We start from the raw sequence: 114459 nt of genomic DNA, 5'->3' as shown, positions 1-114459 counted from the left end.
CCGTCATCCACAGATACGCATGGGACGAGACGACGGTGGCCGCCGCGGCGATGAGCAGTCCCAGCACAATCGGCCAGCCGCCCATGATGATGAGCGAACGCACCGTACGCCGAGCGGTCAGGCGCGCCAGCATCAGGTTCCCGGCGATCAGCGCGCCAAAAATCGGCACCTGTAGCAGGCCATACTCGTAGCTACTAAGTTGTTCGCCGCTGATGATAATAATCGGTGACTGGGCGATCCAGGCCAGCAACGGCAGGCTGACGAACCCCAGCGCCAGCGCGCCGGCGACAAAGCGCCCATTTTTCAGCACCAGTCTGTAATCATTACCCAGCGCCTTTAGCGATAGCGGCTCGCCGATCCGCGTGGCGGTCTCCGGCATCGCCCGCTGCAGACCAAAGAACGCGATCGCCGCCAGTGCGGCGAACAGCACAAACATGCCTTCCCACGGCAGGACATGCACCCACGCCGCTCCCACCAGCGGTCCAAGCAGTGGCGCTATCAGCGCGACGTTCGCCATCAGGGCGGTGATTTTAATACACACGGCCTCTTCAAAGGACTCCTGGATAGCCGCATAACCCACCGCGCCAATAAAGCACAGACTGATGCCCTGCAAAAAACGCAGCAGGGTAAATTGTTCGATGCTTTGCGCCAGCAGCGTTGCCAGGCAGGTGACAATAAACCACACCACGCCCGCTAACATCACCGGACGACGGCCAATGCGATCCGACAGCGGCCCTAACAGCCATTGCAAAAACATACCGCCGGCCAGATAGGCGGTCATGGAGGTGGGTACCCAGTCGATCCCCGCCTGATATTGTTCCACCACCGCCAGCATGCCGGGTTGGATCATATCGTTGCCAATGTAGGTGGAGAATTCGTAGAGCACCAGACAGAGAGGGAAAAGCAGCGCCTGACGTCCAAGACGGGCACCTTGTTGTAAACGGTTTTGCATGCAATCTCTTCGACAATAAAAAATCGCGCAAAGTGTAATGAAAGAGCCTCACCTGAGATAGTGAATTATGCGTGGTAAAAGCAAAATGCGCACATTTTTACCCGCTCATGAAAATCCTTCCCCGGGTTTAAGGTTAGTCTACGTTGACGCGGTTATGCTGAGTGAAAATCACGAGCGATGTCTGAAACACCTTCTTTTACAGGTAAATAAGACAATCCCTCTTTACCCTGCGGACGGACACTTTTATTCTCGGCCTGCCTGGATTTTCATTAAACGAACTGAGTCTGACTGCTATGCTGGAAAATATTAACTATTCGCTGTTCTACTTTATCAATGCCACGCCGGACTCGGCATCGTGGATGATTTCCCTCGCCATTTTTATCGCCAAAGATCTGATCAACATCGTCCCGCTGTTAGCCGTTGTTCTCTGGCTGTGGGGACCGCGTGAACAGGTTTGCGCGCAGCGGCAGTTGATCGTCAAAATGGCGATGGCGCTGGTCGTTAGCCTGCTGGTGTCATGGGTAATGGGACACCTGTTCCCACACGATCGTCCGTTTACCGATCGCATTGGCTACAATTATCTCCAGCATGCGGCAGATGACTCGTTCCCCAGCGATCACGGCACGGTGATATTTACCTTCGCGCTGGCGTTTTTGTTCTGGCATCGTCTCTGGTCCGGCGTTCTGTTGATGGTGTTGGCCGTCACCATCGCCTGGTCCCGCGTCTATCTTGGCGTGCACTGGCCACTCGACATGCTCGGCGGACTGCTGGCTGGGATGATCGGCTGCCTGAGCGCGCAGATGATCTGGCAAAAATTCGGTCCGGCCCTCTATCGTTCCCTGCAATACGGTTACCGCATCTGCTTCGCCCTGCCGATTCGTAAAGGCTGGGTACGTGACTAGACGAAGGAAAAAAGAGTAATATTAAGCGCACTGAAAGAGACAGAGCGCTTAATTATTCATCCAGGGGAATTATGGAAACACGTCGCGAAGAGCGTATTGGTCAATTGCTGCAGGCACTGAAACGCAGCGATAAACTCCATCTTAAGGAAGCCGCGACCCTGCTGGGCGTCTCTGAAATGACCATTCGCCGCGACCTGAATAACAACAGTGCGCCGGTAGTGCTGCTCGGTGGCTATATTGTGCTGGAACCCCGCAGCGCCAGCCACTATCTGCTCAGCGATCAAAAATCCCGCTTAGTGGAAGAAAAACGTCGTGCGGCGCAGCTGGCGGCAAGTCTGGTGCAGCCGCATCAGACGCTGTTTTTTGACTGCGGTACGACGACGCCGTGGATCATCGAAGCGATCGATAATGACATCCCGTTTACCGCCGTCTGCTATTCCCTGAATACGTTTCTGGCATTGCAGGAAAAACCGCTGTGCCGGGCAATCCTCTCCGGCGGCGAATTTCACGCCAGCAATGCGATTTTCAAACCGCTTGATGCTCAGGAAACCCTGAACAATATCTGTCCGGATATCGCCTTTTATTCCGCAGCCGGCGTTCATATCAGCAAAGGGGCGACCTGTTTTAATCTGGAAGAATTGCCGGTGAAACACTGGGCAATGTCGATGGCGCAACACCACGTACTGGTGGCCGATCACAGCAAATTTGGCAAGGTCCGTCCGGCGCGGATGGGAGATTTAAAACACTTTGACATCGTGGTAAGCGACTGCTGCCCTGACGATGAATTTGTCAGCTTCGCCAAAGCGCAGCGAATTAAGCTTATGTACTAATTGCCGTTTGCCGGACAGGCGTCAGCGCTATCCGGCAATCATCAGGACTTAAGAGAACCAGCTACCGAACCACTGATGAAATTTCATCAGTACGAAATCCCACATCCGGCCAAAGAAGCCGCCCTCTTCTACCGCCTCCATCACGATCAACGGACGCTGTTCAATCGATTTGCCGTTCAACTGGAAGTCAATCGTCCCGACCACCTGGCCCTTTTTCAGCGGCGCGGTGAGCTGCGGTTCCGTCAGCGTAAAGCTGGCTTTCAGGTTTTTCAGTTGACCGCGCGGAATCGTCACAGAACCGGCTTCGCCAGCCCCCAGATTCACCTCACTCTTGTCACCAAACCAGACGCGCTGGGTCACAAAGGTGGCATCCGGTTTGATAGGCGTTACGGTCTCAAAGAAGCGGAACCCCCAGGTCAACAGTTTTTCTGATTCATTAAAGCGGATACGGTCAGTTTTGGTGCCTAATACCACCGAAATCAGACGCATATCGCCCTGGGTGGCCGACGCGACCAGATTGTATCCGGCCCCGGCCGTGGTGCCTGTTTTCATGCCGTCAACGTTCAGGCTGGAGCTCCAGAGCAGACGGTTTCGGTTGGGCTGGCGAATCTTGTTAAAAGTGAACTCTTTCTCTTTATGGATCGCATACTCTTCCGGCACATCGTGGATCAGTGCTTTACCCAGCAGAGCCATATCACGCGCGGTGCTGAACTGGCCCGGCGCATCCAGACCGTGTACCGTCTGGAAGGTGGTGTTCGTCAACCCAAGCTTTTTCGCATAACCATTCATCAGACCGATAAACGACTCCTGGCTCCCTGCGACATAGTCTGCCAGTGCGATACAGGCGTCGTTGCCGGACTGAATAATCACCCCTTTATTGAGATCGGAAACCGCCACCTGATCGCCGGGCTTCAGGAACATGACCGAGGAGCCGCGCAGCGCCGGGTTACCGGTCGCCCACGCGTCTTTGCCTATCGTCACCATGTCGGTCAGTTTAATTTTGCCCGCTTTGAGTGCCTGCCCCACCACATAGCTGGTCATGATTTTCGTCAGACTGGCCGGATCCAGTTTCTCATCGGCATTGCCTTCAGCCAGCACCTTACCGCTGGCGTAATCCATTAAAATCCACGCGCGCGCATCGACGCTCGGCGGTTCAATGGTCTGTTCCGCCGCCATCACCGTCGGCGCAAAGAGAAAGAGAAGGGCTGAACCCGCTGCGAAATTGCGAAGGGAAGAAACGTATTGCGTCATAAATGCCACCCGAGTATCCATTCAAAAAATATACGTCATACCACCGTATAATAAGTGCGGTGAGTAATAACGCACTAAGAAGCGTAAGTGAACCGTAAGTTGGTAAAGTTTTTAAAGTTTATGCAATAACCCCCCGCTATGCCGCAACGGAGAGGAATTTTTTGTTGGCTGTTGCGTAAATGTTAGCTTTATCTCACCATGTGGAGTGAACGCAGCCCTGAGGCTGTCCATTTTTTGAGGGGTAATTATGATTACGCTGTGGGGCCGGAATAACTCAACCAACGTCAAAAAAGTATTGTGGACGCTCGAAGAACTGGAATTACCGTTTAATCATATCCTGGCGGGAGGACAGTTTGGCCTGAACCATGATGCCGATTATCTGGCGATGAACCCGAACGGTCTGGTGCCTTTGCTACGTGATGATGAAAACGACCTGCTGCTGTGGGAGTCCAACGCCATCGTGCGTTACCTGGCTGCCCAGTATGGACAAAAACGCCTGTGGGTCGAGTCACCGGCACGTCGGGCTGAAGGCGATAAATGGATGGACTGGGCGAATCAAACCCTCAGTCCAGCACACCGTGTGGTGCTTTTTGGTTTAGTGAGAACACCGCCGGAACAGCGCGATCACGCCGCTATCGATGCCGGAGCGAAACGCTGCGACGAGCTGTTCGCGATCCTCGACGCGGCGCTGGCCGACCAGTTATGGTTCTCGGGAAAAGCGTTTGGCACCGGTGACATCGCCATCGCGCCGTTTGTCTACAACCTGTTCAACGTGGGACTGACATGGACACCGCGTCCGCATCTTGAGCGCTGGTACCAGCAGCTCAGCGAGCGCCCGGCGTTTCGTAAAACGGTCATGATCCCGGTCAGCTAAGCCGTTCAGGTACGCGGGCTGACTTTAAGCAACTCGCCATCGGACTCGTCGGTTAAGACATACAGATAACCGTCGGGCCCGACGCGTACGTCGCGGATCCGCTGTTTTCGCTCACCCAGAATGCGCCCCTCTTCAGCGACCGTATTGCCATTCACCCTCATCACAATCACATTCTGGTCCTTCAGTGCGCCAATGAACAGTTTCTGCCGCCACTGAGGGAAAGTATCGTGGTCATAAAAGGCCATCCCGCTAACGGCAGGTGATTTCTGCCAGTAGAAAATGGGCTGTTCGGTACCTGCCACCTTTTCGCCCTGCGCTTCCGGGATTTTCAGCCCGCTATAGTTAATGCCCCATGTCGCCAGCGGCCAGCCGTAGTTTTTGCCTTTTTCGGGGATATTGATCTCATCTCCGCCGCGCGGCCCGTGCTCATTGAGCCACAGCGTATCGCTCCACGGATTCATCGCCATCCCCTGCGGATTACGGATCCCATAAGACCAGATTTCCGGGCGCGCGCCAGGCTGATTAACAAACGGATTGTCCGCCGGAACTTTTCCCTGTTCGGTCAGACGCACCACTTTCCCCTGCAGTTTGTCGAGGTCCTGTGCCGTCGGCCGCTGGTTGTTTTCCCCCAGCCCGATGAACAGATGCCCCTTACCGTCAAACACCAGTCGTCCACCGAAATGATTGCCGGTAGAGAGTTTTGGCATCTGCCGGAAGACCGTCTGGAAGTTTTCCAGCCGCGAAAGGTCGTCGCTGAGTCGACCATAGCCCACCGCGGTTCCTGCTTTTCCCTCTGCATCAGCCTGGGAAAAACTGAGCCAGACGCGCCGGGACTGGCGAAAGTCCGGAGCCAGCGCCACGTCCAGCAGACCGCCCTGCCCGTTTGCCCACACCTTTGGCACCCCAGGCAGCGGGTCAGAAAGCCCTTTTCCTGCCTGCCAGTGGCGCAACTGCCCACCCTTCAGAGTGATCAGCATGCCGTCGTCGCCCGGCAGAAAGGCCAGCGCCCACGGGTGGTCAAGTTTGGTTTGCAGCACCTCAACATTGACCGCAGGCGTTTTCGCCTGAGCAAACCAAGGGAAAATTAGCAATGTCATTACTGGGATAAGCGAACGACGCATAACGCCTCCTTGTTGACTCTGGTTAAAGCGTAGTCAGCGAAGAACGTCAGGAAGGCATTTTTACAAAAACTTAACGATGAAAGGGGGAGTCGCCTCCCCCTGGAATCAGGCATCTTCAAGCGTGGAATGAGCCTGCAAACTCTGAATGCTCAGCGTTAAGGTTGTCAGGCAGGTATTGAGTTTTTCTGCATTGACGGCAATAAAATTCGGACAGTCGTGGTGTCCGCTCATCAGGCACACCGCCGCAGCGGCGAGTGCGCCTTCGGCATGGTGCAAAGCATCCCACTCTTCCTGATCGAGATGCAGATTCAAGCGCAACGATTTATCGTGCAGCTCTCGGTTCAGTTCGAAAAAGTTCTCACGTAGATGATCATTCTCGCTGACTGACATGTATCCTTTCGCCATCCTTAGCTGCAGATACGCAGCGAGGTCGATCCTGGCGTTGATAAGCTTATTCAGCAGATCGGTTCTCAGTCTGTCAACGAACATACTTCGTTCCTCCTCTTCCAGCCATGGTGCAACATAATAGTATGGCTATTTTTTGTACAATGTGATGCCTGAGATCAATAATTCACCCGCCATTAACATAATTTACAAAGTCGCTATAAGCCAATACCGACTTTCCCGCCCTTATCGGGTGAGATAGCAATACAATTTTTGTGCGGAACTCTGTAGAATCCCTGCCCTGAACATTCCAATAACTGAACAATTTTTAAGCTATGAGCAAAGTAACCCACCAGCCGAAAATCGGCTTCGTTTCCCTCGGCTGTCCGAAAAACCTCGTCGATTCGGAACGTATCCTGACTGAACTGCGTACCGAAGGCTACGATGTCGTCCCGAGTTACGACGACGCCGATATGGTGATCGTCAATACCTGCGGTTTTATCGACAGCGCAGTGCAGGAATCACTGGAAGCCATTGGCGAAGCGCTGAACGAAAACGGCAAAGTGATCGTCACCGGCTGTCTGGGCGCGAAAGAAGATCAGATCCGTGAAGTCCATCCGAAAGTGCTGGAAATCACCGGGCCGCATAGCTATGAGCAGGTTCTGGAACATGTTCACCACTACGTGCCGAAACCGAAGCACAATCCGTTCCTGAGCCTGGTGCCGGAACAAGGCGTGAAGCTGACCCCGCGTCATTACGCCTACCTGAAAATTTCTGAAGGCTGCAATCATCGCTGCACCTTCTGCATCATTCCGTCCATGCGCGGCGATCTGGTTAGCCGTCCAATTGGTGATGTGCTGAGCGAAGCAAAGCGTCTGGTCGATGCCGGTGTGAAAGAGATCCTCGTGATTTCTCAGGACACCTCCGCCTATGGCGTGGATGTGAAGCATCGTACCGGGTTCTATAACGGTGAACCGGTGAAAACCAGCATGGTCAGCCTGTGTGAACAGCTGTCTAAACTGGGTATCTGGACGCGTCTGCACTATGTCTACCCGTATCCGCACGTTGATGACGTGATCCCGCTGATGGCGGAAGGTAAGATCCTGCCATATCTGGATATCCCGCTTCAGCACGCCAGCCCACGTATTCTCAAGTTGATGAAGCGCCCCGGCTCGGTTGACCGCCAGCTGGCGCGCATCAAGCAATGGCGTGAAATCTGTCCGGAGCTGACCCTGCGCTCAACGTTTATTGTTGGCTTCCCGGGTGAAACGGAAGACGATTTCCAGATGCTGCTCGACTTCCTGAAAGAAGCGCGTCTCGACCGCGTAGGCTGCTTCAAATACAGCCCGGTAGAAGGCGCTGGCGCCAATGCGCTGCCGGATCAGGTACCGGAAGAGGTGAAGGAAGAGCGCTGGAACCGCTTTATGCAACTGCAACAGCAGATCTCTGCGGAACGTTTGCAGGAAAAAGTTGGTCGCGAAATTCTGGTGATCGTCGATGAAGTCGACGAAGAAGGCGCGATTGGTCGCAGCATGGCCGACGCCCCGGAAATCGACGGCGCAGTCTATCTGAACGGTGAAACCAACGTGAAGCCGGGCGACGTGATCCGCGTGAAAGTGGAAAACGCCGACGAGTACGACCTGTGGGGCACCCGCGCTTAACTCTCACTGACCCAGCCGGATAAGGCATTTATGCCCCATCCGGCAATGCCTGATAACGACGCCAACGCGTCTTATCAGGCTTGTGGTTCACCCTTTTATCTTCGGGTCCAGCGCGTCGCGCAGGCCATCGCCTAACAGATTAAACGCCAGTACCGTCAGGAAAATCGCCACCGCCGGGAACAGCGCCACATGCGGCGCAATCACCATATCCGCCCGCGCTTCATTCAGCATCGCGCCCCACTCCGGCGTCGGCGGCTGTGCGCCCAGTCCCAGAAACGACAGACTTGCCGCAGAGATGATCGACGTACCAATACGCATGGTAAAAAAGACCACAATCGACGAGACGGTTCCTGGCAGGATATGACTGAAAATAATGGTCGCATCGCTGGCACCAATACTGCGCGCCGATTCGATAAACGTCTGGCGTTTCAGCACCAGCGTGTTGCCGCGCACCAGACGCGCAAATGCCGGGATTGAGAAGATCGCCACCGCGATAATCACGTTGGCAATGCCGCTGCCTAATACCGCGACCACAGCAATCGCCAGCAGGATACCCGGAAACGCAAACAGCACGTCGCAGATGCGCATGATGACCCGGTCCCACCAGCCTTCATAGTAACCCGCGAGCAGCCCCAGGACGGTGCCAATAACCGCGCCAATCAATACTGCAAAAACCCCTGCCGCCAGTGAAATTTGCGCGCCAACCAGCACGCGGCTGAAGATATCTCTGCCCAGCGAATCCACGCCGAACCAGTGCATCATCGACGGTCCGTCATTCAGCCTGTCGTAATCGAAATAGTTTTCCGCATCGAACGGCGTCAGCCAGCGGGCGAAGATTGCCACCAGGATCAGCAGCAGCACAAACAGGCCTGCTATCAACGCCACATGCTGACGGCGAAAACGTCGCCAGAATTCGTGCCACGGCGTGCGTACCCGCTCGGGTTTCACCATTGGCATGGCATCTAAAATCGCCTGACGGCGCCAGTTAAGTAAACGCATCCTTACTTGTACCTGATAGCCGGGTTAATGGCGGCATACAGCACATCCACCACTAAGTTGATAAGTATAAATTCCAGTGAGAACAACAGGACTTCCGCCTGAATCACCGGATAATCGCGCATCTCTACGGAGTCCACCAGCAGACGTCCGAGACCGGGCCAGTTGAAGACCTTTTCGACCACGATAGACCCGCCGAGCAAAAAGCCGAACTGTAACCCCATCATGGTGACGACAGGGATCATCGCATTGCGCAGCCCATGCTTGAGCACCACCCAGGTTTCGCTGACCCCTTTCGCCCGGGCGGTACGCATATAGTCTTCACTGAGCACATCGACAAATGAGGCGCGGGTAAAGCGAGCCATCACTGAGGCCACCGCCGCGCCAAGGGTGACAGACGGCAGAATATAGTGCTGCCAGCTATCGGCCCCGACGGTCGGCAACCAGCCTAACTCCACGGAGAACACCTGCATTAACAACATCCCCAACGCGAACGCCGGAAAGGAGATCCCGGTAACGGCCAGCGTCATGCTGAGGCGATCCGGCCAGCGATTACGCCATACCGCCGCGACAATTCCCGCCGCCATACCGAACAGAACGGCCCAGATCATACTGGTCAACGTCAGCCACAGCGTCGGCATAAACCGGCTGGCGATCTCCTCCGAGACCGGCCGACGGGAAACCATCGAGAGGCCAAAATCGCCCTGCAACACGTTAGTCATGTAATGCCAGAACTGGACATGCAGCGGCCTGTCGAGACCGAGTTGCTGACGAACCAGCTCAATCACCTGCGAGTCGGCTTCCGGCCCGGCAATCAGTCGCGCCGGGTCACCGGGCAACAGGTGAACAAATAAAAACACCAGCACCGCAACAATGAACAGGGTCGGAATCAACCCCAGCAGGCGTTTAAGGATATAGTTAAGCATCCGATTTCCGCTGTGGCTTATTTCAAATCTGCATCATCAAAGCTGAACCCGGTATCTGGCATGATCCAGAAACCGGTCAGTTTGTTACTGTGCGCCGAGACCAGTTTTTCCACCACCAGCGGGATCCACGGCGACTCTTTCCAGACGATATCCTGCGCCGCTTTGTACAGCCGCGCTTTCTCTTGCGGATCGGTCGTTTTCAGCGCGTCGGCGAGGTCAGTGTCAACCTGCGGATTGCTGTAGAACGCGGTGTTAAACAGCGTTGGCGGCCAGTTTTGTGAGGCAAACAGCGGCGACAATGCCCAGTCGGCTTCACCGGTCGACGCCGACCAGCCGGTGTAGAACATTCTCACGCCGCTCTCTTTCTGCCCTTTGCCCTCAACTTCCGACGCGCGCTGACCGGCATCCATCGCCGTCACCTGCACTTTAACCCCCACCTGCGCCAGTTGCTGTTGGGTAAACTGCAACACTTTCTGGGCGGTACTGTGATTGTGCGATGACCATAGCGTGGTGCTAAAACCGTTTGGATAACCCGCTTCTTTCAGCAGTTCACGCGCTTTTGCCGGATCGTAAGGCCAGGGCGTGTAGCTTTGCGCATAAGCAATCGACGGCGGCACCACGCCGGTAGCCGGGGTCGCGTAACCAGCAAACGCCACTTTCACCAGCGCCTGACGGTTGATGGCGTAGTTTAACGCCTCGCGGACTTTCGGATTGTCGAACGGTTTTTGCGTCACGTTCATGCTGATGTAACGCTGCATGATCGACGGACTGGCGACCAGCTGCAGATTTTTGTTTTTCTCTAACAGCGCCGCCTGCTCGTAGGGGATCGGGAAGGCAAACTGTGCTTCCCCGGTTTGCAGCATCGCCGCACGGGTATTGTTATCAGTGACCGGACGCCAGGTGATGCTATCCAGCTTCGGTAATCCCGGCTGCCAGTAATCGGCAAATTTCTTCACCTTCACAAAATCGGTTTGATTCCAGGTGTCCAGCACATACGGACCAGTGCCGACCGGATGAAAGCCAATCTCTTTGCCGTATTTCGCCAGCGCGGCTGGTGAGATCATCGCCGTTGCCGGGTGCGCCAGAATATTAATAAACGCGGAGAACGGCTGCTTCAGAGTGATTTTTACCGTCGCGGGATCGACAGCCTCTGTTTTGGCGATGTTTTTATACAGGTTATAACGCTTAAGGCTATTGGCGGGATCGCTGGCGCGATCGAGGTTTATTTTCACCGCCTCGGCGTTAAAGTCGGTCCCGTCCTGGAATTTCACCCCCTGACGCAATTTAAGGGTATACACCAGGCCGTCGTCAGAGACGGTGTAACTTTCTGCCAGCACGTTCTTCAGCTTCATCTCTTTATCAAGGCCAAACAGCCCCTGATAAAACGATTTTGCCACCTGCTGCGATAAGGTGTCATTCGCATCATACGGATCGAGCGTGGTGAAGTTGGACCCCACCGCGACCACTACATCTTTCGCGGCAAACGCCGGGGACGCCGCCAGCGCGGTCGTCGCGCCTAATGCCAGTAGCCAATGTCGGGCGAGTAATTTTGTCATCTTTTTTCTCCTGAACCCTGCCTGATTGTTATAAACGCAATAGCGCATTTTCTTGTTGTGGACGCGCGACATAATGTCCGGGCCCGACTAACTGCAATGAAACCGGTGCAGGCGCTTCGCCGCGCCGGTAAATGTTGCTGGGCAGATCGTCCGACAGCAGCACCCGCTGCGGGCGGTGATGTCCGGGGTCGGCAACCGGAACCGCCGCCATGAGCTTGCGGGTATACGGATGCTGAGGATCTTCAAACAGCGCAGCGCGTGGGCCGATCTCAACAATCTGCCCCATATGCATCACCGCCACGCGGTGGCTGATCCGTTCAACGACGGCCATATCATGCGAGATGAACAGCCAGGCGATCCCCAGCTCTCGCTGCAAGTCGAGCAGCAGGTTGATAATTTGCCCGCGAATCGACACATCCAGCGCGGAGACCGACTCATCGGCAATAATCACTTTTGGATTGAGCGCCAGCGCGCGGGCAATACAGATCCGCTGGCGCTGTCCGCCGGAAAACTCATGCGGGTAACGCCACGCATGTTCAGGTTTCAACCCGACACGCTCCAGCAGCCACGCCACCCGATCGGCCGCCGCCTTCCCCTGCAACAACCCGTGGACGCGCAGTGGCTCCATGATGGAATAACCCACGGTTTGTCGCGGGTCGAGTGAGGCGTACGGATCCTGAAAAATAAACTGAATATCGCGACGCAATGGCTGCAATTGACTGTCGGACAACGTATCGATTCGCTGACCGTTGAAAATAATCTCGCCGGACTGCGACTCCACCAGGCGCAGTAGCGCACGTCCGGTGGTGGATTTGCCACAGCCTGACTCACCGACCAGCGATAGCGTCTCGCCAGGCCAGAGATCAAAGCTGACATTTTCCACCGCATGCACTTCACGGGTCACCCGATTAAGGATACCGCTACGTAACGGGAAACGAGTCACCAGATTGCGTACCTGCAAAATGGGCTCTCCCTCGACCACCGTATTTTGATCGACAGGCCGCTCACGCTTTTCCGGCTCGCTCAGAGAGATCAACGGGAAGCGGCGCGGATAAGGGAGACCTTTCATCGCCCCAAGTTGCGGTACCGCCGCTAATAATGACTGCGTGTAAGGATGCTGTGGCGCGCGGAAGATCTGTTCCACAGTGCCGGTCTCCACCCCTTCGCCCTGATACATCACCAGTACACGATCGGCGACATCCGCGACCACGCCCATATCGTGAGTGATGAAAATCACTCCCATCGACATCTCTCGTTGCAGAACTTTGATCAGTTGCAGGATTTGCGCCTGAATCGTGACGTCCAGCGCGGTTGTCGGTTCATCGGCAATCAGCACCGCCGGGCGACACGAGAGCGCCATCGCAATCATTACCCGCTGGCGCATGCCGCCGGATAGCTGATGGGGATAGCGTGAAAGGATCGCTTTCGCCTCCGGAATGCGAACCTGATCGAGCATCCTCTTCGCCTCCGCCATCGCCTCTTCACGTCCCGCCCCCTGATGCAGGCGAATGGACTCGGCTATCTGCTCACCCACGGTAAACACCGGATTGAGCGACGTCATCGGCTCCTGAAAGATCATGGCGATATCGGCGCCACGGACCCGCTGAAGCTGTGACGTACTCTGTTCACCCAGCTCAATCACCTCGCGGTTACGACGACGCAGCAGCATCTGCTCGCACTGCACCTCACCACCAGACTGTTCAATCAGTCGCATCAGCGACAGCGCGGTGACCGATTTTCCTGAACCGGATTCACCGACAATCGCCAGCGTCTCGCCGCGCCTGAGACGAAACGACAGGTTTCGCACCGCCTCAGTGCGCTGCTGGTCCTGTTGAAAGGCTATATTCAGATTGCTGACGGCCAGCACGTCGCTGACATCAAGCGCATCACTGTGTGGCAACGGTGTCCCCTTTTTCCCGGTAAATCCCGGTCGTTGGTGTATCCCCGGCATAACCCCAGGCGCGATACATGCCTTCGCAATTAAACGGCAAGGCCACATTCCCTTCATGATCGATGGCGATCAGCCCGCCGCTCCCGCCGAGTGCTGGTAACTTCTCCATCACTACCCGCTCGCAGGCCTCCGATAAGCTCAGCCCGCCGTAATCCATCAACGCCGCAATATCGTAAGCCGCCAGCGCGCGGATAAACACTTCGCCGGTACCGGTGCAGGAGACCGCCACACTGGCATTATTGGCATAACAGCCCGCCCCAACAAGCGGACTGTCGCCGACGCGGCCCGGTAATTTGTTGGTCATGCCTCCGGTCGAGGTCGCTGCCGCCAGATTGCCATGCACATCCAGCGCTACCGCGCCCACGGTGCCCATTTTTTTGTCTTCGTCCAGCGGCGCGCCGCTGTGATCCAGCACGGTTTCGCCGCTTGAGCGCGCGACCTGCAGTTGTTGATAACGTTCAGGCGTCGAAAAGAGATCCGCAGACACCAGCGCCATCCCTTCTCCGGCCGCGAATTTTTCAGCGCCTGCGCCAATCATCATGACATGCGGGCTACGCTCCATTACCAGTCTGGCAGCAAGGATCGGGTTACGCAGATGGCTGACGCCCGCCACCGCGCCGGCTTTCAGGGTATTGCCATCCATGATGCAGGCGTCCAGCTCATGGGTCTCATCACGGGTATACACCGCGCCGATCCCGGCATTAAACAGCGGACACTCTTCAAGAAGTCGCACGGCTTCAGTGACCACATCCAGCGCGCTTTCTCCCGCTTCCAGCATCTTTTGCCCGACGTCGACAATGTCGGAAAGCGCCTGGATATAGCGTAATTCCTGCTCCTGGCTCATCTGCGCGCGGGTAATCGCCCCTGCACCGCCGTGAATTGCAATGACTGCTTTGCCCATATTTGCCGTCCGTCTTCTACAAATATCAGAATTCTGTAGAGTTATTGATTCGATTTTTGACTATAGAAAGATGCGATTAGCATGTAAAGCATTCACACCCTTCCTAAGTCCGAGGTGGCATACAGTCCCCTCGCATTTTCTGACATAATAGACGGATTCGATTTTGCCCCGCAGGAGTGTTTTCATGGAATTTACCGCCGGACTGATGCCGCTGGAAACGGCGCTTACCGAAATGTTGTCGCGTGTTACCCCGCTCACCGCCGTCGAGACGTTACCGCTGGTGCAGTGCTTTGGCAGAATTCTGGCGACTGACGTAGTTTCGCCGTTGGACGTCCCGGGTTTCGATAATTCGGCGATGGACGGTTACGCGGTACGTCTGGCCGATCTCGCCAACGGACATCCGCTGCCGGTCGTTGGCAAAGCGTTCGCCGGTCAGCCGTTCCAGGGAGAATGGCCTGCGGGCAGCTGTATTCGCATTATGACCGGTGCGCCAGTACCGCCGGGATGTGACGCGGTAGTGATGCAAGAGCAGACTGAACAGACAGACAACGGCGTGCGTTTTACCGCCGACGTTCGCGCCGGGCAAAATATCCGCCGTCGTGGCGAAGACATCGGGCAAAACGCGGTGGTTTTCCCTGCCGGTACACGTCTTACCACAGGCGAACTGCCGGTACTGGCCTCGCTCGGCATTGCCGACGTCCAGGTGGTGCGTAAAGTGCGCGTTGCGCTGTTCTCGACGGGAGATGAACTGCAACTGCCCGGTCAACCACTCGGCGAAGGTCAGATTTATGATACCAACCGCCTGACGGTGCACCTGATGCTGCAACAGTTGGGTTGCGACGTAATCAATTTAGGCATCATCCGCGATGATCCGCACGCCCTGCGCACGGCGTTTATCGAAGCCGACAGTCAGGCGGATGTGGTGATTAGCTCCGGCGGCGTGTCGGTCGGTGAAGCGGATTACACCAAAACCATTCTTGAAGAGCTGGGCGAAATTACTTTCTGGAAACTGGCAATCAAGCCGGGCAAACCGTTCGCCTTTGGCAAACTGCGCAACAGCTGGTTCTGCGGTCTGCCGGGCAACCCGGTCTCAGCGGCGCTGACCTTCTACCAGTTGGTTCAGCCGCTGCTGGCGAAACTGAGCGGCAATACGGCCAGCGGATTACCCGCGCGCCAGCGCGTCCGTACCGCTTCGCGACTGAAGAAAACGCCGGGACGTCTCGATTTCCAGCGAGGTATGCTGCAGCGCACCGCTAACGGTGAACTGGAAGTAAGTACCACAGGCCATCAGGGTTCACATATTTTTAGTTCCTTCAGTCAGGGCAACTGCTTCATTGTGCTGGAGCGCGATCGTGGTAACGTCGAAGTGGGTGAATGGGTGGAAGTCGAACCCTTCAACGCGCTGTTCGGAGGCCTGTGATGGCAGAACTCAGCGATCAGGAGATGCTGCGCTACAACCGGCAGATCATTTTGCGCGGCTTTGACTTTGACGGACAGGAAGCGTTGAAGGAAGCCAGAGTACTGGTAGTGGGCCTCGGTGGGCTGGGCTGTGCGTCCTCGCAGTATCTGGCGAGCGCCGGCGTCGGCCACCTGACGCTGCTCGATTTCGACACCGTGTCGCTGTCAAATCTGCAGCGCCAGACGCTGCACAGCGATGCGACCCTCAACCAGCCGAAAGTGGAGTCGGCGCGTGCCGCGCTAAGACGAATTAATCCGCACGTCGCGATTACCCCGATTAATGCACTGCTGGACGAGACCGCCCTTCGGGCACTCATCGCCGAACACGATCTGGTGCTGGACTGCACCGATAACGTCGCGATTCGTAACCAGCTCAATGCGGGTTGTTATGCGGCAAAAGTCCCGCTGATTTCTGGCGCGGCGATCCGCATGGAAGGCCAGATCACTGTCTTTACCTACAAAGAAGGTGAGCCCTGCTATCGCTGTCTGAGCCGTCTGTTTGGTGAAAATGCATTGACCTGCGTGGAAGCCGGAGTGATGGCGCCGCTGATTGGGGTGATAGGATCGCTCCAGGCAATGGAGGCGATAAAGCTGCTGGCGCAGTATGGTCAGCCCGCGTCAGGGAAAATCGTCATGTACGATGCCATGACCTGCCAGTTCCGCGAAATGAAGCTGATGCGTAATCCGGGCTGCGAGGTGTGTGGGGAAGCATCATCCTGAGTAGATTCCGGCCTGATAAGGCGTAGCGCCATCAGGCAATGATGGCGCGAATTGCCGGATGACGACGTTGCCTTATCCGACCTACAATTTACAGCGACGTGCGCCCAAAGGCACTCTGCCAGTCGTGTTCAAACTTCGCCACCGCCGCATCAACAGCCGGAGAGCTAATCAGCTGCTGGGCAACGTCCAGCGGTAAGGTGATGGATTCACAACCCGCCAGCAGACAATCCAGCGCCTGACGCGGTGTTTTGAAACTGGCGGCCAGCACTTTGGCATGCGGCGCATGCATCGTCAGTAAATTCTGCAAATCGTTGACGGTCTGAATGCCATCGCCGCCCTGCGCATCGACACGATTCACGTAAGGCGCAACATACTCCGCCCCCGCCAGCGCCGACAGCAGCCCCTGCGCCGCCCCGTACACCGCCGTTCCCAGCGTCGGAATGCCTTCCTCTTTCAGCAGTTTGATCGCCGCCAGACCTTCCGCCGTGACCGGCACTTTCACCACGATATCAGCAATGATCCCACGCAGTTTGCGCGCATCGCTCACCATCCCTTGTGCCGTTGTCGCCATCACCTGAGCGAACAGACGCCCCTGTCCTCCCATCGCTTCATGCAATTGTGGCAATAAGACATCCAGCGGTTTTTTCCCCGCCGCCACAATACTGGGGTTGGTGGTCACGCCCGCCAGCGGGAAAACTCGCGCCAGCGCTTTCACCGCGTCAACATCGGACGTATCCAGATAAAGTTCCATAATCATTCCTCAACGACTCGTTAGCATAAATGAAAGATACCACGGCAAAACCTTTCTGTTAGTTGACGCACGTCAACATAACTTTCATTCGAAAGTTATTTAATCTTTATACGAAACAAATGAGGCCGTTTATGATTTTCAATATTCAGCGCTATTCTACACACGATGGCCCCGGTATCCGCACCGTGGTGTTCCTTAAAGGATGCTCTCTGGGCTGTCGCTGGTGTCAGAATCCAGAAAGCCGGGCGCGCACGCAGGATCTGCTGTTTGATGCACGTTTGTGCCTCGAAGGCTGCGAGCTTTGCGTAAAGGCGGCGCCGGGCGTCATCGAACGCGCGCTGAATGGCCTCCTTATCCATCGCGAAAAACTCACTGACGCGCATCTTACCCGCCTGACCGATTGTTGCCCCACTCAGGCATTGACCGTCTGCGGCGAGGTGAAAAGCGTGGATGAAATAATGATCACCGTTCTGCACGATAAACCTTTTTATGACCGCAGCGGCGGCGGTATTACGCTTTCGGGCGGCGAACCGTTTATGCAACCAGAGCTGGCCGCGTCGCTGTTTAAAGCCAGCCACAAGGCGGGCATTCATACCGCAGTTGAAACCTGTCTGCATGTGCCGTGGAAATACATTGAACCTTCATTGCCCTGGGTCGATCTGTTCCTTGCAGATTTGAAACACGTTGCCGACGCGCCGTTTAAGCAATGGACGGATGGCAGCGCATCACGCGTGCTGGAAAACCTGAAAAAGCTCGCCGCTGCCGGGAAAAAAATCATCATCCGCGTTCCGCTGGTTCAGGGGTTTAACGCGGATGAAGAGGCCATTAAAGCGATTACCGATTTTGCCGCCGACGAACTGCACGTCAGCGAGATCCACTTTTTGCCCTACCACACGCTGGGCATCAATAAATACCACTTGCTCAACCAACCCTACCACGCGCCGGATAAGCCGCTGGATGCACCCGATCTGCTCGCCTTTGCGCAGCAGTACGCCTGCACGAAAGGTTTGACCGCGACTTTACGAGGATAAACCCATGACCCAACTGAAACTGGATACGCTCAGCGACCGCATCAAAGCGCACAAAACCGCGCTGGTGCATATCGTCAAACCACCGGTCTGTACCGAACGCGCGCAGCATTACACTGAAATGTACCAGCAGCATCTGGACAAGCCGATTCCGGTACGCCGCGCGTTGGCACTGGCACATCATCTGGCACAACGAACCATCTGGATCAAACACGACGAGCTGATCATCGGTAACCAGGCAAGCGAAGTCCGCGCCGCGCCGATCTTCCCGGAATACACCGTGTCATGGATTGAAAAAGAAATCGACGACCTGGCGGACAGACCAGGGGCTGGTTTTGCGGTCAGTGAAGAGAACAAGCGCGTCCTGCATGCCGTGTGCCCGTGGTGGCGCGGTCAGACCGTTCAGGACCGCTGCTACGGCATGTTTACTGATGAGCAAAAAGGGTTGCTGGAAACCGGTATTATCAAAGCTGAAGGCAACATGACCTCCGGTGACGCACACCTGGCGGTGAACTTCCCGCTGCTGCTGGAAAAAGGCATTGACGGCCTGCGGGAAAAAGTCGCAGAGCGCCGTTCTCGTATTAACCTGACTGTTCTCGAGGATCTGCATGGCGAGCAGTTCCTGAAAGCCATTGATATTGTGCTGGTTGCCGTCAGTGACCACATCGCCCGCTTCGCCGAACTGGCACGTAAAATGGCAAGTGAAGAGACGCGTATCAGCCGTCGTAACGAACTGCTGGCAATAGCGGAAAACTGCGATCTGATCGCCCACCAGCCGCCGCAAACTTTCTGGCAGGCGCTGCAACTGTGCTACTTCATCCAGTTGATTCTGCAAATTGAGTCCAATGGTCACTCGGTGTCGTTCGGGCGTATGGACCAGTATCTTTATCCGTACTACCGCCGTGACGTGGAGCTGAACCAGTCGCTGGACCGCGAACACGCCATTGAACTGCTGCACAGCTGTTGGCTTAAGCTGCTGGAAGTGAACAAAATCCGTTCCGGATCGCACTCTAAAGCCTCTGCAGGCAGCCCCCTCTATCAGAACGTCACCATTGGCGGACAAAGCCTGGTTAACGGTCAACCGATGGATGCGGTCAATCCGCTCTCTTACGCGATCCTTGAATCGTGCGGTCGTCTGCGCTCCACTCAGCCTAACCTCAGCGTGCGTTATCACGCCGGGATGAGCAATGACTTCCTCGACGCCTGCGTGCAGGTGATCCGCTGTGGCTTTGGGATGCCAGCATTTAACAACGATGAAATTGTCATCCCGGAATTTATCAAACTCGGAATTGAGCCGCAGGACGCCTACGATTACGCAGCGATCGGCTGTATCGAAACCGCGGTCGGCGGCAAGTGGGGCTACCGCTGCACCGGCATGAGCTTTATCAACTTTGCCCGCGTGATGCTCGCTGCGCTGGAAGGCGGTCGTGACGCCACCAGCGGGAAAGTCTTCCTGCCGCAGGAAAAAGCGCTTTCCGCCGGTAACTTCAACAATTTCGATGAGGTGATGGCCGCATGGGATGCGCAAATCCGCTACTACACGCGTAAATCGATTGAGATTGAGTATGTGGTCGACACCATGCTTGAAGAGAACGTGCACGATATTCTCTGCTCGGCACTGGTGGATGACTGCATCGAACGGGCGAAGAGCATTAAACAAGGTGGGGCGAAGTATGACTGGGTATCCGGCTTGCAGGTGGGTATCGCCAACCTCGGCAACAGCCTGGCCGCGGTGAAAAAACTGGTCTTTGAACAGGGGGCCATCGGTCAGCAACAGCTTGCGGCCGCGCTGGCTGATGATTTTGACGGCCTGACTCATGAGCAGTTGCGTCAGCGTTTAATCAACGGCGCGCCGAAGTATGGCAACGATGATGACACGGTCGACACCCTGTTGGCTCGCGCTTACCAGACCTATATTGATGAACTGAAGCAGTACCATAACCCACGCTACGGACGTGGTCCGGTCGGCGGCAATTATTACGCGGGCACCTCGTCTATCTCGGCAAACGTGCCGTTCGGCGCAGCGACTATGGCCACACCAGATGGGCGTAAAGCCCATACTCCGCTGGCCGAAGGGGCAAGCCCGGCGTCCGGTACTGACCATCTTGGTCCAACGGCGGTGATTGGCTCGGTCGGTAAACTGCCTACCGGTTCAATTCTGGGCGGTGTACTGTTAAACCAGAAGCTGAACCCGGCAACGCTGGAAAATGAATCCGACAAGCAGAAACTGATGATCCTGCTGCGCACCTTCTTTGAAGAGCACAAAGGCTGGCACATTCAGTACAACATCGTGTCGCGCGAAACCTTGCTGGAGGCGAAAAAACATCCTGATCAGTACCGTGATCTGGTGGTCCGTGTAGCCGGTTATTCCGCCTTCTTCACTGCACTTTCACCGGACACGCAGGACGATATCATCGCCCGTACCGAACATATGCTGTAATTCTCCCCGTAGGCCGGATGGCGACACAAAGCGTCTTATCCGGCCTACTCGTCCCTCTTCACCGCTTTCATTCGAAATAAATTTGTGCTTTAGGTCACATTGTTATTAAAATGTTTCTGGTCGCAGTTTTGAGCCAGGAGCTTTATATGACCGTTAAAGTTATCGTCACCGATATGGACGGTACTTTTCTCAATGACGCCAAAAAGTACGATCACGCACGATTTATGGCGCAGTACCATGAGCTAAAAAAACGCAACATTGAATTCGTCGTCGCCAGCGGCAATCAGTATTACCAGCTCATCTCTTTCTTCCCCGAACTCAAAGACGAGATCTCTTTCGTTGCCGAAAACGGCGCGCTGGTGTTTGAGCATGGCAAACAGCTTTTTCACGGCGAACTCACGCGTCACGAATCTCAGGTTGTGATGGGCGAATTGCTGAAAGATAAACAGCTCAACTTTGTGGCCTGCGGTCTGCAAAGCGCGTACGTCAGTGAAAACGCGCCGGAACCCTTTGTCGCACTGATGTCGAAGCACTACCACCGCCTGAAGCCGGTGAAGGACTACCATGACATCGACGACGTGCTGTTTAAGTTCTCGCTGAATCTGCCAGACCAGCAGATCCCGTTGGTTATCGACCACCTGCACACGGCGCTGGACGGCATTATGAAACCCGTGACCAGCGGTTTCGGCTTTATCGATCTGATCATTCCGGGGCTGCACAAAGCGAATGGCATCAGCCGATTGCTGAAACGGTGGAACCTTTCACCAAAAGAAGTCGTGGCGATTGGCGACAGCGGCAATGATGCAGAAATGCTGAAAATGGCGCACTACGCTTTCGCGATGGCGAATGCCACCGACAGTATCAAAGCAATCGCCCGCTTTCAGACGGATGACAATAACCATGACGGCGCGCTGAACGTGATTCAGGCCGTGCTGGATAACACCGACCCTTTCAACGTGTGACGGCAATAACCGGAACACCCTGTTCCGGTTTTATTTTCTTCCCCCCTGTTTGCCACCTCAACATTTTAAACTTGCATTAACTTTTTTATAACTTATATTATCACCTGTAAGAAAAATAAGTTTCGAATGAAAGTTATGCGAGGTGGTTATGGCTTTTTCCTTCACAAGCGACACATTACCGGTCGACCATAAAGCGGCGATCCGTCAGATGAAGCAGGAACTGCGGGCGCAGCTCGGCGACGTCCAACAGATCTTCAGCCAGATTAGCGATACCATTGCCACCCGCGTGGCGGAAATCAACGCACTTAACGCACAGGGCGCCCCGGTGTGGCCTGAGCTATCGTATGCCGATATCAACGCTGGCACCGTCACGGCGCAGCAGCGCGAACAGATCAAACGTCGCGGCTGTGCGGTCATCAAAGGTCACTTCCCACGTGAGCAGGCGCTGGCCTGGGATCAGTCGATGCTGGACTATCTGGACAGAAACCATTTTGACGAGGTGTACAAAGGCCCCGGCGATAACTTCTTTGGCACCCTCACCGCTTCGCGTCCGGAGATTTATCCGATCTACTGGTCGCAGGCGCAAATGCAGGCCAGACAGAGTGAAGAGATGGCTAACGTGCAGTCGTTCCTCAACCGTCTGTGGACCTTTGAAAGCGAGGGCAAGCAGTGGTTTAACCCGGATGTCAGCGTGATCTACCCAGACAGGATCCGTCGCCGTCCACCGGGAACCACGTCAAAAGGGCTGGGCGCGCACACCGATTCCGGCGCGCTGGAACGCTGGCTGCTGCCGGCCTATCAGCGCGTCTTCGCGAATGTGTTTAACGGCAAGCTGGCGGAATACGATCCGTGGCAGGCCGCCCATCGTACGGAAGTGGAAGAGTATACGGTGGACAACACCACCAAATGTTCAGTATTTCGCACCTTCCAGGGCTGGACCGCACTGTCGGATATGTTGCCCGGTCAGGGTTTACTGCATGTCGTCCCCATTCCGGAAGCCATGGCCTATGTGCTTTTACGTCCTTTGCTCGATGATGTTCCGGAAGATGAACTGTGTGGCGTGGCGCCAGGGCGGGTACTGCCGATATCCGAACAATGGCATCCTTTGTTGATTGAGGCGCTTACCAGTATTCCGCCACTGGAAGCAGGCGATTCCGTCTGGTGGCATTGCGATGTGATTCACTCCGTGGCGCCGGTCGACAATCAGCAGGGCTGGGGCAATGTGATGTATATTCCCGCCGCCCCGCTGTGCGAGAAAAATCTGGCCTATGCGCACAGCGTGAAGGCCGCGCTGGAGAAAGGCGCGTCACCGGGCGATTTCCCGCGAGAGGATTACGAAACAGACTGGGAAGGCCGCTTCACGCTGGCGGATTTGAATATCCACGGCAAGCGCGCGCTGGGGATGAGTTAACGATCATACAGACCTTCCTGTTCAACGGCGGTGCGTCGTTTCCCCTGACGTATCCGCCGGACCGACTCCCGTACCGCAAGCGTACCATTGAGTAACAACGAACTGACTGGCGCCTCCGGGCGCACCAGACGTTGCTGGAGCATATACACTGCTTCTGTCCCCAACTCATCCCGAGGAACATGAACTGCTGTTAAGGGGACATCCTGAATCGACGCCAGATTAAAACCATCGATACTCATCACCGAGATATCCTGAGGGACACGTAATCCCCGTTTTTGCAGCGCGCTGATGACCCCTGCCGCCATAAAATCTCCCCCGACTAAAAAGGCGGTGGGTAAATCTTGCCCTTTTCTCTCGCTGATCCATTCACTGACCAGTTGTTCTGTCTCTCTGGCGCTAAAATTTGTGGCGACCAGCAGATCGCGGTCGTCAGTGAACTTCATGTTATGTGACCGCCACGCATCGCGGATCCCTGCTAAGCGCAGCTCCATTGTGTATCGGCGCAGGCAGAGAACGTTCATCACCTCACGATGCCCCATTTCAAACAGATAGCCCGCCGCTCGTTCACCAATCGCCCGATGATCGGGTGCCACCACGGGAAGACGCATGAGCCGATCGCGACAGTTAATCAACAGGCACGGTTTTCCGACATCAACGGCTAAATCATGAATATGCGGATCGTCGATCCCCAGCAAAATAGCGGCATGCGTATCCGGTTCGTTCATTCGCGCCAGAAACAATTGCGCATCACTGTCATGTTCCTCAAGAGCGCAGTAGCGCAACCGGACTTCGTGCGAAGCCAGTCCTTTATTCACACTCTGGATCACACGGTAATAAAAGATGTCGGACCGCTCATCAAATGCCCGCTGTGGCGCAAAGATCATCAGGCTATTGAGTAGCAGACGTCCTGCCGCCATCCCCTCCATCACACCCAGTTCACGTGCGCATTCCAGCACGAGACGCCGGGCGTTGTCGCTGGTGTTGGACTTACCCGCCAGCACACGCGAAACGGTGCTGATCGAGAGCTGCGTTCGGGCGGCAATTTCCCTGATTTTTAACCTTTTATCCATTTTGTGATCTTGCTCCACTTGCCTCATGAAAAAATTTTCACGACCTGAAATTGAAGCTCTGACTCGCTTCGAATGAATAGTGGCAGATGACTGCGTGCATTGATGAGAAAGCTTGCACAAATTCTGCTATTGGTCGCCCATTTTCTCCCTTAAGGTGAATTTGTCATACAGCTTCCATACTAGTTGTATAGCAACTTCATCGCTTAACGCAATAAAAACTAAAGCGATAACCGTATGACATTTTAAACATTCATCCCCCTACCGTCCGTCTTGTGGAGACAGAAAATGAGTCAGGACATCAACAATACGGTTGCGACAAGCAAACCCCGTCGCGTCATAAAAAATCTGCGCTGGTATGTGCTGGTACTTTTTTTACTCGGCGTCACCGTTAACTACATCACCCGAAATTCATTAGGCATTCTGGCACCGGAACTGAAAGAGAGCCTGGGCATCACAACCGAGCAATATTCGTGGATTGTCGGCGCATTTCAGATTGCCTACACCATTTTCCAGCCGTTATGCGGATGGCTGATCGACGTGATTGGTTTGAAAATTGGCTTCATGGTTTGCGCTGGCATCTGGGCGCTCATGTGTATTTTTCATGCCGGTGCAGGAAGCTGGTTGCACCTTGCGATTCTGCGCTTTTTTATGGGGGCTTCAGAAGCGGCCGCCACCCCGGCCAACGCGAAAACAATCGGCGAATGGTTTCCGAAATCAGAGCGTCCCGTCGCTGCCGGCTGGGCTGGCGTGGGTTTCTCGATTGGCGCGATGCTCGCGCCGCCTATCATCTACTTCGCGCACGCCTCGTTTGGCTGGCAGGGTGCGTTTATGTTTACCGGTGTGCTGGCGCTGGTGTGGGTCGTCCTGTGGTGGGCGTTCTATCACAACCCGGAACAGCATCCGAATCTGAGTAAAGATGAACTGGACTTTATTAAGCAGGATAACGAACCACCAGCCGTCAAGCTGCCTTTCCTGACAGCGTTAAAAACCGTCTCAAAAAACAAACGATTCTATGGTATCGCCATCCCGGCTTTTATGGCGGAGCCGGCCTGGGCCGTACTGAGCTTCTGGGTGCCGCTGTATCTCGCCAAAGAACACGGTATGGATCTGAAGCAGATCGCGATGTTTGCCTGGCTACCGTTCCTGGCCGCCGATCTCGGCAGCGTGGCGAGTGGCTACCTGACGCGTCTGTATACCCGCTGGTTCGGCTGCTCCCGCGTTAACTCGGTCGTAGCCAGTTCCGTGACGGGCGCGTTCCTGATGATCTCTCTGGCCATTGTGGCCATTACCCGCGACCCGTATATCACCATTATCCTGATCTCTATTGGCGGCTTCGGACATCAGATCATCTCCTGCATGCTGAGTGCGCTCGTTGTCGAGTCGTTTGATAAAGGTCAGATGGCCACCGTTAACGGTATGCGCGGTTCGGCGGCGTGGATCGCCAGCTTCCTGTTCTCTCTTTTGATTGGTGTTACGGCTGACAAAATCGGCTTTAACCCCCTCTTCATTGCCATGGGTTTCTTTGACCTGATTGGCGCTGTTTTCCTGGTGGCATTTATTGCTGAACGTCGCGCCAAGCGCGCCTGATCGTGGATGTATTGCATATGAAAACCCTGAAAAACTGGACCCTTGATAAACAATCGGCCACTCACCTTGAACTGATGGTGGATAAACAGCACCGTCTGTGTCTTTACGTACTGGAAGAAAATCTCTTCCGTGTGCTGATCAAACGCAAAGGTGAACTGGCGCTGGACCGAACCTGGAGCATCGCGCCTGAAAAAGACGTACCGTGGGAAGGTCGGCACCGCGACGACATCAGCGGTTTCAGTTGCCCGGACTGGACGCTTTCACAGCAGGACGATAGCGTGACGGTGTCGACCCACCAACTGCGCGTCACCGTCCATCAACCACTGTGGCTGGAGTGGGAATATCGTAACGATGCCGGCGCCTGGCAGTCGCTGGTCAACGATCGCGCCACCAGCGCCTATCTGATCAACGCCCACGGCGATGGTGTCGCACATTACCTGAGCCGCTGTAAAGACGAACGTTTCTACGGCCTGGGTGAAAAAGCCGGCGATCTACAGCGTAACGGTAAGCGCTATGAAATGCGTAATCTGGATGCGATGGGTTACAACGCCGTGAGCACCGACCCGCTGTACAAACACATCCCGTTCACTCTCACCCGCCGCGACGACGTGAGCTACGGCCTGTTTTACGACAACCTGAGCAGTTGCTGGCTGGATTTGGGGAACGAGATCGATAATTATCACACCGCTTATCGCCGCTGGCAGGCGGAAGCAGGCGATATTGATTACTACCTGTTTACCGGCAAACGGGTACTGGACGTCACTAAAGCTTTTGTGCGCCTGACCGGGAAAACGCTGTTTGGGCCGAAGTGGAGCCTGGGCTACAGCGGTTCCACGATGCACTATACCGACGCGCCGGACGCGCAAAACCAACTCATGAACTTTATCCGACTGTGTGAAGAACACGCGATTCCGTGCGACTCGTTCCAGCTCTCGTCGGGATATACCTCAATTAACGGTAAGCGCTATGTCTTTAACTGGAACTACGACAAAGTGCCGCAACCTAAAGTGATGAGTCAGGCATTCCACGATGCCGGGCTGAAGCTTGCTGCCAACATCAAGCCCTGTCTGTTGCAGGATCATCCTCGCTATAACGACGTCGCGGAAAGCGGCCTGTTTATTCGTGATTCAGAAACCGATTCACCGGAACGTTCCAGCTTCTGGGATGACGAAGGATCGCACCTCGACTTTACCAACCCGGAGACCATTCAGTGGTGGCAGAACGGTGTGACGACGCAACTGCTGGAGATGGGCATCGACTCCACCTGGAACGATAACAACGAGTTCGAAGTGTGGGACGGCGAAGCGCGCTGTTACGGCTTTGGCAAGGAAATTGCCATCAAACACATTCGCCCGGTAATGCCGTTGCTGATGATGCGCGCCTCGCTGGAAGCGCAACAGCGTTTTGCCCCGGATAAGCGTCCGTATCTGATTTCCCGCTCGGGTTGTGCAGGGATGCAACGTTATGTTCAGACCTGGAGCGGCGATAACCGCACCTGTTGGGACACGCTGCGTTATAACACCCGCATGGGGCTGGGTATGAGTCTTTCCGGGCTGTTCAACGTCGGTCACGATGTCGGCGGATTCTCTGGCGATAAACCCGACGCCGAACTGTTCGTAAGATGGGTACAGAATGGGGTGATGCATCCACGCTTTACCATTCACTCGTGGAATGACGATCATACGGTGAACGAGCCATGGATGTATCCGGGCGTGACGCCAGCCATTCGCAGTGCGATAGTGCTGCGTTATCGGCTGCTGCCCTATCTCTACACCCTGCTCTGGCAGGCGCATGCCGATGACGAACCGATGCTACGTCCGACGTTCCTCGACCATGAGCATGACGCGCAGACCTTTGAAGAATGCGATGATTTCCTGTTGGGCCGCGACATACTGGTGGCAAGCGTGGTAGAAGCGGGTCAGCGTGAGCGCCGCGTCTGGCTGCCGGATAACGAAACCGGCTGGTACGATTTTTACACTCACGAGTGGTTCTCTGGCGGTCAGTGGATCACCCGCGATGCGCCGCTGGAAAAACTGCCGCTGCTGGTACGCGCCGGGGCGGGTCTGCCGTTAAGCGAGCGCATTACCCATGTCAGTGCCGAAAAAGACGATACCCGGGAACTGATGCTATACCCGGTCAACGGTGTCGGAACGACCTCTGGTCTGCTGTTTGAAGATGACGGCGAGTCATGGGGATATCAGCACGGCAATGCGCTGTGGGTAGAGTGGGAAATGCAATGCGACGGCGCAACCATTAACCTGAAGGTGAACGCCCGCGGGGATTATCGTCCGGCGTGGAAAGCGCTGAAGGTGTCGTTACCGGCAGGCGAAAGACGCACGCTGTTGGTGAATGGCGTTGAAGAGAGTGAATGGGTGGTGTAGTGCGGGCTGATACCCTAGCCCTCTCCTACGGGGAGAGGGAACAGGAGCACGCCTCCTTTCCCTAAGTATTTCGCGCTGCAGGAAGGCGGCAAACCTGTGAATCCCCGGGAGCTTACATAAGTAAGTGACCGGGGTGAACAGGTGAAGCCAACGCATCTGCAGCGTGAAAGACGACGGGAAATTAGTTGTCGATCCCTTTACTGCGCAGGTAGTCTTCGTAGTTACCGCTGAAGTCCACCACGCGCTCTGGGGTGATTTCCAGCACGCGGGTCGCCAGCGAGCTCACAAATTCACGGTCGTGAGAAACGAAGATCAGGGTACCCTGATACATCTCCAGCGCCATGTTCAGCGATTCGATGGATTCCATATCGAGGTGGTTAGTCGGTTCATCCATGACCAGAATGTTTGGTTTCTGCATCATCAATTTACCGAACAGCATGCGACCCTTTTCACCACCCGACAGCACCTTAGCTGGCTTTTTGATGTCGTCCTGGCTGAACAGCAGACGGCCAAGGATGCTGCGCACCGCCTGTTCGTCATCGCCTTCCTGCTTCCACTGACTCATCCAGTCGAAGACCGTCAGATCGTTTTCGAATTCATATTCGTGATCCTGCGCGTAATATCCAATGCGCGCGTTCTCAGACCATTTCACGGTACCGCTGTCGGCGTCCAGATCGCCCACCAGCGTTTTCAGCAGCGTCGATTTACCCACGCCGTTGGTCCCCAGTACCGCCAGCTTTTCACCGACTTCCAGCAGCAGGTTCACGCCTTTAAACAGCGGACCGTTATCAAAACCTTTGCTGATCGCTTCCACTTCCAGCGCGTTACGGAACAGTTTCTTGTCCTGCTCGAAGCGGATAAACGGGTTCTGACGGCTGGATGCCTTCACTTCATCGAGTTTGATTTTATCAATCTGACGGGCACGAGACGTCGCCTGACGAGATTTAGAGGCGTTGGCGCTAAAACGGCTGACGAAGGATTGCAGGTCGGCAATCTGCGCTTTTTTCTTGGCGTTATCCGCCAGCAGACGTTCGCGCGCCTGCGTCGCGGCGGTCATATATTCGTCGTAGTTCCCCGGATAAATTCGCAGTTCGCCGTAATCGAGATCCGCCATGTGCGTGCACACCATGTTCAGGAAGTGACGGTCGTGCGAAATGATGATCATAGTGCTGTCACGTTCGTTCAGCACCTGCTCCAGCCAGCGAATGGTATCGATGTCCAGGTTGTTCGTCGGTTCGTCGAGCAGCAGAATATCCGGATTGGAAAACAGCGCCTGGGCCAGCAGGACACGCAGCTTCCAGCCAGGAGCGACTTCGCTCATCGGACCGTAGTGCTGCTCTACCGGAATACCAACGCCAAGCAGCAGTTCACCGGCGCGCGCTTCAGCCGAGTAACCGTCCATTTCGCCGTATTTCACTTCCAGATCGGCCACCTTGTAGCCATCCTCTTCGCTCATCTCCGGCAAGGCGTAGATACGATCGCGCTCCTGCTTCACTTCCCACAGTTCACCGTGGCCCATGATCACCGTATCGAGCACCGTGAACTCTTCAAAAGCAAACTGATCCTGGCGCAGCTTACCGATACGCTCGTTCGGATCGAGAGAAACGTTACCCAGCGTCGGCTCAAGGTCGCCGCCGAGAATTTTCATAAAGGTGGATTTACCGCTACCGTTGGCGCCAATCAGGCCGTAACGGTTGCCGCCGCCAAATTTGACGGAAATGTTTTCGAACAGCGGCTTACTGCCGAACTGCATGGTGACGTTGCTGGAAACTAACACGGACGTATCCTAAAGAATATGTGACAAACCGCGTATTATGCCACAAGTCTGAAATAAGATCGCGCCTCGTCGCAAACGACTACACTGGGGTAACAGGAAAAAAATGTGATTTCGTACACATCTGAATTCCCTGTTAACAGGAATGCACATATAATGCGCTCCCAACACTACAGAATTCTCAACCCAACAGCCTGCCAGGCAATGAATCTCGCATAACATGAATATGAAATTAACAACGTTTTTCGCGGCAGCACTCGCGGTCGTCGGCTTTTGCAGTACCGCATCCGCTGTCACCTATCCTCTGCCAACGGATGGTAGTCGCGTCATTGGTCAGAATCAGGTTATCACCATCCCGGAAGGTAACACGCAGCCGCTGGAATATTTTGCTGCGGAATACCAGATGGGACTTTCCAACATGCTGGAAGCCAACCCGGGCGTGGATACCTTCCTGCCGAAAGGCGGCACCGTGCTGAATATTCCGCAGCAGTTGATTCTGCCGGACACCGTGCACGAAGGTATCGTGATTAACAGTGCGGAAATGCGTCTGTACTACTACCCGAAAGGCACCAATACGGTGATCGTCCTGCCTATCGGTATCGGTCAGTTAGGTAAAGACACGCCAATCAACTGGACCACCAAAGTAGAACGTAAGAAAGCCGGTCCGACCTGGACGCCAACCGCGAAAATGCACGCTGAATATCGTGCCGCAGGTGAACCGCTGCCTGCCGTTGTTCCGGCAGGTCCGGATAACCCGATGGGTCTGTACGCGCTATACATTGGGCGTCTGTACGCCATTCACGGCACCAACGCCAACTTCGGTATCGGCCTGCGCGTGAGCCACGGTTGCGTGCGTCTGCGTAACGAAGACATCAAATTCCTGTTCCAGAATGTGCCTGTTGGCACGCGCGTACAGTTTATCGATGAGCCGGTAAAAGCAACCACTGAGCCTGATGGCAGCCGTTACATCGAAGTTCACAACCCACTGTCGACGACTGAAGCGCAGTTTGAAGGCGGCGAAATCGTACCGATTACCCTGTCGAAGAGCATTCAGAACATCACCAATCAGGCCGATGTTGACCAGAACGTGGTAGAGCAAGCGATTCAGAACCGTTCAGGGATGCCTGTTCGTCTGAATTGATACGAATCTGGACAATATAAAGGGCGGATAATTTTTCCGCCCTTTTTTGTTGATTTTAATTGGTATTATCTCAGCAGTAACAGCCCATACCCCACCAACGCTGCCCACACCAGCATCGGCAGTGAATAGAGATGAAAGCGCCACCAGATGCGTCGGTCGTTTGCCATCCGTAGCGCAATCAAATTCGCCAGCGATCCCGGCAACAAACCAAATCCACCGACGTTGACCGCCCATGCCAGCAGCACGGTCGGAGGCACGTAATTCAGCAGTAAGATGGTGCCGGGAACATTGCTGATAAACTGCGACAGACCAATTGCCGTCAGCCACAGGCCGGGTTCAGACAGCGAGCCGACGTGACTTAACGTTCCCTGCAATGCCGGCAGTTGCGTCAGTAGATGAACATCAATAAACATCGCCATAAACACCAGCAACAGCGTCCAGTCAACGCTCAACACCACACGCCGCGCCAGTAACAGAAACCCCAGCGCGACAATCGCCAGCCCTACCAGCTCTTGTTTGAACTCCAGCGCCGTCAGAAAGACGATGTACAGCCCCAGACACCCCCATACCAGTCGCGGCTGCCATTGCGGCGCATGCGTGCCGGTGTGGTACGACAGCGGCTTATTAGGGAAGCAGAACCAGCACACGACCAGCAGCGTCACCATCATCGCAACGGCAAGCGGCGCCATCTGGCTGATAAAGGCAAAAAATGAGAGACCAGAACGCCCCCACAGCAAAATGTTTTGTGGGTTGCCAATGGGCGTTAACAGCGAGCCAGCATTCACGGCCAGCGCTTCAAAAATAATCAGCCGGTTGACCGGTATCGCACACAGCTTCTTCAGCGTAATGGTCAGCGGCACAACGATAAAAAGCGCGACGTCGTTGGTCAGAAAAGTGGAAAGCAGCGCCGCTGCCAGCACCATGAACATCGCCAGACGGCGCTCAGTCGCAAAGCGGCGGGTCATTTTACGTCCCAGCACATCGAAATAGCCGCTAAGCTCCACGCCTTTAGTCAGCAACATCAGGCCGCTCAGGATGATAATGGTGTGCCAGTCAATAGCGCCAGGCCACGTCCGTGGCGTGAACGGCACCCACAGACTCAACGCCACGCCAACGACAATCAATAGCTGAAAAAAACGGTCGCGTTTCAACGCCCGCAATAAAGGCAGGTTCATTCAACGGAAGTTCCGTGTTGTTCGGTAAACAGCCGGAATGCGTCCAGCGTCTCCTGACTGACATGATGCTCCATCCCCTCAGCATCGCGACGGGCTATCTCAGCGCTCACCCCCAGCACCAGCAGGAAGTTCTCCACGATCTGATGGCGCTCACGGCTTTCCTGCGCCAGCTTCTCCCCTTCCGGGGTTAAGAAAACGCCGCGCCAGGGGATCATTTCGATCAATCCCACCGAGGCCAGGCGTTTGAGCATCTTCGCCACCGTGGGTTGGGACACCCCGAGCCGGGCCGCCATATCCACCTGACGCGCTTCACCGACTTCAATAATCAGATCAGAAATCAACTCAACATAGTCGTCAATCAGCTCACGCCGATGCGCCTCTCTCACCTGACGAAACCCTTCGACGTGTTCTTCAACGTTCACTAACTGCGTCACTTTTTTTGTTGTTGGCATACCTGCGCGACGACTCATTCTGCTTCCTCATTCCTGTGACGCGTTAACAGCATCTAATTGGAGAGCGTCCATTGTAAACCAGAGTTGCCCAGGCACAAAAAATTAACGTTTTAGCAATAGCTATATAATATAGCCTGTGCTATATCTGTATGTAATGCAGTCATCTCTCACGGATCGAGGGACCAGAACGTCAGGAGGTCAATATGAACGAGTTTAAGAGGTGTATGCGCGTGTTTAGCCACTCTCCCTTTAAAGTCCGGTTAATGCTGCTCTCAATGCTGTGCGATATGATCAACAGCAAACCTGAGCAGGATAAGCCCTCGGATAAATAACGCGGCGTCGCGGTACGCCGCGTCATCTGGCTGTCATCTACGGCCGTTACACTTCTGCCTATGTCAAAATAGCCCTTCTTTTTGTCGGATTTGCTAACCCCTTCGCAAAACAATTTCTGTCTGCCCGTTGACCTTCACATTCACACGCTCTATCTTCTTGCAGCCCTGCCTAACTTGCGGCTCGCAGATGCGGACCTCTTTCCCTCTTCACGCACTCTCAGCAGGTAATGACCCTTGGCGCCAGGGTAAGCACATGGCGTTTTTACGATAGTGGCATATGAATTTAACCGTCAAAGACTCACTTCTTGCTCGCAGCCGGGCCCTTAGCCCGTGGACTGGCTTTTATGTTCTGCAGTCGCTGCTGATCAACCTGGCGCTGGGCTATCCGTTTAGTCTGCTGTATACCCTTGCCTTTACCTGCATATTGCAGTTGCTCTGGCGGAGCGCGCCGAAAGCGCAGAAGGTGCTGATCGGCGTGTGTTCGCTGGTCGCCGCCTGTTACTTTCCTTTCGGCCAGGCCTACGGATCGCCAAATTTTAATACGCTGCTGGCTCTGCACTCGACCAATATGGAAGAGTCCACGGAAATCCTGACGATTTTCCCCTGGTATAATTACCTGATGGGGGTGTTTATCTTTTCCCTTGGCGTGATCGCCGTGCGTCGCAAACCTGACGAAGAGAAGAAACGCTGGAATAAATATGACAGCCTGTGCCTGCTGTTCAGCGTCGTGGCTTTTTTTGTCACCCCCGTACAGAACCTGGCCTGGGGCGGCGTGTTTAAATTAAAGGATACCGGCTATCCGGTGTTCCGTTTCGCCAAAGACGTCATCGTCAATAACAATGAAGTCATTGACGAGCAGGAGCGCATGGCGAAGTTAGCCAGCATGAAAGACACCTGGACTGTCACCGCCGTGAAGCCGAAATATCACACCTATGTGGTGGTGATCGGTGAAAGCGCTCGTCGTGATGCGCTGGGGGCGTTTGGCGGTCACTGGGATAACACTCCGTTTGCCAGCAGCGTTAATGGCTACCTGTTTGCCGATTACATCGCGGCCAGCGGGTCAACGCAAAAATCGCTCGGGCTGACCCTCAACCGGGTCGTTGATGATAAGCCGCAGTATCAGGACAACTTTGTCACGCTGGCAAACCGCGCCGGTTTCCAGACGTGGTGGTTCTCGAATCAGGGACAAATCGGCGAATACGATACCGCTATCGCCAGTATCGCAAAGCGGGCTGATGAAGTGCATTTTCTTAAAAACGGTGACTTCGAGGCGGACAAAAACACCCAGGACGAGGCGCTGTTAAAAATGACCGCACAGGTGCTGGAAACGGAACGCACCCAGCCGCAGCTGATTGTCCTGCATCTGATGGGGTCTCATCCACAGGCCTGCGATCGGACAAAAGGCAAGTACGACACGTTCGTCCAGTCGAAAGAAACCTCCTGCTATCTCTATACCATGACTCAGACCGACGACCTGCTGCGAAAACTGTACGATCAGCTCCGCAACAGCGGCGACAGTTTCTCGCTGGCGTATTTCTCCGATCACGGTCTCGCCTTTAAAGAGCGTGGGAAGGAAGTGCAGTATCTGGCGCATGACGACCAGTTCCAGCAAAACTTTCAGGTCCCGTTTATGGTGCTCTCCAGCGATGACAAAGCGCATAAAGTCATCAAAGCGCGGCGCTCCGCCAACGACTTCCTTGGCTTTTTCTCACAGTGGACAGGGATCAGCGCAAAAGAGATTAAGATGAAGTACCGGTTTATCTCTGAACAGAAAGCCGGGCCGGTGTATATCACCAATTTCAAATTGCAGAAGGTGGATTATAACCACCTGGGAACCGATATCTTTAGCACCAAATCGCGATAACCTATTGAAATACATCCAAAAAAAATCCGCCCCTTGAGGCGGATTTTTTATATCACTGACGTGATTAGAAGCGGTAACCGACGCCTGCGATCCAGGTGCCAACGTCAACGCTACGAATACGGCTCTGCTCGTAAGAGAAGTCCAGAGCAACATTTTCGATCGGGTTGAACTGCACACCTGCGCCATAAGAGAAACCATAATCGCTGGTGTCATCTTTATGCGTCGGGTAGTTGGTGTCCTGGAATTTACCGTAGCCCACACCCACAACACCGTAGATGCTTGCCCAGTCGTTCAGACGGTAAGCCGGACCAGCAGTGATGCCGTAGTACTGAGTTTTGTTGTAATCGCCTGCACCGTTAGTACGATCTTTTTCGGTGTAAGTGAAGGAACCGATTACGCCCAGCGGGTTGTTGTCCTGCTCATAGCGATACTTCAGGTTGAAACCGTTCATTTTGTTCGCCGCGCCCTGAGCATCGCTCTGAGCATAACCACCGGTAACGGTAGACGTTGCAGCGACAGCGGAACCTGCGGAGATAGCCAGAACAGCGGCCAGTGCTGAAAGACATGCAATTTTTTTCATAACCACCTCAAATGTGCTTCAAATAAATCCTAAGTGTTAAATATATCAAAAATTGATGAGAAACTCTTTGCGATTAGTGATGTCTAACGGGCAATTTCATGTAACAGAACGTTTCCATCAACCGCTATCTCTTTCAATTAACATCACTTTTCCAGATATTTGCCCCATTATTACGCGCATAATAAAGGACATTCATCCAGATTATTCCTAATCTGCCAGCGCATTAATCCATCAATTTGCCGCCATTTTACGGCTTTCCAGAAATTTTTTTTCAACGAAGACTCAACCGTAGATGGTTATTTCCATTACACTGCCTCTTTTACTTTTCTATACACAAATCAGGCAAGTTGCTGGATGGCGTGTATCTACAGTTATGTCGGGAGAACGGATGCCAGGGTCGTCACGTAAAACGCCAGTTTGGCTGCCTGTTTTAGTACTGCTTATTGCCATGGCCTCAATCCAGAGCGGCGCATCGCTGGCAAAATCATTGTTTCCGCTGGTTGGCGCGCCCGGTGTGACCGCTCTCCGTCTGGCGTTAGGCACGCTGATTCTTATTGTCTTCTTCAAGCCATGGCGTCTGCGGTTTGCCAAAGAGCAGCGTCTGCCGCTGCTTTTTTACGGCCTGTCGCTGGGGGGAATGAACTACCTCTTCTATCTGTCGATTCAGACGGTCCCGCTGGGGATCGCTGTCGCGCTGGAGTTTACCGGGCCGCTGGCGGTCGCCCTGTTCTCTTCGCGACGCCCCGTTGATTTTATCTGGGTGGTACTGGCGGTTCTCGGACTCTGGTTCCTGCTGCCGCTGGGTCAGGACGTTTCGCATGTCGACCTGTTCGGCGCCACCATGGCACTGGGCGCAGGCGCCTGCTGGGCTATCTATATTCTCAGCGGACAACGCGCCGGCGCTGAGCACGGCCCGGCCACTGTCGCGATAGGTTCGCTGATTGCGGCTCTGGTTTTCGTCCCACTTGGGGCTGTGCAGGCCGGGGAAGCGCTCTGGCACTGGTCTGTCATTCCGCTGGGTCTGGCGGTTGCGGTACTGTCGACGGCGCTCCCCTACTCGCTGGAGATGATTGCCTTAACCCGTCTGCCTACGCGCACCTTTGGCACGCTGATGAGTATGGAACCCGCACTGGCCGCACTGGCAGGTATCCTGTTTCTGGGCGAAACGCTCACGTTTGTCCAGTTGCTGGCGCTTGGCGCGATCATTGCCGCCTCGATGGGCTCGACGTTGACCATTCGACGGGAAAGCAAAATAAAAGAGGTTGATGTAAATTAATTTTACATTTCTGCATGGTTGCATAACCATGCAGAATATCTTCCCGCTGTTTTCCCTGTATTTTCCTGATATTTCCCCACCGTCTATCTGCCCCGTACCGACTATTTATCCGCCTTCTCATGTCGCCATCAGAATATTGTTACCGCTGGTCTAACTCTTGCGCAACCACATGAATAGTAATGCAATTAAATAACGATGGTGTTAAATACTATTAAAGCGATAGGCAGAGCCAGAAAAGCAGGAATCATAACCGGTGCTATACTGAATCTCGTAAATTACTGGGACATAACATCAAGAGGATATGAAATTATGAGTACCGCTAAATTGGTAAAAACAAAAGCGTCCAATCTGCTTTATACCCGCAACGATGTCTCTGACAGCGATAAGAAAGCAACGGTTGAGTTGCTGAATCGTCAGGTGATCCAGTTTATCGACCTGTCACTGATCACCAAGCAGGCCCACTGGAATATGCGTGGGGCTAATTTTATTGCCGTCCATGAGATGCTGGATGGCTTCCGTACGGCATTGACCGACCATCTCGATACCATGGCAGAGCGTGCCGTACAGCTGGGCGGTGTGGCGTTGGGGACTACGCAGGTTATTAATAGCAAAACGCCGTTGAAAAGCTATCCGCTGGACATCCATACCGTTCAGGATCATCTGAAAGAACTGGCAGACCGTTATGCTGTCGTCGCTAACGATGTGCGTAAAGCCATCAGCGAAGCGAAAGACGAAGATACCGCCGATATCTTTACCGCCGCATCCCGCGATCTCGACAAATTCCTGTGGTTCATCGAATCCAACATCGAATAATCGCCTCATAAGTATTCCCTCTACAACCCTCGCCACGGCGGGGGTTTTGCACTTTTATGGTGCACCACATCGTCACCACTCCGTCGTAAAGTAAAATATTTGTAATAATCACCTCACACAATCGTTAATGAAAGATTGTTTTATCAACGATCTTTGCGCTAAATAGGCAGACCGTTCACGCCCCCTCCAGGCTGCACTAAATCAGTGCCCCAGAATGGTGCAAAAAGCGAGTTTTGCTCCGAGACCTGTGCACAAGCGTGCAGTCCCCTCTTGTTAAAACAAGGGGTTGCAAAACTGGCACGATTTTTTCATTACATTTATCGTTCTCGCAGGGGATCGCCCCGTGGATAAAAAAGGAAATGCTATGAAGTCTGTATTAAAAGTTTCACTGGCAGCACTTGCTCTGGCTTTTGCGGTGTCCTCTCATGCCGCGGATAAGAAACTGGTTGTCGCAACTGACACCGCGTTCGTGCCGTTTGAATTCAAACAGGGTGACAAATACGTTGGCTTTGATGTGGACCTGTGGGCCGCCGTAGCAAAAGAACTGAAGCTGGATTATGAACTGAAACCGATGGATTTCAGTGGCATTATCCCGGCGCTGCAAACCAAAAACGTTGACCTGGCGCTGGCGGGCATCACCATTACTGACGAGCGCAAAAAAGCGATCGATTTCTCTGACGGTTACTACAAAAGCGGTCTGTTAGTGATGGTGAAAACCAACAATAACGACGTAAAAAGCGTAAAAGATCTGGACGGTAAAGTGGTCGCGGTGAAGAGCGGTACTGGATCCGTTGATTACGCCAAAGCCAACATCAAAACGAAAGATCTGCGGCAGTTCCCGAACATCGATAACGCCTACATGGAACTGGGTACCAACCGCGCAGACGCGGTTCTGCACGATACGCCGAACATCCTGTATTTCATCAAAACCGCAGGTAACGGCCAGTTCAAAGCAGTGGGTGAATCACTGGAAGCGCAGCAGTACGGTATCGCATTCCCGAAAGGCAGCGACGAACTGCGCGAGAAAGTGAATGGCGCGCTGAAAACGCTGCGTGACAACGGTACTTATAACGAAATCTACAAAAAATGGTTCGGTACTGAACCTAAATAATAATGGCTTTGCCTTCAGATGTTGCCCGGAGGCGCTAAGCGTACCGGGCATTTGATTTTTTTTTCACCACGGTAACAGGAACAACATATGCAGTTTGACTGGAGCGCCATCTGGCCCGCCATTCCGATCCTGCTTCAGGGCGCCAAAATGACCCTGTGGATCTCCATCCTCGGTCTGGCTGGCGGGATCATCATCGGCTTGCTGGCGGGTTTAGCCCGAACTTATGGCGGCTGGATCGCCAATCACGTCTCTCTCGTCTTCATTGAAGTCATCCGCGGCACGCCGATCGTCGTCCAGGTGATGTACATCTATTTCGCCCTGCCGATGGCTTTCCCGGACTTGCGCATCGACACCTTCAGCGCCGCCGTTATCACGATCATGATTAACTCCGGAGCCTATATCGCGGAAATCACCCGTGGTTCGGTCCTGTCGATCCATAAAGGATTTAGCGAAGCGGGTCTGGCGCTGGGTCTTTCCCGTCGGGAAACCATCCGTCATGTGATCATGCCACTTGCGCTGCGTCGTATGCTGCCTTCGCTCGGTAACCAGCTCATCATCAGTATCAAAGATACATCGCTGTTTATCGTCATCGGCGCGGCGGAACTGACCCGCAGCGGTCAGGAAATTATTGCCGGCAATTTCCGTGCCCTGGAAATCTGGACTGCGGTGGGTGTTATTTACCTCATCATCACGCAAGTCCTGAACATCGTGCTTCGTAGTCTGGAAAGAAGGATGAAAATCCTGTGATTGAATTTAAAAACGTCTCAAAGCATTTTGGCCCGACCCAAGTGCTGCATAACATCGATCTGAGCATTAAGCAGGGCGAAGTGGTGGTGATTATCGGGCCATCGGGTTCCGGTAAATCCACGTTGTTGCGCTGCATAAATAAACTCGAAGAGATTACCTCCGGCGATCTGATCGTTGATGGGCTCAAGGTCAACGACCCGAAGGTCGACGAGCGTCTGATCCGTCAGGAAGCCGGGATGGTGTTCCAGCAGTTCTATCTTTTCCCTCATCTGACCGCGCTGGAAAACGTCATGTTTGGCCCGTTGCGCGTTCGTGGGACGAAGAAAGACGCTGCCGAGAAGCAGGCAAAAGAGCTGTTGGCGAAAGTGGGTCTGGCCGAGCGCGCTCACCACTATCCGTCTGAGCTTTCCGGCGGTCAGCAGCAGCGTGTGGCGATTGCCCGCGCCCTGGCGGTGAAGCCGAAGATGATGCTGTTTGATGAACCGACCTCTGCACTCGATCCGGAACTGCGCCACGAAGTACTGAAAGTGATGCAGGATCTGGCGGAAGAAGGGATGACGATGGTCATCGTTACGCACGAAATCGGCTTTGCCGAAAAAGTCGCCTCACGCCTGATCTTCATCGATAAGGGTCGTATTGCCGAGGACGGTAATCCGCAAACCCTGATTGAAAACCCGCCAAGCCAGCGTTTGCAGGAGTTCTTGCAGCACGTTTCCTGACGGCCTGCCTCCCTTCCATCTGGAAGGGAGGTTTCTCTACGACTCTTCCCATTTCGAATCGCCGCGCCTCCAGCCACTATACTTATCTCTTTGTTCTGTTTTCTCACTGGAGGAGTCATGCGGTGGATCCTGTTCATCCTCTTTTGCCTGCTGGGCGCACCAGCCCAGGCGGTAACCATTCCCGGTGTCACAACCGGCGCTGATGCTGACGCGCAAACAACACCTGCGCCCGAACCTGATGTCGAGCAAAAGAAAGCGGCCTACGGAGCGCTGGCCGACGTACTGGAAAATGAGACATCGCGCAAAGAATTGATTGACCAGTTGCGTACCGTTGCCGCCACGCCACCGCCGGAACCGGTGCCTAAAATCACCCCGCCGGTGGTTGTGGAGGAAAAAACGGTACTGGAGAACGTTACCGATCTCAGCCGCCATTACGGCGAAGCCCTGTCTGGCCGCTTTGCCCAACTCTATCGCAACATCACAGATGCGCCACACAAGCCCTTTAACAGCCAGACCTTCAGTAATGCCCTCAGTCACTTTCTGATGTTGGCCGCTGCGGTGTTCGGCTTCTACTGGTTGATTCGTCTGTGTATGTTGCCGTTGTACCGTAAAATGGGAAACTGGGCGCGGAAGAAGAACCGCGAGCGCAGCAACTGGCTCCAGCTACCGGCAATGATCGTTGGCGCCTTTATTATTGATCTGCTTCTGCTGGCGCTTACCCTGTTTGTCGGTCAGTTGTTGAGCGACAGGCTGAACGCGGGCAGTCGCACCATCGCGTTTCAACAAGGACTGTTTCTGAACGCCTTTGCCCTGATCGAATTTTTCAAAGCCATTCTGCGACTGATCTTCTGTCCGAACGTGGCGGAACTGCGGCCCTTTACCATTCAGGATGCCAGCGCCCGTTACTGGAACCGGCGGCTGAGTTCGCTGAGCAGTCTGATTGGCTATGGCCTGATCGTCGCTGTTCCGATTATTTCCAATCAGGTGAACGTACAGGTCGGTGCGATGGCCAACGTGGTCATCATGCTGTGTATTACGCTGTGGGCGCTGTACCTGATTTTTCGTAACAAGAAAGAGATTACCCAGCACCTGCTGAATCTTGCGGAACGATCGCTGGCCTTTTTCAGTCTGTTTATTCGCGCCTTTGCTCTGGTCTGGCACTGGCTGGCAAGCGCCTATTTCATCGTCCTGTTTTTCTTCTCCCTGTTCGACCCCGGCAACAGCCTGAAGTTTATGATGGGGGCGACAGTGCGCAGTCTGGTGATCATCGGCATTGCGGCCTTCGTTTCCGGAATGTTTACCCGCTGGATCGCCAAAACCATTACCCTCTCCCCGCATACGCAGCGCAATTATCCCGAACTGCAAAAGCGGCTCAACGGCTGGCTTTCTACCGCATTGAACGTGGCGCGGATCCTGACGGTGTGTGTCGCCATCATGCTGCTGCTGAACGCCTGGGGACTGTTTGATTTCTGGAACTGGCTGCACAACGGCGCCGGTGAGAAGACGGTTGATATTCTGATCCGCATCGTGCTGATTCTGTTTTTCTCCGCAGTAGGCTGGACGCTGCTTGCCAGCCTGATCGAAAACCGGCTGGCTTCCGATATTCATGGCCGTCCTCTCCCCAGCGCGCGTACCCGCACGCTGTTAACGCTGTTTCGTAACGCACTGGCGGTGATCATCAGCACAATCACCATCATGATCGTACTTTCGGAAATCGGCGTTAACATCGCCCCACTGCTGGCCGGGGCCGGGGCGCTGGGGCTGGCAATTTCCTTTGGTGCGCAGACGCTGGTGAAAGATATTATTACCGGGGTCTTTATTCAGTTTGAAAATGGCATGAATACGGGCGATCTGGTGACCATCGGGCCGTTAACCGGTACGGTAGAACGCATGTCGATTCGCTCCGTTGGCGTACGCCAGGACACCGGGGCGTATCATATTATTCCGTGGTCATCGATCACCACCTTTGCCAACTTTGTCCGCGGCATTGGCTCGGTGGTCGCCAATTACGATGTGGATCGTCATGAAGATGCTGATAAGGCCAATCAGGCGCTGAAAGAGGCGGTCGCTGCGGTAATGGAAACCGAGGACGTTCGTGGGCTGATTATTGGTGAGCCGTCGTTTGCCGGGATTGTCGGATTAACCAACACGGCATTTACGCTGCGGGTATCGTTTACCACGCTGCCGCTGAAGCAGTGGACGGTTCGCTTCGCGCTGGACAGCCAGGTGAAAAAACATTTCGACCTGGCGGGCGTTCGTCCACCGGTGCAGACCTGGCAGTTTCTGCCCGCCGCGCCAGCGGCAGCCACAACACCGGCCACACCCCCGTCGCGGCCACCCGGCGAGCCGACGCTCTAGCGCTTACGTGCGCTAAAACGACGGCGCTGGTCGTCGTCCATAAAGGTCCAGGCAATAAAGCGGCTCTGCTTTTGCCCCTGGGCCATCTCTTTTTTCACCACCTTGACCGCTCCCACGTCAGTCAGCGCACGATAGAGCGGCGGCAGGTTTTCGCCGCGTGACACCAGCGTGGTAAACCACATGACCTGACGGCCAAAAGCCTGACTTTCGGAAATCATCGTTTTGATGAACGCGACTTCCCCCCCTTCGCACCACAACTCCTGCTGCTGACCGCCGAAGTTCAGCGCATCATCTTTGCTCTGTCCGAGGTTGCGACGTTTGCGCTCGCTTCCTGCACGAGCAGAGGCGGCGGAATCATGGAACGGCGGGTTGCACAGCGTCGCATCATATTGCTCATTTTTATGAATAATGCCGTTAAAAATAGCCGCTGGGGTTTTCTGACGACGCAGGCGAATGGCGCGCGTCAGCCCTGGATTGGCGCTGATAATGGCCTGCGCGCTGGCTAACGCCTGCTCATGCGTCTCACTGCCCGTAAAACGCCAGCCATACTCATGCACGCCGATCAGCGGATAAATACAGTTCGCGCCCACGCCAACATCCAGGATTGTGGCCTGAGTTGGCACACTTCCCGTTGTCTCTGCAAGCAGATCGGCCAGATGGTGGAGGTAATCGGCACGCCCAGGAACAGGCGGACACAGAAACCCTTCAGGAATATCCCAATTTGCCACCCCATAGAAATGCGCCAGCAGCGCCTTATTCAAGGCCTTTACCGCCAGCGGATTGGCAAAATCAACGCTTTGTTCGCCTGCGGGGGTCAGGACGAGATACTGCGCCAGCTCAGGCGTGCCTTTGCAGAGCGTGGCAAGATCGTAGCGACTGTGGTGACGGTTGCGCGGGTGTAAGCCCGGTTTCTGGGGGGACATAGCATTCTCCTTTTAACAGCGGCGTAAGATACCCGCATAACGCAACGCGGTAAACCGGGTTGATAACAAACGGGCGCTTCTCTGCAGCGCATCTGCGCACGAAATGGGGTGAAGTGGCGCAAATCGCCCAAATATCAATGATATGTATGTCATTGATTTGTCAATATACGTCAATATTTTTCGTTCAAATTTTAAGCAGATCATCATCAATTTTTTACGCCATTTCTGCCGCACTGACGACCTAAACTTATCTGGCACTACACGTTGTTTCACTGAGGAGAGCATCATGAAAAAATGCCTCGTATTACTCGTCGCCACCACGCTTGCAGGCGTGGCATTCGCGGCGTCTGCAGCACAACCTTTGAGCAGTCCCGATACCGGTCAGCTACGTGCGTCAGGTACCGTCTCTGCCACTGGCGCAACCAACCTGAGTGATCTGGAGGATAAGCTGGCGGAAAAAGCGCAAGAACAAGGCGCGAAAGGCTTTATGGTTAATTCCGCAGGCGGTAAGAACCAGATGTATGGTACAGCCACCATTTACAAGTAACCTTCCCCACCACCTGCCCGATAGCGACGCCGCTTATCGGGCAATGTTCCCTTGACTGCGCAATTTTTGACCCCATCTTGACTATAATAACCTCGGTAAAAAGCGTGAGGAGAATAGTGCTATGGCTTCTGGTTGGGCAAATGATGACGCTGTGAACGAACAAATCAACAGTACAATTGAAGATGCTGTTGCACGTGCAAGAGGCGAAATTCCGCGCGGTGATAGCCTGTATGAATGTGAAGAATGTGGCGATCCGATCCCTGAAGCCCGCCGACAGGCAGTGCCAGGTGTAAGACTGTGCCTTAACTGCCAGCAGGAGAAAGATTCACAGAACTCATCCTATACAGGATATAATCGCAGAGGATCAAAAGACAGCCAGCTACGTTGACCTAAGCTTACATAGATATCAAGAACATGCCGTTTCGCTTACGCTCACGTTAAATTTCTCTTTGCGTAGCAAAATGTGCCGTTCATCCCTCAACTGTAAAGTGAACTGCGTAGAACCGTAAATTCATCTCGTGAATTAATTAATAATCAATAAGTTATTTGTCATTCAATTTTTTTGATTAATGCTGTCAATTCTCTTCGATTTTATCTCTCGAAAAAAAGCGTGATACTCATCACATCGACGGAACATCGTCTTCCTTAATAAATAACCTGCGAGAGATTAACAATGAAAACTATCAAATATGCTGTTGCCGCTGTTGCCCTGTCTACTCTGTCTTTTGGCGTTTTCGCTGCCGAACCTGTTACGGCTGCTCAGGCGCAAAGCATGAATAAAATCGGTGTGGTTTCTGCAGAAGGCGCAACCACGCTGGACGGCCTGGAAGCAAAACTGGCTGAGAAAGCCGCTGCTGCCGGCGCAAGCGGTTACAGCATCACATCCGCCAACAACAACAACAAAATGAGCGGTACTGCTGTTATCTACAAATAAGTTTTACCCCGTCTGCTGCCAACAGACACCCTGCTCCAACCCTCATTGAACCTGAATTACCCTTGTTTGCCCGTCCGCCACTGGACGGGCTTTTTTTATCTGTCGCGCTAAAAACTGTCGTTGACTCGCGCCAGTCCTTGCTCGAGTGTTGCCACCTCACCCGTTGCCACCAGGCAACAGGACATCTGGATTTTCAACGATGCGGGTACCGGCTCACTTCCCGCCAGGCAGCGTTCAATCCAGCGCGCGGTCGTCTCAGGATCCTTTGCCGCGGGCAGCGGTACAGGTTCGTCGGGCATTTCACTTTGTCGGCTCTGTAACACCCGGGTGCCAGTGCTATCAATCAGGCTAATCTGCGGGCAGCGTTGCGGATTGGCGTAAACCTCACCTTCGGTTCCGTGCATCAACAACCCACGCCCACCAATATCATTAAAGAATTTCGCGACGCGCGGCACATATTCCGGATGCGACACGCTGGCAAGACGCAGCGCGGCGTCTTCGGCAAACGGTGTCGCTAACTTCGCCAGCGTATGTGCGCTGTTGCGCACACCCAGTCGCCAGCGCATTGCCAGCTGTTTTTCCAGCGGCGGGCAGAGCGTACTCACCGGAATAAAGACTGGCTGATGTCCATCCAGTTTCGCCTGTGCCTGTCCGGCATGACGCGTCGGCGCAATCCCCATCAGTTCGAAAATGGTCTCTGTCAGCACGCGGGTCGGATCTTCGCTCACCCCATGCACGACGACCGGAAAACCCAACTTGTGCAATAAAATCGCCAGCAGCGGCGTCAGGTTCGCCTGTTTACGCGCGCCGTTATAGCTGGGGATAACGATCGGCATCGGCTTCGCAACCGGCGGGGTAAGCTTAATGGAATGGTTTTGCATCGCCTCATAAAAGCCCAGCATTTCGGCTTCCCCTTCCCCTTTGATACGCAATGCAATCAGCACGCCGCCCATTTCCAGTTCCGGCACGTCGCCGTTGAGCATGTGGGTATAAAGCCCTCGCGCGGTATCCTGATCCAGATCGCGGGCGTGGTTTTTCCCCCGGCCGATCTCTTTAATTATTTTGCGGTAATCCATCGAAAACTCCTTGCCTCACACTCACGTTATTTACGCCGACGGCGCGTGGGTTTCGCTTTTTCTTTTGCCTTAACGATAACGTCTGGCACTGCGGGTCGTTCTATGGGAAAAACAGGTAATGCATCCAGTAAACGCTTGCCATAATTTTTGGTCAACAGACGCTTATCATAAATTACCACTTCTCCCCAACACCCGTGGCTACGGATCAAGCGTCCCACCTGCTGGATTAGATTAAACGAGGCGGCGGGCAAACTCTGCACTTCGAACGGATAGCGATTGAGACTTTTAAGCCACTCGCCTTCGGTGATCACCACCGGGCTGTCGATGGGGGGAAAAGCAATTTTGTGGATATGCACCTGACTGAGTAAATCGCCTTTCAGGTCCAGTCCTTCGGCGAAGGATTGCAGCCCCACCAGCACGCTACGCTCGCCGTTTTCCACCCGCTTACGGTGCAGTTCCACCAGCCGGTAGCGCGGCTGGTCACCCTGGACCAACAACAACAAGCGCAGATCGCTGACGTATTCCAGAAAGCGCTGCATCGCTCGCCCACTGGCAAATAGCACCAGCATGCCGGAATGTTTTTTACTTTCCAGCTGTTCGCGGAAATAAGCCGCCATCTCCGCAATATGCTGTTCTTCGTTGTCGATCAACGGTTCATAGCGCATCTGCGGAATAATAATTTTACCCTGTTCGACATGGTTAAACGGCGAATCGAGCGCGACGAAGCGGTCTCCGGCTTTTTCCTTCAGGCCGCTCATCTCCTGCAGACGCGAAAAACTATTAAGCGAACGCAGCGTGGCGGAGGTGACGATGATATGCGGCACACTGCGCCAGAGTAATCGCTCGAGTTGATCGCTCACGCGGATCCCCACGCAGTGAAACCAGACGTGGGGTTGCCCGTCGCGCACCTCGCGCGTCGTCCATTTCGACACCGGTGCGCCGGATGACTGGGCCAGCGAGGCCAGTCGCCACAGTTTGCTTTGCGCTTCAAACATCCCCAGCGCCCGGTTCATCTGCAAAATAGCCCGATGCAAACGCACAACGTCATGGCTGCCGGTTTTCTCGCTGAGATCATTCAAAAACAGCTCCGCCAGACCGCGCAGCGTTTCGGTGAGCTTCGCCAGACGCTGGCAAATCTCCATCACTTCATCCGGCAGTTCCCCCATCGCAAAGCGATGTTCCGCTTCCTGCCCGGCAGGCATGTACAGACTGAGAATGTGATTAAGTGACGCGATAAGTTCATACAGCTCTTCGCAATGGGCGTTCAGACGCTCCGGATTCGCCAGCGGCGGCGTGGTCTTGGGGCGAAACTGCTCCATGCAAGTCGCCACCAGTTTGCTGAACAGATCCAGTTGCAGGCGATACCAGGAGGCGGTAATTTCCGCGCTCATTTCCAGCGCATCGCGGGCGACATCCGGCAGGTGATGGCCTTCATCCAGAACCAGCAGCAGGTTTTTCGGGTCCGGTAACACCGCTTCGCTTTCCATCGCCGCCATCACCAGCGCATGGTTTGCCACCACCACTTCCGCTTCCTGAATCTCGCGACGGGCGACAAAAAACGGGCACTCGCGGTAGTAGTGGCAGTTGCGGTTCAGGCAACTGGCTTTATCGGTACTCAGTCGTCGCCAGAGGTCGTCGTCAATGGCGATATCCGTATGATCGCGCAGGCCGTCCCACTTGTAGCTGTCGAGGTCGCCTTTTAACTTTGCGCAGCGCTTCTGTTCTTCCTGGTTGTTCGGCGTGAGTTCATCGTCAAGAAAGGCGAGCAGATCCTGTTGCGTGGGTTCAGTACTGGCCAGCGCCGTCAGATTTCGCGGACACACATAGCGCCCGCGTCCAAACGCGGCGGTAAAGCGAAGATCGGGAATAATTTTGCGCAGTAAGGGCAGATCTTTACTGTAGATCTGATCCTGCAACGCCACGTTGGCGGTGCTAACCACCAGCGTTTTTTGCTCTTCCCGCGCAATGGCAATGCCGGGAATGAGATAGGACAGGGTTTTCCCCACTCCGGTAGGCGCCTCTATCGCCAGATGACGCCCTTCTTCTCCGGTCAGCGTTTTCGCGACATCGGCAATCATCTGCCGCTGCGGCGCACGGGGGATAAAGTCGGGGATCTGTTCCTGAAGCGCCTTATACCAGACGGCGATTTGCGCTTTAAGCGCAGCGGTTAATGCCATGAGAAAACCTGAAACACTGTATAAACAGCCACTATTGTGGCACATTTCAGACCTGGAACGTATCTTTTTTGCCGCTTCTGGAAGGTGCTTCGCAACCTGGATTCGACGTGTCGGATGGCAGCTTACGCCTTATCCGGCCTACGGCTATAGACAATTCTATGCGCGCAGGCCTAATAAGCGCAGCGCCATCAGGCAACTGCGCTGTGACTTAATAGTAACCCAGCAGCTTCCACCACAGCATGCCAACCGCGAAAATGATAATGACGTTGAAGGTCACCACGCACAGGTTGATTCGGTAAAACCGTGGTCGCTCGAAATAACCTTGCGCAAAGTAGATAGGGCCGGGTCCTCCGCCGTACTCGGTGTTCCCCCACATCAGGTTACTGAAGATACCGAAGCAGATAGCCACCATCATCGGCGGTGCGCCGGCTGCAATCGCCGTGGCGGCAAATGGTGCGTACAACGCGGCAACGTGCCCCGTGGCGGTAGCAAACAGGTAATGGACGTAGATGTACAAGACACCGAGCACAATGAATGCTTCCATCGCACCGAATCCCTGAATCCCGCTACCCAACTTCACCGTCATCCATTTGATGAATCCCAGATCCGCCAGACCCGTCGCCAGGCTGATGATCACGCTGAACCAGATCACCGTGTCCCACGCCGCATGGTCATTGAGGAGACTTTTCCAACTGACGGCCCCGGTCGCAAACAAATAAGCGGCTAGCCCCAGCCCGACCGATGTCGCCGAGATCCCGGTAATCAGACTGGTTCCCCAGCCGACAAGCGCCAGCACAAACCCTACGGCCACTTTTTTCTCATTACTGCTCATGACACCCAGTTCGCCCAGCGACTGTTTACCCATCGCTTTGGCTTCCGGTGTATGCTTCAGTTCTGGATCCAGCAGCTTATAGACCAGCAGCGGCATCAGGCAAAAACAGACCATCGCTGGAACGACGGCAGAAATAAACCAGCCGCCCCAGGTGATCTCCAGACCCAGCGTGGATTTTGCCAGGCTTGCCACCAGCGGGTTTGCCGCCATACCGGTTAAAAATATCGCCCCGGTGATCGGCGTAAACTGAAAGCAAACCATCGTCAAGAAATCGCCAATCCGCTTGCCAGTCGCGCCAGGAGCCGAACCGAGTACGTCGTTGATTGAGCGAGCAATCGGGAAAATAATCCCGCCAGACCGCGCCGTCACCGACGGCATCGCCGGGGCCATAATCAGGTCAGAAACACCGAGCGAATAGGCAATTCCCAGACTGCTTCCGCCAAACAGCGACAGCATTTTATAGGCAATACGTTTTCCCAGTCCGGAGGTCACAAACCCCAGCGAGAGCACGTAGGCGCAGAAAATCAACCATACCGTGCCAGAGGCAAAGCCTGACAGTGCCTTCGCCTCAGTCAACGTTTTGCTGAAGATCACCACGCAAAGCGCAATCAGCATAACCGCCCCCGAAGGGAGCGGCTGGGTCAGGATTGCCGCAATGGTGGCGGCAAAAATCGCAAACATATGCCAGGCCGCCGGGGTTAACCCTTCAGGAACGGGAATAAACCAAATGACGGCACCGATTACCAGCGGGATCAGAAATGAGAGAAGTTTCTTGCCCATGACAAAATTCGTAGACATAGCGCTATCCTTATTGCGTTAGCACAATCATGTTCATTTCCGTGACTGATATTTGGCCAGCACCTGATCGACCATTTCCGGCGCCATTCCCAGATAATTTGCCGGATCGGTCAGTTGGTTAATCAGTTGCGGATCCAGTCGTTGTGCCACTGTCGGCATAGCGTTCAGTACGTCGGCCAAGTGACCGCCCTTCTCGTTGACGATACGACAGGCGTCATAGACGACATCATGGGCATCCTGGCGGCCGATGTACGGAGCCAGCCCCATCATCACCGCTTCTGCCACAATCAGGCCGTTGGTCATCCCAAGATTGCGCAACATTGCCGCTTCATCGACCTCCAGTCCTGCCAGCATAAAGTTGGCCTGATGCAGCGCCCCTGCGCTCAGGACGAAACTTTCCGGGATCGCAATCCACTCCGCGTGCCACGGTCCGGTGGCGCGTTCCAGATCCTGAACCATCGCATCCAACATCAGCCCGGCCTGTTGACGAACGCCTTTTGCACAGGCCAGCATGAGTTCGCTGGAGATAGGATTGCGTTTTTGCGGCATAGTGCTGCTGGCACCACGGCCTTTAACGAACGGTTCATACAGTTCGCCAAACTCGTTCGATGCCATCAGCATCACGTCATAAGCAATCTTCCCTAGCGAACCGGTGATGACCGCCAGCAGGTTCACCGCCTCTGCGAAGCCGTCGCGCGCTACGTGCCAGGTGGAGGTCGGGACGTTAAGACCTAACTCTTCCATCAGCGCTTTTTGTACCGGCAATCCTTTGTCGCCCAGCGATGCCAGCGTTCCGGCGGCCCCGGCAAATTCACCGACCAACACGCGCGGACGCGCCTGTTGCAAACGTTCGGCGTGGCGTTCAAACATGTCCAGCCAGATAGCGGCTTTATAACCAAACGTCACTGGCAGCGCCTGCTGTAAGTGGGTACGTCCGGCCATCGGCGTATCCCGATAGCGCAGCGCCAGGTCAGCCAGCGTTGCACGTAACCGGTTCATGTCCGCCTCGATCAGTTCAAAGGCATCACGGATTTGCAGTACCACCGCCGTGTCCATAATATCCTGCGTCGTCGCCCCCCAGTGCACATAGCCGCCAGACTCTCCGGCTTGCTTTGAAATCTGGTGTACAAGCGGCAGGATCGGATAACCGACGATTTCCGTCTCATGACGTAACAAATCGAAATCCAGCGTATCGGCATTGCACTTCTCAGCGATCTCTTTGGCTGCCGCTTCCGGGATCACTCCGCAACGCGCCTGCGCTTTGGCGAGCGCCACCTCCACTTCGACATACTTGCGAATAAGTTCGTAGTCATCAAACACGGCGCGCATTGCGGGTGTACCAAAAGAATCTCTAAATAAAACAGAATCCATTACATTCGAAGCCATAAATCCCCCGGTTCAATCTGATAATGATAAGATGAGCGTCTGACCCGGTTTACGACGCAATCGGGCCAACAAAAATGTCCGAACATATATAAATGTCCGTACATTTAAAATGTACGGACATTTATAATAATCATGACGAATCCAGGGAATAGCCCGTAGTCATTTCTGTGACTGTGATCATTAATTATTTGACGAAACTGCGATGAAAGAATCTCTGTACAAACGGATAGCCCGTGAACTGGCTCATCAAATCTCGACGGGAACTTACCCGCCCGGTTCACTGTTTCCGACAGAAATGGAACTGTGCGAAACCTGGCAAGTGAGTCGTCACACCATGCGCGAAGCGCTGAGGGAATTAACGGAACAGGGGTTGATTTCGCGACGTAAAGGCGCTGGCACGCGCGTATGCGAACCGCAGGCGAGCGGGGTTAACCATCCGTTGTCACATCTGGAAGATCTGCTGCTGTTGGCGAAAAACAACCTGCGGGTGATTAAGAAGATCGATGAGATTGTAGCGGATATTGAGCTTTCCCAACTGATAGATTGCCCGCCCGGTTCACGCTGGCTACATATCGCCAGTATTCGTGAGGATGCGCAAAACCCGGATGCGCCTATTTGCTGGACGGACAGTTACGCCAGCACCGATTATTCCAGGCTACGCGCGTTCATCCGCGACGATCCGCACTCGCTGATTAGCGATCTGATCGAAACGCACTACGGAATTAAGAGTCACGAAGTGCATCAGACGATCACCGCCGTTGGCGTACCGAAGAAAATCGCCAAGATACTGAATGTCGAGCCCGACTCTCCGGGGATGCGCATCGTACGGCGCTATCGGGATCGTGACGGGAAAGTGTTCGAGACCACGATTTCAATTCACCCGGCGGGACGGTATACCTGTTCTATTGTGTTGAAATCGCAGAATGCGGGGGAGTGAGGGGGCGTATACGCTTTGAGAAGCATATGCCCCTGTGGGACGAGTACCGTTCACCTCATGTTCGCAGCCAATCTGGTACACCAGTACCTGTGAACGGGTTAAGGAGGCTCGTCGCCGCCTCCTTAACAATCCTGGCTCCCGGCTGGAAAATTGTCGCTTCGCGATACCCTCCGCTTATTCCTTCAGGCTACCGGGCCGGGCACGACTCAGCATCCCTGCTTCGCGCGCCCTGAACCCGCATCCCTGCGGGTTCTCCCGGCCTTACGGAAACGCGTCGGCAATTTTCAGCCGGACCTATCCATACCTGACCATCTCCACGGTTTGCTTTTTTTTACAGCGAAGTGAATTTAGCTGAAAGGCAGAGAATTGAAGCGATGGCATTGGTCCGGCGTGAAAATCGATGAGGCGTTGGCGGCTGACCGGGGCCGCCCGCAGGGAAGCGGGCGGAGGGGACGGCCTGCATGGATGCAGGCTCGACCCCGACCCGACAGGCAGACGGCATAAGACGAATGAACCACGAAGTGGCGATTTTCCTTGCCGGGAGCCAGGGTTGCAAGGGAGGCGGCGGTGAGCCTCCCTTGCACGTTCACGTGTACTGCGGTTTCAGAGAATCACTGAATACAAAGTGAACGTAACATTTCTCAGAGTATCAGGCCTTCCTGACCCCCTTACTGTACGGGTGTAATTCTGCGCGGGCGACGCGGTGGACGTGGCTTTTCACCAGCCGGTTTGCCTTCTGCGCCACGCGGTTTACCTTTCGACGCGCCACCGTCCTGACGACGCGGCTGCTGAGCGCGACCCGCGCCCTGCCCTTGTCCCTGACCACGGCCCCGACCGCCACCACCGCTACGCTGCTGACGACCATTCTGGATCGGCTCAGCTTTGATCGAGGGATCTGGCTCATAGCCCGGCGTGGTAATACGTGGGATCTCTTTTTTCAGCAGTTTTTCAATGTCACGCAGCAGTTTGTGTTCATCAACACAAACCAGCGACAGCGCTTCACCGGTAGCGGCTGCACGTCCAGTACGACCGATACGATGCACATAATCTTCCGGAACGTTCGGCAGCTCGTAGTTCACCACGTGCGGCAGTTCTTCGATGTCCAGACCACGCGCCGCAATGTCAGTCGCCACCAGCACGCGGATATCGCCTGATTTGAAATCCGCCAACGCACGGGTACGCGCCCCCTGGCTCTTGTTACCGTGGATCGCTGCGCTGCGGATACCATCTTTGTTGAGCTGTTCCGCCAGGTGATTGGCGCCGTGTTTGGTGCGGGTAAAGACCAGTACCTGCTGCCAGTTGCCCTGACCGATCATCTGCGACAACAGTTCGCGCTTGCGTTTCTTATCGACAAAATGGACGTGCTGCGTCACCTGCTCAGACGCCGTGTTGCGACGCGCCACTTCAATTTCCAGCGGGTTATGCAACAGCTTTTCGGCCAGCGCTTTGATCTCATCAGAGAACGTCGCGGAAAACAGCAGGTTCTGACGCTTCGCCGGCAGTTTCGCTAACACGCGGCGAATATCGTGAATAAAGCCCATATCCAGCATACGGTCCGCTTCATCCAGCACCAGAATCTCAATCTGGTCCAGCTTCACCGCGTTCTGGTGTTCCAGGTCCAGCAAGCGGCCCGGCGTTGCCACCAACACATCGACGCCACCGCGCAGTTTCATCATCTGCGGGTTAATACTCACGCCGCCAAAAACCACCAGCGAGCGAATGTTCAGATACTTGCTGTAATCACGGACGTTTTCACCAATCTGCGCCGCCAGCTCACGCGTTGGCGTCAGGATCAGCGCACGCACCGGGCGACGCCCTTTGCCATGCGGCTGTTTGGTAATAAGGTGCTGTAACAGCGGCAGCGTAAAGCCCGCCGTTTTACCGGTACCGGTCTGCGCACTCGCCATCAGGTCGCGACCTTCCAGCACGGCAGGGATCGCCTGTTGCTGAATAGGGGTAGGTTCACGGTAACCCTGCTCGGCAATGGCGCGCAGAATATCAGGATTTAAACCCAGGGAATCAAAAGACATAACTACTCCGAACCGCCCCGACCGTTCCCGGTGTCGTTTTCAGGGAGATGCATACAATTTGGGAATGACAAAAACCACAATGTCATGAAGGGGCGGAGTGTAGCAGTTTTTGTGACACACCGCATAAATTATCCCGGTCACTGGAAAAGACAAAATAAACGACCAGACTGGACAAGGAGAATATTCAGTCATAATCTTAATCAATCGATTGATTAAGAATTAGGTCGCGTGATGAATACACCCACCATGACCACGAAAGGTGAACAGGCCAAAAGCCAGCTGATTGCCGCCGCACTGGCACAGTTTGGCGAGTATGGCCTGCATGCCACCACCCGCGACATTGCCGCGCAGGCCGGACAAAATATTGCCGCCATTACCTACTATTTTGGCTCAAAAGAGGATTTATACCTCGCCTGCGCCCAGTGGATTGCCGATTTTATTGGCGGGCAGTTTCGGCCACACGCGGAAGAAGCCGAACGCTTATTCGCCGAGCCTCATCCCGACCGTACGGCCATGCGCGAACTGATTCTGCGTGCCTGCAAAAACATGATCATGCTGTTGACCCAGGAGGACACCGTCAATCTGAGCAAATTTATCTCGCGTGAACAGCTCTCCCCTACCGCAGCTTATCAACGGGTGCACGAGCAGGTTATTGAGCCGCTGCACAGTCATCTCACTCGTCTTATCGCCGCGTATACCGGCTGCGACGCCAGCGATACGCGCATGATTCTGCATACCCACGCGCTGCTCGGCGAAGTGCTGGCGTTCCGTCTTGGTAAAGAAACCATTTTGTTACGTACCGGCTGGTCGCAGTTTGATGAAGAAAAAACTGCACTGATTACGCAGACCGTGACCTGCCATATCGATCTTATTCTGCAAGGGTTATCGCAAAGGAGTCTGGAGTGATGAAAAAACCTGTCGTTATCGGGCTGGTGATTGCGGCACTGCTCGCCGTGATTGCGGGTGGCACATGGTGGTATCAAAGCCGGCAGGATAACGGACTGACGCTCTACGGCAACGTGGACATCCGTACCGTTAACCTCAGCTTTCGCGTCGGAGGCCGACTCGCGTCGCTGGCGGTGGATGAAGGGGATACCATTAAAACGGGACAGGTGCTGGGTGAACTGGATCATGCTCCTTATGAGAACGCCCTGATGCAGGCAAAAGCAGGCGTTTCCGTCGCCCAGGCCCAGTACGATTTGATGCTGGCGGGCTATCGTCAGGAAGAGATTGCGCAGGTGGCGGCAGCGGTGAAACAGGCCCAGGCTGCCTATGATTACGCACAGAATTTCTACAACCGACAGCAGGGATTGTGGAAAAGCCGCACTATTTCCGCTAACGATCTGGAAAACGCCCGTTCTTCCCGCGACCAGGCGCTGGCCACGTTGAAATCCGCGCAGGACAAACTGAGTCAGTACCGTTCCGGTAATCGCGAACAGGATATCGCCCAGGCGAAAGCCAGCCTTGAACAGGCACAGGCGCAGTTGGCACAGGCGGAACTCGATCTCCATGACACCACGCTTGTCGCCCCCTCGAACGGCACGCTGCTAACTCGTGCGGTCGAACCTGGCAGCATGCTCAGCGCAGGAGGCACCGTGCTGACGCTCTCTCTCACCCGACCAGTCTGGGTGCGCGCCTACGTCGACGAACGTCATCTTTCTCAGGCACAGCCGGGACGCGAAATCCTGCTGTATACCGATGGACGTCCCGACAAGCCTTATCACGGTAAAATCGGCTTTGTCTCTCCGACGGCAGAATTCACGCCGAAAACGGTAGAGACACCGGACCTGCGTACCGATCTGGTTTACCGTCTGCGCATTGTGGTCACCGATGCCGACGACGCGCTGCGCCAGGGCATGCCGATGACGGTGAAGTTCGGCAACGAGGCTGGACATGAATGACGCCGTCATCACGCTGAGCAGGGTGACTAAGCGTTTTTCCGGACTGGAAAAGCCGGCGGTCGCCCCACTCGATTGTACGATTCACGCCGGGTATGTAACCGGTCTGGTGGGGCCGGATGGCGCCGGGAAAACCACGCTGATGCGAATGCTGGCGGGCTTGCTGAAGCCGGATGGCGGTAGCGCAACGGTGATTGGCTTTGATCCAATCAAAAACGACAGCGCGCTGCATGCTGTGCTCGGTTACATGCCGCAGAAATTCGGTCTGTATGAGGATCTCACTGTAATGGAGAACCTCAATCTTTACGCGGATTTACGCAGCGTGACGGGCGAGGTGCGGGAAAAAACCTTTGCCCGTCTGCTGGAATTTACCTCGCTCGGCCCGTTTACCGGACGTCTGGCGGGAAAACTGTCCGGCGGGATGAAACAAAAGCTGGGGCTGGCCTGTACATTGGTCGGCGAACCCAAAGTGCTGCTGCTGGATGAACCTGGCGTCGGCGTTGACCCCATCTCACGTCGCGAACTGTGGCAGATGGTGCACGAACTGGCGGGAGACGGGATGCTGATCCTGTGGAGCACCTCCTATCTGGATGAAGCCGAACAGTGTCGGGACGTGCTGCTGATGAACGAAGGCGAACTGCTGTATCAGGGGGAGCCGACCCAACTGACACAAACCATGGCGGGACGCAGTTTTTTGATGCACAGCCCGCAGGAAAACAACCGGAAACTGCTCCAGCGGGCGTTAAAACTGCCGCAGGTTAGCGACGGCATGATTCAGGGGAAATCGGTGCGTCTGATCCTGAAAAAAGAGGCCACAGCGGACGACATTCGCCATGGCAACGGCATGCCGGAACTCGACATCAGCGAGACTGCGCCACGCTTCGAAGATGCGTTTATCGATCTGCTGGGCGGTGCCGCGACCTCTGAATCGCCGCTGGGCGCCATTTTGCATACCGTAGAGGGAACGCCAGGCGAAACGGTGATTGAAGCGAAAGCGCTGACCAAAAAATTCGGCGATTTTGCCGCCACTGACCACGTTGATTTTGCCGTCCAGCGCGGAGAAATTTTTGGCCTGCTGGGCCCCAACGGCGCGGGAAAATCGACAACCTTTAAAATGATGTGCGGCCTGCTGGTGCCCACGTCCGGGAAAGCATTGGTGTTGGACATGGATCTGAAGGTCAGCTCCGGCAAAGCTCGCCAGCATCTTGGCTATATGGCGCAAAAGTTCTCGCTCTACGGCAACCTGACGGTGGAGCAAAACCTGCGCTTTTTCTCCGGCGTTTATGGTCTGCGGGGACGCGCGCAGAACGAAAAAATCGCCCGCATGAGCGAGGCGTTTGGTCTGAAGAGCATCGCTTCGCATGCCACCGACGAACTGCCGCTGGGCTTTAAGCAGCGTCTGGCGCTGGCCTGTTCGCTGATGCATGAACCGGACATTCTGTTTCTTGACGAGCCCACTTCTGGTGTCGATCCCCTCACCCGCCGAGAGTTCTGGCTGCATATCAACAGCATGGTGGAAAAAGGCGTGACGGTGATGGTGACGACCCACTTTATGGACGAAGCGGAATACTGCGACCGCATCGGACTGGTCTATCGCGGGAAACTGATTGCCAGCGGTACGCCGGACGATCTGAAAGCGCAGGCCGCCGATGACGACACGCCGGACCCGACCATGGAGCAGGCTTTTATCCGGCTAATTAACGACTGGGATAAGGAGCATGCCAATGCGTAACCGCCTTCTCTCCTGGCGTCGCGTACGGGCGCTGTGCGTCAAAGAGACGCGGCAGATTGTCCGCGATCCCAGTAGCTGGCTGATCGCCGTGGTGATCCCACTGCTGCTGCTGTTTATTTTTGGCTACGGCATTAACCTTGACTCCAGCAAGTTGCGGGTGGGGATCCTGCTTGAGCAGCAAAGCGAAGAGGCGCTGGACTTTACCCATGCGATGACCGGCTCACCGTACATCGACGCCACCATCAGCGATAACCGCCAGGCGCTGATTGAAAAGATGCAGGCCGGACGTATTCGCGGTCTGGTGGTCATTCCGGTCGATTTCGCCCAGCAGATGGCGCGCGCCAACGACACCGCACCCATTCAGGTAATCACCGACGGCAGTGAACCCAATACCGCCAACTTCGTGCAGGGCTATGTGGAAGGGATCTGGCAAATCTGGCAGATGCAGCGAGCGGAAGATCGCGGGGAAACGTTTGAACCACTGATTGAGGTGCAAACCCGCTACTGGTTTAACCCTGCGGCAATCAGCCAGCATTTTATTATCCCGGGCGCAGTGACCATCATCATGACGGTGATCGGCGCGATCCTCACCTCGCTGGTGGTGGCGCGCGAATGGGAACGCGGGACCATGGAAGCGTTGCTCTCCACGGAAGTGACGCGCGCCGAACTGCTGTTGTGCAAGCTCATCCCCTACTACTTCCTCGGCATGCTGGCGATGCTGCTGTGTATGCTGGTGTCGGTGTTTATTCTCGGCGTCCCGTATCGCGGATCGCTTCTGCTGCTGTTTTTCATCACCAGCCTGTTTTTGTTCAGCACGCTGGGGATGGGACTTCTGATCTCCACCATCACCCGCAACCAGTTTAATGCCGCCCAGGTGGCGCTTAACGCCGCCTTTTTGCCGTCGATTATGCTGTCAGGCTTTATTTTTCAAATAGACAGTATGCCTGCGGTGATCCGCGCGGTGACCTATATTATTCCGGCGCGCTACTTCGTCAGCACCCTGCAAAGCCTGTTTCTCGCCGGTAATATCCCGGTGGTGCTGGTGGTCAACGTGCTGTTTTTGATCGCCTCAGCGGTGATGTTTATTGGTCTGACGTGGCTGAAAACCAAACGTCGGCTGGATTAGGGAGACGCGCATGTTTCATCGTTTATGGACGTTAATCCGCAAAGAATTGCAGTCGCTGCTGCGCGAGCCGCAGACCCGCGCGATTTTAATTTTGCCGGTACTGATTCAGGTGCTTTTGTTTCCCTTTGCCGCAACGCTGGAAGTGACTAACGCCACCATCGCCATCTATAACGAAGACAACGGCAAGCATTCGGTGGAGCTGACCCAACGCTTTGCCCGTGCCAAAGCCTTTACCCACATCCTGCTACTGAAAAGCCCGCAGGAAATTCAGCCCACAATCGATACGCAAAAAGCGCTGCTGCTGGTGCGTTTTCCGGCGGATTTCTCGCGCAATCTGGATACCTTTCAGTCTGCGCCCATGCAGTTAATACTTGATGGTCGTAACTCGAACAGCGCGCAGATCGCCGCCAACTATCTCCAGCAAATCGTGAAGAACTATCAGCAGGAGTTGATGGAGGGCAAGCCGAAGCCGAACAACAGCGAGCTGGTGGTGCGCAACTGGTACAACCCTAACCTCGACTACAAATGGTTTGTGGTGCCGTCACTGATCGCGATGATCACCACCATTGGCGTGATGATCGTTACCTCGCTGTCTGTCGCGCGCGAGCGCGAACAGGGCACGCTGGATCAGCTGTTGGTCTCCCCGCTCACCACCTGGCAAATATTTATCGGTAAAGCGGTTCCTGCACTGATTGTCGCCACCGGCCAGGCCTCTATCGTGCTGGCAATCGGTATCTGGGCGTATCAGATCCCGTTTGCCGGGTCGCTGGCGCTGTTTTACTTCACGATGGTGATTTACGGGCTGTCGCTGGTGGGATTTGGCCTGTTGATCTCCTCACTCTGCTCCACGCAGCAGCAGGCGTTTATCGGCGTATTCGTCTTTATGATGCCGGCAATTTTACTGTCGGGCTACGTCTCTCCGGTCGAGAACATGCCGGTCTGGTTACAGAATCTGACATGGATAAACCCGATCCGTCATTTCACGGATATCACCAAGCAGATCTATTTGAAAGATGCGAGTTTGCAGATTGTCTGGGGAAGCTTGTGGCCGCTACTGGTGATAGCGACCACAACGGGATCAGCGGCGTATGCGATGTTTAGACGCAAAATCATGTAACTTTTTGTCTTTCGCCAGCAGCGAAACCACAGCGGGTCCGGCCAGGATTGCCAGTCCCGCTAACGCCAACAAGACGTTGTTTTGTAAAACCCGGGACAGCAGCCACAACGCAATCAGCGCCGCGCCGAAATACCAGGTGGTGGTGAGTTCTTCCAGCACGTCGGCGACTTCGCGCCAGCGCTGCTCGTGATGACGCTGTAACGCCAGCATCAGTAATACGGTCACGCCATACACTACGCATAATCCCAGGCCAACGTGCACCAGCGTGCCACTCTTCCAGCCTACGACCAACAACGCCACGACCAGTAAATGCAACATAATCTGCCAGCAACTTAACCCCGTTGCGACACGAACTCGTTGTTGCCACCTCATGGCTTTTCTCCTGAAGGATTTTTCTCTAATGACTCAGAGTACCGCACTTTACGGAAAATTCCGTAACACCGCACCTTTTTGTGACGACGACTACACTATTTCAATCAGAAGAGTGACGCCAACAGGAGAAAAATGACTCAATCGACACGAAATTTTTCATTCACCGTGCTCACCATCAATACGCATAAAGGCTTTACCGCCTTTAACAAGCGCTTCATTTTACCGGAACTGCGTGATGCCGTTCGTACGGTTGGCGCCGACATTGTCTGCCTGCAGGAGGTGATGGGCGCGCACGAAGTGCATCCGCTGCACGTCGAAAACTGGCCGGATACCACGCACTACGAATTTCTCGCCGACACGATGTGGAGTGACTACGCTTACGGGCGTAACGCCGTCTACCCGCAAGGGCATCATGGCAACGCGGTGCTGTCACGCTATCCTATTGAACATTATGAAAATCGTGATGTTTCGGTCGGCAGCAGTGAAAAGCGCGGCGTGCTCTATTGCCGTATTGTTCCGCCGCAACTCGGGAAACCGATTCATGTGATGAGTGTTCACCTCGGCCTGCGTGAAGCTCACCGGCAGGCGCAACTTACCCTGCTGACAGACTGGGTCAACGCCCTGCCCGACGGTGAACCGGTGGTGGTGGCCGGTGATTTCAACGACTGGCGGCAAAAGGCAAACCATTCCTTAAAAGCCGCGGGCCTGGAGGAAATTTTCACCCGCGCCCGCGGCCGCCCGGCACGGACCTTTCCTGTCAGCCTGCCGCTGCTGCGCCTTGATCGTATTTACGTGAAAAATGCCAATGCCAGTTCGCCGACAGCGCTACCGCTGCGCAACTGGCGGCATCTCTCTGACCATGCCCCCCTTAGCGCGGAGATCCATCTATGAAATGTGGCTGGCGTGAAGGTAATCAGATCCAGTTACTGGAAAACGGCGACCAGTATTATCCCGCTGTGTTTGCGGCAATAGCCGATGCGCAGCAAAGAATTATTCTCGAAACTTTCATCTGGTTTGAAGATGAGGTAGGAAAACAGCTTCATGCGGCTCTGCTGACCGCAGCAAAACGCGGCGTGAAGGCGGAAGTGCTGCTGGACGGCTACGGCTCACCGGACCTGAGCGATGCATTCGTTGGCGAACTGACCTCGGCAGGCGTGGTGTTTCGTTATTACGATCCGCGTCCCCGGATCTTTGGTATGCGCACCAACGTCTTTCGCCGTATGCATCGCAAGATTGTGGTGATAGACGACCGGGTGGCGTTTATCGGCGGGATCAACTATTCCGATGAACATATGTCCGACTATGGCCCGGAAGCCAAGCAGGACTACGCGGTGCGCGTGGAAGGACCTGTCGTCGCCGATATACTGCAGTTTGAAGTGGAAAACCTTCCCGGGCAGAGTGCAGTACGCCGCTGGTGGCGCCGTCATCACCGTGCTGAAGAGAACCGCCAGCCCGGCGAGGCGCAGGCGCTGTTCGTCTGGCGCGACAACGACGAGCACCGCGACGATATCGAACGTCACTACCTGAAAATGCTCACCCAGGCACGGCGGGAAGTGATTATCGCCAACGCCTACTTCTTTCCCGGTTACCGGTTACTGCACGCCATGCGCAAAGCCGCCCGCCGCGGCGTGCGCGTCAAACTGATCGTGCAGGGGGAGCCGGATATGCCAATTGTGAAGGTCGGAGCCCGTCTGCTGTACAACTATCTGGTGAAAGGCGATGTCCAGGTTTACGAATATCGCCGCAAGCCACTGCATGGCAAAGTGGCGCTGATGGATGACCACTGGGCGACGGTCGGCTCCAGCAATCTCGACCCGCTCAGCCTGTCGCTTAATCTGGAAGCCAACCTGATCGTGCACGATCGCCAGTTCAACCAGACGCTGCGCGACAACCTTAACGCGATCATTGCCGAAGACTGTAAGCAGGTCGATGAGTCGATGCTGCCGAGACGCAACTGGTGGAACCTGACCAAAAGCGTGCTGGCGTTCCACTTCTTACGTCACTTCCCGGCGCTGGTCGGCTGGCTTCCGGCGCATACTCCCCATCTCGCGCAGGTGGATCCGCCAGCCCAGCCCGAGATGGAAACGCAGGATCGGGTAGAAGTACAGAACACAGGAGCCAAACCCTGATGGCAAAATCACATCCGCGCTGGCGGCTGGCAAAAAAGATCCTCACCTGGCTGTTTTTTATCGCCGTGATTGTGCTGCTGGTGGTCTACGCCAAAAAGGTGAACTGGGAAGACGTCTGGACGGTGATCCGCGACTACAACCGGGTTGCGTTGCTGAGCGCCGTCGGGCTGGTGATCCTCAGCTATCTGCTCTATGGCTGCTATGACCTGTTGGGCCGCGCCTATTGCGGTCACAAGCTGGCAAAGCGACAAGTGATTCTGGTGTCGTTTATTTGCTATGCCTTTAACCTGACGCTCAGTACCTGGGTCGGCGGCATTGGTATGCGCTACCGGCTCTATTCCCGCCTCGGCCTGCCAGGTGGCACCATCACACGTATCTTCTCTCTTAGCATCACCACCAACTGGCTGGGCTATATTTTGCTTGGCGGGATCATCTTCACCTTTGGCGTGGTGCAACTGCCTGCCCACTGGTATATCGACGAGGGCACGCTGCGTATTCTCGGCGTGGTGCTGCTGTTAATCATCGCTATTTATCTGTGGTTCTGCGCTTTCGCAAAACACCGTCATATGACGATCAAAGGGCAGAAACTGGTGCTACCGTCGTGGAAATTTGCGCTGGCCCAGATGGCTATCTCCAGCGCCAACTGGATGGTGATGGGGGCGATTATCTGGTTGCTGCTGGGCCAGGAGGTGAATTATTTCTTCGTGCTGGGCGTGCTGCTGGTCAGCAGTATCGCGGGAGTGATTGTCCACATTCCGGCGGGAATTGGCGTTCTGGAAGCGGTGTTTATCGCGCTGCTGGCGGGGGAAGACACGTCGCAAGGCGCGATTATTGCCGCCCTGCTCGCCTACCGCGTGCTGTATTACTTTATTCCCTTATTGCTGGCGCTGATCTGCTATCTGGTGCTGGAGAGTCGGGCGAAGAAGCTGCGGGCGAAGAACGAGAAGGCGATGGCGAAGTAATACCTCGTCACCGCCCTCGGCATCATTTCGTAGGCCGGATAAGGCGTAGCCGCCATCCGGCACAACGAACTCAACGGCGATTGCCTAAAATACGCAGCAGCATCAGGAACAGGTTGATAAAGTCCAGATACAGCGTCAGCGCACCGAGAATCGAATATTTACGCAGGTTAGAACTGTCGCGCACATCGATTTGCTCGCCAATGTTCTTCAGCTTCTGGGTGTCATAGGCGGTCAGCCCAACAAACACCACCACGCCAATATAGGTCACCGCCCACATCAGCGCCTCGCTTTTCAGCCAGAAGTTCACCAGTGAGGCCAGGATGATGCCAATCAGCGCCATAAACAGCATGTTGCCCCAGCCGCTCAGATCGCGCTTCGTGGTGTATCCCCACAGGCTCATCACTCCAAACATCCCGCCGGTCACCACGAAGGTGCTGGCGATGGAGGAGTAAGTGTAGACGATAAAAATACTGGAAAGTGTGAGCCCGGTTAGCGCCGAATAGAGCATAAACAGCGTCGTCGCCATACCTGCACTGAGTTTATGCACCAACCCAGACAGCACAAAGACCAGCGCCAGTTGGGCGATGATTAAACCGAAGAACGTAATTTTGCTGGAAAAAACGAACATCATGACGGCTGGCGTATTCGCCGCATACCACGCAATAAACGCGGTAAGCAGCAACCCGACCGTCATCCAGCCGTATACCTGCGCCATATAAGTTTGCAGGCCGGAACGCGCCTGCACGATTGATTCGGATCGTGGAAATCGGTCCATGATAATCTCCTGATTGAAAGTGACCACTCTGGATAAGCGTATCACAATTTCGTGCTACCAGCGTTTAGCCGCCTGCCGATCGCTGTCACGGGCTTCCACCCAGCGCTCGCCTTCCGGCGTGGCTTCACGCTTCCAGAACGGCGCACGCGTCTTTAGATAGTCCATAATGAACTGACCGGCCTCAAACGCACTGCTACGGTGCGAACTGGTGACGCCAACAAAGACGATTTCATCGCCCGGCCACAGTTCGCCAATCCGGTGAATCACCGTGATGCGTCCCAGCGGCCAGCGCACCCGCGCCTCATCGACAATCTCCGCCAGCGCTTTTTCCGTCATCCCCGGATAGTGCTCCAGCGTAAGCGCCTTCACGCTGTCGCCGAGATTATGGTTGCGCACTTTACCAGTAAAGGTCACCACCGCACCGTCTTCGTCGCGTGCCGCCAGCCAGGGATACTCGTCCCCCACGCTGAACGGCGCAGGCCCGACCACAATTTTCGTTTCAGCCATCTCAGCCTCCCGTCACCGGGGGAAAGAAAGCCACTTCATCACCCGCCGTCAGCGGATGATCAAAGCTCACCAGCGTCTGGTTTACCGCCGCCAGCAGCTTGCCGTCTTCCAGCGCCAGCGCCCAACGGTTGCTGTTAGTCGCCAGATGCTGACGCAGCGCTTCCACCGTTGGGAAATCTGCCGCGACGTCCAGCGTATCCGTACCAACCAGTTCGCGAACCTGAGCAAAGAACAAAACCTTAATCATTCGAATCCGCCTTAAAATCGCCAGACTTGCCGCCGCTTTTCGCCAGCAGGCGCACCGGGCCAATCACCATGTCTTTTTGCACCGCTTTGCACATGTCGTAAATGGTCAACGCGGCGACGGACGCCGCCGTCAGCGCTTCCATTTCCACCCCGGTTTTGCCGGTAAGACGACACAACGATTCAACACGGACACGGTTGTGTTCCGGCTGTGCCTGGAGCTGGACTTCCACTTTGCTCAATAGCAACGGATGGCACAGCGGGATGAGCTCCCAGGTGCGCTTTGCTGCCTGAATCCCGGCGATACGCGCGGTGGCGAACACATCGCCCTTATGGTGGCTGCCGTCGATAATCATGGCCAGTGTTTCGCTGCGCATGGTGACAAAGGCTTCGGCGCGCGCTTCGCGCACGGTCTCCGCTTTTGTGGAGACATCCACCATGTGCGCTTCACCGGCGGCGTTTATGTGAGTCAGTTGCGACATACTTATTAATTCTTCAAATGTGGGTGAAAATTACAAGGACGCGTACGGGCATCAAGCTGCGGCGCGATGATATTGTCCCACGCCGTGCGGCAGGCTTTGGTGGAACCCGGCATCGCAAAAATTAGCGTTTTGTTGGCCACGCCCGCCACTGCGCGCGACTGCAGCGTGGCCGTGCCGATCTCTTCAAATGACAGCATACGAAACACTTCACCAAAGCCTTCCACTTCGCGATCAAATAGCGGCAGCAGCGCTTCCGGTGCCTGGTCGCCTTCAGTCAGGCCCGTGCCGCCGGTGATCAACACCACCTGCACCTCATCACTGGCAATCCATGCTGACACCTGCGCGCGAATGGCGTAACGGTTCTCTTTGACAATTGCTTTATCGATAACCTGATGTCCCGCTTCCTGCGCGGAATCCCGCAGAAAATGACCAGAGGTATCGTCCTCTTCGCCACGGCGATTCGATACTGTCAGAATAGCAATGCGGGTCGGGATAAATTCAGCGCTTACCTGACTCATGGAATACTCCTTGTTCAAGCGGCGTTAACCGCCGATGTATGAGAGGTTCTGGGTAATACCGGTGTTGTTCTGGTGCAGGAAATGGGTCTGCTTTTTCTCACGCAACGCAAGCGAGATACGCGCTTCGAGCGCGTCTTGTTGCCCATCGTCTTCCAGCAAATCACGCAGGCTGACGCCACCCTCGCCGAACAGGCAGAGATGAAGTTTACCCACGGAGGAGACGCGCAGACGGTTGCAGGTGGCACAGAAATCTTTTTCGTACGGCATGATGAGGCCGATTTCACCCTCATAATCGGGGTGACAGAACACCTGCGCCGGGCCGTCACTGCGCTGGCGTAGCTGGTGGATCCAGCCGCGACGCAACAGTTCGTCACGCAACACCTGACCGGAGATGTGGTGTTTACGGAACAGTTCGCTGCCCTCACCCGTCTCCATCAGTTCGATGAAACGCAGTTGAATGGGGCGCGTCTGGATCCAGCCAAGAAAAGTATCGAGCTGATGATGATTCACATCGCGCATTAGCACGGTGTTGACTTTAACTTTTGCAAAACCGGCATCAAACGCGGCGTCGATGCCCGCCATCACCTGCTGGAATTTATCCTGCCCGGTAATCGCGTGGAACTGACGCGCATCAAGGCTATCAACGCTGACGTTAATGCCGGTCAAACCCGCATCGCGCCAGTGGGCGGCATCACGCGCCAGACGGTAGCCGTTGGTGGTCACCGCCAGTTGACGAATCGCCTCGTTTTCACGCACGGCGGCAATGATGTCGGTAAAATCACGACGCAGAGAAGGTTCGCCACCGGTCAGGCGCACTTTTTCGGTGCCCAGATTGACAAAGGCGCGAGTCACCCGACGAATTTCATCGACGGAGAGAAAACCTTTATTGGTGACGCCGCCGGGCTTGTAGCCATCCGGCAGGCAGTATGTGCAACGAAAGTTACACACATCGGTAATCGACAGACGCAAATAGTAAAACTTGCGCGCGAAAGCATCGGTCAGTTGTGTGGCCATGTACACCTTTCCAAATACGGGAGGCGAAGTCATTTCTTCCTGCGCCCTGGTGGCAATGCGTTTGCGTTGTCACGGCCAAAGCACCGTATCATTTGACCCAGGTGCAGAGGCTAGAGTGTTAACTGTGGTTATGGCGATACTAGCGTGTAAACGAACATAATGCTATTTACACTTAACGATGTATAATCATATATATAGCGCCATGATCGTGCCATTTCGTTACAGAATAAGCAAAAATAGCACTTTTGCATTGATGTACATCATTTCGCTGTCAGGCATTCGCCCCCCTAAAGGAGTAGTGCGGCAGAATTTATTTTCTCAACTTGCCGTTAGCGAATTGCTGAAAAGCCCCTGTTTGCGCTACTGTAGCGCGGTAAATCTGACTTCAGGAACTTTTATGCGCAATCGTACGCTGGCTGACCTGGATCGTGTCGTCGCTCTCGGCGGAGGGCATGGATTAGGACGCGTTCTCTCTTCCCTCTCCTCCCTGGGTTCACGCCTCACCGGTATCGTGACCACCACCGATAACGGCGGTTCGACGGGGCGTATTCGCCGCTCGGAAGGGGGAATCGCCTGGGGCGATATGCGCAACTGTCTCAATCAGTTGATTACCGAACCGAGCGTCGCTTCCGCGATGTTTGAATACCGTTTTGGCGGTAATGGCGAACTTTCAGGCCATAACCTCGGAAATCTGATGTTAAAGGCGCTCGACCACCTGAGCGTGCGGCCTCTGGAAGCCATCAACTTAATTCGTAATCTGCTGAAAGTGGACGCACATTTAATCCCCATGTCAGAGCTGCCAGTTGACCTGATGGCGATCGACGATCAGGGGCATGAAGTGTACGGCGAAGTGAATATTGATCAGCTCACCTCGCCCTTGCAGGAACTGATGCTGTCACCGAAGGTCCCCACCACCCGGGAAGCGGTGCAGGCGATTAACGATGCCGACCTGATTATTATCGGTCCGGGCAGTTTTTACACCAGCCTGATGCCAATCCTGCTGCTGGAGGATCTCGCACAGGCGCTGCGCCGTACGCAGGCGCCGATAGTCTACATCGGCAATCTGGGCCGGGAATTGAGCATCCCCGCCGCAAGCCTGACGCTTATCGATAAGCTAACCATTATGGAGCAGTATGTCGGCAAGAGAGTCGTTGATGCGGTTATCGTGGGGCCGAAGGTGGATGTCTCTGCGGTCAGCGACCGGGTGGTGATTCAGGAAGTGCTGGAGGCCAGCGATATTCCCTATCGCCATGACCGCCAGTTATTGCACAGCGCGCTGGAGAAAGCCGTACAGGCGCTACGGTAAAGGGTTTATTGCCTGATGGCGCTACGCTCATCAGGCCAACTTATCTACTCTGCAAACTACCAGCGAACAGGCCGGATAAGGTGGTTACACCGCCATCCGGCAATCTCTCACGACGCAGCGATAAACAGTTCACGCAGCTGATGCAGTTGATCGCGGATCTGCGCGGCCTCTTCGAATTCCAGGTTCTGCGCATGCTGCATCATCTGCCCTTCGAGCTCGTGAATCTTCTGTTGCAGCGCTTTTGGCGTCATGTCCAGTTCCACCACATCCGATTGCACTGCGGAACGCGATTTGCCTCGGCCCTTCGCTTTGGTTTTCGCAATGTTCTGCCCCAGCGCCAGAATATCGACCACTTTTTTATTCAGGCCCTGCGGAGTAATGCCGTGTTCTTCATTGTACTGCTGCTGTTTCTCGCGACGACGCTCGGTTTCGCCAATCGCCTTCGCCATTGAGGCCGTAATTTTGTCACCGTAAAGAATCGCCTTCCCGTTGATGTTACGCGCCGCACGACCGATGGTCTGTATCAGCGAACGTTCGGAACGCAGGAACCCTTCCTTGTCGGCGTCGAGAATCGCCACCAGCGACACCTCAGGCATGTCGAGACCTTCGCGCAACAGGTTGATCCCCACCAGCACATCAAACTCGCCCAGACGCAGGTCACGAATGATCTCCATACGCTCAACGGTATCGATGTCCGAGTGCAGGTAACGCACCCGCTCACCGTGTTCTTCCAGATACTCGGTGAGATCTTCCGCCATACGCTTGGTGAGCGTGGTAACCAGCACGCGCTCGTTGATCTCTGCGCGCTTGCGGATTTCAGAGAGCAGATCGTCCACCTGCGTTGCCACCGGTCGCACTTCAATGACCGGATCCAGCAACCCTGTCGGACGCACCACTTGATCAACCACTTCTCCGCCCGATTTCTCCAGCTCGTAATTGCCCGGCGTCGCAGACACATATATGGTCTGCGGAGCCAGCGCTTCAAACTCTTCGAACTTTAACGGACGGTTATCCAGCGCCGATGGCAAACGGAAACCGTACTCCACCAGCGTCTCTTTACGCGCCCGATCGCCACGATACATCCCGCCAATCTGCGGGATGGTGACGTGGGATTCATCCACCACCAGCAAACCGTCAGCGGGCAGATAGTCAAACAGGGTCGGCGGCGGCTCACCCGGCCCGCGTCCTGACAGAAAGCGCGAGTAGTTTTCGATCCCCGAGCAGTAACCCAGCTCGTTCATCATCTCCAGATCAAACTGGGTACGCTGACTCAGGCGTTGCTCTTCCAGCAGTTTGTCGTTGGCGAGCAGGATTTTGCGACGTTCAGCCAGTTCGACTTTGATCTCTTCCATCGCCTGCACAATGCGCTCACGGGGGGTCACGTAGTGCGTTTTGGGGTAGATGGTGTAGCGCGAAATAGTGGATTCCACCTGCCCGGTCAGCGGGTCAAACAGCGACAGACGCTCCACCTCTTCATCAAACAGCTCCACACGCAGCGCGATGTCGTCAGACTCCGCCGGGAAGATGTCAATCACCTCACCGCGCACGCGGAAAGTCCCGCGCTGGAACGCCTGATCGTTACGGGTATATTGCAGTTCAGCCAGTCGCCGCAGAATGGCGCGCTGATCGATAATCATGCCCACCGTCAGGTGCAGCATCATCTTCAGATATAAATCGGGATCGCCCAGACCATAGATGGCAGAAACGGAGGCCACGACGATCACGTCACGACGCTCCAGCAACGCTTTGGTGGCCGACAGACGCATCTGCTCGATGTGTTCATTCACCGAGGCATCTTTTTCGATGAAGGTGTCTGAGCTGGGAACATACGCTTCCGGCTGATAGTAGTCGTAGTAGGAGACGAAATACTCGACGGCGTTATCCGGGAAAAACTCTTTCATTTCACCATACAGCTGCGCCGCCAGCGTTTTGTTGGGTGCCAGCACCATCGTCGGTCGCTGCAAATCCGCGATCACATTCGCAATGGTGAACGTTTTCCCCGACCCCGTTACGCCAAGTAGCGTCTGATGCGCCAGGCCGTCCTCCAGTCCCTCTTCCAGACGGCGTATCGCCTCAGGCTGATCGCCGGAAGGTTTAAATGCGGAATTCAGTTTGAACGGTTTACTCATGAGCAGCTACCTGAAGGAATGAGCGGGCAGGTGTGTAATTTTACTCGCAGACGATAATATTGCCAGTAAAATATACTGGATGAAAAAACAGTAACGCCTCATAAAATTTGTGTTACGCATGATAAAAGCGGATCGGAGATGGCTATAATTTCACCGCTGGCAAGATATTACACTATGAAGCGGGTTTATCCCCAGACCATTGACTTCGTTAACATTGTCAAGATGCGTGATGAAAGTTTTATTGCATTCAATGACCACAATATGACAGCCATTGATTTTATCTAACGCGCTGTAAATTAAAGGATATTTTATAAAGACGCCTTTCGCACCAATTCGGCTGGAAGCCGCGTAATCTCTCGCTTGCCTTGTGTTTTCTAACTCTAATACACAAGGTTATCCACAGGAATGGTGGATAACTGCCTGCAGGCCATATGGTCTGCCGCCTGGCAAATTCCCGGTCCAACCCACCAGGCAGCACATAAAAAAAAATTATCGCTAAATTTTGATTTTTATCAGCTAAAGAAGTGTCCCTGGCAGGCGAGATCTTGCTCGCAATTTCGCCTTTTACTCACCCGCGAGTAAAGCGAGATCCAGATATTGTCCTGTGGCCGCCTTTTCGGCTCCCGCCGCCAGCCACGGGATTTCGCCTAACAATGGCGCAGGGATGACCCGTTTAAGCGTCGCCAGATACTCATGATGGCGTTTTCCCGGCGGCGTGACGTCATTCGCCACCCACCCGACAAGCGGAAGTCCTGCCTGCTGTACCGCCTGCGCGGTCAGCATCGCATGGTTTATACACCCCAGCTTCACGCCGACGACCAGGACCACCGGCAGGCGCTCGATCTGCACCCAATCAGCGAAGGTAAAATCCTCCGCAAGCGGGGTAAACCAGCCGCCAGCACCTTCCACCAGCAGCCACTCCGCCTGCGCGTCCAGCGCGCGCAGGCCGTCTGACATCACATCAGCACGAATTGGCCTTCCCTCATCAGCGCTGATGATATGCGGCGAGGTGGGTTCCGCGAAGGTGTAAGGATTCACCGCCGCGTAGTCCAGCGCCAGACTGCTGTTGCGCTGAAGCGCCAGGGCGTCGCTGTTGCGCAGTCCCTCTGGCGTAATGTCACTACCTGATGCGACAGGTTTATACCCGGCCGTCCGATAACCCAGACTGCGCGCCGCCTGGAGCAGCGCACAGCTGGCGACGGTTTTACCAACTTCCGTATCGGTACCGGTGACAAAATAACGTTTAGTCACGTGCAATCACTCCTGCAAAAAGATGGTAGGTCAGCAGATATTTCCCCTGCCGCTGCGGCCAGGCCAGTTGAAGCTGCTGCAACTGCGAGCGGGTTAAGACGCGCGGCTCGCGCCCCTCGTGCAAATGGGTCGCGCCGATGCCTTTCAGTGAGCGCATAGCGCTCAGGGCGTCATCAAACTCCAGCGTCAGGGAGATTGATTGATGATGCCCTTGCCAGCCGTGCATCGCTTCACACAGCGCCTCGCGGGATAAAAACCGGTTGCCGTGCGCCCGCTCATCCACCGCGCGCCAGGCCTGATGAAGCTCCGGTAGCGAATCCTGGGCCAGCGTGGTGAAAGCCACGCAGCCACCGGGGCGCACGACCCGATACAGTTCGCTCAGCGCCTGATGCAGACTGTTACACCATTGCACGGCCAGATTGCTCCAGGCCAGGTCAAACGTTGCGCTGGCTAACGGCAGTGACTCAATATCGCCAGTGAGATAGTGATGCGCCACGTCCTGGCGACGCGCCTCGTCCAGCATGCGGGCAGAGAGATCCAGCGCGGTAACCTGACTCCCCAGCTCGCGCCAGTAGCGACTCAAACGCCCCGGCCCGCAGCCGGCATCCAGTACCTGTAAAAATGGGCGTTCCGGCAGTTGCGCCAGCAACGCGTCGGCGCTCAGGCGCTGCAATGTGGCATGCTGCTCATAGTGCGCTGCCGCACGACCAAACGCCGCCGCGATTGCCTGTTTATTTACCTGCCCCATGCAGCACCTCCAGCAATCGGTCGATATCCTCAGGCTCATGCGCCTGAGTTAAGGTCAGTCGCAGACGGGCTGTCCCGGCGGGCACGGTCGGCGGACGGATCGCCGTGACCCAACATCCCTGACGGCGCAAGGTGTCCGCCAGCTGCAATGCGCGCGCATTTTCGCCGACAATCAGCGGCTGGATGGCGCTGTGCGACTGCGCCAGCATGAAATCGGGATGGTTGATAGCCGAGCGGAAGCGCTGGATCAGCGCAGTCAGTTTCTCCCTGCGTGCGTCACCTTCCTGGCTGCGAATCACCGAAAGTGACGCCTGTAACGCCATCGCCTGCGCGGGCGGCATGCTGGTGCTGTAAATCAGATGACGGGCGAACTGCAGCAGATAATCAGCAACGCTTTCAGAGCACAGAATCGCCGCACCGCTGACGCCAAAGCCTTTGCCGAATGTTACGACCAATAACTCCGGTTTTACCCGCTGCTGCCAGCAGCTCCCGCGACCCGCTTCTCCACTGACGCCAATGCCGTGGGCATCATCCACCAGCAACCAGGCATTACGCGCCTGTACGGCCTGCTGAATGTCCACAAGCGGCGCATTGTCGCCATCCATGCTGAACACGCCTTCGGTCACCACCAGTTGACGCCCGGAACAGGGGGCGTCAAGCAGGCGCGTGAGATGCGAGGCGTCGTTATGGGTAAAACGGCGAAGCTGCGCCGGGCAAAGACTGGCCGCTTCCAGCAGCGAAGCATGGCTGAGACGGTCAGCGACAATCCGGTCATCCTTTTCCATCAGCGCGGTAATCACCGCCTGGTTTGCGGCGAAACCGGAAATAAACAGTAACGCGCGCGGATAGCCCAGCCAGTCGGCCAGTTCCTCTTCCAGTTGCTGATGGGCAATGGAATAACCGCTGACGTGGCCCGAGCCGCCGCTGCCGACGCCAAACCGCTCCGCCCCCTGCTGCCAGGCACGAAGGATATGCGGATGATGACTCAACCCCAGATAATCATTGCTGGAAAAATTGAGATAGCGCTGGTCATTCGTCTCCAGCCAGCGACCGGCTCCCTGTGCTACCACATAACGTCGGCGCAACGTATCCGCCGAACGACGCGCCGCCAGCGCATCGTCGATTTTGTGTTGCCAGGTCATACGGCAGCCGCGTTGTAGTAATCGTCAGTATCCGGTGTCAGCAGCGCCTGCTCCAGACGCGCACGCTGCTCGTTATCCCCGGCGAGCACCGCCGTTTGCTGCGGATTCAGCCCCAGCTTATGGAAAAGCTGAAGATCTTTGTCCTCTGCCGGGTTTGGCGTGGTGAGCAGTTTGCAGCCGTAGAAAATAGAGTTGGCGCCAGCCATAAAGCACATGGCCTGCGTTTGTTCATTCATCTGCTCGCGACCGGCAGACAGGCGCACATACGAGGTCGGCATCATGATGCGCGCCACGGCAATGGTGCGAATAAAATCAAATGCGTCGACGTCATCGTTATCTGCCAGCGGCGTACCTTTCACCTTCACCAGCATGTTGATCGGCACACTTTCCGGCGGGGTCGGCAGGTTTGCCAGTTGCAGGAGCAACCCAGCGCGATCGGTCACCGTTTCGCCCAGGCCGACGATGCCGCCGGAACAGACCTTGATCCCGGCCTCGCGTACTTTGTCCAGCGTGTCGAGTCGCTCCTGGTAGGAACGGGTGGTGATGATGTTGCCGTAAAATTCCGGCGAGGTGTCGAGGTTGTGGTTGTAATAGTCCAGCCCCGCCTCCGCCAGCCGTTGCGCCTGTGATTCATCAAGTGTGCCAAGCGTCATGCAGGCTTCCAGTCCCAGCGCTTTCACCCCCTGAACCATCTGCTGCAAATATGGCATGTCGCGCTCGTGCGGGTTCTTCCACGCCGCACCCATGCAGAAACGAGTGGAACCGGCGTTCTTCGCCTGGCGCGCCGACTCCAGCACCTGCTCAACTTCCATTAGCCGCTCAGCTTCAAGGCCGGTTTTATAGCGCGAACTTTGCGGACAATATTTGCAGTCTTCCGGGCAGGCGCCGGTTTTGATCGACAACAGCGTGCTGACCTGCACCTGACGAGGATCGAAATGCTGACGGTGGATTTGCTGCGCCTCGAACAGCAGATCCAGCAGTGGTTTTTCAAATAATTCGGTGACTTGCGACAGCGTCCAGCGAGAATGAGTGGTCATAATTTTATACGTTTTGTGGTGATAAGGGTGTAGACTTGTAAACCTAAATCTTTTTAATTTGGTTTACAAGTCGATTATGACAACGGACGATCTCACGTTTGATCAGCGCCACATCTGGCACCCCTACACCTCTATGACCTCCCCGCTACCGGTCTATCCTGTTGAACGGGCCGAGGGCTGCGAACTGATTTTATCCAGCGGTGAACGCCTGATTGATGGCATGTCGTCGTGGTGGGCCGCGATTCACGGCTACAACCATCCGCAGCTCAATGCGGCGATGAAAACGCAGATAGACGCCATGTCGCATGTGATGTTTGGCGGGATCACGCATGCCCCCGCCGTCAACCTGTGCCGTAAACTGGTCGCCATGACGCCCGCGTCGCTGGAATGCGTGTTCCTCGCCGATTCCGGTTCCGTCGCGGTGGAAGTGGCGATGAAAATGGCGCTGCAATACTGGCAGGCCAAAGGGGAATCCCGTCAGCGCTTCCTGACGTTCCGTAACGGCTATCACGGCGATACCTTCGGCGCGATGTCGGTCTGCGATCCAGATAACTCCATGCACAGCCTGTGGAAGGGCTATCTGCCGGAAAACCTGTTTGCCCCTGCGCCACAAAGTCGAATGGACGGCGAGTGGGATGAGCGCGATATGGTGGCCTTCGCGCGCCTGATGGCCGCACATCGTCATGACATTGCGGCAGTGATTCTCGAGCCGATTGTTCAGGGCGCGGGCGGAATGCGGATGTACCATCCGGAGTGGCTGCGCCGTATCCGCAAAATGTGCGACCGTGAAGGCATTCTGCTGATTGCGGATGAAATCGCCACCGGATTTGGCCGCACGGGCAAACTGTTTGCCTGCGAACACGCCGGGATCGCGCCCGACATTCTGTGTCTGGGAAAAGCGCTGACCGGCGGAACGATGACCCTTTCCGCCACCCTGACCACCCGCCAGGTGGCGGAAACCATCAGCAACGGCGAGGCGGGCTGTTTTATGCATGGTCCGACGTTTATGGGCAATCCGCTGGCTTGCGCGGTGGCGACCGCCAGCCTGTCACTACTCGAATCCGGCGACTGGCAGGCGCAGGTCTCGTCCATTGAAGCCCAGCTACGCCAGGAACTCGCCCCGGCGCAGACATCGCCATGGGTGGCTGATGTCCGCGTGCTGGGGGCGATTGGCGTGGTGGAGACAACGCATCAGGTTAATATGGCGGCCCTGCAGAAATTCTTTGTGCAACAGGGTGTGTGGATCCGCCCGTTTGGCAAACTCATCTACCTGATGCCGCCGTATCTCATCCAGCCAGAGCAACTGCGCCGCCTGACGCAGTCCGTGAACGACGCTGTGCGCGACGAAACATTTTTTAACGGGTAACTGGCGGTAAGCTGTGCGGTTTCTGGCTACACTTTTTGGCGAGAATTAAGGAGAGTGCATGAAAGTAATCAGCAACGATTTTCGCGACGGGGAAAAACTCCCCCTGCGCCATGTCTTCAACGGTATGGGTTATGAAGGGGATAATATTTCCCCGCATCTGGCCTGGGATGAAGTGCCTGCCGGAACGAAGAGTTTCGTGGTGACCTGTTTCGACCCCGATGCACCGACCGGCTCTGGCTGGTGGCACTGGGTGGTGGCTAATTTACCGGCCGATACCCGTGTTCTTACCCAGGGCTATGGCTCCGGGCTGGTCGCCGTGCCAGACGGCGTTATCCAGACACGAACCGATTTCGGTAAAGCGGGCTATGGCGGCGCGGCGCCGCCAAAAGGCGAAACCCACCGCTATATCTTTACCGTTCACGCGCTGGATGTGGACAGGATTGACGTCGATGAAGGTGCCAGCGGGGCGATGGTCGGATTTAACGTCCATTTCCACTCGCTTGCCAGCGCCTCAATTACCGCGATGTTCAGTTGATCGCTGTTGTGCCGGATGACGACGCTCACGCGTCTTATCCGGCCTACGGGAGGGATTCACAGGCCGGATAAGCGTTAGCGCCATCCGGCGCGGTTCAAAGAAATTCCGGCACGAGCTGCAGCAACGCCCCCTGTGCAAGCAATTCTGTCGCACGCTCAATATCCGGGGCGAAGAAGCGGTCCTGGGTGTAATGCGCAACCTGCTCACGTAATACCGTTCGCGCCTGCTCCAGCAGCGGGCTTGACGTTAATCCTTCACGCAAATCGATCCCCTGACACGCGGCCAGCCATTCGACGGCCAGCACGCCGCGAGTATTCGCCGCCATTTCCCACAACCTGCGCCCTGCCGCCGGTGCCATCGAGACATGATCTTCCTGATTCGCCGACGTTGGCAGGCTGTCCACGCTGTGCGGATGCGCCAGCGCTTTGTTCTCGCTGGCAAGCGCCGCCGCCGTCACCTGGGCAATCATAAAGCCGGAGTTCACGCCCCCGTTTTTGACGAGGAAAGGCGGCAACTGCGACATATGCTTATCCATCATCAGCGCAATACGGCGTTCGGACAACGCGCCAATTTCAGCAATCGCCAGCGCCAGATTATCTGCCGCCATCGCCACCGGTTCAGCATGGAAATTACCGCCTGAGATAACGTCTCCCTGCTCAGCAAAAACCAGCGGATTATCGGAGACCGCATTGGCTTCCGCCAGCAGTACGTCCATCACCTGACGCATCTGTGTCAGACATGCGCCCATCACCTGCGGCTGACAGCGCAGAGAATACGGGTCCTGCACCTTTTCGCAATTGTGGTGCGACTGAGACAGCGCGCTGGTCTCCGTCAATACGTGGCGATACAGCGCCGCCGCGTCGATCTGTCCACGCTGCCCCCGCGCGGCGTGAATACGCGCATCAAACGGACGGCGAGACCCTAACACCGCTTCGGTGGTTAACGATCCGCACATGACAGCCGACGCGAACAGCTCTTGTGCTTCAAACAGTCCGCGTAACGCAAACGCCGTCGATGCCTGTGTGCCGTTAAGTAACGCCAGCCCTTCTTTCGCCGCCAGCGTAATCGGCTCCAGGCCGGCTTTTTTTAACGCTTCCGTCGCCGGTAACCATTCCCCCTGCCAACGCGCCTTTCCTTCCCCCAGCAGCGTGAGCGACATATGGGCCAGTGGCGCTAAATCACCGGAGGCGCCTACCGATCCTTTCGCCGGGATGTGCGGCCAGACTTCGGCGTTCACCAGCGCAATCAGCGCTTCTATCACGCTAAGGCGAATACCAGAGAAGCCGCGCGCAAGGCTGTTTATCTTCAGCACCATGATCAGGCGCACCAGTGCGTCATCTAAGGCATCACCCACGCCTGCCGCATGGGACAGCACCAGCGAACGTTGCAGGTTTTGCAGATCCTCATTGGCGATGCGCGTCTGCGCCAGCAGACCAAAGCCGGTGTTAATGCCGTAGGCCGTGCGGCCCTCAGCGACAATGGTGTTGACGCAGGCCACGCTGGCGTTAATGCCGTCAATAGCGCTGGCGTCGAGGCGCAGTTTAACCGGCTGCTGCCAGACTTCGCGTAGTTGTGAAAAACTCAGATGGCCCGGCGTTAAAGTCATGGTATTCATATCAGCGTTTCCCCTGCGTTGCCGCAACCATCGGCAGATTCAGCCCTTGTTCCACAGCGCACGCCACGGCAATATCGTAGCCCGCATCCGCATGACGCATTACGCCGGTCGCCGGATCGTTATGCAAAACCCGGGCAATGCGCTCGGCGGCTTCATCGCTACCGTCACAGACAATGACCATCCCGGCATGCTGTGAGAAGCCCATTCCCACACCGCCGCCGTGATGCAGCGATACCCAGGTCGCCCCGCTGGCCGTGTTGAGTAGCGCATTGAGCAGCGGCCAGTCGGAGACGGCGTCAGAACCGTCGCGCATCGCTTCGGTCTCGCGGTTGGGGCTGGCGACAGAGCCAGAATCCAGGTGGTCGCGACCGATCACAATTGGCGCAGACACTTCCCCCTTGCGCACCATTTCGTTGAATGCCAGACCCAGTTTTTGCCGCCATTCGAGCCCCACCCAGCAGATACGCGCTGGCAGCCCCTGAAAATTAATGCGCTCCCGCGCCATGTCCAGCCAGCGGTGGAGATGTTCGTCATCCGCCACGATCGCTTTCACTTTGGCGTCGGTTTTATAAATATCCTGCGGATCGCCGGAAAGCGCCACCCAGCGAAACGGCCCAATGCCGCGGCAGAACAGCGGGCGAATATAGGCCGGTACGAAGCCAGGAAAGGCAAAGGCGTTTTCCACGCCCATCTCTTTAGCCATCTGACGAATGTTGTTGCCGTAATCGAACGTCGGTACGCCCATGTCGTTGAACGCCAGCATCGCCTCCACGTGTTTTGCCATCGAGCGCTTCGCTGCCTCTACCGTACCCTGTGGATCGGCGAGCGCTTTTTGCTGATAGGTTTCCCAGTCCCAGCCGGAAGGCAGATAACCGTGCAGCGGGTCATGAGCGCTGGTCTGGTCGGTAACCATGTCCGGACGCACACCGCGCTTCACCAGTTCGGGCACCACATCCGCCGCATTGGCGCACAGGGCAATCGATACGGCTTGACCTTCGCGGGTGTATTTTTCGATACGCGCCAGCGCATCATCAAGAGACGTCGCCTGTTCATCGACATAACGAGTGCGCAGACGAAAATCGATACGACTCTGCTGACATTCAATGTTCAGGGAACAGGCGCCTGCCAGCGTCGCCGCCAGTGGCTGCGCGCCGCCCATGCCGCCGAGCCCGGCGGTTAACACCCACCGCCCGCGCAGGTCGCCGTCGTAGTGCTGCCGTCCCGCTTCAACAAACGTTTCATAAGTGCCCTGCACAATTCCCTGACTGCCGATATAGATCCAGCTTCCGGCCGTCATCTGTCCGTACATCGCCAACCCTTTCGCATCCAGTTCATTGAAATGCTCCCAGGTCGCCCAGTGAGGCACGAGGTTGGAGTTGGCAATCAGCACGCGCGGAGCGTTCTGGTGAGTTCTGAACACACCAACCGGTTTACCAGACTGGACCAGCAGCGTTTCGTCCTCTTCCAGTTGGGTCAGGGCGTTGACAATCGCGTCATAGCATTCCCAGTTACGGGCCGCGCGGCCTATACCGCCATACACCACCAGCTCATGTGGGTTCTCGGCGACGTCGGGGTCCAGGTTGTTCATTAACATGCGCAATGGCGCTTCGGTCAGCCAGGATTTGGCCGTCAGCGTTGTCCCTCGCGGGGCGCGGATATCTTGCTGACGAAACTTGCTATGAGACATAACAACGACTCCTCACGGACATGCCGGAAAAGGTTTATCCGGCAAAGGGAATGATCGGGTGTGAGGTAAATATATACTTGTCTATACAAGACATAACAAGGCGCAATTTAACAAATAAGATACATTTTTGTTATATTGCGTCAGCAATCACGCTTTCTGTCCGCGTGCGTCAGGAGGAGAAGTGGCCCTGCAAGCGGTAACGAGAGCCCGGAAAGAGTAACCGCGCGTGAGAAACGATCTGCGAGGCGGACCAGGTGGTACGACGAATGAGCAGGCAAGGATCGGTCTCGCCGATGTCGAGTAACGCGCACTCTTGCGTCGTGGCGCGCACCGCTTCAACAATGTGCTCCCCTTCCGTCAACGGGGCAATTAGCGACAAATATGCATGCGGCGTGGTCTGGCTGTAATCCTGCGCCAGATACTCCGGCACAATGTCGGCATTCACACAGCGATCTTCAATCTGTACCGGCTGGTCGTTTTCAAAATGTACCATCACAGAATGAAAAATCGCCGTACCTTCCGTCACCTTCAGCGCCGCTGCCTGCCGCGCATTGGCCGGTTTCTTTTCCAGAATCAGCACCTCGCAATGATGTCGATGCGCCCGTGCGGCAATTTCGTCGGCAATACTGCGAATTTCAAACAGCGCGGACTGGCCTTTCGGCTCCGCGACAAAGGTTCCCACCCCCTGCAGGCGCACCAGCATCCCTTCGTCAGTCAGTTCACGCAGCGCCCGGTTGATGGTCATCCGGCTGAAGCCGTACTGCGCCACCAGCTCCGCTTCCGACGGAATACGATCGTGCGGCTGCCAGACGCCGCTGGCGATCTTTTCGCTAATCTCGCGTTTAACCGTCTCATAAAACGGCGCGGGAGCAGAACGAGGGCGAGAAAGTGTCATGGGAATGTTTACCTTATCAATCGATTACTGCCACCAGTGGGCGATTTGCCAGCCAAGCCGCGCCGCCACGCGTGCCGACCTGCCATCATTATCAAAGCGCGGATTAAATTCAACCACATCCACCGCCTGGAGCTTACCGCTGCGGCAAACAGGTTCAATCAATTTCAGCAGGGTCGCCAACGGTACGCCCAGCGCCGCAGGCGCCGATACGGCTGGCATCTCTCCAACGGGCAGGACGTCGAGATCGACAGTCAGATAGAGTTTATCCACCTCGCTGATAAACGCCGCCAGTTGAGCGTGGGCGTCATTACTCTGCAAATCTTCCACCACCAGCACGTTGCGCTTGTGCGCCTCATCCCACAGCGCCTGGGTGTTTGCCGCCCGGCTAACGCCGATGCACGCATAGCGGAACTCACGCTGCTGCTGGTCGCAAAGCTGCGCCAGTTGACGAAACGGCGTGCCTGAGGTTGCCCGCCCGGCGTTACGCAGATCCAGATGCGCGTCGAGATTAATGATCCCTACCCGCTCGCCAGGGAATGCATCGAAAACGCCCGCCCCATGACCGAATGCCGTTTCGTGCCCGCCGCCAAGAACGAAGGTGCGCATCCCCGCCTGCTGACATTGACAGACCGCATCACGTAGTGCTTGCTGCGCCCCTTCCAGATCCGCTGTCGGGGCCAGCAGATTCCCCATATCCACCAGTCGCTCGTGTCCCGCGTGACTCGCCAGGTTAGCCAGCGCTGAACGCAGCGCGTCCGGCGCACCGGCGGCACCAGGACGCCCATGATTACGCTTGACCCCCTCATCGCAGGCAAAGCCGAGCAGCGCTATCCTGTCGCGGTATCGCTCTGGCGAAAACGTCAGGCTGCGATCGATCGTCTGAAACAGGCGCAGCGCGTTCGCGGCTTCGCCGCTGTCATCTCGCCCCCGCCACAGGTCAGGGGCAGCCGCTTCCCATTGTGTCATGTGATTTGTCCTCGAAATATGCGTAGATACAGCGGGTTGCGCCCAGGCTCATAGAGGATCTCCACCGGGTTTTGCGCATCCCAGACGTTAAAATCGGCAACGTAACCCGCCTTTAGCTGTCCGTGCGTCGCCTGGCGGCCCAGCGCCTGAGCGGCATGACGGGTGACGCCCGCCCATGCCTCTTCCGGCGTCAGTCCGAACTGAACGCAGGCCATGTTCATTGCCAGATGCAAGCTGATAAAGGGACTGGTGCCGGGGTTGAAATCGGTCGCCACCGCCATCGGTACCTGGTAACGGCGCAGTAACTCAACGGGCGGATGCTGCGTCTCTTTAAGGAAATAGAACGCCCCCGGCAGCAGTACGCCAACGGTGCCGCTGTGACGCATCGCGGCCACGCCCGCTTCATCAAGATATTCAATGTGATCCGCAGAAAGCCCATGATAGCGACTGACCAGTTGCGCTCCACCCAGCAGAGACAACTGCTCGACATGCCCTTTGACCGGAATGCCCGCCGCCTGCGCCGCGCGCAATACCCGCTCGCTTTGCGCCAGGGTAAAGCCCACGCTCTCACAGAACAGATCGACCGCTTCAAACAGCCCCTTTTCCCATAGCTGCGGCAGTATCGTTTCGCAGACGTGGGTGATATAGCCGTCAGGATTGTCACGATACTCAACCGGCACGGCATGGGCCGCCAGCAGCGTGGGGCTGATTTCGATAAGATTCTCTTCGGCCAGGCGGGCCGCGACGCGCAGCATCTTTTCTTCGGCTGTCGCATTCAGGCCATAGCCGGATTTCACTTCCAGTAGCGTCACGCCCTCGCGCATCAGACGCGCGATCCGCGCCTGAGCAGAGGCTAAAAGCGCCTCCTCCGTCGCGGCACGCGTCGCCGTCACGGTGGCGTTAATCCCGCCGCCCTGCGCACTAATCTGCTGATAAGAAACGCCGTTCAACCGTTGCTCCCACTCGCTGGCGCGATTGCCGCCAAACACCAGATGAGTGTGACAATCAATCAACCCAGGCGTCACCAGACGTCCTTGCAGGTCATGCGTATTGGCATGCGCAGTCGGGAGTGAAGCCTCTGGCACAATCGCCAGCACCCTTCCCTTACGGATAATCAGCGCATGATGGTCCAGCATGCCATACGGTGCCGTCTGCGCCGGATCGAGCGTCGCCAGGCGCAGGTTTCGCCAGAGCGTATCATCAGGTAACAGGGGTTCCATGCTTTCTCCAGCTTGTCTTAGGTTGTATAGACATTTATTTGAGATCGCACGCGGGAAGTCAATCATCCCAGGTAAATATGTTATTTAATTGTGACTTTGACGGTACCCGAATCCGCGAGGAGGGGTTTAAAAACAACTTTTTAGCTTTTCACCTTTCTGTTTTGCTCAACTTAGTATAAAAAAGCAGGCTTCAATGGATACTTTTATAGCCCGGAGCAACTCGTGAACACATCATCAGTTTCCCGTCTGGCGCTGGCACTGGCTTTTGGCGTGACGCTGACCGCCTGTAGCTCTACCCCGCCGGATCAAATTCCTTCCGATCAAACCGCGCCAGGAACCTCTTCGCGCCCGATTTTATCGGCGAATGAAGCGCAGAATTTTGTCGCTAAAAACTATTTTTCTTCCCTGACGCCGAACACCGCGCCGTGGACGCCATCTTCAATTTCTCTGCCTGCGCAGCCTGACTTTGTGGTCGGCCCGGCCGGTACGCAAGGCGTTACCCACACCACCATTCAGGCGGCGGTGGATGCGGCGATCACTACGCGCACCAACAAACGTCAGTACATTGCGATTATGCCAGGTGAGTATCAGGGGACTGTTTATATCCCTGCGGCGCCAGGCAGCCTGACGCTGTACGGAACGGGTGAGAAACCGCTGGACGTGAAGATTGGCGCAGCAATTGACGGTGAAATGAGCACCGCTGACTGGCGTCATACGGTGAATCCGGGCGGGAAATATATGCCTGGTAAACCGGCCTGGTACATGTTTGACAACTGCCAGAGCAAACGCGGCGCGACTATCGGCGTGATGTGTTCAGCGGTATTGTGGTCACAGAATAATGGCCTGCAGTTGCAGAATCTGACCGTTGAAAACAATCTTGGCGATAGCGTGGATGCGGGTAACCACCCGGCCGTTGCGCTGCGCACCGACGGTGACAAAGTTCAAATCAATAATGTGAACATTCTGGGCCGCCAGAACACCTTCTTTGTGACCAACAGCGGCGTGCAGAACCGTCTGGAAAATAATCGCCAGCCGCGTACCCTGGTGACCAACAGCTATATCGAAGGTGATGTGGATATCGTTTCCGGTCGCGGCGCGGTGGTGTTCGATAACACCGACTTCCGCGTAGTGAACTCGCGTACTCAACAGGAAGCGTACGTCTTCGCGCCTGCAACGCTTGCGAACATTTATTACGGTTTCCTCGCCACCAACAGCCGCTTTACCGCCGCCGGTGACGGCGTGGCGCAGTTGGGTCGCGCACTGGATGTCGACGGCAACACCAACGGTCAGGTCGTGATCCGTGATAGCGTGATTAACGAGGGCTTTAACATGGCACAGCCGTGGGCTGACGCCGTGATCTCTAAACGTCCATTCGCGGGCAATACCGGGGCGAAGGATGATAAAGGCGAAACCCAGCGTAACCTGAACGACACCAACTTTAACCGCATGTGGGAATACAATAACCGCGGTGTGGGCAGCAAAGTCGTGGCTGCGCCGAAGCAGTAAGCATAAAAAAACCGGCATCACAGGATGCCGGTTTTTATTTATCGGTTGGCTAATAAGCGCCCCTATTAATACGCGTTAACCACCACCCACATCGGGCCCTGGCCTACCGCATAACGTCCCTTCTCCGTTAACAGCCCCTGCTCACCGGCAATCTCGTACACCGCGATATGGTGTGACTTCTGTCCGGCAGCAATCAGGTATTTCCCGCTATGGTCAACGTTGAAACCACGCGGCTGTGTTTCGGTTGGCTGGAAGCCTTCTTTGGTCAACACGCTGCCATCTTCTGAAACGCTGAACACGGTAATCAGGCTGGCGGTACGGTCACAGGCATACAGATGACGACCATCCGGCGTAATGTGAATGTCCGCCGCCCAGCGGGTGTCGGAGAAATCAGCCGGCATCATGTCCAGCGTTTGCACGCATTCGATATCACCGTGCGGATCTTTCAGTTCCCAGACGTCCACAGAGCTGTTGAGCTCGTTGACGCAGTAGGCATATTGCTGATTCGGGTGGAACGCCATATGGCGCGGACCGGCCCCTTCAACGGTGGTCACTTCCGCAGGCTCTTGTGCCACCAGCTTACCGTCATCGCTGAGGGTAAACAGGCAGATACGATCCTGCTTCAGCGCAGGCACCCACAGGGTGCGGTTGTCCGGGGAGATATTGGCGGAGTGACAGCCATCCATTCCCTCCACCACATCCACCACCCCAACCGGCAGGCCGTCTTCCAGACGGGTGACGCTGACGTTACCCGCGTTATAGGAGCCAACAAAAACAAAACGGCCATGATGATCGGTTGAAATGTGTGTCGGGCTACCCGGCAGCGCGGATTCTGCGGCAAACGTCAGCGCACCATCATCCGGCGCAATCCGGTAAGCCAGTACGCGGAATTCAGGACGCACGCCCACGTAGAGATAACGTTTATCCGGGCTGACTACCATCGGCTGAACCTGCCCGGGCACATCAACCACCTGTACCAGCTTCAATGCGCCATCATGATTCAGGCTCCAGACATGGATCTGTTGGCTTTCAGGGCTGGCGGTATAAACGGTTTGCTTCATGAATGCTCCTCTGCTTTAGGCAACTGGCTGCAAAAATGGAATACAGCTTAACGTAGTCGCTTTTAACGGTGAATGCTGAATATACGCACAAAATTTTGCCTGCTCCCCGTCCCGGTGTACCATTCAGGCAGACAAAACTTCAATGTTAATCGGGATGACGATATGACCGCTCGCGTGATTGCCCTTGATTTAGATGGAACCTTGCTAACCCCGCAAAAAACCCTGCTCCCCTCGTCTGTCGAAGCACTGTCGCGCGCCAGGGAGGCAGGCTACCAACTTATCATCGTCACCGGGCGTCATCACGTCGCAATTCATCCTTTTTATCAGGCACTGGCACTGGATACACCTGCAATTTGCTGTAATGGCACCTATTTGTATGATTATCACGCAAAAAATGTTCTCGCAGCCGATCCCTTGCCGGTTAACCAGGCGCTACAGCTTATTACGCTGCTGGAAGCGCATCAGATTCACGGCCTGATGTATGTCGATGACGCCATGCTGTATGAGCACCCGACCGGCCATGTCATTCGCACCTCAAACTGGGCGCAGACGTTGCCACCCGAACAGCGCCCGATCTTCACCCAGGTGCCTTCACTGGCGCAGGCGGCGCACGATGTCAACGCGGTGTGGAAGTTCGCTCTGACAGACGACGATATCCCTAAGCTGCAGCAATTTGGCAAGCATGTCGAAGAGCTGTTGGGCCTTGAGTGCGAATGGTCCTGGCACGATCAGGTCGATATCGCTCGTCAGGGTAACAGCAAAGGCAAACGCCTGACCCAGTGGGTTGAATCTCAGGGCGGGTCGATGGAAAACGTAATTGCCTTCGGGGATAACTACAACGACATCAGTATGCTGGAAGCGGCTGGTACCGGCGTGGCGATGGGCAATGCTGACGACGCAATCAAAGCGCGCGCCAACGTCGTCATCGGCGATAACACCACCGACAGCATCGCGAAGTTCATCTATAGCCAACTGCTGTAATCAGGCGGTTATCGATACACTCTTAATCTGCGCATACAGCCAGAGGCCAGCTTTGATCCCCAGTTCATCCCTGGCCCATGGGCTAATGCGCGCCCACAGCGTTTTACCTCCCACCTCAAGCTGTACTTCCACTTGCCCGTTATCGTCGTAGCAGTGGATCACCTTCGCGCGCAGGATATTACGAATGCTGGTCTGCTGCGGCGGCTGTAGCACCAGCGAGACATCCGACGCCTGAATGCGAATGCGCAGCGAGGCCTGCAGCGGCTCATTGAGCTTATTGACCCATAGATGCTGATCACCCAGCGCCAGCGCCGTCATCGCGTAATGCGGATGATGCTCCAGTACGCTCACTTTCAGGATGCTGCTCTGCTGTTCTTTCGGCAGCCATGGATGCATCACGCTGCTCCCCCAGACCTCTTCCAGCGCGCCAAACGCCTTCACCTGACCGTCTTCCAGCACCATTACGTTATCGGCCAGATGGAGAATTTCATCGAGCGAGTGACTGACATAGAGCATGGGAATATTGATCTCCCGCGCCAGCCGTTGCAGATAGGGCAACAGTTCACGCTTACGCGGAATATCCAGCGAGGCGAGCGGTTCATCCAGGAGTAGCAGTTCCGGCGCGGTCAACAGCGCCCGGCCAATCGCCACACGTTGTTTTTCACCGCCGGAGAGGCCGCCCGGCAGTCTGTCGAGCAGAGGCTCAATACCCAATAGCGCCACCAGCTTATCGAACTGGCCGGCCATACTTTTCGCCATGCCGTAACGCAGGTTGCCGCGCACTTTATAATGGGGAAACAGGCGCGCATCCTGAAAAACGTAGCCTATCCGGCGTTTTTCCGGGGTCAGACAAATGTGGTTTTCCGTGTCATTCAGCACCCGTCCGTTGAGTACAATGCGCCCTTTCTGCGGTCGCGTCAGGCCACTGATGGCATTGATCAGCGAGGTTTTTCCAGAACCAGAGACGCCAAATATCGCGGTGATACCGCTGGCGGGCAGCGTTTCGTTGAGCGAGACGCAGTGGGTCCCCAGCGTCTGAGAGAAATTGAGTTCCAGCATAATTATCGCCCCGTCCGCTCACGGCTGAGTCGCGCCAGCCATTCAGAAATTAACAGCGAAATCAGCGCCAGTACGATGGAAATAAGACACAGCCTTGCCGCAGCGCTTTCACCGCCCGGCGTCTGAATCAGGGTATACATCGCCGAAGGAATGGTGCGGGTTTCGCCGGGAATATTGGAAACGAAGGTAATCGTCGCGCCAAACTCGCCGAGCGAACGGGCAAATGCCAGTACCGTCCCGACGATAATGCCAGGCAGCGTCAGCGGAAGGGTAATGGTGAAGAAGACGCGCCAGCGTCCCGCCCCTAGCGTCCGGGCGGCCTGCTCAAGCTTAAGATCCACCCCTTCCAGCGCAAGTCGGATAGCCCGCACCATCAGCGGAAAAGACATCACTGCCGCCGCCAGTACCGCGCCGCGCCAGCTGAAGGCAAAGGTTATGCCGAACCAGTCGTATAGCCACTGGCCGATAAATCCGCGCCGTCCCATCGAAACCAGCAGCAAATAACCGACCACCACCGGCGGTAATACCAGCGGCAGATGCAGTACGCTGTCCAGCAGGGCTTTGCCTGGGAAAGTGCAGCGCACCAGCAGCCAGGCAAAGAAGATCCCAAACGGCAAACTAAACAACACGGCCAGGGAAGACACTTTCAGGCTCAGAAGCACGGCCTGCCATTCAGGATCGGTCAATATCATTACTTGGTCGTAAATCCGTAACGTTTAAAGATTTCAGCAGCCTGCGGTCCTTTCAGGTAATCATAGAACGCGCTGACCGTGGCGTTTTTATGTCCATCAACAATCGCGATGGGGTACTCCACTTTTTTGTGCGAATCTTCCGGGAAGGTGGCCACGACGTTAACGCCTTTACTGGCAACCGCATCAGAGCCGTAAACAATGCCCAACGGTGCTTCGTTACGCTCGACCAGCGCCAGCGCGCCGCGCACATCTTCCGCCGGAGCCAGTTTCGGTGACAGCGTCTCCCAGGCCCCCAGTTTCTGCAGCGCCTCTTTCGCGTAAATCCCTGCCGGAACGTGTTCCGGGTCGCCTACCGCCAGACGTCCACCGTTCAGCAGCGTCGTCCAGTGGGTATTATTGTCAATCGTAAACGCTTTCTGCTCACTGGCTTTTGGCGCCACCACCACAAGGCTGTTGCCCAGCAGCGTCTGACGCGTTGCGGTATCAATCGCTTTCTTATCTACCGCGTAATCCATCCATTTCTGATCGGCAGAAATGAACAGATCTGCTGGCGCACCGGCTTCTATCTGGCGAGCCAGCGTGGAAGACGACGCAAAAGAGGAGACCACGTCGACATTCTTCTCTTTTTTATACTCTGCCGCGATATCCTGCATCGCATTAGTCAATGACGCTGCGGCAAACACGGTGATTTTCCCTTCATCCGCCAGCGTTTGTCCAGCAACCGACAATGATAAGGTTGCCCCAGCAAACAGGCGTAACCAGGTACGAGCCATTTGTAACTCCTTTGCATATCGTTATGTATTTATGAATATAACGATAAAGCAACGATTTTCCCAGAAGTTATTGATACCACTAAGAGGTTACGCAAAGAAAATATCGGCAGGAATAAGGAGAACTTGAGAAACAATCCCAATGGGGTGCGCACTGCATTGAGGCGCGACCAACAAAGATACGGTTTGAAAGATGAGAAAACAAAAACGCCCGACTGAGCGGGCGTTTGGGAAATCAATGATTCTGTCTGGACTGGTTTTTCTGACCGATACCGGAGAAAATGTTGAACACTTCACCGAGACCGTAAATCAGACCCAGGATGATGGCCATCACCACAGGTACCATGATTACGGCGAATACCAGACTTTTCAATAACTCTAACATGGTCAACTCCTGATATAGTCCTTGTAGTATTCTAACCGCATCACTGAGAAAAGCACTCCCCTTTTGTGCGGTCGGCTTTGCGTCTCTGCAGTTTTCCGTCACAATACCCTTTTTGCCAGGATCTTGTTATGCAAGCCGAAATCCTTCTTACCCTGAAACTTCAGCAAAAACTGTTCGCCGATCCCCGACGCATCTCTTTGCTCAAGCACATTGCGCTTTCCGGTTCCATTAGTCAGGGCGCGAAAGACGCAGGCATCAGCTATAAGAGCGCCTGGGACGCCATTAATGAAATGAATCTTCTCAGCGAGCAAACGCTGGTCGAGCGTGCGACAGGCGGTAAAGGTGGCGGCGGTGCGGTGTTAACCCGCTACGGTCAGCGTCTGATCCAGCTCTACGATCTGCTGGCACAGATTCAGCAAAAAGCCTTCGATGTTTTAAGCGACGATGACGCGCTGCCGCTCAACAGCCTGCTGGCGGCCATCTCGCGTTTTTCTCTGCAGACCAGTGCGCGCAACCAGTGGTTTGGCACCATTACCGCCCGCGATCGCAATCAGGTGCAGCAGCATGTCGACGTGCTGTTAGCCGATGGCGAAACGCGACTGAAAGTGGCCATTACCGCCCAGAGCGGCGAGCGTTTAGGGCTTGATGAAGGCAAAGAGGTTCTCGTGCTGCTGAAAGCGCCGTGGGTGGGGATTACCCAGGACGACGCCATCGCCCAGGCGGCGGATAACCAGCTCCAGGGCATTATCAATCATATTGAACGCGGCACAGAGCAGTGTGAAGTACTGATGGCGCTACCGGACGGTCAGACGTTGTGCGCCACCGTGCCGCTAGACGCCGCCGCCACGCTGACGGAAGGCACGAACGTGACGGCGTATTTCAATGCCGACAGGGTAATTATCGCAACATTGTGCTAAGTATCGCCACCACGGTGATTACGGCGGGATGTTACCCGCCGTAAATTTTTCTTTGAAATTCATTACAGGATGAATAATTCCACCCGGCAAAAAACGACGTATCGTTGGCTATTTTTTGCTGGCGACAGAGGACAGTAAAAAGCTCATCGTACTCGCAATCCCCTCTTTTTATTGCGGAATACGGAGCAAAATATGTCAGACTTATCAGAGTGGCAGACACTCGCCAACAAGGAGCTCAGCCGGCGGAATAAAACCGTCGAGTCGCTGGTCACACAGACAGCGGAAGGCATTGCCATCAAGCCGCTGTACACCGAAGCCGACCTCGATAAACTGGAGGTTACCGGCACCCTTCCCGGCCTGCCGCCTTACGTTCGCGGCCCACGCGCTACCATGTATACCGCGCAACCGTGGACCATTCGTCAGTACGCTGGCTTCTCTACCGCCAAAGAATCTAACGCCTTCTATCGTCGCAACCTTGCCGCCGGGCAAAAAGGCCTTTCTGTCGCCTTCGATCTCGCCACCCACCGCGGCTATGATTCCGATAATCCACGCGTCGCAGGCGATGTCGGGAAGGCCGGTGTGGCTATCGATACCGTTGAAGACATGAAGATACTGTTCGACCAGATCCCGCTGGATAAGATGTCGGTATCAATGACCATGAACGGCGCGGTGCTGCCAGTAATGGCTTTTTATATCGTGGCCGCGGAAGAGCAAGGCGTTTCGCCGGAACAGCTTACCGGCACCATTCAGAACGATATTCTGAAAGAGTACCTGTGCCGTAACACTTACATTTACCCGCCGAAACCCTCCATGCGCATTATCGCCGACATCATCGCCTGGTGTTCGGGCAACATGCCACGCTTTAATACCATCAGCATCAGCGGCTACCATATGGGCGAAGCAGGCGCCAACTGCGTGCAACAGGTCGCTTTTACCCTGGCGGATGGTATTGAATACATCAAAGCCGCCCTTTCAGCCGGGCTGAACATTGATGACTTTGCGCCCCGCCTTTCGTTCTTCTTTGGCATCGGCATGGATCTGTTCATGAACGTCGCCATGCTGCGCGCGGCGCGTTATCTGTGGAGCGAAGCGGTGAGCGGCTTCGGCGCAGCAGACCCGAAATCGTTAGCCCTTCGTACCCACTGCCAGACTTCCGGCTGGAGCCTGACCGAACAGGATCCCTATAACAACGTGATCCGTACCACTATCGAAGCGCTCGGCGCCACGCTTGGCGGCACCCAGTCACTCCATACCAACGCCTTTGACGAAGCACTCGGTCTACCCACCGACTTTTCTGCCCGCATCGCGCGTAACACGCAAATCATCCTGCAAGAGGAATCAGAAATCTGCCGCACCGTGGATCCGCTGGCTGGCTCTTACTATGTGGAGTCGTTGACCGATCACATTGTTAAACAGGCGCGGGCCATCATCCAGCAGATCGACGACGCGGGCGGGATGGCAAAGGCTATCGAAGCCGGGCTACCGAAACGGATGATTGAAGAAGCATCAGCCCGCGAGCAATCACTGATCGACCAGGGCAAACGCGTCATTGTCGGCGTCAACAAATACAAGCTGGAAAAAGAGGACGACACGACCGTCCTGGAGATCGACAACGTCAAGGTGCGCAACGAGCAGATCGCCTCTCTGACGCGGATCCGCGCGACCCGCGATGATGCCGCCGTTCACGCGGCGCTGGCGTCGTTGACTCACGCCGCATTGCATCATGAAAACCTGTTGGCCGCCGCCGTGAACGCCGCACGCGTCCGCGCCACGCTGGGTGAGATCTCCGACGCGCTGGAGTCGGCGTTTGACCGTTATCTGGTGCCAAGCCAGTGCGTCACTGGGGTGATTGCGCAGAGCTACCATCAGTCCAACCAATCGGCCTGCGAGTTTGACGCCATTGTTGCGCAAACAGAGCAGTTCCTGGCAGACCGCGGTCGTCGTCCGCGCATTTTGATCGCCAAAATGGGTCAGGATGGTCACGATCGCGGCGCAAAAGTGATCGCCAGCGCCTATTCCGATCTCGGCTTCGATGTCGATCTCAGCCCGATGTTCTCCACTCCGGAAGAGATCGCCCGCCTGGCGGTAGAAAACGATGTACACGTCGTCGGCGCCTCATCGCTCGCGGCCGGTCATAAAACGCTCATCCCGGAACTGGTCGACGCGTTGAAAAAATGGGGACGCGACGATATCTGCGTGGTCGCTGGCGGCGTGATCCCTCCCCAGGATTACGCCTTCCTGGAGGAGCGCGGCGTGGCGGCCATTTATGGACCCGGCACTCCAATGCTGGAAAGCGTACGCGACGTACTGAAACGGATAAGTCAGCATCATGATTAGTGAATCCACGCTGGCTGACACCGTGCGGCGATTACGCCAGGCCGAGCGGGCGACGCTCGCCCAGGCCATGACGCTGATTGAAAGTCAGCACCCTCGTCACCAGGCGCTGAGCGCACAACTGCTGGATGCCATAATGCCTTTCACCGGCAACGCGCTGCGTCTGGGGATCACGGGTACGCCGGGGGCCGGGAAAAGCACCTTTCTGGAGGCTTTCGGTACGCGACTGATCCGCGACGGACTGCGCGTGGCGGTGATTGCCGTCGACCCCAGCAGTCCGATCAGCGGTGGCAGCATCCTTGGCGACAAAACGCGGATGACCGAACTGGCGCGATCGGATGCCGCCTTCATCCGTCCGGCCCCCTCCCGCGGGCATCTGGGTGGAGCCTGTCTGCATGCACGAGAGCTGGGGCTGTTGTGCGAAGCGGCGGGCTTCGACGTTGTGATTATCGAAACCGTCGGCGTTGGACAATCGGAAACAGAAATTGCCCAGATCGTGGACTGCTTTGTGTCGTTACAGATAGCCGGCGGCGGCGACGACCTGCAGGGCATCAAAAAAGGGATCATGGAAATGGCGGACGTGATTGTCATCAACAAGGATGACGGGGAAAACCATAACCGTGTCGCCATCGCCCGCCATATGTACGAAAGCGCACTGCATATTGTGCGGCATAAATATGCCGAGTGGCAGCCGCAGGTATTGACCTGTAGCGCGCTGGAAAAACGCGGGATTGACGAGGTCTGGCAGACCATCTGCGATTTCAGAACACAGATGACCTCCAGCGGACGGCTGCAACAGGTGCGCCAGTTGCAGGAAATTGCCTGGTTGAAAAAGCAGACGGAAGCCGAGGCGTTGCGATTGCTGTTCTCCCGTGACGACTTCGACCGCTACTACCACCTGACGCAGCAGGCCGTCAAAAACAACCGTCTCTCGCCGCGCGCTGGCCTTCAGCGAATCAGCGAATACCTTCAGAATCATTACTTTGCATAAAGAGAAAAATATGTCTTATCAATACGTTAATGTTGTTATCATCCGTAAAGTGGCGGTCATTGAGTTCAACTATGCCCGCAAACTGAACGCCCTGAGCAAAGTCTTTATTGACGATCTCATGCTGGCGCTCAGCGATCTCAATCGCCCGGATATTCGCTGTATTATCCTGCGTGCGCCCAGCGGCGCGAAGGTCTTCTCCGCCGGTCATGACATTCATGAACTTCCCTCCGGACGTCGCGATCCGCTCTCTTATGACGATCCGCTGCGCCAGATCACCCGCATGATTCAGAAGTACCCCAAACCGGTGATCTCCATGGTCGAAGGCAGCGTCTGGGGAGGGGCGTTTGAGATGATCATGAGCTCCGATCTGATCATCGCTGCCAGTACCTCCACGTTCTCCATGACCCCGGTCAACCTTGGCGTTCCATACAATCTGGTCGGGATCCACAACCTGACCCGCGATGCGGGTTTCCATATCGTCAAAGAGCTGATCTTCACCGCGTCCCCTATCACCGCACAGCGCGCGATGGCGGTCGGCATTCTCAACCATGTCGTCGCCGCCGAAGAGCTGGAGGATTTCACGTTGCAGATGGCGCACCATATCTCGGAAAAAGCGCCGCTGGCCATTGCCGTGATCAAGGAAGAGCTACGCGTGCTTGGCGAAGCGCACACCATGAATTCCGATGAGTTCGAACGTATTCAGGGGATGCGCCGCGCCGTTTACGACAGCGAAGATTATCAGGAAGGGATGAACGCGTTTATGAATAAACGTAAACCCAATTTTGTGGGCCATTGATACCAGGAAGGGACAAGATATGAAAGACCCCTGGACACGGATGAGCGCCGACGACGCCGCGCAGGTCATTGAGCACAATGCGATGGTTGCTTTCAGCGGCTTTACCCCCGCCGGTTCGCCCAAAGCACTCCCTGCGGCTATCGCCCGCCGCGCCAGCGAACTGCATCAGGCGCAACAACCGTTTCAGATTCGGTTATTGACGGGAGCGTCTATTGGCGCTGCCGCCGATGATGCGCTGTCTGAGGCTGACGCCATTTCATGGCGTGCGCCCTATCAGACGTCAGGCAGCCTTCGGCAAAAAATCAATCAGGGTCAGGTTCGATTTGTAGACCTGCATCTGAGTGAAGTGGCGCAGATGGTAAACTATGGTTTCTTTGGTGATATTGACGTCGCGGTGATTGAAGCCTCGGCGATCGCGCCTGACGGACGAGTCTGGCTCACCAGCGGGATCGGCAATGCGCCCACCTGGCTACTGCGGGCGAAGAAAGTCATCATTGAGCTGAATCACTACCATAACCCACGCGTCGCTGAACTGGCTGATATCGTCATTCCCGGCGCACCGCCGCGTCGCAACAGCGTCCCCATTTTTCATGCAATGGATCGCGTGGGCGCCCGGTATGTGCAGATTGATCCCATCAAGATTATTGCGGTGGTCGATACAGAACTCCCCGACGGCGGAAACGTGCTGGATAACGCCAATCCTGTCTGCCAGCAAATCGCCGATAACGTCGTAACGTTTCTGCTGGAAGAAATGGCGCGTGGGCGGATCCCCGCGGAGTTTCTGCCGCTACAAAGCGGGGTGGGTAATATCAATAATGCCGTGATGGCGCGACTGGGTGAAAATCCGGATATTCCGTCTTTTATGATGTATTCGGAGGTGTTACAGGAGTCTGTCGTGCATCTACTGGAAACGGGAAAAATCACCGGAGCCAGCGCCTCCAGTCTGACGGTATCCGCCGATTCCTTGCGAAAGATTTATGACAATATGGACTTCTTCGCCAGCCGTATTGTGCTTCGCCCACAGGAGATCTCGAATAATCCGGAAATTATTCGCCGTCTTGGCGTAATAGCCCTTAATGTCGGGCTGGAGTTTGATATCTACGGCCATGCCAACTCAACGCACGTGGCTGGCGTGAATCTAATGAACGGCATTGGCGGCAGCGGTGATTTTGAGCGCAACGCCTACCTGTCTATCTTTATGGCGCCATCCATCGCCAAAGGCGGCAAGATTTCCACTATCGTCCCCATGTGCAGTCACGTTGATCACAGCGAGCACAGCGTGAAGGTGATCATCACCGAACAGGGGATCGCCGATCTGCGGGGACTCTCACCGCTACAACGGGCGCACACGATCATCGACAACTGTGCGCATCCTCTCTATCAGGACTATCTACATCGCTATCTCGCCAGTGCGCCTGGCGGGCACATTCATCACGATCTCAACCACGCGTTCGATCTGCACCGCAATCTGATTGAACGCGGTTCGATGCTCGGCTAAGCCATCTCTGCGCCACGATCTTCCGCAATATGCTGAAGCATCGTGGCGGTATAGCGGTGGTTTTTCAGGGAGTAAAGGTACTCCTGCATATACATCGTACCGCCGGGCGCATCGAAATACTTCAACGTTGCCGGATTCACCAGACGCCAGGCAAACCAGGGGATCACGGTCAGAAACTGCCCGCGCTCTACCGCGCTTATCTTCGCCATAAAGCTGTAGGGACGATAGATGATCGTTGGGTTAATACCGCATGGCCGCATATGCGCTTCCAGTATCGCTTCAAAATTGGCCCGATTCTGAAAGCGCATTTGCAGCCAGGGCAGTTCACGCAAAAGCGTCTGCGGCTGTTTATCCTCGTAGCGACGGGAAACAAGAAACCCCAGACGCAAAGGCTTCAACTCACTGATGGTCAGATTGTCCAGCTCCTGCACGCGAGCCGAAACATACTGTGGCGAAATGATAAAATCGAGCTGGCGGCTAAACAGGTCATCAATGACTTCATTCTCGCTGAACTCAACGGACTTTACGGTCACGCCGTCATACTTATCGCCCAGGCTAATCAACTGGTCGAAAATAATCGTTGGGTAGGTGTTGTCGACGCCAATGACTATGTTGCGCGAACCACGTGCAGCGTGATGAATTTCATTATCGATTGCCGACAAGGACTGATAAATCGGAAAAAGTTTCTGGTACAACTCCTGCCCGGCCTTGTTCAGGCTTATGCTGTTGTCTTTACGGGTAAACAGCGTATAGCCAATTTGATCTTCCAGCGCAGAAATGCTTTTACCAAATGGCGATGCCGTCATGTGTATTTTCTCAGCCGCTCTGGCGATATTATTGGTTTGCGCCAACAGGATGAAATTACGCATTTTTTTCGAGATAAAAACATCCATAAAACACTCCATTATTCATCGCCATGACATCTCAACTGGCTGCGAAAAAATACTGGATAACGCGTCACCCTTTTTTGCAGTTGTTCACAAAACAGCGATAGTTCTGTTGCCGCAACCGCCGCACGGCGCAGATATCGACATCGATATTTAAGCGCTGTTTTTTATCCGCAGTCGTGCTAATCACATTGACATTCCTCCGCAGAACACGTATCCCTGTCATTCATTGCTGCATAAAATGGGATACAAAATGTCATCGTTGCAAATTTCGCAAGGCACGTTTCGTCTTAGCGACACAAAAACGCTTCACCTGGATTCCGTGACGTTAAACGCGGGTGAGAGTTGGGCGTTTGTCGGTTCGAACGGAAGCGGGAAATCAGCGCTGGCACGCGCGCTGGCCGGCGAATTGTCGCTGCTCAAAGGTGAACGCCTGTGCGCATTCTCGCGGATAACACGCCTCTCCTTCGAGCAACTGCAGAAACTGGTCAGCGATGAATGGCAGCGTAATAACACCGATATGCTCAGTCCTGGCGAAGAGGATACCGGACGCACCACGGCGGAAATCATTCAGGACGAAGTGAACAACCCGGCCCGCTGCGCGACGCTGGCGCAGCAGTTTGGTATCACTCACCTGCTCGATCGCCGCTTTAAATATCTCTCTACCGGCGAAACGCGTAAGACGTTGCTCTGCCAGGCGCTGATGGCTGAGCCGGACCTGTTGATTCTCGACGAGCCGTTTGACGGTCTCGACGTCGCCTCCCGCCAGCAACTGGCAGGACTGCTTGAAACGCTCCATCAGTCAGGTATCACGCTGGTGCTGGTGTTGAACCGCTTTGATGAAATCCCGGCATTTATTCAGTATGCCGGTGTGCTGGTCGACTGCACCTTAACGGAAACCGGCGCGAAAGCCGATTTACTCCAGCAGGCGCTGATCGCTCAACTTGCGCATAGCGAGCGACTGGAAGGGGTGGCATTACCTGAAGCCGACGAACCCGCCGCCCAGCCTGCTCTGGCCACCGATGCGCCGCGGATCATCCTCCGGGATGGCGTCGTGTCGTATAACGATCGCCCTATTCTCGATCGTCTGAGCTGGCAGGTCGATCCCGGCGAACACTGGCAGATTGTCGGCCCCAACGGGGCAGGAAAATCGACGCTGCTCAGCCTGATCACCGGCGACCATCCGCAGGGTTACAGCAACGATCTGACGCTGTTTGGTCGTCGTCGCGGCAGTGGGGAAACTATCTGGGATATCAAAAAGCACATTGGCTACGTCAGTAGCAGTCTGCATCTCGACTACCGGGTGAGCACCACGGTGCGCAATGTGATTCTGTCGGGCTATTTCGATTCCATCGGGATTTATCAGGCCGTGTCGGATCGTCAACAAAAACTCGCACAGCAGTGGCTGGACATTCTGGGACTCGACAAACGTACCGCTGACGCGCCGTTTCACAGTCTTTCCTGGGGACAACAGCGACTGGCGCTGATCGCCCGTGCGCTGGTTAAGCATCCGACCCTGCTGATCCTCGACGAACCCTTACAGGGGCTGGATCCGCTGAACCGCCTGCTTATTCGTCGCTTTGTCGATGTGTTGATTAGCGAGGGCGACACGCAACTGCTGTTTGTCTCCCATCACGCTGAAGATGCGCCTGCCTGCATTACCCATCGTCTGGAATTTGTGCCAGAAGGCGAGACCTATACCTATCAGCAAACGCGGCTGCGTTAGTTTTCATCCGTGGGCGCGAAAGCGCCCTTTTTTTTCGGATAAAAGGCGCAATCATTCTTAAAGTTAATGATTTATAATCGATTAATTGATGACTCAACGTGAGAAATTGTGAGTGTAAACGATTCCACTATTTTATTCCATGTCACACTTTTCGCATCTTTGTTATGCTATGGTAATTCCATACCATAAGCTTAACGGAGCGAATTATGAGAGTTCTGGTCACCGGTGGTAGCGGTTACATAGGAAGTCATACTTGTGTACAATTGCTGAAAAACGGTCATGACGTCATCATCCTTGATAACCTCTGCAACAGTAAGCGTAGCGTACTGCCTGTTATTGAACGTCTGAGCGGCAAACATCCAACGTTTGTTGAAGGCGATATCCGTAACGAAGCGCTGATGACGGAGATCCTGCACGATCACGCCATTGACACCGTCATCCATTTTGCCGGACTGAAGGCCGTCGGCGAATCCGTTGCAAAGCCGCTGGAATACTATGACAACAATGTCAACGGAACGCTGCGACTGATTAGTGCCATGCGCGCCGCCGGCGTCAAAAACTTCATTTTCAGCTCATCCGCCACCGTCTACGGCGACCAGCCGAAAATCCCTTACGTTGAAAGCTTCCCGACCGGCACGCCGCAAAGCCCTTATGGCAAAAGTAAGCTGATGGTTGAGCAAATCCTCACCGATCTGCAAAAAGCCCAGCCGGAATGGAGCATCGCGCTGCTGCGCTATTTCAACCCGGTCGGCGCGCATCCATCAGGGGACATGGGCGAAGACCCGCAGGGCATCCCGAATAACCTGATGCCTTACATCGCCCAGGTTGCAGTGGGCCGTCGCGACTCCCTCGCCATTTTTGGCAACGATTATCCGACCGAAGACGGTACCGGTGTCCGCGATTACATCCACGTGATGGATCTGGCTGATGGTCACGTTGCCGCGATGGAAAAACTGGCGGGCAAACAGGGCGTCCATATTTACAACCTCGGCGCAGGCGTCGGCAGCAGCGTGCTGGACGTGGTCAATGCCTTCAGCAAAGCCTGCGGAAAACCGGTGAATTATCATTTTGCTCCGCGTCGCGATGGTGACCTGCCAGCCTACTGGGCAGATGCCAGCAAAGCCGACCACGAACTGGACTGGCGTGTCACGCGCACGCTTGATGAGATGGCGCAGGACACCTGGCACTGGCAGTCGCGTCATCCGCAGGGATACGAGGATTAAGAAATATCATGAGTCAATTCAACCCCGTCGATCATCCGCATCGTCGTTTTAATCCGCTCACCGGACAGTGGATTCTGGTGTCGCCGCATCGTGCTAAGCGCCCCTGGCAAGGGGCGCAAGAAACGCCCTCTAATGACGTACTGCCAGCACACGATCCGGACTGTTTCCTGTGCGCGGGCAATACCCGCGTCACCGGTGATAAAAATCCGGATTACAGTGGGACGTTTGTGTTCACTAACGACTTTGCCGCGCTGATGACGGATACGCCTGACGCGCCGGACAGTCACGACCCGCTGATACGCTGCCAGAGCGCACGCGGCACCAGTCGCGTTATTTGTTTTTCACCGGATCACAGTAAAACCCTGCCGGAGCTTAGCATTCCTGCCCTGACCGAAATAGTGAAAACCTGGCAAGAGCAAACCGCTGATCTTGGGAAACGTTATCCCTGGGTACAGGTCTTTGAAAACAAAGGCACGGCGATGGGCTGCTCGAATCCCCACCCCCACGGCCAGATTTGGGCCAACAGTTTCCTGCCAAACGAAGCTGAACGCGAAGATCGTCTGCAAAGAACTTATTTTGCTGAGCAGGAGTCGCCGATGCTGGTTGACTATGTGCAGCGTGAACTGGCTGACGGCAGCCGTACGGTAGTAGAAACCGATCACTGGCTGGCTGTCGTCCCTTACTGGGCGGCCTGGCCGTTCGAAACGCTATTACTGCCGAAAGCGCACGTGCTGCGCATTACTGATTTGACCGACGAACAGCGCGCAGATCTTGCGCTGGCGTTGAAAAAACTGACCAGTCGTTACGACAACCTGTTCCAGTGCTCTTTCCCCTATTCAATGGGCTGGCATGGCGCGCCGTTTAACGGCGCAGAGAACGAACACTGGCAGCTACACGCACACTTTTATCCGCCGCTGCTACGCTCCGCGACCGTCCGCAAATTTATGGTCGGTTACGAAATGCTGGCCGAAACCCAGCGCGATCTCACAGCGGAACAAGCGGCAGAGCGTCTGCGCGCGGTCAGCGACATCCATTTTCGCGAATCCGGAGTATAAAAATGAGTCTGAAAGAGAAAACACAATCTCTGTTTGCTGAAAAATTCGGCTACCCTGCAACCCACACTATTCAGGCGCCAGGCCGCGTCAATCTCATCGGCGAACACACCGATTATAACGACGGTTTTGTGCTGCCCTGCGCCATTGATTATCAAACCGTGATCAGTTGCGCTGCCCGCAACGACCGCCAGATCCGTGTCATTGCGGCCGATTACGATAATCAGACTGACGAGTTTTCTCTTGATGCTCCTATCGTCACCCATGACAGCCAGCAGTGGGCAAACTACGTACGCGGCGTGGTGAAGCACCTGCTCAAGCGCGACAGCAGCTTTGGTGGCGCAGACCTGGTGATCAGCGGTAATGTCCCACAGGGCGCGGGTTTAAGTTCTTCTGCTTCGCTGGAAGTGGCGGTCGGTACCGTGTTCCAGCAGCTTTACCATCTGCCACTGGACGGCGCGCAGATTGCGCTCAACGGTCAGGAAGCGGAAAACCAGTTTGTCGGCTGTAACTGTGGGATTATGGATCAGCTCATCTCCGCGCTGGGCAAGAAAGATCATGCCCTGCTGATCGACTGCCGCACGCTGGGCACCAAAGCGGTCTCAATGCCAGAAGGCGTAGCGATCGTCATCATCAACAGCAATTTTAAGCGCACGCTGGTCGGTAGCGAGTACAACACTCGCCGTCAGCAGTGCGAAACAGGCGCGCGTTTCTTCCAGCAACCGGCATTGCGTGATGTCAGTCTCGATACCTTTAATGCCGTGGCGAATGAACTGGACCCACTGGTTGCCAAACGCGTCCGTCACGTGTTAACTGAGAATGCACGTACTGTTGAAGCCGCCAGCGCGCTGGAAAAAGGCGATCTGCAACGCATGGGGCAACTGATGGCGGAATCGCACGCCTCGATGCGTGATGATTTTGAAATCACCGTGCCGCAGATTGATACGCTGGTTGACATTGTCAAAGCCGCAATTGGGGAGAAAGGCGGTGTACGCATGACCGGCGGTGGATTTGGCGGTTGTGTTGTGGCGCTGATCCCGGAAGCGCTGGTCCCTGCCGTCCAGCAAGCCGTGGCTGCACAGTACGAAGCTAAAACCGGTATCAAAGAAACATTCTATGTGTGCAAACCATCACAAGGAGCAGGACAGTGCTGAATGAAACACCCGCACTGGCACCCGATGGTCAGCCGTACCGCCTGTTAACCCTGCGCAATGACGCAGGGATGGTGGTTACGCTGATGGACTGGGGTGCTACGTTACTCTCGGCCCGAATTCCCCTTTCCGACGGCAGCGTGCGTGAAGCGTTACTGGGCTGCGCCAGTCCGGAGCATTATCAGGATCAGTCGGCGTTTCTGGGTGCCTCGATTGGCCGTTACGCCAACCGGATTGCCGACAGCCGTTACACGTTTAGCGGTGAGACGGTCAGTCTGCTGCCAAGCCAGGGCGTCAACCAGCTACATGGCGGGCCAAACGGATTTGATAAACGCCGCTGGCAGATAGTCAATCAGAACGAACGTCAGGTACTGTTCGCCCTCACCTCCGACGATGGCGATCAGGGTTTTCCGGGCAATTTGTGCGCCACGGCGCAATATCGTCTGACCGATGATAACCGCATCTCGATTACCTATCGCGCGACGGTGGATAAGCCGTGTCCGGTCAATCTGACTAACCACGTTTACTTCAACCTCGATGGCGATCAAACCGACGTGCGCAACCATAAGCTGCAACTTCTGGCGGATGAATATCTGCCGGTGGATGAAGGCGGGATCCCACGGGACGGCCTGAAACCGGTCGCCGGAACCTCATTTGATTTCCGCACCGCGAAGGTGATCGCCAGCGAATTTCTTGCCGATGACGACCAGCGCAAAGTGAAAGGCTACGATCACGCCTTCCTGTTGCAGGCAAAAGGCGACAGTAAAAAACCGGTTGCCCTGCTCACTTCGCAAGACGGGAAGTTGCAGATGGAGGTCTACACCTCGGCCCCGGCGCTACAGTTTTACTCCGGTAATTTTCTCGGTGGCACCTCTTCACGCGGACCGAACGCCTACGATGATTATCAGGGCCTGGCGCTGGAGAGCGAATTCCTGCCAGACAGCCCGAACCATCCGGAATGGCCGCAGCCAGACAGCGTTCTGCGCCCCGGAGAGGAGTACGCCAGCCTGACGGAATATCGTTTTATTCCTTCCTGATGGTGCGGCACAGCCAGTGTAAAATGCCCGATAGCACCTGCGTATCGGGCTTAAGATATCGCATCTTGCTCAAATCCCCATCACTCAAAGACAAAATCGCAACTTAGAGTTCACAAGAACCTTACACTGCTGCACTATTTTCGCTATGGTTATGCGTAAGCATTGCCGCTGCCCCGTCACGGCAATATAATGAGAATTATTATCATTCGATAAAGCTTGAGGAGTGAGAGTATGGCTGTAACTAAGCTGGTTCTGGTACGCCACGGCGAAAGCCAGTGGAACAATGAAAACCGCTTCACCGGTTGGTATGACGTTGACCTGTCCGAGAAAGGCGTGGGTGAAGCGAAAGCAGCAGGCAAACTGCTGAAGGCTGAAGGCTATAGCTTCGATTTTGCTTATACCTCTGTGCTGAAACGTGCCATCCATACGCTGTGGAACGTCCTGGATGAACTGGATCAGGCCTGGCTACCGGTTGAGAAATCCTGGAAACTGAACGAACGTCACTACGGTGCGTTGCAAGGTCTGAACAAAGCAGAAACCGCTGAGAAATACGGTGACGAGCAGGTTAAACAGTGGCGTCGTGGCTTCGCGGTGACCCCGCCGGAGCTGACCAAAGATGACGAGCGCTATCCGGGGCACGATCCGCGCTATGCCAAACTGACGGAAAAAGAATTGCCGCTGACCGAGAGCCTGGCGCTGACCATCGATCGCGTGATCCCTTACTGGAATGAAACCATTCTGCCACGCATGAAGAGCGGCGAGCGCGTGATCATCGCTGCGCACGGCAACTCTCTGCGCGCGCTGGTGAAATACCTCGACAACCTGAGCGAAGACGAAATCCTCGAACTGAACATCCCGACCGGCGTGCCGCTGGTGTATGAGTTCGACGAAAACTACCAGCCAATCAAACGTTACTATCTGGGTAATGCCGACGAGATCGCGGCGAAAGCGGCTGCCGTCGCCAACCAGGGTAAAGCGAAGTAATTTACCTTACGACGTAAAAAAGCCGACTCAATGAGTCGGCTTTTTATTCGCAAGACTTAACCGCGACGCGCTTTTACCGCATCCGCAAGTTGGCGCAGGATGGTGTCGGTATCTTCCCAGTTAATGCAGGCATCGGTAATGCTTTTGCCGTACACCAGCGGCTCACCGCTGTCCGGGTTCTGATTGCCTTCTACCAGATGGCTTTCAATCATCACGCCCATAATCGCAGTCTCACCGTTAGCAATCTGCTGGCAGACATCAGCCCCAACTTCCATCTGCTTTTTAAACTGCTTACAGGAGTTGGCATGGCTGAAATCAATCATGATTTGCGCAGACAGACCCGCTTTCGCCAGACCCTCTTTCACCGCCGCGACATGTGCAGCGCTGTAGTTCGGCTCTTTGCCGCCGCGCAGAATGATATGGCAATCGCCGTTACCGCTGGTATTCACAATGGCAGAGTGACCCCATTTGGTGACAGACAGGAAGCAGTGCGGTGCACCAGCGGCGTTGATGGCGTCAATCGCCACTTTAATGGTGCCATCAGTACCGTTCTTGAAGCCGACCGGACAAGAAAGACCCGACGCCAGCTCACGGTGAACCTGAGATTCGGTAGTACGCGCGCCAATCGCGCCCCAGCTCATCATGTCCGCCAGGTATTGCGGGGTGATCATATCGAGGAATTCACCTGCCGTCGGCAGGCCGCTGTCGTTAATATCCAGCAGCAGCTTACGCGCAATGCGCAAACCGTCATTGATCTGGAAGCTGTTATCCATGTGCGGATCGTTAATCAGCCCTTTCCAGCCAACGGTCGTACGCGGTTTTTCAAAGTAGACACGCATGACGATTTCCAGCTCGCCTTTCAGCGCTTCGCGCAGCGCCAGCAGACGACCTGCGTACTCTTTCGCCGCCACAGGATCATGAATAGAGCACGGCCCAATCACCACCAGCAGGCGATCGTCATTCCCCTTCAAAATTTTGTGAATGGCTTTACGCGCATGGGCAACCGTGTTGGCGGCATTTTCTGTAGCGGGGAATTTTTCCAGCAGTGCGACAGGGGGTAATAACTCGTTGATCTCTTTAATACGTAAATCGTCGTTCTGATAATTCATGATTATTCCAGCGTTGCCATACTTATCTAAATGAATGCAATCCCTCCAATCTATATCCTCAGCCAAAAAGTGTAAACGGGCTTTTACACTTCGGACGGAATAATCCTGGAATTCAGCTAAAAAACGCCACAAAGTAGCGAAAAACGAGATCTAACCTACAATTTTTAACTGTAACCACTCTGTTTATGAATCTTTTCAAGATTCTCTGCTGAGCCTTTGCGCTCGTTTGAGATCGTTAACCATTGCCTGACCCTTGACTGGCATATGCACTGTTGGAAGACGTTATCCGACATCTCAACCATAACAGGAGCATCTGATGAAAATGACAAAATTAGCTTCACTTTTCCTGACCGCTACGCTCAGCCTTGCCAGCGGCGCAGCGCTGGCAGCCGAAACCAGCGCCCAGACCAATAATGGCCAGGCGAACGCCGCCGCCGACGCAGGCCAGGTCGCTCCGGATGCAAAAGAAAACGTGGCGCCAAATAATGTCGATAACGACAACATCAACTCAGGTGGCACAATGCTGCATCCGAATGGTTCATCGATGAACCATGAGGGGATGACCAAAGATGAGGTGCACAAAAACACCATGTGTAAGGACGGGCGCTGCCCGGATGTGAATAAAAAAGTGGAAACCGGAAATGGCATTAACAACGACGTTGATACTAAAACCGATGGCACCACTCAGTAACACTGATCAGTAACACTGAAAATGGCTAATAACGGGAGAGCTCAGGCTCTCCTTTTTTAATTTATTAATCCAGAAACGGTATGATGTCATACAGTTAAGAAAAGAATACCCAAGGGATGACATTATGGCGCACTCACACTCACATTCGGCCCCTCATCTGCCCGAGGATGGCAACGCCCGCCGTCTGATGCTCGCGTTTTGCATCACGGCAGGCTTTATGTTGCTGGAGGTAGTGGGCGGGATTTTATCCGGTTCACTGGCGTTGCTCGCCGACGCAGGGCATATGCTGACCGATGCCGCCGCACTGTTGTTTGCGCTATTGGCCGTTCAGTTCGCCCGCCGACCGCCGACTATCCGCCACACCTTTGGCTGGCTGAGACTGACGACGCTGGCCGCTTTCGTCAATGCGATTGCGTTAGTCGTGATTACGATTTTAATCGTCTGGGAGGCGATTGAGCGCTTCTACACGCCGCGTCCGGTGGCGGGCGGCATGATGATGGTCATCGCCATCGCCGGATTGCTGGCGAATATCCTTGCCTTCTGGATCTTGCATCGGGGCAGCGACGAGAAAAACCTGAACGTACGCGCCGCGGCGTTGCATGTGATGGGGGATTTATTGGGTTCAGTGGGGGCCATCATCGCGGCGGTGATTATTATCTGGACCGGCTGGACGCCTGCCGACCCTATTCTGTCAATACTGGTTTCACTGCTGGTCCTGCGCAGTGCGTGGCGCTTATTGAAAGATAGCGTGAATGAGTTGCTGGAAGGTGCCCCGGTTTCGCTGGATATCGCTGCGCTGCAGCGCCACCTCAGCAGGGAGCTTCCTGAAGTGCGAAACGTCCATCACGTACACGTGTGGATGGTGGGGGAAAAACCGGTCATGACCCTGCATGTACAGGTGATCCCGCCGCACGATCATGACGGGCTGCTGGCGCGCATCCAGCATTTTCTGATTCATCATTACCAGATTGCACACGCCACCATTCAGATGGAATATCAGCCCTGTCACGGGCCGGACTGCGATCTCAATCAGAAAGTGTCCGGCCATTCACATCATCACCACTAATGGGACAGCGCGTGTGAGCCTCGTTCGCGCGCGCTGTTAATCCACATCCGGCTACCGTTAAGCGCAATGAAGGTCAGGATCAGGTACTCCAGCGACATCGCATAGACCCCCTGCAGGGCAAAGATCACCACGCTAATCACATTGATCACCACCCAGAGCAGCCAGTTCTCAACGTATTTGCGGGTCATCAGGATCATCGCCACGATCGACAAAACCATCATGCAGGAATCCCAGAACGGGAAGGCATCGGGCTGTAAATCCGGTACGGCAACCTGCAGGCCAAGTATCTGCATGATCGATACCGCAATACGGGTCAGAAAAGCAAAGACTGGGTCGATATAGACTGTCATCAAACCGATCGCCACCACACAAACCGCCAGCCAACCCAACGCCTTCGGCAGAGGCAGCCAGCGAATCTTGAGCTCCGCCTCATTCTGCGTGGTCTGCCGCGACCACGCATACCAGCCGTAAATGTTGGCGGCGAAAAAGAAAAGCTGCAACAGCAGGCTGGCGTAGAGCTGGATCTGGAAAAAGATGATCGCAAACAGCGTGACGTTAATCAGGCCAAAAACGTAGTTGCTGATCTTCTCCATACTGGCGAGACCAATACACAACAACCCCGCGATAGTGCCTATCGCTTCGATCCACGACAGATCGTACCCCCCAGCACCAATGGGTATATGTACCAGAATGTTCTGCGTGCTAAAAAAGTCCATCTTTTCCCCCGGAGCGTGTGATTATCTACGCACGTAGTGTAGCCGCAAATTCCAGCATACGGTTTAACGGCACTAATGCGCCTTCTCGCAGCGCTTCGTCAACCTGAATCTCATGGGACTGCCCACCCTGCTCCAGCCCCTCAGCGATGGCTTTAAGGCCGTTCATCGCCATCCATGGACAGTGCGCGCAGCTGCGGCAGGTGGCGCCTTCTCCGGCTGTGGGCGCTTCCAGCAACTCTTTGTCCGGTACCGCCTGCTGCATTTTGTAGAAAATACCCCGATCGGTAGCAACAATAAGTTGCTGATGTGGCAGCGTTTTAGCTGCATTAATGAGCTGGCTGGTGGAACCGACAGCATCAGCCATATCCACTATCGCCTGCGGTGATTCCGGGTGAACCAGGATCGCGGCGTCCGGGTATAAACCTTTCATGCGACTCAGCGCCTGCGTTTTGAACTCGTCATGGACAATGCACGCCCCTTGCCAGCAAAGGACATCCGCCCCTGTCTGTTTTTGAACATATTTTCCGAGATGGCGATCCGGTGCCCAGATGATTTTTTCACCCAAACTATCCAGATGCTCAATCAGTTCAACCGCGATACTGGACGTCACCACCCAGTCGGCGCGAGCCTTAACCGCCGCGGAGGTATTGGCATAAACCACGACGGTGCGATCCGGATGGGCATCGCAGAACGCGCTGAATGCGTCGATCGGACAGCCAAGATCCAGCGAACATTCCGCCTCGAGGGTCGGCATTAAAATAGTTTTTTCCGGGCTGAGAATTTTAGCCGTCTCCCCCATAAAGCGAACGCCTGCAACGAGCAGCGTCGAGGCGGGATGATTGGCGCCAAAGCGGGCCATCTCCAGTGAGTCAGAAATACAGCCGCCGGTCTCTTCGGCCAGTTGCTGGATTTCGGGGTCGGTGTAATAGTGCGCAACCATCACCGCATCACGCTCTTTCAGCAGACGCTTGATTTTTTCGCGGTAGAACGCTTTTTCATCGGCACTCAGCGGTACCGGCTTCGGGGGAAACGGATAGATTGCGGCTTCAGGGTCAAACATCACGCTCATCATGCTTTCTCGTTTTGCTAGCTTAACGAATTAACCGACTTTAGGCGTGATACATGCCATGATCGGTCATATTTGTTTTATATGCTAAACAAGATAGCGGATTGAGCGGCAAAAGTCACAACAATTGCGCTTGATAACGTCGGATGGCGACTGACGTCTTATCCGGACAGGAAGGGCGTAGCCATTGACCCGATCAATCATTGTCGGCCTGGTAAACGAAGCGCCATCAGGCGCTACGCAGGTTCGAATCGTTACATTCTGCGCATAGCAAAAAGGCGCCTTTAGGGCGCCTTTTTACACTGGTGGGTCGTGCAGGATGACTCGGCTTCGCCTCGCCCTTCGGGCCGTTGCTAAAGCAACGTTATCCTTCACGTTTAACATCTGATGTTGATGTTAAATTGGTGGGTCGTGCAGGATTCGAACCTGCGACCAATTGATTAAAAGTCAACTGCTCTACCAACTGAGCTAACGACCCCTTACGGGACTTTCTTAATTAATCATTCAGGATGGTGGGTCGTGCAGGATGACTCGGCTTCGCCTCGCCCTTCGGGCCGTTGCTAAAGCAACGTTATCCTTCACGTTCTCTACCAGTAACCACCTTAATATTGGTGGGTCGTGCAGGATTCGAACCTGCGACCAATTGATTAAAAGTCAACTGCTCTACCAACTGAGCTAACGACCCATTCGGGTGTTACCTGAAAGATTTTTTACTCGTCACCAATTTAATATTCAATGTTAAATTGGTAGGTCGTGCAGGATGACTCGGCTTCGCCTCGCCCTTCGGGCCGTTGCTGAAGCAACGTTATCCTTCACGTTTAACATCTGAGTTTGATGTTAAATTGGTGGGTCGTGCAGGATTCGAACCTGCGACCAATTGATTAAAAGTCAACTGCTCTACCAACTGAGCTAACGACCCGAGTGGTGGGTGATGACGGGATCGAACCGCCGACCCCCTCCTTGTAAGGGAGGTGCTCTCCCAGCTGAGCTAATCACCCGATACTACGCTGGATATTACTGACTACCTTTGTTCGTGGCGGGTCGTGCAGGATGACTCGGCTTCGCCTCGTCCTACGGGCCGTTGCTTTCGCAACGTTATCCTTCACGTTCTACTATCGCGTCCACCAGAACGATTGGTGGGTCGTGCAGGATTCGAACCTGCGACCAATTGATTAAAAGTCAACTGCTCTACCAACTGAGCTAACGACCCACTTTTGCGCTGCTTTTGGTTTGTTTGATATCCCTTGGCAACGGCGGCATATATTACTGATTTAAGATTTGAGCGCAACAAAAATTTCGATGTAGATCACTCAACTGCTTAGGAATCGCACGACACGACCAGAAATAATTCGATTTCTGGTCGTATGCTGTGCATTACATCGCGCCAAGACGTTTCTGCGCTTGTTTTGCGCCTTCGGTGCCTGGGTATTTGCTGATAACCTGTTGATAAACCGCTTTTGCTTTCGCAGTGTCACCTTTGTCCTGCATGATCACACCGACTTTATACATCGCGTCAGCAGCCTTTGGTGACTTCGGGTAGTTTTTCACCACCGAAGCAAAATAAAACGCGGCATCATCTTTTTTACCCTTGTTGTAATTCAACTGACCGAGCCAGTAGTTGGCGTTCGGCTGATAAGTCGAATCAGGGTACTTTTTGATGAAGTTCTGGAATGCCACAATTGCATCATCCTGGCGGGATTTATCCTGCACCAGGGCAATTGCCGCATTGTAATCGGTATTCGCGTCACCGCTTTGTACTGGCGCACCCGACGTCGCAGCACCTGCGTCAGGCGCAGACGTCGCTGCCCCCGCAGTTGATCCGCTCTGATCGCCGCTTGTCGACTGCGCGGAAGCGCCACCGCTGCTCAGACTGTCCATCTGTAACAGGATCTGCTTCTGACGCTCAACTACCTGATTCAGTTGATACTGACTTTCCTGAATTTGACCACGCAGGGAGTCTATATCGGCCTGATTATCAGAGAGTTGCTGCTGGAGTTGGGTTAAAAGCTGGCTGTGAGCGTTAGAAATACGCTCGAGTTGAGTGACACGGTCTTCGACCGAGCCTGAGCCGACACTACTGATTGGCGCCTGAGCAAAAGCGGCCCAGGGGGCCGCTATGCCAACCAGTAACGACAGACTCAACAGATGATGTCTGAAGTTACTGCTCATGCAATTCTCTTAGTAAACCAGTACGGCACGACGGTTTTTGGAGTAAGCCGCTTCGTCGTGACCCAGTACTGCAGGTTTTTCTTTACCGTAAGAAACGATGGAGATCTGGTCAGCAGAAACGCCTTTACCCTGCAGGTACATCTTAACAGCGTTCGCACGACGTTCACCCAGGGAGATGTTGTACTCAGGAGTACCACGTTCGTCCGCGTGACCTTCTACGGTGACTTTGTAAGACGGGTTGCTACGCAGGAAGTTAGCGTGCGCATCCAGCATTGCAGCGAAGTCAGAACGGATATCGTACTTGTCCAGATCGAAGTAAACGATGTTGTTCTGCTGCAGCTGTTGCATCTGCAGACGAGCCTGCTCTTCAGAGGACATGTTGCCGCTGCCGTTTGCATCCATACCAGTGCCGGCACCCAGCATGCCTTCGCTGCCGTCATTGCTGGCGTTCTTGTTAGAAGAACATGCCGCAATAGCCATAACAGGCAGAGCGATCATCAGCCCTTTCAGCACTTTGTTCAGTTGCATTTCAATGATTCCTTTATTAATCAATTATTTATTATCACAGATACGGCGACCAGGCAGGGAATTTAACCTGTCCATCAGTTGCCGGAAGACGCGCTTTGAAACGCCCATCTGTAGAAACCAAATTCAGCACGGATCCCATCCCCTGAGAAGAGCTGTAGATTACCATAGTGCCGTTAGGTGCCAGACTTGGCGTTTCGTCCAGGAACGTTGACGACAGAACTTGTACGCCACCCGCTACCAGATCTTGTTTGGCAATGTGCTGCTGACCATTGGCCGAGCTTACCATTACCATAAATTTGCCGTCGCTGCTGACATCAGCATCCTGGTTTTGTGAACCTTCCCAGGTAATACGCTGCGGAGCACCGCCGTTAACGTTAACTTTATACACTTGCGGACGACCCGCCTGATCCGATGTAAAGGCCAGGTTCTGGCTGTCCGGGAACCAGGTCGGCTCCGTATTGTTGCTGCGGCCATCGGTCACCTGACGGATCTGGCCAGAACCAATATCCATCACATACAGGTTCAGGCTCCCGGTTTTTGACAGGGCAAACGCCAGTTTGCTGCCATCCGGAGAGAACGCAGGCGCACCGTTGTGACGCGGGAATGACGCAACCTGACGGACCGCGCCGTTAGACAACGTCTGAATAACCAGCGCAGAACGACCGCTTTCGAAGGTGACATACGCCAGTTTAGAACCGTCCGGAGACCAGGCCGGAGACATCAACGGCTGCGGTGAACGGTGAACCACAAACTGGTTGTAGCCATCGTAGTCAGACACGCGCAGTTCATACGGGAACTGACCGCCGTTAGTCTGAACAACATACGCGATACGGGTACGGAATGCGCCTTTAATACCGGTCAGTTTCTCAAACACTTCGTCACTGGCAGTATGGCCGGCGTAACGCAGCCACTGCTTGTTCACTTTGTAAGAATTCTGAGCCAGTACAGTACCCGGTGCACCGCCGGTGTCAACCAGCTGGTAAGCAACATTGTAGGAACCGTCCGGATTCGGAGTCACCTGACCGACCACGACCGCGTCAATCCCCAGCGCAGACCATGCAGCAGGTTGAACGTCCTGCGCAGTCCCCGGCTGTTGTGGCAAACGAGACCGATCTAACGGATTAAATTTACCGCTGTTGCGCAGGTCAGCGCCAACAATGCCACCGATATCTTCAGGTGCAGCACCCGGCCCAGCCCACTGGAATGGCACAACCCCAATCGGGCGCGCCGAGTCCACCCCCTGGGTTATCTCAATACGTACTTCTGCGTGCAGCACCGCTGCCCACAGCATCAGAAAACCAAATGCTACTCGTAATGCCTGCTTCATCATATCTCCCTTATCCAGGCGATCAGCCCATGATAATTTAGCAGAATGTTAACAAACTCAAATACACAAAACTACCAGAACCCAGCGACTACCGCAGATTGTTTTCCCCGTCATAACGGGGAAAGTTTAGCTTACGGTTTAAAGTCCAGAGGTGCGTTTTTAAACACTTCATATACCGCCTGGCTCGGTGGTTTTGGAATCTTCGCTTGTCGGGCTGCAGCAAGCGCTGCCTGACAAAGCGCGGGATCGCCACCTTCAGACTGGATGTCGAGCAGCATACCGTCAGAAGCCAGTTTTATCCGCAGCGTACAGGTTTTACCTGCATAAGACGATGCGTCGTAGAACTTGCTTTCAATGGCAGATTTAATCTGCCCGGCATAGTTGCTGATATCCGCGCCTGATGCGCCATTATTTTTAGTATTACCACTCCCCGCAGGAGAAGCGTTGTTCCCTTTTGCCCCACCGCCGGTTTTCGGCGCATTCTTACCGGAGCTAAGATCGCCAAGCAGATCGTCAACGCCAGATGCTGCAGCCGCTTTTTCAGCAGCGGCCTTTTTGGCCGCAGCGGCTTTCTCGGCTGCTGCTTTCTTATCGGCAGCGGCTTTCTCAGCTGCAGCTTTTTTATCAGCGGCGGCCTTTTCTGCGGCGGCTTTTTTCTCAGCAGCGGCTTTCTCGGCGGCGGCGGCGGCTTTGGCTGCAGCCGCTTTTTCCGCGGCGGCTTGCTTAGCGGCTTCGGCCTCGGCTTTCTTCTTCGCATCGGCAGCCGCTTTAGCCGCTTCTGCTTCTGCTTTCTTCTTCGCGTCAGCAGCGGCTTTTGCCGCCTCTGCTTCGGCTTTCTTCTGTGCATCCGCCGCGGCTTTTTTCGCGGCTTCTGCGGCTTCTTTCACCTGCGCATCAGCTTTCGCTTTGGCATCCGCCGCGGCTTTCTTCGCCGCTTCTTCAGCCTGTTTCTGCTGTTCCTGCGCTTTCTTCGCGTCGGCTTCAGCCTGCTTCTGCTGTTCCTGAGCCGCTAAACGTTCTTTCTCGATCTGCTTAAGCCGTTCCTGTTCGGCAGCCTGCTTCTCACGAAGCTCTTCCGCCTGCTGCTGCTCCAGTTTTTCACGTTGCTCTTTGGCACGCTGCGCACTTGACTGTTGCTGCTGCTGACGTTCGTACTGCTGAACCACGGCGCCAGGATCAACCATCACGGCATCGATGGAAGAACCACCGCCGCCGCCGGCTGAAGCCTCAATATGCTCATCGAACGAACTCCAGATCAGGACTGCAAATAGGATGACATGCAGCACCGCTGAAATAATTATCGCCCGTTTGAGCTTGTCGTTTTGTTCGGTTGCCTTTGACACTCTCGGTTCCCAAAAACTGTTCGCCTGTTACACGTTCTCTTTAAAACCAGAGACGCAAATGATCAGATAGGCTGCGTCATTAAGCCAACCGACTTCACACCTGCACTGTGCAACAAGTTCAGCGCTTTAATTATTTCATCGTAAGGCACATCTTTCGCGCCCCCGATCAAGAAGACCGTTTTCGGATTGGACTCCAGGCGACTTTTCGCCTCGGCGATCACCTGTTCCGGCGGCAGTTGATCCATACGATCTTTCTCAACCACCACGCTGTACTGCCCTACTCCGGAAACCTCAATAATGACCGGCGGATTATCGTTACTGCTAACGGCCTGCGACTCAGTCGCATCCGGCAGATCGACTTCCACGCTCTGCGTAATGATCGGCGCTGTCGCCATAAAGATCAGCAGCAGCACCAACAGCACGTCGAGCAACGGTACGATGTTGATTTCGGACTTCAGGTCGCGACGACCTCGTCCACGCGATCTGGCCATGGCTTACCCCTTGTTGCTTTCGCTAACGGTAAACGCC

105 protein-coding genes, 5 tRNA genes and 1 riboswitch (2 of these 111 cut by a window edge) are annotated in these 114459 nt (G+C 55.2%); of the genes, 51 read left to right on the top strand and 59 right to left on the bottom strand.

What is annotated here, in order from left to right; translation table 11 throughout:
• A protein-coding gene (locus HVX64_RS08790; protein WP_043001244.1) for an MFS transporter crosses the window boundary here: on the bottom strand, positions 1-952 show its 5' portion. Its footprint begins 281 nt before the window's first position; only the first 952 of its 1233 coding nucleotides appear in the window; the start codon lies at positions 950-952; its stop codon lies off the left edge, out of view.
• A gap of 293 nt (positions 953-1245) precedes the next feature.
• Between HVX64_RS08790 and ybjG the strand changes: the two genes are divergently transcribed.
• Both ybjG and deoR read left to right on the top strand, forming a co-directional pair.
• The gene (gene ybjG, locus HVX64_RS08785) at positions 1246-1854 is read left to right on the top strand and encodes an undecaprenyl-diphosphate phosphatase (protein WP_044256389.1); all 609 of its coding nucleotides are present in this window, start codon (positions 1246-1248) and stop codon (positions 1852-1854) included.
• Between the two features lie 71 nt (positions 1855-1925).
• Complete coding sequence (gene deoR, locus HVX64_RS08780) at positions 1926-2684, top strand: DNA-binding transcriptional repressor DeoR (protein ID WP_043001246.1); 759 nt, start codon at positions 1926-1928, stop codon at positions 2682-2684.
• Positions 2685-2732: 48 nt separating this feature from the next.
• Here the strand turns inward: deoR and dacC are convergent, their stop codons facing one another.
• Positions 2733-3935 carry a serine-type D-Ala-D-Ala carboxypeptidase gene (gene dacC, locus HVX64_RS08775; protein WP_044256495.1) on the bottom strand — a complete coding sequence of 401 codons (1203 nt, stop codon included), beginning with the start codon at positions 3933-3935 and terminating at the stop codon, positions 2733-2735.
• Positions 3936-4182: 247 nt separating this feature from the next.
• Here dacC and HVX64_RS08770 point away from each other — a divergent pair, with 247 nt between their 5' ends.
• Positions 4183-4809 carry a glutathione S-transferase family protein gene (locus HVX64_RS08770; RefSeq protein ID WP_181825384.1) on the top strand — a complete coding sequence of 209 codons (627 nt, stop codon included), beginning with the start codon at positions 4183-4185 and terminating at the stop codon, positions 4807-4809.
• 5 nt (positions 4810-4814) lie between these two features.
• Here the strand turns inward: HVX64_RS08770 and HVX64_RS08765 are convergent, their stop codons facing one another.
• Positions 4815-5930, bottom strand: a complete 1116-nt coding sequence (locus HVX64_RS08765; protein ID WP_044256393.1) for a PQQ-dependent sugar dehydrogenase — start codon at positions 5928-5930, stop codon at positions 4815-4817.
• Between the two features lie 105 nt (positions 5931-6035).
• The gene (gene bssR, locus HVX64_RS08760; RefSeq protein WP_043001249.1) at positions 6036-6419 is read right to left on the bottom strand and encodes a biofilm formation regulator BssR; all 384 of its coding nucleotides are present in this window, start codon (positions 6417-6419) and stop codon (positions 6036-6038) included.
• Between the two features lie 230 nt (positions 6420-6649).
• Here bssR and rimO point away from each other — a divergent pair, with 230 nt between their 5' ends.
• Positions 6650-7975 carry a 30S ribosomal protein S12 methylthiotransferase RimO gene (rimO, locus tag HVX64_RS08755; protein ID WP_043001250.1) on the top strand — a complete coding sequence of 442 codons (1326 nt, stop codon included), beginning with the start codon at positions 6650-6652 and terminating at the stop codon, positions 7973-7975.
• Positions 7976-8062: 87 nt separating this feature from the next.
• On the opposite strand, the gene gsiD is transcribed toward rimO, so the two are convergent.
• The 5 genes from gsiD to iaaA are packed head-to-tail and all read right to left on the bottom strand — an operon-like array spanning position 8063 to position 14305.
• A complete protein-coding gene (gsiD, locus tag HVX64_RS08750; protein ID WP_044256394.1) occupies positions 8063-8974 on the bottom strand; it encodes a glutathione ABC transporter permease GsiD in 912 nt (303 codons plus the stop codon).
• 2 nt (positions 8975-8976) lie between these two features.
• Positions 8977-9897 carry a glutathione ABC transporter permease GsiC gene (gene gsiC, locus HVX64_RS08745; protein WP_044256395.1) on the bottom strand — a complete coding sequence of 307 codons (921 nt, stop codon included), beginning with the start codon at positions 9895-9897 and terminating at the stop codon, positions 8977-8979.
• A gap of 17 nt (positions 9898-9914) precedes the next feature.
• A complete protein-coding gene (gsiB, locus tag HVX64_RS08740; protein ID WP_044256396.1) occupies positions 9915-11453 on the bottom strand; it encodes a glutathione ABC transporter substrate-binding protein GsiB in 1539 nt (512 codons plus the stop codon).
• Positions 11454-11481: 28 nt separating this feature from the next.
• Positions 11482-13353 (bottom strand): glutathione ABC transporter ATP-binding protein GsiA, encoded by a 1872-nt coding sequence (gene gsiA, locus HVX64_RS08735; RefSeq protein ID WP_044256397.1) that lies wholly within the window; start codon positions 13351-13353, stop codon positions 11482-11484.
• Positions 13340-14305, bottom strand: coding sequence for a beta-aspartyl-peptidase (gene iaaA, locus HVX64_RS08730; RefSeq protein ID WP_044256398.1), 966 nt, complete (start codon positions 14303-14305; stop codon positions 13340-13342). The genes gsiA and iaaA overlap by 14 nt, the downstream gene beginning before the upstream one ends.
• Before the next feature lie 184 nt (positions 14306-14489).
• Between iaaA and moeA the strand changes: the two genes are divergently transcribed.
• Together moeA and moeB are read left to right on the top strand one after the other, a co-directional pair.
• Positions 14490-15725, top strand: coding sequence for a molybdopterin molybdotransferase MoeA (moeA, locus tag HVX64_RS08725; protein WP_181825383.1), 1236 nt, complete (start codon positions 14490-14492; stop codon positions 15723-15725).
• Positions 15725-16483 (top strand): molybdopterin-synthase adenylyltransferase MoeB, encoded by a 759-nt coding sequence (moeB, locus tag HVX64_RS08720; protein ID WP_044256400.1) that lies wholly within the window; start codon positions 15725-15727, stop codon positions 16481-16483. Before moeA ends, moeB begins: the two co-directional genes overlap by 1 nt.
• 88 nt (positions 16484-16571) lie before the next feature.
• Here moeB and fsa read toward each other — a convergent pair whose 3' ends face one another.
• Positions 16572-17234 (bottom strand): fructose-6-phosphate aldolase, encoded by a 663-nt coding sequence (gene fsa, locus HVX64_RS08715; RefSeq protein WP_043001258.1) that lies wholly within the window; start codon positions 17232-17234, stop codon positions 16572-16574.
• A 131-nt stretch (positions 17235-17365) separates the two neighbouring features.
• Between fsa and HVX64_RS08710 the strand changes: the two genes are divergently transcribed.
• The 4 genes from HVX64_RS08710 (at position 17366) to HVX64_RS08695 (ending at position 23075) form a co-directional block, all read left to right on the top strand.
• Positions 17366-18265, top strand: a complete 900-nt coding sequence (locus HVX64_RS08710; protein WP_181825382.1) for a glycyl-radical enzyme activating protein — start codon at positions 17366-17368, stop codon at positions 18263-18265.
• A 4-nt stretch (positions 18266-18269) separates the two neighbouring features.
• Positions 18270-20702, top strand: coding sequence for a glycyl radical protein (locus tag HVX64_RS08705; RefSeq protein ID WP_044256404.1), 2433 nt, complete (start codon positions 18270-18272; stop codon positions 20700-20702).
• A gap of 146 nt (positions 20703-20848) precedes the next feature.
• On the top strand, positions 20849-21664 hold the full coding sequence (locus tag HVX64_RS08700; RefSeq protein WP_044256406.1) for a Cof-type HAD-IIB family hydrolase: 816 nt from the start codon (positions 20849-20851) through the stop codon (positions 21662-21664).
• A 148-nt stretch (positions 21665-21812) separates the two neighbouring features.
• Entirely contained in the window at positions 21813-23075 is a 1263-nt protein-coding gene (locus tag HVX64_RS08695; protein ID WP_044256408.1) for a DUF1479 domain-containing protein, read from the top strand.
• On the opposite strand, the gene HVX64_RS08690 is transcribed toward HVX64_RS08695, so the two are convergent.
• Positions 23072-24145, bottom strand: a complete 1074-nt coding sequence (locus HVX64_RS08690; protein ID WP_043001263.1) for a LacI family DNA-binding transcriptional regulator — start codon at positions 24143-24145, stop codon at positions 23072-23074. The genes HVX64_RS08695 and HVX64_RS08690 overlap by 4 nt on opposite strands.
• A 285-nt stretch (positions 24146-24430) precedes the next feature.
• On the opposite strand from HVX64_RS08690, the gene HVX64_RS08685 reads away from it, so the two are divergent.
• Entirely contained in the window at positions 24431-25732 is a 1302-nt protein-coding gene (locus tag HVX64_RS08685) for an MFS transporter (RefSeq protein ID WP_044256410.1), read from the top strand.
• A gap of 17 nt (positions 25733-25749) precedes the next feature.
• Complete coding sequence (locus tag HVX64_RS08680; RefSeq protein ID WP_044256413.1) at positions 25750-28113, top strand: glycoside hydrolase family 31 protein; 2364 nt, start codon at positions 25750-25752, stop codon at positions 28111-28113.
• 181 nt (positions 28114-28294) lie between these two features.
• On the opposite strand, the gene HVX64_RS08675 is transcribed toward HVX64_RS08680, so the two are convergent.
• Positions 28295-29890, bottom strand: a complete 1596-nt coding sequence (locus HVX64_RS08675) for an ABC-F family ATPase (RefSeq protein ID WP_044256415.1) — start codon at positions 29888-29890, stop codon at positions 28295-28297.
• A 217-nt stretch (positions 29891-30107) separates the two neighbouring features.
• Here HVX64_RS08675 and ldtB point away from each other — a divergent pair, with 217 nt between their 5' ends.
• A complete protein-coding gene (gene ldtB / locus HVX64_RS08670) occupies positions 30108-31028 on the top strand; it encodes a L,D-transpeptidase (protein WP_042320414.1) in 921 nt (306 codons plus the stop codon).
• 65 nt (positions 31029-31093) lie between these two features.
• Here the strand turns inward: ldtB and HVX64_RS08665 are convergent, their stop codons facing one another.
• Positions 31094-32203 (bottom strand): anion transporter, encoded by a 1110-nt coding sequence (locus HVX64_RS08665; protein ID WP_043001267.1) that lies wholly within the window; start codon positions 32201-32203, stop codon positions 31094-31096.
• Positions 32200-32673, bottom strand: coding sequence for a manganese-binding transcriptional regulator MntR (gene mntR / locus HVX64_RS08660; RefSeq protein WP_043001268.1), 474 nt, complete (start codon positions 32671-32673; stop codon positions 32200-32202). The genes HVX64_RS08665 and mntR overlap by 4 nt, the downstream gene beginning before the upstream one ends.
• Positions 32674-32858: 185 nt before the next feature.
• Here mntR and mntS point away from each other — a divergent pair, with 185 nt between their 5' ends.
• The gene (gene mntS, locus HVX64_RS08655; protein WP_043001269.1) at positions 32859-32987 is read left to right on the top strand and encodes a manganase accumulation protein MntS; all 129 of its coding nucleotides are present in this window, start codon (positions 32859-32861) and stop codon (positions 32985-32987) included.
• A gap of 277 nt (positions 32988-33264) precedes the next feature.
• Entirely contained in the window at positions 33265-34851 is a 1587-nt protein-coding gene (locus tag HVX64_RS08650) for a phosphoethanolamine transferase (RefSeq protein ID WP_044256417.1), read from the top strand.
• 64 nt (positions 34852-34915) lie between these two features.
• Here the strand turns inward: HVX64_RS08650 and ompX are convergent, their stop codons facing one another.
• Both ompX and HVX64_RS08640 read right to left on the bottom strand, forming a co-directional pair.
• On the bottom strand, positions 34916-35431 hold the full coding sequence (gene ompX / locus HVX64_RS08645) for an outer membrane protein OmpX (protein WP_043001271.1): 516 nt from the start codon (positions 35429-35431) through the stop codon (positions 34916-34918).
• Positions 35432-35504: 73 nt separating this feature from the next.
• On the bottom strand, positions 35505-35549 hold the full coding sequence (locus HVX64_RS08640) for a hypothetical protein (RefSeq protein WP_125340082.1): 45 nt from the start codon (positions 35547-35549) through the stop codon (positions 35505-35507).
• A gap of 270 nt (positions 35550-35819) precedes the next feature.
• On the opposite strand from HVX64_RS08640, the gene rhtA reads away from it, so the two are divergent.
• The 6 genes from rhtA to ybiO all read left to right on the top strand — a co-directional run bounded on the left by rhtA (position 35820) and on the right by ybiO (position 42455).
• Positions 35820-36707, top strand: coding sequence for a threonine/homoserine exporter RhtA (rhtA, locus tag HVX64_RS08635; RefSeq protein WP_043001272.1), 888 nt, complete (start codon positions 35820-35822; stop codon positions 36705-36707).
• Between the two features lie 309 nt (positions 36708-37016).
• Positions 37017-37520 (top strand): DNA starvation/stationary phase protection protein Dps, encoded by a 504-nt coding sequence (dps, locus tag HVX64_RS08630; RefSeq protein WP_042320427.1) that lies wholly within the window; start codon positions 37017-37019, stop codon positions 37518-37520.
• Between the two features lie 364 nt (positions 37521-37884).
• On the top strand, positions 37885-38631 hold the full coding sequence (glnH, locus tag HVX64_RS08625) for a glutamine ABC transporter substrate-binding protein GlnH (protein WP_043001273.1): 747 nt from the start codon (positions 37885-37887) through the stop codon (positions 38629-38631).
• Positions 38632-38718: 87 nt separating this feature from the next.
• Positions 38719-39378: a glutamine ABC transporter permease GlnP gene (gene glnP / locus HVX64_RS08620; RefSeq protein ID WP_043001274.1), complete on the top strand. Its 660-nt coding sequence runs from the start codon at positions 38719-38721 to the stop codon at positions 39376-39378.
• The gene (gene glnQ, locus HVX64_RS08615; RefSeq protein WP_043001275.1) at positions 39375-40097 is read left to right on the top strand and encodes a glutamine ABC transporter ATP-binding protein GlnQ; all 723 of its coding nucleotides are present in this window, start codon (positions 39375-39377) and stop codon (positions 40095-40097) included. Before glnP ends, glnQ begins: the two co-directional genes overlap by 4 nt.
• 117 nt (positions 40098-40214) lie before the next feature.
• Positions 40215-42455: a mechanosensitive channel protein gene (ybiO, locus tag HVX64_RS08610; RefSeq protein WP_043001276.1), complete on the top strand. Its 2241-nt coding sequence runs from the start codon at positions 40215-40217 to the stop codon at positions 42453-42455.
• Here the strand turns inward: ybiO and rlmF are convergent.
• On the bottom strand, positions 42452-43378 hold the full coding sequence (rlmF, locus tag HVX64_RS08605; RefSeq protein ID WP_043001277.1) for a 23S rRNA (adenine(1618)-N(6))-methyltransferase RlmF: 927 nt from the start codon (positions 43376-43378) through the stop codon (positions 42452-42454). The two genes, ybiO and rlmF, sit on opposite strands and share 4 nt — an antisense overlap.
• Positions 43379-43664: 286 nt before the next feature.
• On the opposite strand from rlmF, the gene mcbA reads away from it, so the two are divergent.
• From mcbA to ybiJ, 3 genes are all read left to right on the top strand, one after another.
• On the top strand, positions 43665-43925 hold the full coding sequence (mcbA, locus tag HVX64_RS08600; RefSeq protein WP_043001278.1) for a DUF1471 family periplasmic protein McbA: 261 nt from the start codon (positions 43665-43667) through the stop codon (positions 43923-43925).
• A gap of 121 nt (positions 43926-44046) precedes the next feature.
• A complete protein-coding gene (locus tag HVX64_RS08595) occupies positions 44047-44313 on the top strand; it encodes a DksA/TraR family C4-type zinc finger protein (protein WP_043001279.1) in 267 nt (88 codons plus the stop codon).
• 285 nt (positions 44314-44598) lie between these two features.
• Positions 44599-44859: a DUF1471 family protein YbiJ gene (gene ybiJ, locus HVX64_RS08590; RefSeq protein ID WP_043001280.1), complete on the top strand. Its 261-nt coding sequence runs from the start codon at positions 44599-44601 to the stop codon at positions 44857-44859.
• A 107-nt stretch (positions 44860-44966) separates the two neighbouring features.
• Here the strand turns inward: ybiJ and ybiB are convergent, their stop codons facing one another.
• From ybiB to pcaB, 4 genes are all read right to left on the bottom strand, one after another.
• Entirely contained in the window at positions 44967-45935 is a 969-nt protein-coding gene (ybiB, locus tag HVX64_RS08585; RefSeq protein ID WP_044256419.1) for a DNA-binding protein YbiB, read from the bottom strand.
• A gap of 26 nt (positions 45936-45961) precedes the next feature.
• A complete protein-coding gene (dinG, locus tag HVX64_RS08580; RefSeq protein WP_044256421.1) occupies positions 45962-48112 on the bottom strand; it encodes an ATP-dependent DNA helicase DinG in 2151 nt (716 codons plus the stop codon).
• A 208-nt stretch (positions 48113-48320) separates the two neighbouring features.
• Positions 48321-49742 (bottom strand): DASS family sodium-coupled anion symporter, encoded by a 1422-nt coding sequence (locus HVX64_RS08575; RefSeq protein WP_044256423.1) that lies wholly within the window; start codon positions 49740-49742, stop codon positions 48321-48323.
• A gap of 33 nt (positions 49743-49775) precedes the next feature.
• Positions 49776-51128, bottom strand: coding sequence for a 3-carboxy-cis,cis-muconate cycloisomerase (gene pcaB, locus HVX64_RS08570; RefSeq protein WP_044256425.1), 1353 nt, complete (start codon positions 51126-51128; stop codon positions 49776-49778).
• Between the two features lie 202 nt (positions 51129-51330).
• On the opposite strand from pcaB, the gene HVX64_RS08565 reads away from it, so the two are divergent.
• Complete coding sequence (locus tag HVX64_RS08565) at positions 51331-52065, top strand: GntR family transcriptional regulator (RefSeq protein ID WP_044256426.1); 735 nt, start codon at positions 51331-51333, stop codon at positions 52063-52065.
• Positions 52066-52733: 668 nt separating this feature from the next.
• Here HVX64_RS08565 and rhlE read toward each other — a convergent pair.
• Positions 52734-54095, bottom strand: a complete 1362-nt coding sequence (gene rhlE, locus HVX64_RS08560) for an ATP-dependent RNA helicase RhlE (protein WP_044256428.1) — start codon at positions 54093-54095, stop codon at positions 52734-52736.
• Positions 54096-54326: 231 nt separating this feature from the next.
• Between rhlE and cecR the strand changes: the two genes are divergently transcribed.
• The 5 genes from cecR to HVX64_RS08535 are packed head-to-tail and all read left to right on the top strand — an operon-like array spanning position 54327 to position 59968.
• Positions 54327-55001 (top strand): transcriptional regulator CecR, encoded by a 675-nt coding sequence (cecR, locus tag HVX64_RS08555; protein WP_044256429.1) that lies wholly within the window; start codon positions 54327-54329, stop codon positions 54999-55001.
• Positions 55001-55996, top strand: a complete 996-nt coding sequence (gene hlyD / locus HVX64_RS08550) for a secretion protein HlyD (protein WP_044256432.1) — start codon at positions 55001-55003, stop codon at positions 55994-55996. The genes cecR and hlyD overlap by 1 nt, the downstream gene beginning before the upstream one ends.
• A complete protein-coding gene (locus tag HVX64_RS08545) occupies positions 55989-57725 on the top strand; it encodes an ATP-binding cassette domain-containing protein (RefSeq protein ID WP_044256434.1) in 1737 nt (578 codons plus the stop codon). Before hlyD ends, HVX64_RS08545 begins: the two co-directional genes overlap by 8 nt.
• Entirely contained in the window at positions 57718-58851 is a 1134-nt protein-coding gene (locus HVX64_RS08540; protein ID WP_044256436.1) for an ABC transporter permease, read from the top strand. Before HVX64_RS08545 ends, HVX64_RS08540 begins: the two co-directional genes overlap by 8 nt.
• Before the next feature lie 10 nt (positions 58852-58861).
• Entirely contained in the window at positions 58862-59968 is a 1107-nt protein-coding gene (locus HVX64_RS08535) for an ABC transporter permease (RefSeq protein ID WP_044256438.1), read from the top strand.
• On the opposite strand, the gene HVX64_RS08530 is transcribed toward HVX64_RS08535, so the two are convergent.
• A complete protein-coding gene (locus HVX64_RS08530) occupies positions 59930-60340 on the bottom strand; it encodes a YbhQ family protein (RefSeq protein ID WP_043001293.1) in 411 nt (136 codons plus the stop codon). The two genes, HVX64_RS08535 and HVX64_RS08530, sit on opposite strands and share 39 nt — an antisense overlap.
• 132 nt (positions 60341-60472) lie before the next feature.
• On the opposite strand from HVX64_RS08530, the gene HVX64_RS08525 reads away from it, so the two are divergent.
• The 3 genes from HVX64_RS08525 to HVX64_RS08515 are packed head-to-tail and all read left to right on the top strand — an operon-like array spanning position 60473 to position 63431.
• Positions 60473-61231, top strand: a complete 759-nt coding sequence (locus HVX64_RS08525; protein ID WP_043001294.1) for an endonuclease/exonuclease/phosphatase family protein — start codon at positions 60473-60475, stop codon at positions 61229-61231.
• On the top strand, positions 61228-62469 hold the full coding sequence (clsB, locus tag HVX64_RS08520; protein ID WP_181825381.1) for a cardiolipin synthase ClsB: 1242 nt from the start codon (positions 61228-61230) through the stop codon (positions 62467-62469). Before HVX64_RS08525 ends, clsB begins: the two co-directional genes overlap by 4 nt.
• Positions 62469-63431, top strand: coding sequence for a lysylphosphatidylglycerol synthase domain-containing protein (locus HVX64_RS08515; protein WP_044256444.1), 963 nt, complete (start codon positions 62469-62471; stop codon positions 63429-63431). The genes clsB and HVX64_RS08515 overlap by 1 nt, the downstream gene beginning before the upstream one ends.
• Positions 63432-63501: 70 nt before the next feature.
• Here the strand turns inward: HVX64_RS08515 and HVX64_RS08510 are convergent, their stop codons facing one another.
• The 6 genes from HVX64_RS08510 to moaA form a co-directional block, all read right to left on the bottom strand.
• Complete coding sequence (locus tag HVX64_RS08510; protein WP_043001297.1) at positions 63502-64206, bottom strand: Bax inhibitor-1/YccA family protein; 705 nt, start codon at positions 64204-64206, stop codon at positions 63502-63504.
• Between the two features lie 54 nt (positions 64207-64260).
• Positions 64261-64713, bottom strand: a complete 453-nt coding sequence (gene moaE / locus HVX64_RS08505; protein WP_044256447.1) for a molybdopterin synthase catalytic subunit MoaE — start codon at positions 64711-64713, stop codon at positions 64261-64263.
• 1 nt (position 64714) lies between these two features.
• Positions 64715-64960 (bottom strand): molybdopterin synthase sulfur carrier subunit, encoded by a 246-nt coding sequence (moaD, locus tag HVX64_RS08500; protein WP_043001299.1) that lies wholly within the window; start codon positions 64958-64960, stop codon positions 64715-64717.
• Positions 64953-65438 carry a cyclic pyranopterin monophosphate synthase MoaC gene (gene moaC / locus HVX64_RS08495; protein WP_044256450.1) on the bottom strand — a complete coding sequence of 162 codons (486 nt, stop codon included), beginning with the start codon at positions 65436-65438 and terminating at the stop codon, positions 64953-64955. Before moaC ends, moaD begins: the two co-directional genes overlap by 8 nt.
• Before the next feature lie 5 nt (positions 65439-65443).
• Positions 65444-65956 (bottom strand): molybdenum cofactor biosynthesis protein B, encoded by a 513-nt coding sequence (gene moaB, locus HVX64_RS08490; RefSeq protein ID WP_044256453.1) that lies wholly within the window; start codon positions 65954-65956, stop codon positions 65444-65446.
• Positions 65957-65980: 24 nt separating this feature from the next.
• Positions 65981-66970 (bottom strand): GTP 3',8-cyclase MoaA, encoded by a 990-nt coding sequence (moaA, locus tag HVX64_RS08485; RefSeq protein WP_044256456.1) that lies wholly within the window; start codon positions 66968-66970, stop codon positions 65981-65983.
• Positions 66958-67100, bottom strand: a riboswitch (molybdenum cofactor riboswitch). Its footprint overlaps the gene before it by 13 nt.
• A gap of 267 nt (positions 67101-67367) precedes the next feature.
• On the opposite strand from moaA, the gene yvcK reads away from it, so the two are divergent.
• The gene (yvcK, locus tag HVX64_RS08480) at positions 67368-68276 is read left to right on the top strand and encodes a uridine diphosphate-N-acetylglucosamine-binding protein YvcK (RefSeq protein WP_044256458.1); all 909 of its coding nucleotides are present in this window, start codon (positions 67368-67370) and stop codon (positions 68274-68276) included.
• Between the two features lie 107 nt (positions 68277-68383).
• On the opposite strand, the gene uvrB is transcribed toward yvcK, so the two are convergent.
• From uvrB to bioB, 5 genes are all read right to left on the bottom strand, one after another.
• Positions 68384-70405: an excinuclease ABC subunit UvrB gene (gene uvrB, locus HVX64_RS08475; RefSeq protein WP_043001304.1), complete on the bottom strand. Its 2022-nt coding sequence runs from the start codon at positions 70403-70405 to the stop codon at positions 68384-68386.
• 564 nt (positions 70406-70969) lie between these two features.
• Positions 70970-71656, bottom strand: a complete 687-nt coding sequence (gene bioD / locus HVX64_RS08470) for a dethiobiotin synthase (protein WP_044256462.1) — start codon at positions 71654-71656, stop codon at positions 70970-70972.
• Positions 71649-72404 carry a malonyl-ACP O-methyltransferase BioC gene (gene bioC / locus HVX64_RS08465; RefSeq protein WP_043001307.1) on the bottom strand — a complete coding sequence of 252 codons (756 nt, stop codon included), beginning with the start codon at positions 72402-72404 and terminating at the stop codon, positions 71649-71651. The genes bioD and bioC overlap by 8 nt, the downstream gene beginning before the upstream one ends.
• Entirely contained in the window at positions 72388-73545 is a 1158-nt protein-coding gene (gene bioF, locus HVX64_RS08460) for an 8-amino-7-oxononanoate synthase (RefSeq protein ID WP_043001308.1), read from the bottom strand. Before bioF ends, bioC begins: the two co-directional genes overlap by 17 nt.
• Positions 73542-74582, bottom strand: a complete 1041-nt coding sequence (bioB, locus tag HVX64_RS08455) for a biotin synthase BioB (protein WP_043001309.1) — start codon at positions 74580-74582, stop codon at positions 73542-73544. Before bioB ends, bioF begins: the two co-directional genes overlap by 4 nt.
• Positions 74583-74658: 76 nt before the next feature.
• Between bioB and bioA the strand changes: the two genes are divergently transcribed.
• The gene (bioA, locus tag HVX64_RS08450; RefSeq protein ID WP_043001981.1) at positions 74659-75948 is read left to right on the top strand and encodes an adenosylmethionine--8-amino-7-oxononanoate transaminase; all 1290 of its coding nucleotides are present in this window, start codon (positions 74659-74661) and stop codon (positions 75946-75948) included.
• A 58-nt stretch (positions 75949-76006) separates the two neighbouring features.
• Positions 76007-76483: a kinase inhibitor gene (locus tag HVX64_RS08445; protein WP_043001310.1), complete on the top strand. Its 477-nt coding sequence runs from the start codon at positions 76007-76009 to the stop codon at positions 76481-76483.
• A gap of 94 nt (positions 76484-76577) precedes the next feature.
• On the opposite strand, the gene hutH is transcribed toward HVX64_RS08445, so the two are convergent.
• From hutH to hutI, 5 genes are all read right to left on the bottom strand, one after another.
• The gene (hutH, locus tag HVX64_RS08440) at positions 76578-78098 is read right to left on the bottom strand and encodes a histidine ammonia-lyase (RefSeq protein WP_044256466.1); all 1521 of its coding nucleotides are present in this window, start codon (positions 78096-78098) and stop codon (positions 76578-76580) included.
• 1 nt (position 78099) lies between these two features.
• Complete coding sequence (hutU, locus tag HVX64_RS08435) at positions 78100-79785, bottom strand: urocanate hydratase (protein ID WP_044256469.1); 1686 nt, start codon at positions 79783-79785, stop codon at positions 78100-78102.
• A gap of 169 nt (positions 79786-79954) precedes the next feature.
• Positions 79955-80680: a histidine utilization repressor gene (locus HVX64_RS08430; protein ID WP_044256472.1), complete on the bottom strand. Its 726-nt coding sequence runs from the start codon at positions 80678-80680 to the stop codon at positions 79955-79957.
• Positions 80681-80704: 24 nt separating this feature from the next.
• Positions 80705-81646, bottom strand: a complete 942-nt coding sequence (hutG, locus tag HVX64_RS08425) for a formimidoylglutamase (RefSeq protein WP_044256475.1) — start codon at positions 81644-81646, stop codon at positions 80705-80707.
• Positions 81643-82866: an imidazolonepropionase gene (gene hutI, locus HVX64_RS08420; RefSeq protein WP_043001315.1), complete on the bottom strand. Its 1224-nt coding sequence runs from the start codon at positions 82864-82866 to the stop codon at positions 81643-81645. The genes hutG and hutI overlap by 4 nt, the downstream gene beginning before the upstream one ends.
• A gap of 222 nt (positions 82867-83088) precedes the next feature.
• On the opposite strand from hutI, the gene HVX64_RS08415 reads away from it, so the two are divergent.
• Positions 83089-84372, top strand: coding sequence for a putative acyl-CoA thioester hydrolase (locus HVX64_RS08415; RefSeq protein WP_043001316.1), 1284 nt, complete (start codon positions 83089-83091; stop codon positions 84370-84372).
• Positions 84373-84437: 65 nt separating this feature from the next.
• On the opposite strand, the gene pgl is transcribed toward HVX64_RS08415, so the two are convergent.
• Positions 84438-85433: a 6-phosphogluconolactonase gene (gene pgl, locus HVX64_RS08410; RefSeq protein WP_044256478.1), complete on the bottom strand. Its 996-nt coding sequence runs from the start codon at positions 85431-85433 to the stop codon at positions 84438-84440.
• A 162-nt stretch (positions 85434-85595) separates the two neighbouring features.
• Between pgl and HVX64_RS08405 the strand changes: the two genes are divergently transcribed.
• Positions 85596-86414 carry a pyridoxal phosphatase gene (locus tag HVX64_RS08405; protein WP_043001318.1) on the top strand — a complete coding sequence of 273 codons (819 nt, stop codon included), beginning with the start codon at positions 85596-85598 and terminating at the stop codon, positions 86412-86414.
• On the opposite strand, the gene modC is transcribed toward HVX64_RS08405, so the two are convergent.
• The 4 genes from modC to HVX64_RS08385 all read right to left on the bottom strand — a co-directional run bounded on the left by modC (position 86415) and on the right by HVX64_RS08385 (position 89320).
• Positions 86415-87473 (bottom strand): molybdenum ABC transporter ATP-binding protein ModC, encoded by a 1059-nt coding sequence (modC, locus tag HVX64_RS08400; RefSeq protein WP_043001319.1) that lies wholly within the window; start codon positions 87471-87473, stop codon positions 86415-86417. It abuts the gene before it with no gap.
• Between the two features lie 2 nt (positions 87474-87475).
• A complete protein-coding gene (modB, locus tag HVX64_RS08395; RefSeq protein ID WP_043001320.1) occupies positions 87476-88165 on the bottom strand; it encodes a molybdate ABC transporter permease subunit in 690 nt (229 codons plus the stop codon).
• Complete coding sequence (gene modA / locus HVX64_RS08390; protein ID WP_044256484.1) at positions 88165-88938, bottom strand: molybdate ABC transporter substrate-binding protein; 774 nt, start codon at positions 88936-88938, stop codon at positions 88165-88167. The genes modB and modA overlap by 1 nt, the downstream gene beginning before the upstream one ends.
• A gap of 232 nt (positions 88939-89170) precedes the next feature.
• Positions 89171-89320: an AcrZ family multidrug efflux pump-associated protein gene (locus HVX64_RS08385; RefSeq protein ID WP_043001322.1), complete on the bottom strand. Its 150-nt coding sequence runs from the start codon at positions 89318-89320 to the stop codon at positions 89171-89173.
• Positions 89321-89448: 128 nt separating this feature from the next.
• Between HVX64_RS08385 and modE the strand changes: the two genes are divergently transcribed.
• From modE to HVX64_RS08360, 5 genes are all read left to right on the top strand, one after another.
• The gene (modE, locus tag HVX64_RS08380) at positions 89449-90237 is read left to right on the top strand and encodes a molybdenum-dependent transcriptional regulator (RefSeq protein WP_044256486.1); all 789 of its coding nucleotides are present in this window, start codon (positions 89449-89451) and stop codon (positions 90235-90237) included.
• Between the two features lie 192 nt (positions 90238-90429).
• Positions 90430-92574: a methylmalonyl-CoA mutase gene (gene scpA, locus HVX64_RS08375; RefSeq protein WP_044256503.1), complete on the top strand. Its 2145-nt coding sequence runs from the start codon at positions 90430-90432 to the stop codon at positions 92572-92574.
• Positions 92567-93562 carry a methylmalonyl Co-A mutase-associated GTPase MeaB gene (gene meaB, locus HVX64_RS08370; protein WP_044256505.1) on the top strand — a complete coding sequence of 332 codons (996 nt, stop codon included), beginning with the start codon at positions 92567-92569 and terminating at the stop codon, positions 93560-93562. The genes scpA and meaB overlap by 8 nt, the downstream gene beginning before the upstream one ends.
• A gap of 10 nt (positions 93563-93572) precedes the next feature.
• Positions 93573-94358, top strand: a complete 786-nt coding sequence (gene scpB / locus HVX64_RS08365; protein WP_044256718.1) for a methylmalonyl-CoA decarboxylase — start codon at positions 93573-93575, stop codon at positions 94356-94358.
• A gap of 19 nt (positions 94359-94377) precedes the next feature.
• Positions 94378-95856, top strand: coding sequence for an acetyl-CoA hydrolase/transferase family protein (locus HVX64_RS08360; protein WP_044256507.1), 1479 nt, complete (start codon positions 94378-94380; stop codon positions 95854-95856).
• On the opposite strand, the gene HVX64_RS08355 is transcribed toward HVX64_RS08360, so the two are convergent.
• Positions 95853-96749 carry a LysR family transcriptional regulator gene (locus HVX64_RS08355; RefSeq protein WP_044256509.1) on the bottom strand — a complete coding sequence of 299 codons (897 nt, stop codon included), beginning with the start codon at positions 96747-96749 and terminating at the stop codon, positions 95853-95855. The genes HVX64_RS08360 and HVX64_RS08355 overlap by 4 nt on opposite strands.
• A 247-nt stretch (positions 96750-96996) precedes the next feature.
• Here HVX64_RS08355 and modF point away from each other — a divergent pair, with 247 nt between their 5' ends.
• The 6 genes from modF to gpmA all read left to right on the top strand — a co-directional run bounded on the left by modF (position 96997) and on the right by gpmA (position 103916).
• On the top strand, positions 96997-98469 hold the full coding sequence (gene modF / locus HVX64_RS08350) for a molybdate ABC transporter ATP-binding protein ModF (RefSeq protein WP_044256511.1): 1473 nt from the start codon (positions 96997-96999) through the stop codon (positions 98467-98469).
• A gap of 206 nt (positions 98470-98675) precedes the next feature.
• Positions 98676-99692 carry a UDP-glucose 4-epimerase GalE gene (galE, locus tag HVX64_RS08345; RefSeq protein ID WP_044256513.1) on the top strand — a complete coding sequence of 339 codons (1017 nt, stop codon included), beginning with the start codon at positions 98676-98678 and terminating at the stop codon, positions 99690-99692.
• 8 nt (positions 99693-99700) lie between these two features.
• Positions 99701-100747: a galactose-1-phosphate uridylyltransferase gene (galT, locus tag HVX64_RS08340; RefSeq protein WP_044256515.1), complete on the top strand. Its 1047-nt coding sequence runs from the start codon at positions 99701-99703 to the stop codon at positions 100745-100747.
• Positions 100748-100749: 2 nt separating this feature from the next.
• Positions 100750-101898 carry a galactokinase gene (gene galK, locus HVX64_RS08335; RefSeq protein ID WP_043001330.1) on the top strand — a complete coding sequence of 383 codons (1149 nt, stop codon included), beginning with the start codon at positions 100750-100752 and terminating at the stop codon, positions 101896-101898.
• Entirely contained in the window at positions 101892-102932 is a 1041-nt protein-coding gene (gene galM, locus HVX64_RS08330; protein WP_044256517.1) for a galactose-1-epimerase, read from the top strand. Before galK ends, galM begins: the two co-directional genes overlap by 7 nt.
• 231 nt (positions 102933-103163) lie before the next feature.
• Positions 103164-103916: a 2,3-diphosphoglycerate-dependent phosphoglycerate mutase gene (gpmA, locus tag HVX64_RS08325; protein ID WP_043001332.1), complete on the top strand. Its 753-nt coding sequence runs from the start codon at positions 103164-103166 to the stop codon at positions 103914-103916.
• A gap of 56 nt (positions 103917-103972) precedes the next feature.
• On the opposite strand, the gene aroG is transcribed toward gpmA, so the two are convergent.
• Complete coding sequence (aroG, locus tag HVX64_RS08320; protein WP_044268035.1) at positions 103973-105025, bottom strand: 3-deoxy-7-phosphoheptulonate synthase AroG; 1053 nt, start codon at positions 105023-105025, stop codon at positions 103973-103975.
• Positions 105026-105341: 316 nt separating this feature from the next.
• Between aroG and HVX64_RS08315 the strand changes: the two genes are divergently transcribed.
• Both HVX64_RS08315 and zitB read left to right on the top strand, forming a co-directional pair.
• Positions 105342-105716 (top strand): YbgS-like family protein, encoded by a 375-nt coding sequence (locus tag HVX64_RS08315; protein ID WP_043001334.1) that lies wholly within the window; start codon positions 105342-105344, stop codon positions 105714-105716.
• 124 nt (positions 105717-105840) lie between these two features.
• A complete protein-coding gene (gene zitB, locus HVX64_RS08310) occupies positions 105841-106782 on the top strand; it encodes a CDF family zinc transporter ZitB (protein ID WP_043001335.1) in 942 nt (313 codons plus the stop codon).
• Here zitB and pnuC read toward each other — a convergent pair.
• The 13 genes from pnuC to tolQ all read right to left on the bottom strand — a co-directional run.
• Positions 106779-107498: a nicotinamide riboside transporter PnuC gene (pnuC, locus tag HVX64_RS08305; protein WP_044256522.1), complete on the bottom strand. Its 720-nt coding sequence runs from the start codon at positions 107496-107498 to the stop codon at positions 106779-106781. The two genes, zitB and pnuC, sit on opposite strands and share 4 nt — an antisense overlap.
• Positions 107499-107523: 25 nt before the next feature.
• Positions 107524-108567 carry a quinolinate synthase NadA gene (nadA, locus tag HVX64_RS08300; RefSeq protein WP_044256524.1) on the bottom strand — a complete coding sequence of 348 codons (1044 nt, stop codon included), beginning with the start codon at positions 108565-108567 and terminating at the stop codon, positions 107524-107526.
• 399 nt (positions 108568-108966) lie between these two features.
• Positions 108967-109042 (bottom strand) — tRNA-Lys (locus HVX64_RS08295).
• Between the two features lie 131 nt (positions 109043-109173).
• Positions 109174-109249 (bottom strand) — tRNA-Lys (locus HVX64_RS08290).
• 158 nt (positions 109250-109407) lie between these two features.
• Positions 109408-109483: transfer RNA gene (locus HVX64_RS08285), tRNA-Lys, on the bottom strand.
• 3 nt (positions 109484-109486) lie between these two features.
• Positions 109487-109562: transfer RNA gene (locus tag HVX64_RS08280), tRNA-Val, on the bottom strand.
• 136 nt (positions 109563-109698) lie between these two features.
• Positions 109699-109774 (bottom strand) — tRNA-Lys (locus HVX64_RS08275).
• Between the two features lie 164 nt (positions 109775-109938).
• The gene (cpoB, locus tag HVX64_RS08270; protein WP_043001338.1) at positions 109939-110733 is read right to left on the bottom strand and encodes a cell division protein CpoB; all 795 of its coding nucleotides are present in this window, start codon (positions 110731-110733) and stop codon (positions 109939-109941) included.
• 9 nt (positions 110734-110742) lie between these two features.
• Positions 110743-111261 carry a peptidoglycan-associated lipoprotein Pal gene (gene pal / locus HVX64_RS08265; RefSeq protein WP_006685431.1) on the bottom strand — a complete coding sequence of 173 codons (519 nt, stop codon included), beginning with the start codon at positions 111259-111261 and terminating at the stop codon, positions 110743-110745.
• A 34-nt stretch (positions 111262-111295) separates the two neighbouring features.
• Positions 111296-112588 carry a Tol-Pal system beta propeller repeat protein TolB gene (tolB, locus tag HVX64_RS08260; protein ID WP_043001339.1) on the bottom strand — a complete coding sequence of 431 codons (1293 nt, stop codon included), beginning with the start codon at positions 112586-112588 and terminating at the stop codon, positions 111296-111298.
• 131 nt (positions 112589-112719) lie between these two features.
• Complete coding sequence (tolA, locus tag HVX64_RS08255; RefSeq protein WP_109740021.1) at positions 112720-113931, bottom strand: cell envelope integrity protein TolA; 1212 nt, start codon at positions 113929-113931, stop codon at positions 112720-112722.
• A gap of 62 nt (positions 113932-113993) precedes the next feature.
• The gene (gene tolR / locus HVX64_RS08250; protein WP_042320591.1) at positions 113994-114422 is read right to left on the bottom strand and encodes a colicin uptake protein TolR; all 429 of its coding nucleotides are present in this window, start codon (positions 114420-114422) and stop codon (positions 113994-113996) included.
• Positions 114423-114425: 3 nt separating this feature from the next.
• Positions 114426-114459: the final stretch of a Tol-Pal system protein TolQ gene (gene tolQ, locus HVX64_RS08245; protein ID WP_080343208.1), read on the bottom strand. The gene runs 659 nt beyond the window's last position; only the last 34 of its 693 coding nucleotides appear in the window; the start codon falls outside the window, past its right edge; it ends in the stop codon at positions 114426-114428.

Origin of the sequence: Citrobacter sp. RHB20-C16, assembly GCF_013890155.1 — a bacterium.
GTDB lineage: Bacteria > Pseudomonadota > Gammaproteobacteria > Enterobacterales > Enterobacteriaceae > Citrobacter_A > Citrobacter_A amalonaticus.
The sequence above is the reverse complement of the archived record's forward strand: the minus strand, read 5'-3'. Positions and strand labels throughout refer to the sequence as shown.

What these genes read in the sequence shown, in the direction of transcription:
- gpmA (WP_043001332.1), top strand. Translation starts at nt 103,164, where the DNA reads ATGGCTGTAACTAAGCTGGTTCTGGTACGCCACGGCGAAAGCCAGTGG.
- ybiB (WP_044256419.1), bottom strand. Translation starts at nt 45,935, where the DNA reads ATGGATTACCGCAAAATAATTAAAGAGATCGGCCGGGGGAAAAACCAC.
- HVX64_RS08430 (WP_044256472.1), bottom strand. Translation starts at nt 80,680, where the DNA reads ATGACACTTTCTCGCCCTCGTTCTGCTCCCGCGCCGTTTTATGAGACG.
- HVX64_RS08690 (WP_043001263.1), bottom strand. Translation starts at nt 24,145, where the DNA reads ATGGATAAAAGGTTAAAAATCAGGGAAATTGCCGCCCGAACGCAGCTC.
- HVX64_RS08515 (WP_044256444.1), top strand. Translation starts at nt 62,469, where the DNA reads ATGGCAAAATCACATCCGCGCTGGCGGCTGGCAAAAAAGATCCTCACC.
- HVX64_RS08405 (WP_043001318.1), top strand. Translation starts at nt 85,596, where the DNA reads ATGACCGCTCGCGTGATTGCCCTTGATTTAGATGGAACCTTGCTAACC.
- scpB (WP_044256718.1), top strand. Translation starts at nt 93,573, where the DNA reads ATGTCTTATCAATACGTTAATGTTGTTATCATCCGTAAAGTGGCGGTC.
- fsa (WP_043001258.1), bottom strand. Translation starts at nt 17,234, where the DNA reads ATGGAACTTTATCTGGATACGTCCGATGTTGACGCGGTGAAAGCGCTG.
- HVX64_RS08445 (WP_043001310.1), top strand. Translation starts at nt 76,007, where the DNA reads ATGAAAGTAATCAGCAACGATTTTCGCGACGGGGAAAAACTCCCCCTG.
- HVX64_RS08705 (WP_044256404.1), top strand. Translation starts at nt 18,270, where the DNA reads ATGACCCAACTGAAACTGGATACGCTCAGCGACCGCATCAAAGCGCAC.
- iaaA (WP_044256398.1), bottom strand. Translation starts at nt 14,305, where the DNA reads ATGGGCAAAGCAGTCATTGCAATTCACGGCGGTGCAGGGGCGATTACC.
- glnH (WP_043001273.1), top strand. Translation starts at nt 37,885, where the DNA reads ATGAAGTCTGTATTAAAAGTTTCACTGGCAGCACTTGCTCTGGCTTTT.
- HVX64_RS08680 (WP_044256413.1), top strand. Translation starts at nt 25,750, where the DNA reads ATGAAAACCCTGAAAAACTGGACCCTTGATAAACAATCGGCCACTCAC.
- moaA (WP_044256456.1), bottom strand. Translation starts at nt 66,970, where the DNA reads ATGGCCACACAACTGACCGATGCTTTCGCGCGCAAGTTTTACTATTTG.
- mntR (WP_043001268.1), bottom strand. Translation starts at nt 32,673, where the DNA reads ATGAGTCGTCGCGCAGGTATGCCAACAACAAAAAAAGTGACGCAGTTA.
- HVX64_RS08595 (WP_043001279.1), top strand. Translation starts at nt 44,047, where the DNA reads ATGGCTTCTGGTTGGGCAAATGATGACGCTGTGAACGAACAAATCAAC.
- HVX64_RS08525 (WP_043001294.1), top strand. Translation starts at nt 60,473, where the DNA reads ATGACTCAATCGACACGAAATTTTTCATTCACCGTGCTCACCATCAAT.
- HVX64_RS08665 (WP_043001267.1), bottom strand. Translation starts at nt 32,203, where the DNA reads ATGAACCTGCCTTTATTGCGGGCGTTGAAACGCGACCGTTTTTTTCAG.
- hlyD (WP_044256432.1), top strand. Translation starts at nt 55,001, where the DNA reads ATGAAAAAACCTGTCGTTATCGGGCTGGTGATTGCGGCACTGCTCGCC.
- ybiJ (WP_043001280.1), top strand. Translation starts at nt 44,599, where the DNA reads ATGAAAACTATCAAATATGCTGTTGCCGCTGTTGCCCTGTCTACTCTG.
- mntS (WP_043001269.1), top strand. Translation starts at nt 32,859, where the DNA reads ATGAACGAGTTTAAGAGGTGTATGCGCGTGTTTAGCCACTCTCCCTTT.
- moeA (WP_181825383.1), top strand. Translation starts at nt 14,490, where the DNA reads ATGGAATTTACCGCCGGACTGATGCCGCTGGAAACGGCGCTTACCGAA.
- gsiB (WP_044256396.1), bottom strand. Translation starts at nt 11,453, where the DNA reads ATGACAAAATTACTCGCCCGACATTGGCTACTGGCATTAGGCGCGACG.
- galK (WP_043001330.1), top strand. Translation starts at nt 100,750, where the DNA reads ATGAGTCTGAAAGAGAAAACACAATCTCTGTTTGCTGAAAAATTCGGC.
- moaC (WP_044256450.1), bottom strand. Translation starts at nt 65,438, where the DNA reads ATGTCGCAACTGACTCACATAAACGCCGCCGGTGAAGCGCACATGGTG.
- HVX64_RS08565 (WP_044256426.1), top strand. Translation starts at nt 51,331, where the DNA reads ATGAAAGAATCTCTGTACAAACGGATAGCCCGTGAACTGGCTCATCAA.
- HVX64_RS08765 (WP_044256393.1), bottom strand. Translation starts at nt 5,930, where the DNA reads ATGCGTCGTTCGCTTATCCCAGTAATGACATTGCTAATTTTCCCTTGG.
- bssR (WP_043001249.1), bottom strand. Translation starts at nt 6,419, where the DNA reads ATGTTCGTTGACAGACTGAGAACCGATCTGCTGAATAAGCTTATCAAC.
- ybjG (WP_044256389.1), top strand. Translation starts at nt 1,246, where the DNA reads ATGCTGGAAAATATTAACTATTCGCTGTTCTACTTTATCAATGCCACG.
- aroG (WP_044268035.1), bottom strand. Translation starts at nt 105,025, where the DNA reads ATGAATTATCAGAACGACGATTTACGTATTAAAGAGATCAACGAGTTA.
- pal (WP_006685431.1), bottom strand. Translation starts at nt 111,261, where the DNA reads ATGCAACTGAACAAAGTGCTGAAAGGGCTGATGATCGCTCTGCCTGTT.
- tolB (WP_043001339.1), bottom strand. Translation starts at nt 112,588, where the DNA reads ATGAAGCAGGCATTACGAGTAGCATTTGGTTTTCTGATGCTGTGGGCA.
- zitB (WP_043001335.1), top strand. Translation starts at nt 105,841, where the DNA reads ATGGCGCACTCACACTCACATTCGGCCCCTCATCTGCCCGAGGATGGC.
- modC (WP_043001319.1), bottom strand. Translation starts at nt 87,473, where the DNA reads ATGCTGGAACTCAATTTCTCTCAGACGCTGGGGACCCACTGCGTCTCG.
- dps (WP_042320427.1), top strand. Translation starts at nt 37,017, where the DNA reads ATGAGTACCGCTAAATTGGTAAAAACAAAAGCGTCCAATCTGCTTTAT.
- pnuC (WP_044256522.1), bottom strand. Translation starts at nt 107,498, where the DNA reads ATGGACTTTTTTAGCACGCAGAACATTCTGGTACATATACCCATTGGT.
- pcaB (WP_044256425.1), bottom strand. Translation starts at nt 51,128, where the DNA reads ATGGCTTCGAATGTAATGGATTCTGTTTTATTTAGAGATTCTTTTGGT.
- HVX64_RS08685 (WP_044256410.1), top strand. Translation starts at nt 24,431, where the DNA reads ATGAGTCAGGACATCAACAATACGGTTGCGACAAGCAAACCCCGTCGC.
- modB (WP_043001320.1), bottom strand. Translation starts at nt 88,165, where the DNA reads ATGATATTGACCGATCCTGAATGGCAGGCCGTGCTTCTGAGCCTGAAA.
- meaB (WP_044256505.1), top strand. Translation starts at nt 92,567, where the DNA reads ATGATTAGTGAATCCACGCTGGCTGACACCGTGCGGCGATTACGCCAG.
- moaD (WP_043001299.1), bottom strand. Translation starts at nt 64,960, where the DNA reads ATGATTAAGGTTTTGTTCTTTGCTCAGGTTCGCGAACTGGTTGGTACG.
- rhlE (WP_044256428.1), bottom strand. Translation starts at nt 54,095, where the DNA reads ATGTCTTTTGATTCCCTGGGTTTAAATCCTGATATTCTGCGCGCCATT.
- nadA (WP_044256524.1), bottom strand. Translation starts at nt 108,567, where the DNA reads ATGAGCGTGATGTTTGACCCTGAAGCCGCAATCTATCCGTTTCCCCCG.
- cpoB (WP_043001338.1), bottom strand. Translation starts at nt 110,733, where the DNA reads ATGAGCAGTAACTTCAGACATCATCTGTTGAGTCTGTCGTTACTGGTT.
- ybiO (WP_043001276.1), top strand. Translation starts at nt 40,215, where the DNA reads ATGCGGTGGATCCTGTTCATCCTCTTTTGCCTGCTGGGCGCACCAGCC.
- gsiD (WP_044256394.1), bottom strand. Translation starts at nt 8,974, where the DNA reads ATGCGTTTACTTAACTGGCGCCGTCAGGCGATTTTAGATGCCATGCCA.
- dacC (WP_044256495.1), bottom strand. Translation starts at nt 3,935, where the DNA reads ATGACGCAATACGTTTCTTCCCTTCGCAATTTCGCAGCGGGTTCAGCC.
- hutG (WP_044256475.1), bottom strand. Translation starts at nt 81,646, where the DNA reads ATGACACAATGGGAAGCGGCTGCCCCTGACCTGTGGCGGGGGCGAGAT.
- deoR (WP_043001246.1), top strand. Translation starts at nt 1,926, where the DNA reads ATGGAAACACGTCGCGAAGAGCGTATTGGTCAATTGCTGCAGGCACTG.
- tolR (WP_042320591.1), bottom strand. Translation starts at nt 114,422, where the DNA reads ATGGCCAGATCGCGTGGACGAGGTCGTCGCGACCTGAAGTCCGAAATC.
- HVX64_RS08695 (WP_044256408.1), top strand. Translation starts at nt 21,813, where the DNA reads ATGGCTTTTTCCTTCACAAGCGACACATTACCGGTCGACCATAAAGCG.
- rimO (WP_043001250.1), top strand. Translation starts at nt 6,650, where the DNA reads ATGAGCAAAGTAACCCACCAGCCGAAAATCGGCTTCGTTTCCCTCGGC.
- uvrB (WP_043001304.1), bottom strand. Translation starts at nt 70,405, where the DNA reads ATGAGTAAACCGTTCAAACTGAATTCCGCATTTAAACCTTCCGGCGAT.
- HVX64_RS08315 (WP_043001334.1), top strand. Translation starts at nt 105,342, where the DNA reads ATGAAAATGACAAAATTAGCTTCACTTTTCCTGACCGCTACGCTCAGC.
- mcbA (WP_043001278.1), top strand. Translation starts at nt 43,665, where the DNA reads ATGAAAAAATGCCTCGTATTACTCGTCGCCACCACGCTTGCAGGCGTG.
- ldtB (WP_042320414.1), top strand. Translation starts at nt 30,108, where the DNA reads ATGAATATGAAATTAACAACGTTTTTCGCGGCAGCACTCGCGGTCGTC.
- moeB (WP_044256400.1), top strand. Translation starts at nt 15,725, where the DNA reads ATGGCAGAACTCAGCGATCAGGAGATGCTGCGCTACAACCGGCAGATC.
- scpA (WP_044256503.1), top strand. Translation starts at nt 90,430, where the DNA reads ATGTCAGACTTATCAGAGTGGCAGACACTCGCCAACAAGGAGCTCAGC.
- hutU (WP_044256469.1), bottom strand. Translation starts at nt 79,785, where the DNA reads ATGTCTCATAGCAAGTTTCGTCAGCAAGATATCCGCGCCCCGCGAGGG.
- galT (WP_044256515.1), top strand. Translation starts at nt 99,701, where the DNA reads ATGAGTCAATTCAACCCCGTCGATCATCCGCATCGTCGTTTTAATCCG.
- HVX64_RS08355 (WP_044256509.1), bottom strand. Translation starts at nt 96,749, where the DNA reads ATGGATGTTTTTATCTCGAAAAAAATGCGTAATTTCATCCTGTTGGCG.
- gsiC (WP_044256395.1), bottom strand. Translation starts at nt 9,897, where the DNA reads ATGCTTAACTATATCCTTAAACGCCTGCTGGGGTTGATTCCGACCCTG.
- clsB (WP_181825381.1), top strand. Translation starts at nt 61,228, where the DNA reads ATGAAATGTGGCTGGCGTGAAGGTAATCAGATCCAGTTACTGGAAAAC.
- yvcK (WP_044256458.1), top strand. Translation starts at nt 67,368, where the DNA reads ATGCGCAATCGTACGCTGGCTGACCTGGATCGTGTCGTCGCTCTCGGC.
- modA (WP_044256484.1), bottom strand. Translation starts at nt 88,938, where the DNA reads ATGGCTCGTACCTGGTTACGCCTGTTTGCTGGGGCAACCTTATCATTG.
- bioB (WP_043001309.1), bottom strand. Translation starts at nt 74,582, where the DNA reads ATGACCACTCATTCTCGCTGGACGCTGTCGCAAGTCACCGAATTATTT.
- HVX64_RS08710 (WP_181825382.1), top strand. Translation starts at nt 17,366, where the DNA reads ATGATTTTCAATATTCAGCGCTATTCTACACACGATGGCCCCGGTATC.
- rlmF (WP_043001277.1), bottom strand. Translation starts at nt 43,378, where the DNA reads ATGTCCCCCCAGAAACCGGGCTTACACCCGCGCAACCGTCACCACAGT.
- HVX64_RS08510 (WP_043001297.1), bottom strand. Translation starts at nt 64,206, where the DNA reads ATGGACCGATTTCCACGATCCGAATCAATCGTGCAGGCGCGTTCCGGC.
- cecR (WP_044256429.1), top strand. Translation starts at nt 54,327, where the DNA reads ATGAATACACCCACCATGACCACGAAAGGTGAACAGGCCAAAAGCCAG.
- HVX64_RS08530 (WP_043001293.1), bottom strand. Translation starts at nt 60,340, where the DNA reads ATGAGGTGGCAACAACGAGTTCGTGTCGCAACGGGGTTAAGTTGCTGG.
- HVX64_RS08700 (WP_044256406.1), top strand. Translation starts at nt 20,849, where the DNA reads ATGACCGTTAAAGTTATCGTCACCGATATGGACGGTACTTTTCTCAAT.
- HVX64_RS08360 (WP_044256507.1), top strand. Translation starts at nt 94,378, where the DNA reads ATGAAAGACCCCTGGACACGGATGAGCGCCGACGACGCCGCGCAGGTC.
- modF (WP_044256511.1), top strand. Translation starts at nt 96,997, where the DNA reads ATGTCATCGTTGCAAATTTCGCAAGGCACGTTTCGTCTTAGCGACACA.
- pgl (WP_044256478.1), bottom strand. Translation starts at nt 85,433, where the DNA reads ATGAAGCAAACCGTTTATACCGCCAGCCCTGAAAGCCAACAGATCCAT.
- HVX64_RS08545 (WP_044256434.1), top strand. Translation starts at nt 55,989, where the DNA reads ATGAATGACGCCGTCATCACGCTGAGCAGGGTGACTAAGCGTTTTTCC.
- moaE (WP_044256447.1), bottom strand. Translation starts at nt 64,713, where the DNA reads ATGGCTGAAACGAAAATTGTGGTCGGGCCTGCGCCGTTCAGCGTGGGG.
- HVX64_RS08575 (WP_044256423.1), bottom strand. Translation starts at nt 49,742, where the DNA reads ATGTCTACGAATTTTGTCATGGGCAAGAAACTTCTCTCATTTCTGATC.
- modE (WP_044256486.1), top strand. Translation starts at nt 89,449, where the DNA reads ATGCAAGCCGAAATCCTTCTTACCCTGAAACTTCAGCAAAAACTGTTC.
- hutI (WP_043001315.1), bottom strand. Translation starts at nt 82,866, where the DNA reads ATGGAACCCCTGTTACCTGATGATACGCTCTGGCGAAACCTGCGCCTG.
- dinG (WP_044256421.1), bottom strand. Translation starts at nt 48,112, where the DNA reads ATGGCATTAACCGCTGCGCTTAAAGCGCAAATCGCCGTCTGGTATAAG.
- bioF (WP_043001308.1), bottom strand. Translation starts at nt 73,545, where the DNA reads ATGACCTGGCAACACAAAATCGACGATGCGCTGGCGGCGCGTCGTTCG.
- bioA (WP_043001981.1), top strand. Translation starts at nt 74,659, where the DNA reads ATGACAACGGACGATCTCACGTTTGATCAGCGCCACATCTGGCACCCC.
- HVX64_RS08540 (WP_044256436.1), top strand. Translation starts at nt 57,718, where the DNA reads ATGCGTAACCGCCTTCTCTCCTGGCGTCGCGTACGGGCGCTGTGCGTC.
- HVX64_RS08770 (WP_181825384.1), top strand. Translation starts at nt 4,183, where the DNA reads ATGATTACGCTGTGGGGCCGGAATAACTCAACCAACGTCAAAAAAGTA.
- moaB (WP_044256453.1), bottom strand. Translation starts at nt 65,956, where the DNA reads ATGAGTCAGGTAAGCGCTGAATTTATCCCGACCCGCATTGCTATTCTG.
- galE (WP_044256513.1), top strand. Translation starts at nt 98,676, where the DNA reads ATGAGAGTTCTGGTCACCGGTGGTAGCGGTTACATAGGAAGTCATACT.
- ompX (WP_043001271.1), bottom strand. Translation starts at nt 35,431, where the DNA reads ATGAAAAAAATTGCATGTCTTTCAGCACTGGCCGCTGTTCTGGCTATC.
- bioC (WP_043001307.1), bottom strand. Translation starts at nt 72,404, where the DNA reads ATGGGGCAGGTAAATAAACAGGCAATCGCGGCGGCGTTTGGTCGTGCG.
- HVX64_RS08650 (WP_044256417.1), top strand. Translation starts at nt 33,265, where the DNA reads ATGAATTTAACCGTCAAAGACTCACTTCTTGCTCGCAGCCGGGCCCTT.
- glnP (WP_043001274.1), top strand. Translation starts at nt 38,719, where the DNA reads ATGCAGTTTGACTGGAGCGCCATCTGGCCCGCCATTCCGATCCTGCTT.
- hutH (WP_044256466.1), bottom strand. Translation starts at nt 78,098, where the DNA reads ATGAATACCATGACTTTAACGCCGGGCCATCTGAGTTTTTCACAACTA.
- HVX64_RS08385 (WP_043001322.1), bottom strand. Translation starts at nt 89,320, where the DNA reads ATGTTAGAGTTATTGAAAAGTCTGGTATTCGCCGTAATCATGGTACCT.
- HVX64_RS08535 (WP_044256438.1), top strand. Translation starts at nt 58,862, where the DNA reads ATGTTTCATCGTTTATGGACGTTAATCCGCAAAGAATTGCAGTCGCTG.
- rhtA (WP_043001272.1), top strand. Translation starts at nt 35,820, where the DNA reads ATGCCAGGGTCGTCACGTAAAACGCCAGTTTGGCTGCCTGTTTTAGTA.